Annotated in this window: 106 protein-coding genes (2 of these 106 cut by a window edge); 74 read left to right on the top strand and 32 right to left on the bottom strand. The window is 63.4% G+C overall.

Annotation, left to right across the window (positions count from 1 at the left end; all coding sequences use genetic code 11):
* The 7 genes from OPV09_RS22680 to OPV09_RS22650 all read left to right on the top strand — a co-directional run.
* Positions 1 to 343, top strand: partial view of a RecQ family ATP-dependent DNA helicase gene (locus OPV09_RS22680; protein ID WP_425324063.1) — the 3' end only. 1328 nt of this gene lie to the left of the window's left edge; only the last 343 of its 1671 coding nucleotides appear in the window; its start codon lies off the left edge, out of view; its stop codon occupies positions 341 to 343.
* Between the two features lie 90 nt (positions 344 to 433).
* Positions 434 to 1474 carry a ligase-associated DNA damage response exonuclease gene (locus OPV09_RS22675; protein ID WP_338679426.1) on the top strand — a complete coding sequence of 347 codons (1041 nt, stop codon included), beginning with the start codon at positions 434 to 436 and terminating at the stop codon, positions 1472 to 1474.
* The gene (locus OPV09_RS22670; RefSeq protein ID WP_338679425.1) at positions 1467 to 3098 is read left to right on the top strand and encodes an ATP-dependent DNA ligase; all 1632 of its coding nucleotides are present in this window, start codon (positions 1467 to 1469) and stop codon (positions 3096 to 3098) included. Before OPV09_RS22675 ends, OPV09_RS22670 begins: the two co-directional genes overlap by 8 nt.
* Before the next feature lie 7 nt (positions 3099 to 3105).
* The gene (locus OPV09_RS22665) at positions 3106 to 5571 is read left to right on the top strand and encodes a ligase-associated DNA damage response DEXH box helicase (RefSeq protein WP_338679424.1); all 2466 of its coding nucleotides are present in this window, start codon (positions 3106 to 3108) and stop codon (positions 5569 to 5571) included.
* Positions 5568 to 6254 (top strand): ligase-associated DNA damage response endonuclease PdeM, encoded by a 687-nt coding sequence (pdeM, locus tag OPV09_RS22660; protein ID WP_338679423.1) that lies wholly within the window; start codon positions 5568 to 5570, stop codon positions 6252 to 6254. Before OPV09_RS22665 ends, pdeM begins: the two co-directional genes overlap by 4 nt.
* Positions 6255 to 6459: 205 nt before the next feature.
* Positions 6460 to 6822 carry a KGG domain-containing protein gene (locus tag OPV09_RS22655; protein WP_046686239.1) on the top strand — a complete coding sequence of 121 codons (363 nt, stop codon included), beginning with the start codon at positions 6460 to 6462 and terminating at the stop codon, positions 6820 to 6822.
* 233 nt (positions 6823 to 7055) lie between these two features.
* On the top strand, positions 7056 to 7319 hold the full coding sequence (locus tag OPV09_RS22650; RefSeq protein ID WP_175560434.1) for a hypothetical protein: 264 nt from the start codon (positions 7056 to 7058) through the stop codon (positions 7317 to 7319).
* Between the two features lie 15 nt (positions 7320 to 7334).
* Here the strand turns inward: OPV09_RS22650 and OPV09_RS22645 are convergent, their stop codons facing one another.
* Together OPV09_RS22645 and OPV09_RS22640 are read right to left on the bottom strand one after the other, a co-directional pair.
* Positions 7335 to 7928 carry a DUF2239 family protein gene (locus OPV09_RS22645; protein ID WP_219327519.1) on the bottom strand — a complete coding sequence of 198 codons (594 nt, stop codon included), beginning with the start codon at positions 7926 to 7928 and terminating at the stop codon, positions 7335 to 7337.
* A gap of 83 nt (positions 7929 to 8011) precedes the next feature.
* Positions 8012 to 8509, bottom strand: a complete 498-nt coding sequence (locus OPV09_RS22640; RefSeq protein ID WP_338679422.1) for a pyridoxamine 5'-phosphate oxidase family protein — start codon at positions 8507 to 8509, stop codon at positions 8012 to 8014.
* Between the two features lie 263 nt (positions 8510 to 8772).
* Between OPV09_RS22640 and OPV09_RS22635 the strand changes: the two genes are divergently transcribed.
* The 5 genes from OPV09_RS22635 to OPV09_RS22615 are packed head-to-tail and all read left to right on the top strand — an operon-like array spanning position 8773 to position 13246.
* Positions 8773 to 9426 carry a PepSY-associated TM helix domain-containing protein gene (locus OPV09_RS22635; protein WP_338679420.1) on the top strand — a complete coding sequence of 218 codons (654 nt, stop codon included), beginning with the start codon at positions 8773 to 8775 and terminating at the stop codon, positions 9424 to 9426.
* 26 nt (positions 9427 to 9452) lie between these two features.
* A complete protein-coding gene (locus tag OPV09_RS22630; protein ID WP_070303571.1) occupies positions 9453 to 9968 on the top strand; it encodes a DUF2271 domain-containing protein in 516 nt (171 codons plus the stop codon).
* A gap of 10 nt (positions 9969 to 9978) precedes the next feature.
* Positions 9979 to 10803, top strand: coding sequence for a DUF4198 domain-containing protein (locus OPV09_RS22625; RefSeq protein ID WP_338679419.1), 825 nt, complete (start codon positions 9979 to 9981; stop codon positions 10801 to 10803).
* A gap of 26 nt (positions 10804 to 10829) precedes the next feature.
* Entirely contained in the window at positions 10830 to 11870 is a 1041-nt protein-coding gene (locus OPV09_RS22620) for an FAD:protein FMN transferase (protein ID WP_338679418.1), read from the top strand.
* Positions 11871 to 11881: 11 nt separating this feature from the next.
* Positions 11882 to 13246: a sulfite reductase subunit alpha gene (locus OPV09_RS22615; RefSeq protein WP_338679417.1), complete on the top strand. Its 1365-nt coding sequence runs from the start codon at positions 11882 to 11884 to the stop codon at positions 13244 to 13246.
* Between the two features lie 15 nt (positions 13247 to 13261).
* Here OPV09_RS22615 and OPV09_RS22610 read toward each other — a convergent pair whose 3' ends face one another.
* From OPV09_RS22610 to OPV09_RS22585, 6 genes are all read right to left on the bottom strand, one after another.
* Positions 13262 to 14491 (bottom strand): DUF2325 domain-containing protein, encoded by a 1230-nt coding sequence (locus OPV09_RS22610; RefSeq protein ID WP_338679416.1) that lies wholly within the window; start codon positions 14489 to 14491, stop codon positions 13262 to 13264.
* A 38-nt stretch (positions 14492 to 14529) separates the two neighbouring features.
* Positions 14530 to 14856, bottom strand: a complete 327-nt coding sequence (locus OPV09_RS22605) for a hypothetical protein (protein ID WP_034750562.1) — start codon at positions 14854 to 14856, stop codon at positions 14530 to 14532.
* Between the two features lie 85 nt (positions 14857 to 14941).
* A complete protein-coding gene (gene hemP, locus OPV09_RS22600; protein WP_034750559.1) occupies positions 14942 to 15139 on the bottom strand; it encodes a hemin uptake protein HemP in 198 nt (65 codons plus the stop codon).
* A gap of 251 nt (positions 15140 to 15390) precedes the next feature.
* A complete protein-coding gene (locus OPV09_RS22595; protein WP_034750901.1) occupies positions 15391 to 16197 on the bottom strand; it encodes a Crp/Fnr family transcriptional regulator in 807 nt (268 codons plus the stop codon).
* Positions 16198 to 16534: 337 nt separating this feature from the next.
* Positions 16535 to 17179, bottom strand: a complete 645-nt coding sequence (locus tag OPV09_RS22590) for a response regulator (protein ID WP_034750556.1) — start codon at positions 17177 to 17179, stop codon at positions 16535 to 16537.
* Between the two features lie 155 nt (positions 17180 to 17334).
* Positions 17335 to 17802 carry a universal stress protein gene (locus tag OPV09_RS22585; RefSeq protein ID WP_034750554.1) on the bottom strand — a complete coding sequence of 156 codons (468 nt, stop codon included), beginning with the start codon at positions 17800 to 17802 and terminating at the stop codon, positions 17335 to 17337.
* 467 nt (positions 17803 to 18269) lie between these two features.
* Between OPV09_RS22585 and OPV09_RS22580 the strand changes: the two genes are divergently transcribed.
* The 18 genes from OPV09_RS22580 (at position 18270) to OPV09_RS22495 (ending at position 39221) form a co-directional block, all read left to right on the top strand.
* Complete coding sequence (locus OPV09_RS22580) at positions 18270 to 19127, top strand: protein phosphatase CheZ (protein ID WP_034750552.1); 858 nt, start codon at positions 18270 to 18272, stop codon at positions 19125 to 19127.
* Positions 19127 to 21025 (top strand): chemotaxis protein CheA, encoded by a 1899-nt coding sequence (locus OPV09_RS22575; RefSeq protein WP_072452449.1) that lies wholly within the window; start codon positions 19127 to 19129, stop codon positions 21023 to 21025. The genes OPV09_RS22580 and OPV09_RS22575 overlap by 1 nt, the downstream gene beginning before the upstream one ends.
* Before the next feature lie 277 nt (positions 21026 to 21302).
* Positions 21303 to 22706, top strand: a complete 1404-nt coding sequence (gene leuC / locus OPV09_RS22570) for a 3-isopropylmalate dehydratase large subunit (RefSeq protein WP_072452451.1) — start codon at positions 21303 to 21305, stop codon at positions 22704 to 22706.
* Between the two features lie 68 nt (positions 22707 to 22774).
* A complete protein-coding gene (locus OPV09_RS22565) occupies positions 22775 to 22897 on the top strand; it encodes a lipoprotein (protein ID WP_010400408.1) in 123 nt (40 codons plus the stop codon).
* Between the two features lie 51 nt (positions 22898 to 22948).
* On the top strand, positions 22949 to 23596 hold the full coding sequence (leuD, locus tag OPV09_RS22560; protein WP_058049067.1) for a 3-isopropylmalate dehydratase small subunit: 648 nt from the start codon (positions 22949 to 22951) through the stop codon (positions 23594 to 23596).
* 11 nt (positions 23597 to 23607) lie between these two features.
* A complete protein-coding gene (gene leuB, locus OPV09_RS22555; RefSeq protein WP_034750539.1) occupies positions 23608 to 24678 on the top strand; it encodes a 3-isopropylmalate dehydrogenase in 1071 nt (356 codons plus the stop codon).
* Between the two features lie 45 nt (positions 24679 to 24723).
* Positions 24724 to 25851, top strand: a complete 1128-nt coding sequence (gene asd / locus OPV09_RS22550) for an aspartate-semialdehyde dehydrogenase (protein WP_072452459.1) — start codon at positions 24724 to 24726, stop codon at positions 25849 to 25851.
* A 244-nt stretch (positions 25852 to 26095) separates the two neighbouring features.
* Positions 26096 to 28555, top strand: a complete 2460-nt coding sequence (locus OPV09_RS22545) for a FimV/HubP family polar landmark protein (RefSeq protein WP_338679415.1) — start codon at positions 26096 to 26098, stop codon at positions 28553 to 28555.
* Positions 28556 to 28628: 73 nt separating this feature from the next.
* Positions 28629 to 29432 carry a tRNA pseudouridine(38-40) synthase TruA gene (gene truA / locus OPV09_RS22540; protein WP_034750899.1) on the top strand — a complete coding sequence of 268 codons (804 nt, stop codon included), beginning with the start codon at positions 28629 to 28631 and terminating at the stop codon, positions 29430 to 29432.
* Between the two features lie 35 nt (positions 29433 to 29467).
* Positions 29468 to 30151, top strand: a complete 684-nt coding sequence (locus OPV09_RS22535) for a phosphoribosylanthranilate isomerase (RefSeq protein ID WP_070303556.1) — start codon at positions 29468 to 29470, stop codon at positions 30149 to 30151.
* Positions 30144 to 31394, top strand: coding sequence for a tryptophan synthase subunit beta (trpB, locus tag OPV09_RS22530; protein WP_034750528.1), 1251 nt, complete (start codon positions 30144 to 30146; stop codon positions 31392 to 31394). Before OPV09_RS22535 ends, trpB begins: the two co-directional genes overlap by 8 nt.
* Positions 31395 to 31479: 85 nt before the next feature.
* Complete coding sequence (trpA, locus tag OPV09_RS22525; protein WP_070303557.1) at positions 31480 to 32277, top strand: tryptophan synthase subunit alpha; 798 nt, start codon at positions 31480 to 31482, stop codon at positions 32275 to 32277.
* Between the two features lie 198 nt (positions 32278 to 32475).
* Entirely contained in the window at positions 32476 to 33348 is an 873-nt protein-coding gene (gene accD, locus OPV09_RS22520; protein WP_010400390.1) for an acetyl-CoA carboxylase, carboxyltransferase subunit beta, read from the top strand.
* A 101-nt stretch (positions 33349 to 33449) separates the two neighbouring features.
* Positions 33450 to 34748 carry a bifunctional tetrahydrofolate synthase/dihydrofolate synthase gene (gene folC, locus OPV09_RS22515; protein ID WP_034750518.1) on the top strand — a complete coding sequence of 433 codons (1299 nt, stop codon included), beginning with the start codon at positions 33450 to 33452 and terminating at the stop codon, positions 34746 to 34748.
* A 24-nt stretch (positions 34749 to 34772) separates the two neighbouring features.
* Positions 34773 to 35762: an SPOR domain-containing protein gene (locus OPV09_RS22510; RefSeq protein ID WP_338679414.1), complete on the top strand. Its 990-nt coding sequence runs from the start codon at positions 34773 to 34775 to the stop codon at positions 35760 to 35762.
* Positions 35763 to 35782: 20 nt separating this feature from the next.
* Positions 35783 to 36271: a CvpA family protein gene (locus OPV09_RS22505; RefSeq protein WP_034750511.1), complete on the top strand. Its 489-nt coding sequence runs from the start codon at positions 35783 to 35785 to the stop codon at positions 36269 to 36271.
* Positions 36272 to 36309: 38 nt separating this feature from the next.
* Positions 36310 to 37833 carry an amidophosphoribosyltransferase gene (gene purF / locus OPV09_RS22500; RefSeq protein WP_034750508.1) on the top strand — a complete coding sequence of 508 codons (1524 nt, stop codon included), beginning with the start codon at positions 36310 to 36312 and terminating at the stop codon, positions 37831 to 37833.
* 146 nt (positions 37834 to 37979) lie between these two features.
* The gene (locus OPV09_RS22495) at positions 37980 to 39221 is read left to right on the top strand and encodes a cystathionine gamma-synthase family protein (protein WP_338679413.1); all 1242 of its coding nucleotides are present in this window, start codon (positions 37980 to 37982) and stop codon (positions 39219 to 39221) included.
* A gap of 89 nt (positions 39222 to 39310) precedes the next feature.
* Here OPV09_RS22495 and lexA read toward each other — a convergent pair whose 3' ends face one another.
* On the bottom strand, positions 39311 to 39946 hold the full coding sequence (gene lexA, locus OPV09_RS22490; RefSeq protein WP_034750502.1) for a transcriptional repressor LexA: 636 nt from the start codon (positions 39944 to 39946) through the stop codon (positions 39311 to 39313).
* A gap of 275 nt (positions 39947 to 40221) precedes the next feature.
* Between lexA and rpsF the strand changes: the two genes are divergently transcribed.
* The 7 genes from rpsF to OPV09_RS22455 all read left to right on the top strand — a co-directional run bounded on the left by rpsF (position 40222) and on the right by OPV09_RS22455 (position 45025).
* Positions 40222 to 40614 (top strand): 30S ribosomal protein S6, encoded by a 393-nt coding sequence (rpsF, locus tag OPV09_RS22485; RefSeq protein WP_058049076.1) that lies wholly within the window; start codon positions 40222 to 40224, stop codon positions 40612 to 40614.
* Positions 40615 to 40634: 20 nt separating this feature from the next.
* Entirely contained in the window at positions 40635 to 40943 is a 309-nt protein-coding gene (priB, locus tag OPV09_RS22480; RefSeq protein ID WP_071322552.1) for a primosomal replication protein N, read from the top strand.
* A gap of 15 nt (positions 40944 to 40958) precedes the next feature.
* Complete coding sequence (gene rpsR / locus OPV09_RS22475; protein ID WP_010400024.1) at positions 40959 to 41249, top strand: 30S ribosomal protein S18; 291 nt, start codon at positions 40959 to 40961, stop codon at positions 41247 to 41249.
* A gap of 27 nt (positions 41250 to 41276) precedes the next feature.
* Positions 41277 to 41732, top strand: coding sequence for a 50S ribosomal protein L9 (gene rplI / locus OPV09_RS22470; protein ID WP_034783456.1), 456 nt, complete (start codon positions 41277 to 41279; stop codon positions 41730 to 41732).
* A gap of 135 nt (positions 41733 to 41867) precedes the next feature.
* Positions 41868 to 43253: a replicative DNA helicase gene (locus OPV09_RS22465; protein ID WP_034750488.1), complete on the top strand. Its 1386-nt coding sequence runs from the start codon at positions 41868 to 41870 to the stop codon at positions 43251 to 43253.
* A 92-nt stretch (positions 43254 to 43345) separates the two neighbouring features.
* Entirely contained in the window at positions 43346 to 43972 is a 627-nt protein-coding gene (locus OPV09_RS22460; protein ID WP_010400015.1) for a DUF47 domain-containing protein, read from the top strand.
* A 39-nt stretch (positions 43973 to 44011) separates the two neighbouring features.
* Entirely contained in the window at positions 44012 to 45025 is a 1014-nt protein-coding gene (locus OPV09_RS22455; protein ID WP_034750483.1) for an inorganic phosphate transporter, read from the top strand.
* Between the two features lie 171 nt (positions 45026 to 45196).
* Here the strand turns inward: OPV09_RS22455 and OPV09_RS22450 are convergent, their stop codons facing one another.
* Positions 45197 to 46093, bottom strand: coding sequence for an MBL fold metallo-hydrolase (locus OPV09_RS22450; RefSeq protein ID WP_338679412.1), 897 nt, complete (start codon positions 46091 to 46093; stop codon positions 45197 to 45199).
* A gap of 198 nt (positions 46094 to 46291) precedes the next feature.
* Here OPV09_RS22450 and OPV09_RS22445 point away from each other — a divergent pair, with 198 nt between their 5' ends.
* The 8 genes from OPV09_RS22445 to OPV09_RS22410 all read left to right on the top strand — a co-directional run bounded on the left by OPV09_RS22445 (position 46292) and on the right by OPV09_RS22410 (position 64236).
* On the top strand, positions 46292 to 47914 hold the full coding sequence (locus OPV09_RS22445; protein WP_338679411.1) for a GAF and HD-GYP domain-containing protein: 1623 nt from the start codon (positions 46292 to 46294) through the stop codon (positions 47912 to 47914).
* 50 nt (positions 47915 to 47964) lie between these two features.
* On the top strand, positions 47965 to 50166 hold the full coding sequence (locus OPV09_RS22440) for an adenylate/guanylate cyclase domain-containing protein (RefSeq protein ID WP_338679410.1): 2202 nt from the start codon (positions 47965 to 47967) through the stop codon (positions 50164 to 50166).
* 189 nt (positions 50167 to 50355) lie between these two features.
* The gene (locus tag OPV09_RS22435) at positions 50356 to 51966 is read left to right on the top strand and encodes a ShlB/FhaC/HecB family hemolysin secretion/activation protein (RefSeq protein ID WP_338679409.1); all 1611 of its coding nucleotides are present in this window, start codon (positions 50356 to 50358) and stop codon (positions 51964 to 51966) included.
* A 16-nt stretch (positions 51967 to 51982) separates the two neighbouring features.
* Entirely contained in the window at positions 51983 to 59830 is a 7848-nt protein-coding gene (locus OPV09_RS22430; protein ID WP_338679408.1) for a YDG domain-containing protein, read from the top strand.
* Positions 59799 to 60542: a FecR family protein gene (locus tag OPV09_RS22425; RefSeq protein ID WP_338679407.1), complete on the top strand. Its 744-nt coding sequence runs from the start codon at positions 59799 to 59801 to the stop codon at positions 60540 to 60542. The genes OPV09_RS22430 and OPV09_RS22425 overlap by 32 nt, the downstream gene beginning before the upstream one ends.
* 105 nt (positions 60543 to 60647) lie before the next feature.
* A complete protein-coding gene (locus OPV09_RS22420; protein ID WP_338679406.1) occupies positions 60648 to 63071 on the top strand; it encodes a heavy metal translocating P-type ATPase in 2424 nt (807 codons plus the stop codon).
* A gap of 1 nt (position 63072) precedes the next feature.
* Positions 63073 to 63492 carry a Cu(I)-responsive transcriptional regulator gene (cueR, locus tag OPV09_RS22415; RefSeq protein ID WP_034750463.1) on the top strand — a complete coding sequence of 140 codons (420 nt, stop codon included), beginning with the start codon at positions 63073 to 63075 and terminating at the stop codon, positions 63490 to 63492.
* 21 nt (positions 63493 to 63513) lie between these two features.
* The gene (locus tag OPV09_RS22410; RefSeq protein WP_338679405.1) at positions 63514 to 64236 is read left to right on the top strand and encodes a glutathione S-transferase; all 723 of its coding nucleotides are present in this window, start codon (positions 63514 to 63516) and stop codon (positions 64234 to 64236) included.
* Between the two features lie 47 nt (positions 64237 to 64283).
* On the opposite strand, the gene OPV09_RS22405 is transcribed toward OPV09_RS22410, so the two are convergent.
* From OPV09_RS22405 to OPV09_RS22340, 14 genes are all read right to left on the bottom strand, one after another.
* Complete coding sequence (locus OPV09_RS22405) at positions 64284 to 64484, bottom strand: heavy-metal-associated domain-containing protein (RefSeq protein ID WP_034750458.1); 201 nt, start codon at positions 64482 to 64484, stop codon at positions 64284 to 64286.
* A gap of 83 nt (positions 64485 to 64567) precedes the next feature.
* A complete protein-coding gene (locus OPV09_RS22400) occupies positions 64568 to 65509 on the bottom strand; it encodes a bestrophin family protein (RefSeq protein WP_034750456.1) in 942 nt (313 codons plus the stop codon).
* 265 nt (positions 65510 to 65774) lie between these two features.
* A complete protein-coding gene (gene yidD, locus OPV09_RS22395) occupies positions 65775 to 66122 on the bottom strand; it encodes a membrane protein insertion efficiency factor YidD (protein WP_338682349.1) in 348 nt (115 codons plus the stop codon).
* 103 nt (positions 66123 to 66225) lie between these two features.
* Positions 66226 to 67194 carry an IS1595 family transposase gene (locus tag OPV09_RS22390; RefSeq protein WP_338679404.1) on the bottom strand — a complete coding sequence of 323 codons (969 nt, stop codon included), beginning with the start codon at positions 67192 to 67194 and terminating at the stop codon, positions 66226 to 66228.
* Between the two features lie 111 nt (positions 67195 to 67305).
* Complete coding sequence (locus tag OPV09_RS22385) at positions 67306 to 67980, bottom strand: site-2 protease family protein (protein WP_338679403.1); 675 nt, start codon at positions 67978 to 67980, stop codon at positions 67306 to 67308.
* A 142-nt stretch (positions 67981 to 68122) separates the two neighbouring features.
* Positions 68123 to 69937 carry a PhoH family protein gene (locus OPV09_RS22380; protein WP_338679402.1) on the bottom strand — a complete coding sequence of 605 codons (1815 nt, stop codon included), beginning with the start codon at positions 69935 to 69937 and terminating at the stop codon, positions 68123 to 68125.
* A 289-nt stretch (positions 69938 to 70226) separates the two neighbouring features.
* A complete protein-coding gene (locus tag OPV09_RS22375) occupies positions 70227 to 70697 on the bottom strand; it encodes a peroxiredoxin (RefSeq protein ID WP_034750445.1) in 471 nt (156 codons plus the stop codon).
* 75 nt (positions 70698 to 70772) lie between these two features.
* On the bottom strand, positions 70773 to 71732 hold the full coding sequence (locus tag OPV09_RS22370; RefSeq protein WP_070305177.1) for a polysaccharide deacetylase family protein: 960 nt from the start codon (positions 71730 to 71732) through the stop codon (positions 70773 to 70775).
* Entirely contained in the window at positions 71732 to 72784 is a 1053-nt protein-coding gene (locus tag OPV09_RS22365) for a bifunctional UDP-4-keto-pentose/UDP-xylose synthase (protein ID WP_034750441.1), read from the bottom strand. The genes OPV09_RS22370 and OPV09_RS22365 overlap by 1 nt, the downstream gene beginning before the upstream one ends.
* 21 nt (positions 72785 to 72805) lie before the next feature.
* A complete protein-coding gene (locus OPV09_RS22360) occupies positions 72806 to 73723 on the bottom strand; it encodes a formyltransferase (RefSeq protein WP_072452490.1) in 918 nt (305 codons plus the stop codon).
* On the bottom strand, positions 73723 to 74718 hold the full coding sequence (locus OPV09_RS22355; RefSeq protein WP_070305259.1) for a glycosyltransferase: 996 nt from the start codon (positions 74716 to 74718) through the stop codon (positions 73723 to 73725). The genes OPV09_RS22360 and OPV09_RS22355 overlap by 1 nt, the downstream gene beginning before the upstream one ends.
* Before the next feature lie 11 nt (positions 74719 to 74729).
* Entirely contained in the window at positions 74730 to 75866 is a 1137-nt protein-coding gene (locus OPV09_RS22350) for a DegT/DnrJ/EryC1/StrS aminotransferase family protein (RefSeq protein WP_338679401.1), read from the bottom strand.
* A gap of 206 nt (positions 75867 to 76072) precedes the next feature.
* Positions 76073 to 77746 (bottom strand): glycosyltransferase family 39 protein, encoded by a 1674-nt coding sequence (locus OPV09_RS22345; RefSeq protein WP_338679400.1) that lies wholly within the window; start codon positions 77744 to 77746, stop codon positions 76073 to 76075.
* The gene (locus tag OPV09_RS22340; protein ID WP_070305185.1) at positions 77743 to 78135 is read right to left on the bottom strand and encodes an Mth938-like domain-containing protein; all 393 of its coding nucleotides are present in this window, start codon (positions 78133 to 78135) and stop codon (positions 77743 to 77745) included. Before OPV09_RS22340 ends, OPV09_RS22345 begins: the two co-directional genes overlap by 4 nt.
* A gap of 423 nt (positions 78136 to 78558) precedes the next feature.
* Between OPV09_RS22340 and OPV09_RS22335 the strand changes: the two genes are divergently transcribed.
* Positions 78559 to 79788 (top strand): pyridoxal phosphate-dependent aminotransferase, encoded by a 1230-nt coding sequence (locus tag OPV09_RS22335; RefSeq protein ID WP_034750427.1) that lies wholly within the window; start codon positions 78559 to 78561, stop codon positions 79786 to 79788.
* Between the two features lie 86 nt (positions 79789 to 79874).
* On the top strand, positions 79875 to 81197 hold the full coding sequence (locus OPV09_RS22330) for a homoserine dehydrogenase (protein ID WP_070305189.1): 1323 nt from the start codon (positions 79875 to 79877) through the stop codon (positions 81195 to 81197).
* Between the two features lie 108 nt (positions 81198 to 81305).
* Here OPV09_RS22330 and OPV09_RS22325 read toward each other — a convergent pair whose 3' ends face one another.
* The 3 genes from OPV09_RS22325 to OPV09_RS22315 are packed head-to-tail and all read right to left on the bottom strand — an operon-like array spanning position 81306 to position 83913.
* Complete coding sequence (locus OPV09_RS22325; protein WP_081367940.1) at positions 81306 to 81656, bottom strand: ribonuclease E inhibitor RraB; 351 nt, start codon at positions 81654 to 81656, stop codon at positions 81306 to 81308.
* 23 nt (positions 81657 to 81679) lie between these two features.
* Positions 81680 to 83188: a sensor histidine kinase N-terminal domain-containing protein gene (locus OPV09_RS22320; RefSeq protein WP_425324007.1), complete on the bottom strand. Its 1509-nt coding sequence runs from the start codon at positions 83186 to 83188 to the stop codon at positions 81680 to 81682.
* A gap of 2 nt (positions 83189 to 83190) precedes the next feature.
* Positions 83191 to 83913 (bottom strand): response regulator, encoded by a 723-nt coding sequence (locus tag OPV09_RS22315; protein WP_034750889.1) that lies wholly within the window; start codon positions 83911 to 83913, stop codon positions 83191 to 83193.
* A gap of 214 nt (positions 83914 to 84127) precedes the next feature.
* Between OPV09_RS22315 and OPV09_RS22310 the strand changes: the two genes are divergently transcribed.
* From OPV09_RS22310 to OPV09_RS22185, 26 genes are all read left to right on the top strand, one after another.
* Positions 84128 to 85189, top strand: a complete 1062-nt coding sequence (locus tag OPV09_RS22310) for a porin (protein WP_034750420.1) — start codon at positions 84128 to 84130, stop codon at positions 85187 to 85189.
* Between the two features lie 3 nt (positions 85190 to 85192).
* Positions 85193 to 86188, top strand: a complete 996-nt coding sequence (locus OPV09_RS22305; protein WP_034750417.1) for a Bug family tripartite tricarboxylate transporter substrate binding protein — start codon at positions 85193 to 85195, stop codon at positions 86186 to 86188.
* A 43-nt stretch (positions 86189 to 86231) separates the two neighbouring features.
* Positions 86232 to 87329 carry an ABC transporter substrate-binding protein gene (locus OPV09_RS22300; protein WP_072452496.1) on the top strand — a complete coding sequence of 366 codons (1098 nt, stop codon included), beginning with the start codon at positions 86232 to 86234 and terminating at the stop codon, positions 87327 to 87329.
* A 69-nt stretch (positions 87330 to 87398) separates the two neighbouring features.
* The gene (locus tag OPV09_RS22295; RefSeq protein ID WP_072454034.1) at positions 87399 to 89189 is read left to right on the top strand and encodes an ABC transporter permease; all 1791 of its coding nucleotides are present in this window, start codon (positions 87399 to 87401) and stop codon (positions 89187 to 89189) included.
* A 33-nt stretch (positions 89190 to 89222) separates the two neighbouring features.
* On the top strand, positions 89223 to 90296 hold the full coding sequence (locus OPV09_RS22290; protein WP_070305197.1) for an ABC transporter ATP-binding protein: 1074 nt from the start codon (positions 89223 to 89225) through the stop codon (positions 90294 to 90296).
* A 685-nt stretch (positions 90297 to 90981) separates the two neighbouring features.
* The gene (locus tag OPV09_RS22285) at positions 90982 to 91743 is read left to right on the top strand and encodes a beta-ketoacyl synthase chain length factor (protein WP_338679398.1); all 762 of its coding nucleotides are present in this window, start codon (positions 90982 to 90984) and stop codon (positions 91741 to 91743) included.
* Complete coding sequence (locus tag OPV09_RS22280) at positions 91736 to 92527, top strand: lysophospholipid acyltransferase family protein (protein ID WP_338679396.1); 792 nt, start codon at positions 91736 to 91738, stop codon at positions 92525 to 92527. The genes OPV09_RS22285 and OPV09_RS22280 overlap by 8 nt, the downstream gene beginning before the upstream one ends.
* Positions 92520 to 92774, top strand: a complete 255-nt coding sequence (locus OPV09_RS22275) for a phosphopantetheine-binding protein (RefSeq protein WP_034750401.1) — start codon at positions 92520 to 92522, stop codon at positions 92772 to 92774. Before OPV09_RS22280 ends, OPV09_RS22275 begins: the two co-directional genes overlap by 8 nt.
* Before the next feature lie 19 nt (positions 92775 to 92793).
* Positions 92794 to 93060 (top strand): acyl carrier protein, encoded by a 267-nt coding sequence (locus OPV09_RS22270; RefSeq protein ID WP_374106831.1) that lies wholly within the window; start codon positions 92794 to 92796, stop codon positions 93058 to 93060.
* Between the two features lie 3 nt (positions 93061 to 93063).
* On the top strand, positions 93064 to 93609 hold the full coding sequence (locus OPV09_RS22265; protein WP_070305203.1) for a hypothetical protein: 546 nt from the start codon (positions 93064 to 93066) through the stop codon (positions 93607 to 93609).
* Positions 93602 to 95434, top strand: a complete 1833-nt coding sequence (locus tag OPV09_RS22260) for an AMP-binding protein (protein WP_338679395.1) — start codon at positions 93602 to 93604, stop codon at positions 95432 to 95434. Before OPV09_RS22265 ends, OPV09_RS22260 begins: the two co-directional genes overlap by 8 nt.
* Positions 95428 to 96516, top strand: coding sequence for a class I SAM-dependent methyltransferase (locus tag OPV09_RS22255; RefSeq protein WP_338679394.1), 1089 nt, complete (start codon positions 95428 to 95430; stop codon positions 96514 to 96516). The genes OPV09_RS22260 and OPV09_RS22255 overlap by 7 nt, the downstream gene beginning before the upstream one ends.
* On the top strand, positions 96509 to 97264 hold the full coding sequence (locus OPV09_RS22250) for a glycosyltransferase family 2 protein (RefSeq protein WP_338679393.1): 756 nt from the start codon (positions 96509 to 96511) through the stop codon (positions 97262 to 97264). Before OPV09_RS22255 ends, OPV09_RS22250 begins: the two co-directional genes overlap by 8 nt.
* Positions 97261 to 98232, top strand: coding sequence for an acyltransferase (locus tag OPV09_RS22245; protein ID WP_338679392.1), 972 nt, complete (start codon positions 97261 to 97263; stop codon positions 98230 to 98232). The genes OPV09_RS22250 and OPV09_RS22245 overlap by 4 nt, the downstream gene beginning before the upstream one ends.
* Positions 98219 to 99787, top strand: coding sequence for an aromatic amino acid ammonia-lyase (locus OPV09_RS22240; protein ID WP_338679391.1), 1569 nt, complete (start codon positions 98219 to 98221; stop codon positions 99785 to 99787). The genes OPV09_RS22245 and OPV09_RS22240 overlap by 14 nt, the downstream gene beginning before the upstream one ends.
* Entirely contained in the window at positions 99780 to 100235 is a 456-nt protein-coding gene (locus tag OPV09_RS22235; RefSeq protein WP_034750379.1) for an acyl-CoA thioesterase, read from the top strand. The genes OPV09_RS22240 and OPV09_RS22235 overlap by 8 nt, the downstream gene beginning before the upstream one ends.
* Positions 100232 to 100843 carry a LolA family protein gene (locus OPV09_RS22230; protein ID WP_034750377.1) on the top strand — a complete coding sequence of 204 codons (612 nt, stop codon included), beginning with the start codon at positions 100232 to 100234 and terminating at the stop codon, positions 100841 to 100843. The genes OPV09_RS22235 and OPV09_RS22230 overlap by 4 nt, the downstream gene beginning before the upstream one ends.
* Before the next feature lie 5 nt (positions 100844 to 100848).
* Entirely contained in the window at positions 100849 to 103233 is a 2385-nt protein-coding gene (locus OPV09_RS22225; protein ID WP_338682347.1) for an MMPL family transporter, read from the top strand.
* Positions 103233 to 103787 (top strand): DUF3261 domain-containing protein, encoded by a 555-nt coding sequence (locus OPV09_RS22220; protein ID WP_070305212.1) that lies wholly within the window; start codon positions 103233 to 103235, stop codon positions 103785 to 103787. Before OPV09_RS22225 ends, OPV09_RS22220 begins: the two co-directional genes overlap by 1 nt.
* Entirely contained in the window at positions 103788 to 104978 is a 1191-nt protein-coding gene (locus tag OPV09_RS22215) for a beta-ketoacyl-ACP synthase (RefSeq protein WP_338679390.1), read from the top strand. It abuts the gene before it with no gap.
* Entirely contained in the window at positions 104975 to 105448 is a 474-nt protein-coding gene (locus OPV09_RS22210; RefSeq protein ID WP_034750368.1) for a hotdog family protein, read from the top strand. Before OPV09_RS22215 ends, OPV09_RS22210 begins: the two co-directional genes overlap by 4 nt.
* Positions 105441 to 106166: a 3-oxoacyl-ACP reductase FabG gene (gene fabG / locus OPV09_RS22205; protein ID WP_374106824.1), complete on the top strand. Its 726-nt coding sequence runs from the start codon at positions 105441 to 105443 to the stop codon at positions 106164 to 106166. The genes OPV09_RS22210 and fabG overlap by 8 nt, the downstream gene beginning before the upstream one ends.
* A complete protein-coding gene (locus tag OPV09_RS22200) occupies positions 106163 to 107395 on the top strand; it encodes a beta-ketoacyl-ACP synthase (protein ID WP_034750361.1) in 1233 nt (410 codons plus the stop codon). The genes fabG and OPV09_RS22200 overlap by 4 nt, the downstream gene beginning before the upstream one ends.
* Positions 107396 to 107468: 73 nt before the next feature.
* Positions 107469 to 107918 (top strand): excinuclease ATPase subunit, encoded by a 450-nt coding sequence (locus tag OPV09_RS22195; protein WP_034750358.1) that lies wholly within the window; start codon positions 107469 to 107471, stop codon positions 107916 to 107918.
* A gap of 106 nt (positions 107919 to 108024) precedes the next feature.
* Entirely contained in the window at positions 108025 to 108621 is a 597-nt protein-coding gene (locus OPV09_RS22190) for a hypothetical protein (protein ID WP_034750355.1), read from the top strand.
* A gap of 132 nt (positions 108622 to 108753) precedes the next feature.
* Positions 108754 to 109377, top strand: coding sequence for a 4-phosphopantetheinyl transferase (locus tag OPV09_RS22185; RefSeq protein WP_338679389.1), 624 nt, complete (start codon positions 108754 to 108756; stop codon positions 109375 to 109377).
* Here the strand turns inward: OPV09_RS22185 and OPV09_RS22180 are convergent.
* The 3 genes from OPV09_RS22180 to OPV09_RS22170 are packed head-to-tail and all read right to left on the bottom strand — an operon-like array spanning position 109374 to position 111028.
* Positions 109374 to 110159: a DUF2145 domain-containing protein gene (locus tag OPV09_RS22180; protein WP_070305218.1), complete on the bottom strand. Its 786-nt coding sequence runs from the start codon at positions 110157 to 110159 to the stop codon at positions 109374 to 109376. The genes OPV09_RS22185 and OPV09_RS22180 overlap by 4 nt on opposite strands.
* A 5-nt stretch (positions 110160 to 110164) precedes the next feature.
* On the bottom strand, positions 110165 to 110581 hold the full coding sequence (locus OPV09_RS22175) for a hypothetical protein (RefSeq protein WP_034750348.1): 417 nt from the start codon (positions 110579 to 110581) through the stop codon (positions 110165 to 110167).
* Positions 110582 to 110605: 24 nt separating this feature from the next.
* Complete coding sequence (locus tag OPV09_RS22170; RefSeq protein WP_128142355.1) at positions 110606 to 111028, bottom strand: hypothetical protein; 423 nt, start codon at positions 111026 to 111028, stop codon at positions 110606 to 110608.
* A 160-nt stretch (positions 111029 to 111188) separates the two neighbouring features.
* On the opposite strand from OPV09_RS22170, the gene OPV09_RS22165 reads away from it, so the two are divergent.
* Entirely contained in the window at positions 111189 to 111932 is a 744-nt protein-coding gene (locus tag OPV09_RS22165) for a helix-turn-helix domain-containing protein (RefSeq protein WP_034750344.1), read from the top strand.
* 37 nt (positions 111933 to 111969) lie between these two features.
* On the opposite strand, the gene OPV09_RS22160 is transcribed toward OPV09_RS22165, so the two are convergent.
* Together OPV09_RS22160 and OPV09_RS22155 are read right to left on the bottom strand one after the other, a co-directional pair.
* Positions 111970 to 113433 (bottom strand): DUF3999 family protein, encoded by a 1464-nt coding sequence (locus OPV09_RS22160; protein WP_338679388.1) that lies wholly within the window; start codon positions 113431 to 113433, stop codon positions 111970 to 111972.
* Positions 113430 to 114695, bottom strand: the 3' portion of a protein-coding gene (locus OPV09_RS22155) for a DUF2339 domain-containing protein (RefSeq protein ID WP_338679387.1). It continues 1935 nt past the right edge of the window; only the last 1266 of its 3201 coding nucleotides appear in the window; the start codon falls outside the window, past its right edge; the stop codon is at positions 113430 to 113432. The genes OPV09_RS22160 and OPV09_RS22155 overlap by 4 nt, the downstream gene beginning before the upstream one ends.

Below are 114695 nucleotides of genomic sequence, written 5' to 3'. Positions count from 1 at the left end.
GGCGCTCGAGCAGATGGTGGCGTATGCGCAAAGCGGCCTGTGCCGCTGGAAACTGCTGCTCGATTATTTTGGCGATGCCGGCGATTTCGAGCGCTGCTGCACCTGCGACAATTGCCAGTCGCCGCCCGCGCTGGCCGCGCCCATCAGCCTTGACGAATTCCCGCCCGCGCCTGCTGAAACGCCACCGCCAGCGCCGGCACCCCAGATCGCCGTCGGCAGCCGCGTGCGCGTACCGCGCTACCAGATTGGCACCGTGCTGTCCGTGGCGGGCGACCAGGTCACCATTGCCTTTCCGGAAAACACCACGCGTACCTTCATGGCCGAGTTCGTCGTCCCCGCGTGAAGCCATGGTGCGCTGCCGAACAGTGATTTGGCGCAAGAGCGCTAGAATCAGCCCATTCCAACGCGCTTTTTTTAAGGCAGGGGGCAGGGCATGGCAGACATGGTGGTGGTGCGCAAGGAAGGCTTGTACTGTGTGCCGGGTCAGTTCTACATCGACCCGTGGCGTCCCGTCGATCGCGCCATCATCACGCATGCGCACGCCGACCATGCGCGTGTCGGGCACCGGCATTACCTGTGCGCCGCGCCCGGCGAGCAAGTGCTGCGCGCGCGCCTGGGCGCCGTGTCCATCCAGGGCCTCGCCTATGGCGAGACCATCGAGCACCACGGCGTGCGCGTGTCGCTGCATCCGGCCGGCCACGTGCTGGGTTCGGCCCAGGTGCGCATGGAAGTGGGCGGCCAAGTGTGGGTGGCGTCGGGCGACTACAAGCTGCAGCCGGACCCCACGTGCGTACCGTTCGAGCCCGTGCGCTGCGATACTTTTATTACGGAATCGACCTTCGGCCTGCCCATCTACCGCTGGCAGGCGCCACAGGAAGTTTATGACGACATCAACCAATGGTGGCGCAGGAATGCGGCCGAAGGGCGCACCAGCGTGCTGTTCTGCTATGCCTTCGGCAAGGCGCAGCGCATCCTGGCCGGGCTCGATCCTTCCATCGGCCCCATCATCTGCCATGGCGCGGCGCAGGCCTTGACGCAGGTCTACCGCGAATCGGGCGTGGCCTTGCCCACCACCGTGATGGTGAGCGACGTGACGGACAAGGCGGCCCTGAAGACGGCGATGGTGATCGCGCCGCCGTCGGCCGCCGGTTCGCCGTGGATGAAGCGTTTCGGCGACTACAGCGATGCGTTCGCCAGCGGCTGGATGCTGTTGCGCGGCGCGCGCCGGCGGCGCGGCGTGGACCGGGGTTTTGTCCTGTCCGACCATGCCGACTGGCCCGGCCTGATGCAAGCGATCACGGCCACGCAGGCCGAACGCATCATCGTCACGCACGGCTCGATTCCCGTGATGGTGCGCTGGCTGCAGCAGAACGGCTGGCAGGCGGGCGGCTTCGAGACGGAGTATGGCGACGACGAGGCCGATGACGGTGCGCCCGGTGCATCCACGGCAGCGGAGGACGTCGCCCATGCGTGACTTTGCCCGGCTGTACGCGGAACTCGACGAGACGACCTCCACCAGCCGCAAGCTGGCGGCGCTGCAAGCGTATTTTCGTGGCGCCTCGCCGGAAAACGCGGCCTGGGCCGTGTACTTCCTGGCCGGCGGCAAGCCGCGCCAGGCCGTGCCCACCAAGTTGCTGCGCGAGTACGCGACCGAACGGGCGGGCCTCGATGCCTGGCTGTTCGACGAGGCCTATCACGCCGTCGGCGACCTGGCCGAAACCATTGCCCTGATCCTGCCCGCGCCCACCAAACGCAGCGACGTCGGCCTGGCTGAGTGGGTCGAGCAGCGTATCGCACCGTTGCGCGGCGCGCCGCCCGAGACCATCCGCACCGACTTGCTGGCCTACTGGGACGAACTGGAAACGCGCGAACGTTTTTTGTTGATCAAACTGATCGGCGGCGGCTTTCGCGTGGGCGTGTCCAAACTGCTGGTGACGCGCGCGCTGGCCTCCATCGCCGCCGTCGACAGCAAGCTGATCGCCCAGCGCCTGATGGGTTGGACCGATGGCAAGGTCAGCCCCACGGGCGCGGGCTTTCTCAAACTGATCGCCGCGCAGTCGGACGGCGAACATGCGCTGCGCGGCGGCCAGCCGTATCCGTTCTTCCTCGCCTATCCCTTGCAGGCGGAGCCGCAGAGTCTCGGTGATATCGGCGACTGGCTGGTCGAGTGGAAATACGACGGCATGCGCGCCCAGCTGCTGCGCCGCGAAGGCGTGAACTGGCTGTGGTCGCGTGGCGAGGAATTGATCACGGAGCGGTTTCCCGAGCTGGCGCAGCTGGCCTTGCCCGAGGGTACCGTACTCGATGGCGAAATCCTCGTCTGGCAGCCGGGCGACGTGCCGGCGCCGTTTGCCGATCTGCAACAACGCATGGGCCGCAAGAGCGTGTCGTCCAAGCTGCTGGCCGAATTGCCGGCCGTGCTCGTGGCCTACGATGTGCTGGAACTCGATGGCGTGGACGTGCGCCAGCTGCCCCAGCTCGAACGGCGCGCATTGCTGGAAACGGTGGTGGCCGGCGTCGGTTCTGACGCGCTGCGCCTGTCGCCGCGTATAGCGGCGGCAAGCTGGGAGGCGCTGGCGGCCATCCGCGCTGAATCGCGGGCGCGCGGGGTGGAGGGCATGATGCTCAAGGCCATGTCTGCCGCGTATGGTGTGGGTCGCACGAAAGATGTGGGCACCTGGTGGAAGTGGAAGATCGACCCGTATTCGATCGACGCCGTGCTGATCTACGCCCAGGCGGGTCACGGCCGGCGCGCGTCGCTGTACACGGATTACACGTTTGCCGTCTGGGATGACGTTGAGGAAGGCGAGCGCAAGCTGGTGCCGTTCGCCAAGGCGTATTCGGGCTTGACGGATGCGGAGATCGGCCAAGTCGACGCCGCCATCCGCAAGACGACGATAGAAAAATTCGGCCCCGTGCGCAGCGTCAAGCCGACGATGGTGTTCGAGATCGGCTTCGAAGGCATCGCCGCGTCCAGCCGCCACAAGGCGGGCATCGCCGTGCGCTTTCCCCGCATCCTGCGCCGGCGTGACGACAAGGCCATCGCCGATGCGGACACGCTGGACACGCTGAAGGCCATGCTGGTCCAGGCCACATGAGCAAGCGATGAGCAAAAGCGCGCTGGCGCAGCGCATCGACGCCTGGTTTGCCGCGCGCGGCTGGACGGTATTCCCGTTCCAGCGCGCCGTCTGGCGTGCGGCTGCACAGGGACAACCTGGCCTGCTGCATGCGAGCACGGGATCCGGCAAAACGTATGCCGTCTGGTTCGGCGCCTTGCTGCGCGCCGAGCGACTACAACGCAAGGGGCGAAAGCAGGGCTTGCGCGTGCTGTGGATCACGCCCATGCGGGCGCTGGCGGCCGACACGGTGCGTGCCTTGCAGGCGTCTGGTGCCGAGCTGGCGCCCGGCTGGCGCATCGAGGCGCGCACGGGCGACACGAGCGCGGCGCAGCGGGCGCGCCAGGCGAAGGCCTGGCCCGATGTGCTCGTCACGACGCCGGAAAGCCTGTCCCTGATGCTGAGCCAGGTGGATGCCCGCGAACGTTTCAGCCTGCTGGAAACCGTGATCGTCGACGAGTGGCATGAATTGATGGGCAGCAAGCGCGGCGTGCAGGTGCAGCTGGCGCTGGCCCGCTTGCGCCGCTGGAGTGGCGCATTGATGACGTGGGGCCTGTCGGCCACCCTGGGTAATTTGCAGCAGGCGCAGGATGTCTTGCTGGGCGAGGAAAACACCGGCGTGCTGGTCGAAGGCAAAGTCAAGAAGCGCATCCTCGTCGACAGCCTGATCCCCGTCAACCCCACGCGCTTCCCCTGGGGCGGCCACCTGGGCATCCAGATGCTGCAGCCTTTGATTGCCGAGATCGAAGGCAGCGCCACCACGCTGGTGTTTACCAACACGCGTTCGCAGGCCGAGCTGTGGTACCAGCACCTGCTCGATGCGCGGCCCGACTGGGCGGGACTGATCGCCCTGCACCACGGTTCGCTGGACCGCGAAGTGCGCGAGTGGGTCGAGCAGCACTTGAAAACGGGCGAGCTGAAAGCCGTCGTGTGCACGTCCAGCCTGGACCTGGGCGTCGATTTCCTGCCCGTCGAGCGGGTGCTGCAGGTGGGCAGCGCGAAAGGCATCGCGCGCCTGGTGCAGCGGGCCGGGCGCAGCGGCCACGCGCCAGGACGCATTTCGCGCGTCACCCTCGTACCCACCAACAGCCTGGAATTGCTGGAAGCGGCCGCTGCCCGCACTGCCCTGGCGCAAGGCCACCTGGAAGCGCGGCCCGTGCCGGACAAGCCGCTCGACGTGCTGGTGCAGCACCTGGTGACGATCGCGCTGGGCGGCGGTTTCCAGTCTGCCGAGCTGTACGCGGAAGTGCGCGCGGCCTGGTCCTACCGCCACCTGACCCCGGACGAGTGGCAATGGGCGCTCGATTTCGTCGCGCGCGGCGGGCAAAGCCTGACCGTGTATCCGGAATACCGCAGAGTGCTGCCGGACGAGGAGGGCGTGTACCGCGTGCCGGACGTGGCGCTGGCGCGGCGCCACCGCATGAGCATCGGCACCATCGTCTCGGAGGCGGCGATCCAGGTCAAGTTCCTCGGTGGCGGGCGCATCGGCAGTATCGAGGAATCATTCATCGCGCGCCTGAAGCCGGGTGACCATTTTCTGTTTGGCGGGCGCATCCTGGAATTCGTGCGCGTGCACGAGATGACGGCCTACGTGCGGCGCGCCACGGGCAGCCGCGGCGCCGTGCCGCGCTGGCAGGGCGGCAAGATGCCGCTGTCGTCGGAACTCGCGCATGCCGTGCTCGACCAGTTGCAACTGGCGCAGGAAGGCAAGGCCAGCGGGCCGGAAATGCGCGCGCTGGCGCCGCTGCTGGCCATCCAGCAGGCATGGTCGAGCCTGCCCACGTGCGCGGCCCTGTTGGTGGAGACCTTGTCCAGCCGCGAAGGCCACCACCTGTTCGTGTATCCGTTTGCGGGACGCTCCGTGCACCTGGGCCTGGCGTCCCTGCTGGCCTACCGCATCGCGCGCGTGCAGCCGGCGACCTTGTCGATCGCCGTCAACGATTACGGCTTTGAATTGCTGGGCGCGGACGACATCGATTTTGCGCCGCTGTTGTCGGGGGCCAGCGGCGCCGACCTTGCCCTGTTCAGCACGGACAATCTGCTCGAGGACGTACTGGCCAGCCTGAATGCGACGGAGCTGTCGCAGCGGCGCTTCCGCGAAATCGCCCGCATCGCCGGCCTCGTGTTCCAGGGCTATCCGGGCCAGCCAAAAAGCGCGCGCCAGTTGCAGGCCTCGTCCTCGCTGTTTTTTGAAGTGTTCCGCAAGCACGATGCGGCCAATCTGCTGCTCACGCAGGCGCAGCGCGAAGTGCTGGAACAGGAACTGGAATTGACGCGCCTGCGCGCCACCTTGCGCGAGCTGCATGGACGGCGCATTTCCCTGCAAGCGCTGGAGCGGGCATCGCCATTTGCCTTCGGCCTGATGGTCGAGCGCTTCCGCGAACAGCTGACGACGGAAAAGCTGTCGGACCGGGTGGCGCGCCTGGTCAGCGCGCTGGAAAAGGCGGCCGCATGAGCGGCCAGCAAGCGCACTGCGTGGTGGAGCTGGCTGGCGAGATAGTCTGGCTGCTGGCGCACAAGGCCATCTATTGGCCGGCGCGCAAGATGCTGGTCGTCGCCGACATCCATTTCGGCAAGGCGGCCGCGTTTCGCGCGCTGGGCGTACCCGTGCCACGCGGCACCACGACGCAAAACCTGCTGGCGCTCGACAGCTTGCTGGCCAGTTACGCTTGCGAGGAAATCGTCTTTCTCGGCGACTTTCTGCACGCGCGCGCCGCCCATGCGCCCGCCACCGTGGCGGCTATGCTGGCTTGGCGTGCGCGCCATCGGGACCTGCGCTTGACGGTAGTGCGTGGCAACCACGATGCGCATGCGGGCGATCCGGCCGCCGTGCTGCAGATACGCATGGTCGACGAACCGCACCAGGTGGGCAAGCTGTCGTTTTGCCATCATCCGGATACGGTGGCGTCCGGTTACGTGCTGGCCGGCCACGTGCATCCCGTGTTCCACTTGCGCGCAGCAGGGACGGAACGACATGGGGGCGGCTTGCGCCTGCCGTGTTTCCTGCTGGGCCAGCAGCGCGCCATTTTGCCCTCGTTTGGCGCCTTCACGGGCGGCCATGCGGTGCGCCCAGGAGCTGGCGAGCGCGTCTACGTGACGGCGGACGCGGCGATTTTCCCGCTGCCCGTTAACTGCTGAGTGTCTGGTACTTTTGGTGGAAAACTGAAAGTAACTACGCTACCGTAGGCGGGACTCATCCTACATGCGCTCTTGCCATCCTCCTATTTCTTGTGGCCCATGCGCGCACTAAGATGACGGTTCCCTTGCCATGCGAGGGGGAAGATTTGCATGGTTTGCATTGTTTTTTGCATTGTTTCTGATTCCATCGATCAAGGAGATCATCATGGCCACATCGAGCGACAATAAACAGCAAGGTAGTAAAACCAGTAGCAGCAGTAGCAGCGGCGGCAACAAGCAAAGCGATACCAGCAAACGGGGTTTCGCTTCCATGGACCCCGCCCAGCAGCGTGAAATCGCCAGTGAAGGCGGACGTGCCGCGCATGAAAAAGGCACGGCCCATGAATTCACGTCCGAAGAGGCCCGCCGCGCAGGCAGCCAAAGCCACAAGAACGATGCCAACCGGCAAAGCGCCTCCAGCTCCAGCGGTTCGCGCGACAATGCCAGCATGAACCAGGATGGCGGCCGCGACAGTGGCAACAAGCAAAGCGGCGGTTCCGGTTCCAGCTCGGGGTCGCGCAACAAGTAGTGACTGGCAAGCAGTAGCACGTTGCAAGTAGCAATGGGCCCTGGGCGGCGGGAGGCAGGCACGCCGCTGGCCAGGGCCGCGCTTGTTTGGCTGCCGCTGGCTAGCGAAAATTTTGATGCATTGCAGCAGGCATGGACTATGATGAAATAGCTGCGCCGGCCACGGCCCACGCGCAGTCAACGCAGTGAACGCAGTCAATCCGCACTCACGTACTCACGATCAGGGAGAAGATGATGGGCAACTCCACTACGCCGCAGCCCGGCAATAGCCAGGGCGGTGCGCCGTCCATGGCAGGCAGCAAGCAAAGTACGGCCGAGTCGGGCGAAAACTTTGTGCTGGTCGATAGCGAGCAAGGCCTCGATATCGGCGACGATCTGTTTTCCATCGGCGAAGTGCGGCGCGCCGACCGCTTGCCCCATCACCAGGCCGGTTCCGCCGGGCAGAGCCGGCAGAGCGCCGACGATGCGCCCGATACCACGGGCAGCACGGGCGTCTGATCTTTCCACCGTCGCTTAATCTTCGGACCATCCCCGCTGGGCCAGCCGCAAGACGTGTTCGCGCACGTCGGCTGGCCAGTCCTGCACGCATGCGAGGAACGCCGGCTGCTTGCCGGCGAACAGGGCGCGGCTCGCTTCCTCGAAGCCGGGCGCGTCGCCGGCCAGCGCATTCATGACTTTATAGGCCGCTTCGCGTGCCTGGCGCTGTTCATCGTGCGCCTTGTTGCCGCGCTGCGCGTGTTCCACCAGTTTGCGCAAGGCCACGGAAGCACCACCCGGCTGCGTTGCCAGCCATTCCCAGTGACGGGGCAGCAGGGTGATTTCGCGCGCCACCACGCCCAGCTTCGGCCGGCCTGCCGTGCGCGCGGGAATGTCTTCCTGCGGCGCCGGCGTGGCTGCACGCGGCAGGCGCTGCAGCACATCGGCCAGGCTGCCATGCAGGTTCAGGTCGACCTGGCTGCCGCTGGCGTCGTCGAAGATCAGGATCTGCGCATCGGGTTCGCGCGTCACCAGTTCCTTCAGTGTTTGCGCCACGGCGTGCAAGGGGCCGGCGGCCACTTTGCGTTTGCCGGCGAAGGCGGTGAGCTCGGGTGTTGCGGGGGTATGCATGTTTGCCTCCATGGGGGAATGAGGCAATTTTACCCGGGTTAAATTGAAAGTCAATAACACCCGGGTAAAATAGGGTAAACCTGCTACAGATCGACCCGGCCGTGTTCGCCCATATCCTTCGGCGGCTCGCCCGTGATGGCGGCCTTGGCCATTTCATAGAATTGCATCATCTTGCTGGCGCTGCTATCCCAGTATTCGGCCGACTGTATCGTCACCTTGATCAGCGACAGCTTCGGATCGTCGAGTCCGCCCGGGAACCATGCTTTGACCAACGGGTTCCACAATTCCTCCGCCTTGGCGCGGTCCTTCAGCAGCTGCGCGTGGCCGCAGACGGATACATACAAGCTGTCGCCCGTGTCGACAAAGCTGACGTTGACTTGCGGATTGTTCAGCAAGTCGCGCGTGTAAGCGGCATCGTCCGAGACAAAAAACCAGATTTGCCCTTCGCTGTCGACCTGCTGCTGCGTCAACGGCCGGCTGGTGAGGGTGCGCATGTCGTCGCTGGTGGTCAGCATGCCGAATTTGACGTCCTTGATCTTGGCCGCGATGCTGGCCAGTTGTTCGCTGGAATACGCTTGCATGGGTGTGCTCCTGTTTGATTGTCCTGAACAACAGCATAGACGGGCATGGCACGCGGCTCTGTACGGCAGCTTACGTAGCAGCCCAGCTTTGTTTCAAAGCTGTTACAAAACGCTGGCCCGGCGGAGCGCCCCATGTATTGACTTAATAAATGATAATCATTATCATTTGTTTGAAAATATAAGCATGCACTTTGATTGAAGGATGGGAATGAAGCACACTGACTTGTCGCGCCACCTGGCCCGCTCCTTGCCGGGAGCGATTGATGGGTAATGCGGGCGCCGCAGACAAGGCCAGGAACAACGCCAGCCGCGCCGTCTGGCTGAAGAATTTGCATCAATGGCACTGGATCAGCTCGGCGCTTTGCCTGCTGGGCATGTTTCTGTTCGCCATTACCGGCATCACCCTGAACCACGCCGGCCAGATCGAAGCCAAGCCGGCGATCACACGCCAGAAGGCCGAGCTGCCGGCACCCCTCGTCACGGAATTGGCCGCGTATGCCGCCAAGCACGATGGCGCCAACGCACCGATGCCGGCCGCCGCCGAAGCCTGGCTCAAGCAGCAATGGTCGCTCAATGCGGGCGGGCGTCCCGCCGAATGGTCGGTCGACGAAGTGTATCTGCCGCTGCCCAAGGCGGGCGGCGACGCCTGGGTGCGCATCGGCCTCGAAGACGGGGCCGCCGAATATGAATTGACGGACCGGGGCTGGGTGTCCTGGCTCAACGATGTCCACAAGGGCCGCAACACGGGCGTAGCCTGGAGCTGGTTCATCGACATTTTTGCCGGCGCCTGCATCGTGTTTTGCCTGACGGGTTTGTTGATTTTGAAGTTCCACGCGGCCAACCGGCCATTTACCTGGCCGATGGTGGGCCTCGGTATCTTGATACCTTGCGCGATCGCCTTGCTGTTTATCCACTGATGTTTTTTCCTTTTTACAGGCACACCATGAAATTACGCTACTCCCTGGCGCTTGGCCTTCCCCTGATCGGTACGTCGGCGATGGCTGCCGACCTGTCCCTCAAGATTGAACTGCCGCAACTGAACGTGGCGGAATACCACCGTCCTTACGTGGCGGCGTGGCTGGAAACGGCGGACCAGAAGGTCGTTGGCAATCTGGCCGTGCTGTATGACGTGAAAAAGAAGGACAAGGCCGGCGAAAAATGGCTGAAGGACATGCGTCAATGGTGGCGCAAGAGCGGCCGCGACCTGGCCATGCCCGTTGACGGCGTCAGCGGCGCCACGCGCGCACCCGGTGAACATACCTTGACGTTCCCGGGCGCCAAAGCCTTGCTCGACAAGCTGCCGGCCGGCGAATACCAGGTCGTCGTGGAAGCGGCGCGCGAAGCGGGCGGACGCGAACTGGTGCGCGTGCCGTTCCAGTGGCCGCTGAAATCGGCCCAGTCCGTGCCTGCCAAGGGCAAGGAAGAACTCGGCAATGTCGTCGTCCAACTCAAACCATAAGGCGCACACCATGTTCAAGCAATTCAACAAAACCCTGATCGCCGTGGCCCTGGCCGGCCTGGCCATGAACGCCCACGCCCACCGCGGCTGGATGGTGCCATCGAGCACGATGGTGGAAAGCAAGGACGCCTGGGTGACGGTGGACGCGGCCGTTTCCGACGGCCTGTTCGATATCGACCACCAGCCGCTGCGCCTGGATGCGCTGCAAGTGATCGGTCCGGATGGCGCGAAGGTCACGCCGGCGAACACGGTCACGGGCCGTTTGCGCAGCGTCTTCGACGTAAAAATGGAAAAGCCGGGCACGTACAAGGCGGCCATCGTGTCGCAAAACGTGATGGGCAGCTACAAGCTCAATGGCGAGCAGAAACGTTTCCGCGGCAACGAAGAGACGTTCAAGAAGGACGTGCCGGCCGACGCGCAAGAGCTGAAAATCACGCGCACGGCAGCGCGCCTGGAAACTTTCTTCAGCAATGGCGAAACGAGCACGGAAGTGTTCAAGCCGACCGGCGTGGGCCTGGAATTCGTCCCCGTGACGCACCCGAACGACTTGCGCGCGGGCGAAAAAGCCACGTGGCGCTTCTTCGTCGATGGCAAGCCGGCGGCGAACCAGGCCTTCAGCCTGGTGCCAGGCGGCGTGCGATACCGTGGCGTGCTCGGTGAAATCCGCCAGAGCACCGATGCCAAGGGCGAGATCACGTTCACTGTGCCGGCGGCCGGCATGTATTACCTGAGCAGCACCTGGCCAGCGGCCGCACCGGCCGTGGCCGGCCAGCCGCCGGTGATGCCCGAGCGCCGCATGACGTACGCGGCCACCGTGGAAGTGCTGCCGCAGTAAGCGGCGGCATCCTCACGAGAGCGCCGATGCGCCGGGTCCTGCTGCCGCAGCATATTTCCGATCAGGCCGCGCCGCCCGGCGCCGCGATCCGGGACTTGCGCGGCTTGTCCATGGGCACCAGCTGGTCGGTGCGCCTGCTCGAGTCCGCCATGCCGGGACGCGCGGGCAGCGCCGACTTGCAGCAGGGCTTGCAGCAGCAGCTGGACCTGGTCGTCGCGCAAATGAGCCACTGGAACGACGAGTCCGACCTGGGCCGCTTCAACCGGGCCGGGCCAGGCAGCTGGCACAGCCTGCCCGCCGCGTTTTGCGAGGTGCTGGGCTTTGCCATGCACGTGTCGCAAGCATCGGGCGGCGCGTACGACCCGTGCGCGGGCGCCCTCGTCAATCTGTGGGGCTTCGGTCCCCGCCATCGCTACGATGAACCGGGCTTTTTGCCGCCGAAAGACGATAGCGTGGCGCTGCTGCTGGCGCAAGGCCAGCGCCGCCGCCTGGAGCTGGACTTGCCGGCCCGCCGCGCGCGCCAGCCGGGCGGCTTGCAGCTCGATTTGTCCGCCATCGCCAAGGGCTATGGCGTGGACCGCCTGGCCCGCTACCTGGACAGCCAGGGCATCCACCATTACCTGGTCGAAGTCGGTGGCGAGCTGCGCGGCGCCGGCAGCAAGCCCGACGGCCAGCCGTGGTGGGTGATGCTGGAACAGGTCGATGGCGCCGCCGATAGTGCCGATCATGCGCAGCATCCGGCGGAAATGCTGCTGGCGCTGCACGGCTTGTCCGTGGCGACGTCGGGCGATTACCGGCGTTTCTTCAAGGACGGCACGGTGCGTTTCTCGCACACCATCGATCCGCGCAACGGCATGCCGATCGCCAATCAACTCGCTTCCGTCACCGTCGTGCATGAGCAATGCATGGCGGCCGACGCCTGGTCGACGGCCCTGACCGTGCTGGGTGTCGAGGCCGGCATGGTGCTGGCCGAAGAGCAGGGCCTGGCCGTGCGCTTCCTGCAGCGCGACGGTCACGGCTACCATGAAACGCTGAGCAGCCACATGCTGGCCATGCTCGACGAATGAACGATTAATCCATGATTTTTACGCACGATACGACGCGGCTGGCCTTGCTGGCCGCCCTGTCCCTCAGTTATGCGGGCGTGTGCCTGGCGCCCTGGCTGCGCGCGCGCGCCAAGCGCCGCACGTCCGACGCGGCCAAGGCGGCGCTGGCCAACAGCCGTCCCTGGCTGGTGGCGTATGCGAGCCAGACGGGCAATGCCGAGGAACTGGCCACGCAAACGGCGCAGAGCCTGCAGCTGGCCGGCATCCCCGTGCGCCTGTGTGCGCTGGCCGAAGTGACAGCCGCTGATCTGCAACAGGCGGAACGGGCCTTGTTCCTGGTCAGCACGTACGGCGAAGGCGACGCGCCCGACAATGCGGCCGCCTTCATGGGCCGATTGATGACGGGTGAGATTGCGCTGCCGCAATTGCACTATGCCGTGCTGGCCCTGGGCGACCGCAGCTATGGCCAGTTCTGCGGTTTCGGCCGCTCGCTCGATGCCTGGCTGGCGGCGCAGGGTGCGTCGCGTCTGTTCGAGCGCATCGAAGTCGACCGCAGCGCCAGCGCCGCCATCGAGCAATGGTTCCAACACCTGAGCCACCTGGCCGGCACCAGCGACGCGCCGGACTGGAGCGCGCCCGCGTTTGGCGACTGGCGGCTGACGCAGCGGCGCCACCTCAACCCCGGCAGCGCGGGCGGCGCCATCTATCATGTGGAACTGGCGCCCGTGGCCGGCAGCTTGCCGGAGTGGCAGTCGGGCGACCTGGTGCAGGTGACGGCGCCCGCCGATCCATCGCAGCCGCGCGAATATTCGATCGCCTCGATCCCGCGCGATGGCGGCGTGCACTTGCTGGTACGCCAGCATGCGCATCCCGATGGCAGCCTGGGCCTGGCCTCGGGCTGGCTCACGGCGCAGGCCAAGGTCGGCGACGTGGTGCAGCTGCGCTTGCGCCAGCACCGGCGTTTCCGCCTGGAAGACAATGTCCAGCGTCCATTGATTTTGATCGGCAACGGCAGCGGCATCGCCGGCTTGCGCGGACATTTGAAAAGCCGCGTGCTGGCAGGGCAGCGGCGCAACTGGCTGATCTTTGGCGAACGTAATGTGGCCCATGATTTCCATTATCGCGAAGAAATTGAAGGCTGGCACGCCAGCGGCGACCTGCCGCGTCTGGACCTGGCCTTTTCGCGCGACCAAGCGGAGCGGACCTACGTGCAGGACCGCCTGCGCGGCAATGCCGATGAAGTCAAGCTGTGGCTGGAGCAGGGCGCGGCCATCTATATTTGCGGCAGCCTGGCCGGCATGGCGGGCGGCGTCGACCAGGCGCTACAAGAGATCCTGGGCCGGCCCGCGCTCGATGCGCTGGCAGCTGAAGGGCGCTACCGGCGCGACGTGTATTAATACAGAGGGGACTGCTTACGGCTGGATATCGACCAGCGGCGCCGTGTCCATGTCGCCGCTCACTTCCTGCAAGCCGCGCGCCAGGCTGGAGATGCTGGGGTTGTCGATGAAGACGCAGCGTTTGCCCGTGCGCTTGCAATAATCCTTCACGCGCCAGTAGGCGCTGTGGCTGATGCAGCCCGTCTGGCAAATCACCAGGTCGGCCGCCGCCAGGCTCGAGTCGAGCAGGTTGGCATTGTCTTCCAGGCCCCCGTCGTGGTGGGCGAACTGCGCGCCCACCCGCTCGATCAGGGCGCGGTAGGTGGCGACATTGCCGCTGCGTCCGCCCACGCACAAGACGCTTTGGTCGACGAGGCGGATCGGCATTTTGAGCTTGCCGCCGGTCGGCACTTCCAGCTTCGGCGCCGGTGTCGGCGCGACAGCGGCCGGGCGCGGCTGGGCCTGTTTCAATTCCGTGATTTGCTGGCGCAATTCCTTTTCGCGCTCATCCATTTGCGCCAGGCGTTCGACCAGGCGCGTGCGCGATTCCAGCGCGGGGATGGCGGCCTGCAACTGCGCCAGTTCCGCGCGCAAGCCGTCGATCACGCTATCCTTGCCGATGGCCTCGGCACGCGTGCGCAGCAGCACGGCTTCCTGGCGTTCCAGCTCGCCCGTCTTTTCCATGAGCGCCGCCTGGCTGCGTTGTTGCAGCTTGGACAGTTCCTGTGTCAGGCGCGCATTTTCTTCCTGCAAGGCCGTAAATTTGCCCATGTCGGCGCGCACGCAGGCGCCGGCCTGGTGCTGGATCATGTGCAAGTCGCGGCACATCTGTTCTTCCAGCTCGGCATCGCAGCGCGGGTGCGTCAGGCCGGCCCAGAAAGCGCCCGACACGTCGCCGTTGGCGACGGCCGTGCGCCACAGTTGCGCTACCTGCTCCGTGGTCTTGGCGCCGCGAAAGCGCAGGATCACGGGAGCGTAGCGGCGTTCGAGTTCCTTTTGCAGCGCTTCGGACAGGCGGTTGCGCGCGCCGCATTCCGTCACGGCGCCCACGTGCACTTCGTAGTCGTCGGCCAGCACGCGTCCGCCCGTCATCTTGCCTACCAGCTTGCGCAGGTAGCCCAATGGCAAACCCACGCCCACCAGCGGGCAATGGCAGGTGTGCGACAGTTCCCACAGCCGGCGGCGGCGCGAAGCGAGCGCGGCCGTTTCCGTGTCGGCGTGGGCGCAATTGCTGATGACGGGCAGGGACTGGTCTTTGTCACACATGGCGATATCCTGTTGGGCGGTGGAGATGTTGAAGAGAACTATTGCGGCAGGGGCGAAGCGGGGCGCCTGGCGCTCAGCATGCGTGCCAGGCGATCCAGCAAGGTGGTCTTCGGCGGCACGGGCTGGTGCAGCGCCACCAGGGCGGCCCATTGCTGTGACAGTTGCTGGCAAGTTGCTTGCAGCACGGGACTCAGGCCGGGCGAGCCGGCCAGCGCTTGCAGATGGCGTTCGATGACACCGGCCAGTTTCTCGCAGGGACTGCCCGCATGATAGTGCGACATCAGGTGCAGCACGGCCGATAGCAGCAATTCAGGCTGTTGGCTTTGCGGGGAAGAAAACATCGGGGAAGGTCGGTCGTGCGCCATCAAACACTCCTGTGCGGTGGTTTGGCTGGCTGCGCGCACGGGGCGCGACTGGCTGGCGAGTGTGGTGACTGGCTGCCGTGCTGCTTCAGGCAGTCAGGATCAGCTTGTTCAATTGGGTGACGCGCAGGCGATAGATCTTGCCGCTGTGTTCAATCTCCACTTCGCGGCCCTGCTGCAACAGGGCTTCGCTGGTGATGCGGCGCGCCGGCTGGGCCATGCTGACGGGAGGACGGACGTGGGCAGTAGCGGCATCCTGGATCAAGGCTGGTTTTGAGCTTTGCATGTTGGGCTTTCTTTATCTCAGTTGAGAATGATTCGTATTTGCATTATTGTTGAATGTGGCCCGAAAAGCAAGGCTTATTTGTGCGGAATCCGCGCTTTTTTATGGCAGCACGACGCCTTGGCCGACGAGGTCGTTCAAAGGCGGCCGCTGGCGCGGCGTGGAGGGGCGGTGGCGGCAAAAAAGACCCGGCAAGGCGGTGCGCGCCTTGGCCGGGTCAAGCCTGTGCCAAGCTGGAAGAAAGCGGGATGGCGTTAAATCGTGGCCAGCAATTGCGCCGAGGCAGTGGCGGCCGCAGTGGTGTCGGCCTTGAGCTTGGCGGCGGCCAGCTGCTTGGCGCGCGAGCGCGAAGGTGGCAGGCGGCGCAGGGTTTTCAGGGCGTCCGGATCCTTGATGCCGATGGTGCGCTGGTCAACCGAGATCAGGCCGATTTCATTGAAGGCGGATAAGGTGCGGCTCACCGTTTCCAGGGTCAGGCCCAGGTAGCTGCCGATTTCATGGCGCGTCATGCGCAGGTTGAACAGCTTGCTCGAGTAACCCATCTGCGCGAAGCGGTCGGCCAGCGAAACGAGGAAGCGCGCCACGCGGGCTTCGGCACTCAAGGCGCCCAGCATGCCGATCATCGCCTGTTCGCGCACCAGTTCGCGGCTCATCACGCCGTACATGACGTTTTCCAGTTCCAGGTGAACACGTCCCAGCGCCGTCAGCTTCTTGAACGGCAGCAGGATCAGGTCGCAGTCGGACAGGGCCACCGCTTCCGAGGAGTAATGGCGCGAGTGGATGCCGTCGACGCCCAGCATGTCGCCCTTCATGGGAAAGCTCAGTACCTGTTCATTGCCGAATTCATCGATGAGCACGGTTTTCAGGAAGCCCGAATTGACGATGTACAGGGTGTCGAACGGCTGGCCGATGGTGTGCACGCGCTGGCCCGTCTTGAATTGCACGTGCTGGAACAGCAGTTCGTCGGCGGCGATGGTGCAGGCGCTGGAGATATGCAGCAGGTCGCACACCTCCTTCAGGTTCGACCAGAGCCGCCCCTGGCGCTGGCGCCCTGCTTCCATCGGAGAGGAGGGGGCCAGCGATGGGGAGGCGGCGCGGGTTTCGGGCGTTTGCGTGGACAGCATGTTCATCTCCTGGTGACAGGTAGTTCAGAGTTGAATAACAGGGTGCGCAGGACGGCGGGCAGGGAAGGGGCGGCGCGCGTCCAGGCAGGTAAAGCTCAATTCGCTGACGACTTGCTGTGTGATGAAATAACTTCCCAGCAACTTGATTACTGGTTTCAGTATGCCAACAACCGTATCCAATTAATATCAGCAGTGGCTGAATATGGCAGTAGGAGCTGTGGTAGGTGAGGTAGGATTGTTCCTACGGTCGACGCGCGGGCGCGCGCCGCCATGCTCAAGTCTTGAAGGGGGATAAGAGGCGGTGCGCCACGGCGTACTGGACCATTTCCGACAGCGAACTCATGCCCATCTTTTGCATGATGCGGGTCTTGTGCGTACTCACCGTCTTGACGCTCAGGTGCAGATTGTTGGCGATTTCCGTGATCGACTTGCCCGCCACCAGCAGGGAAAAGACTTCGAACTCGCGGTCCGACAACTGTTTGTGCAGCAGGCTTTCGTTCGGCATCATGATGTTGAGCACGAGCTGCTCCGCCACCTCGGCGCTGATATACGGACGTCCCGACGCCACCTTATGGATGGCGCCCACGAGCTGGGTGCCCGCGCTTTCCTTGGTCAGATAGCCTTGCGCGCCGGCGCGGATGGCGCGCACCGCATATTGTTCTTCCTCGTGCATGGTGAGGATCAGGATGGCCAGCTTCGGCGCCTCGCTGCGGATTTGCCGGATCAGGTCGACGCCGCTGCGGCCCGGCATCGACAGGTCGAGCAGCAGCAGGTCGAAGCCGCCCTGGCGTACGTGGTTGAGTACTTCAAAGCCGTCGATGGCTTCACCCACGATATCGATGTCCGGCGCGCCGTCAAGGATGCGCTTCAATCCTTCTCGCATGATGGTGTGGTCGTCGGCAATCACAATACGTATCATAGGCGGGCAATCTGGATGCGTGAAATCTGCTCTGTCCGTCACCGGACAATCAAATGTTGAGAAACGAGAAACGTTGCCATTTTAACTGACGCGGCCGAAAATTTGCCTTTTTCTTAATGTGCCGGCAACGGCGGTCTCCGTGGTCATGTGACCCCTTATTCCGACGGTGGTTCCTTGATCAGCCTATGCACGAGTACCGGCAGTTTTGAGTGCGACAGCACCTTGTTGGTCACGCTGCCCAGCAGCAATTGCCCCCAGCCGCTGCGGCCATGCGAGCCCATGAAAATCAGGTCGCAATGCTGCAATTGCGCCACTTCCACGATTTTCAGGGCGGGGCTGTCGGAAAAGGCCGTCAAGCCCGTCGCTTCCAGGCCCCGCTTGGCGGCCGCGTCGAGGATGGGCTGCCAGTGGTCGGCGCCCGCCTTGCGCATGGCGATGCGGTACTCCTCCTCGCTGGGGTAGCTTGGCGGAATGATCTCGATGTATACCGGGTACTGGTATTCGGGCGCCACGTACACGGCAAGGATGTCGGCGTGCATCTGTTCGGCAAAGGCAACGCCGGCACAGGCCGTCAAGTTGGAGACGGTGGAGCCGTCCGTGGCGATCAGAATTTTCTTATACATGGCAGATCCTTTGACGGTGACTGAGCGCACGCAACGCCTCTTATTGTAGACGCGGCGGCAGCATTGTATTCATGTAAAGACTTGATAATTATCAACACAACTGCACCTTCAGTATAGACAACATTGGCAGAAAGATCGTGTTTTAGCTGCAACGATGTCCATACTGCGCTGTTGCGCGGGCGCCCGGAAGCAGGATTTGTTGTACTGCGCGTGGTCTTGCACCCACGCCAATGGTAGTATTTCAAAATACAACAGCAGGAACACTTATTTCCTGGTGGAAAAGCTCTTGTGGACCAGCTTTGCACCAGGAAGCGCGTTTTGAGATTTACCAACAGGGCGGCGCCCTGCTACACTCGCACCATCGCAGCGGTATTGCCTCAAATCATCTTAATCGAGAAATTGTGGGTATCAGTCTGTAAAACGCACAGTTCAGGCGGAATTTTGACAAATTATGGAGAAGCAGGGATATGACCAACGCCGCTGATGATTTCGACGCATTATTCGATGAAGTATCTGCGCAAAGTGCGGCCGCGGCTCAGCCCGCACCTGCCGCCGCGCCCGCTCCCGCCGTGATTGCGGATGACGATTTCGACGCGCTGTTCGACTCCGTGTCGGCCAGCGCCGCCGTGCCGGCAGCCGCCGTGGCAGAAACGCCAGCCGCGCCGGAAGCGGCGCCCGTGGCCAGCGCCGATGCGCCTGGCGACGCGGCCGATCCCGTCGACCAGTCCGACAAGCCGATGTTCGAGCGCCTGGGCGGCATCGTGCGCCTGCTGCACGATTCGCTGCGCGAACTGGGCTACGACAAGGCGTTGACGGAAGCGTCGTCGCAGATCGTCGACGCCCAGGACCGTCTGGAATACGTCGCCACCCTGACCGAACAGGCAGCCAACAAGGTTCTGAACACGCTCGACGAAGGCATGCCGGCGCAAGATGTGCTGTCGAAGAAGGCCAAGGACATGGACAGCCGCTGGACGGCCCTGTTCGATGGCAAGCTGAGCCTGGAAGAATTCAAGGCCCTGGCCGGCGATTCGCGCCAGTTCGCGCAAGCCGTTTCCGAAGCAACGGAAGCGGAAAAAGCGCGCTTGCTGGAAATCATGATGGCGCAGGACTTCCAGGACATCACGGGCCAGCTGATCAAAAAAGTGGTCAACATCACCAAGACGGTGGAAAACGAACTGGCCCAGCTGCTGCGCGACAACGCGCCGGCCGAAGTGCGCGAGAAACTGGCGCAAAAGCCGGTGCCGCTGATGCAGGGCCCGTCCGTGCCGTCGGTGGCGCTGGACCAGGATAATGTAGACGACCTTCTTGCGGATTTGGGATTCTAATGGACGATATGCTCAAGGATTTCGTCGTTGAGGCGATGGATCTTGCGGTTAATGTTGAAGAGCACTTGTTGCGCCTCGAGCGCGATCCTGACAACAAGGAAACACTGAATGCCGTGTTTCGTTCCTTCCACACCATCAAGGGCGGCGCCGGCTTCATGGGCTTGCCCGCGCTGGTGGCGGCCTGCCATCTGACGGAAAACCTGTTCGATGCCTTGCGCACGGGCGCCGCGCCCGTGACCCCGATCGCCATCGAGGCGGCGCTGCAAGCTTCCGGTTTCGTCGCCGACCAGCTGACGGAGCTGGCCAATGGCGCCGCGCCGGAAAGCTTGCCGGCCATGCCGGAAGAGCTGGAACACATCCTGACGAACGCCATCGAAGGCAAGGGCATGGACGCGCCTGCGCCAGCCGCCGCCGTGGCGGAAGTGGCCGCGCCCGTTGCCGAGGCCGCCGAAATTGTTGTGGTCGCGCCAGCCGTTGCCGTTGCCGTTGCCACTGCCAGCGCCGATGGCCTGGACTGGGAAGCCATGTACAACGCCGTCGTGCCCGAGGGTAGCCGGGTCGCTGCCGCGCCCGTGTCCGTCGCCGCTGCGCCTGCCGCCGTGGCCGCCGCCGCACCTGCTACACCTGCCGCTGCTGCCGCCAAACCGGCCGGCAAGAATTGGGATGGCGCCGAACGCCGTGAAGAGCGTCCGGAAGTGCGCCATGCCGCGCCCGTCAAGGAAGACAGCATCCGCGTCGACGCCGTCAAGCTCGACGCGCTGCTGGAAGTGGCCGGCGAATCCGTGCAGGCCGCCAATCAGGCCGCCGTGCTGCTCGAGCGCTTGCTGCAATTCAAATTCGAAGGCCAGGCCGCCACCCTGATGGCGACCTTGGCGGAAACCCTGGAACGCGCCTCGCGCTACTCGACGGAACTGCAGCGGGCCACCCTGGCCACGCGCATGCAGCCCGTCGGCCGCCTGTTCCAGAAATTCCCTCGCCTGGTGCGCGAACTGGCGAAAGACCTGGGCAAGGATGTCGAGCTGACCATCGAAGGCGCGGAGACGGAAGTCGACCGCGTCGTCGTGGACAGCCTGTACGATCCGCTCGTGCACATGCTGCGCAACTCGCTCGACCATGGCGTCGAATCGCCGGAAGCGCGCCTGGCCGCCGGCAAGCCCGCCAAATCGTATATTTCGCTGAAAGCCTGGCAGGAAGCGAACAGCGTCATGATCGTGCTGCAGGATGACGGCAAGGGCATGGACCCGGTCTTCCTGCGCAGCAAGGCCCAGCAAAAGGGCTTGATCAGCGAAAACGCGCAACTGAGCAACGACGAATGCTTCCAGCTGGTGTTCCTGCCGGGCTTCTCGACCAAGGAAGTCGCCTCCAGCGTTTCCGGCCGCGGCGTGGGTATGGACGTGGTGAAAACGGCCGTGGAGAAAAACCGCGGCGCCATCCATATCGAATCGTCGCTGGGCAAGGGCACGAAGTTCGCCATCCGCCTGCCGATCGAATTGTCGATCGTGCCGACCATGCTCGTGTCGACCTCGGGCGCCGCGCTGGCGCTGCCGATGGCGGTGGTGCAGCGCGTCGTCGAATTGCCGGAAACCTTCATGGAAGTGGGCGGCGCGCCGGTGCTGAAAGACCAGGGCCGTCCATTGCCCGTGCGTTCGCTGGCCGGCTCGTTGGGCTACGAATCGTGCAGCGAACGCGTCGGTATTGTTGTCGCTGCGCCACAGCCGTACATTCTCGCCGTGGAAGCCGTCGATGGCACGGCCGATCTCGTGATCAAGCCGATGACGGCCATCACGGTGGAAGGCATTACCGGTACTGCCCGCTCGGCCGAAGGCGAGCTGGTGCTAGTCGTGGGCCTATCTTTCCTGATGGATGGTTGCAGGGGAAGTGTGCGCATGGCTGCCTAGAAACACCGGCACTGACACCAAGCCCGCTGCAGACCTCTGCAGCGGGCTTTTTTTTCGGCTTTTTTCGATTTTTATTCGCCCCGCCGGCATTTTGGCGGATTTTCGTATCAGCAATTTTTTCGTCATATCTGCAAAGCATGCCAAATTTTGTATCGCCTATCCCACGCTGGAGCGGCTTTTGGTTCTGCATTGCACAATATATGGCATAATCATTGCCGATCCCTTCGATCAGTACGACAGATCACTTACTACAGGCTGTGGCAACGCTGCATAAATCATGATGAAGACGCTTTACGACAAACTCTGGGAATCCCACGTTGTTCGGGCCGAAGATGATGGCACGACAATTTTGTATATCGACCGGCACCTGCTGCACGAAGTCACCAGCCCGCAAGCCTTCGACGGCCTCAGCGTGGCGGGCCGCCAGCCATGGCGCATTTCCGCCAACCTGGCCGTGGCCGACCATAACGTGCCGACCACGAGCCGCGTGGACGGCATTGCCGATCCGGTCTCGCGCCTGCAGGTGGAAACCCTGGACAAGAACGCCAAGCACTACGGCTTGACCTACTTCAACATGAACGACAAGCGCCAGGGCATCGTGCACGTGATCGGCCCTGAACAGGGCGCGACCCTGCCCGGCATGACGGTCGTCTGCGGCGACTCGCACACGTCCACGCACGGCGCCTTCGGCGCGCTGGCGCACGGCATCGGCACGTCCGAAGTGGAACACGTGCTGGCCACGCAGACCTTGCTGCAAAAGAAATCCAAATCCATGCTGGTGCAAGTCGACGGCGCGCTGCCGGCCGGCGTGACGGCCAAGGATATCGTGCTGGCCATCATCGGCAAGATCGGCACGGCCGGCGGCACGGGCTACTGTATCGAGTTCGGCGGCTCGGCCATCCGCGCCCTGTCGATGGAAGGACGCATGACGGTGTGCAACATGGCCATCGAGGCGGGCGCGCGCGCCGGCATCATCGGCGTCGACGACACCACCATCAATTACGTCAAGGGCCGTCCGTTTTCGCCGGCCGGTCCGCACTGGGAACGCGCCGTTGCCTACTGGCGCACCCTGCATTCGGACCCGGGCGCCCGCTTCGACCTCGTCGTCACCCTCAATGCGGCCGAGATCGTGCCGCAAGTGACCTGGGGCACGTCGCCCGAAATGGTGGTCGGCGTCGATGGCCGCGTGCCTGACCCTGACCAGGAAAAAGACAGCGTCAAGCGCGATGCGATGGAAAAGGCGCTCGTCTACATGAACCTCAAGCCGAACACGGCCATCGAAGACATCCGCATCGACAAGGTCTTCATCGGTTCCTGCACCAATTCGCGCATCGAGGATTTGCGCGCGGCCGCCGCCGTGGTGCGCGGCAAGTACCGCGCCTCGAACGTCACCCTGGCGCTGGTCGTGCCCGGTTCCGGACTCGTCAAGGACCTGGCCGAGCGCGAAGGACTGGACCGCATCTTCAAGGATGCCGGTTTCGAATGGCGCGAGCCGGGCTGCTCCATGTGCCTGGCCATGAATGCGGACCGTTTGGAGCCGGGCGAACGCTGCGCTTCCACGTCGAACCGCAACTTCGAAGGTAGGCAAGGGCAGGGCGGCCGTACCCACCTGGTGTCGCCCGCGATGGCGGCGGCGGCGGGCATCGCCGGCCACTTTGTCGACGTGCGGGGATTGCGATGACGGCAGGGACTGGCGCCGCTGGTTTACACTAGCGGTATCAGTCCCATCTTTCTTATCGAGAACTCATCATGAAAAAACTCTTCGCCCTCCTTATCGCCACCGTCATCCTGTCTGGCTGCAACACCGTCTCCGGCATCGGCCGCGATGTGCAGAAAGTCGGCCAGGTTGTCACTGGCGCCGGCGGAAAATAAACCGTGACGTGCGGGCGCACTGCGCCGCGCGTCTTACCGAGTAGAAACAGCATGGATAAATTTACGATTTACGAAGGCCTGGTCGCCCCGCTGGACCGCGCCAACGTCGACACCGACGCGATTATTCCGAAGCAATTCCTGAAATCGATCCACCGCAGCGGTTTCGGCCCCAACCTGTTCGACGAATGGCGCTACCTCGACCATGGCGAGCCGGGCCAGGACAACAGCCGTCGCCCGCTGAACCCCGAGTTCGTGCTCAACGAGCCACGCTACCAGGGCGCTTCGATCTTGCTGACGCGCAAGAACTTCGGCTGCGGCTCCTCGCGCGAACATGCGCCGTGGGCGCTGGATCAATATGGTTTCCGCGCCATCATCGCGCCATCGTTTGCCGACATCTTCTTCAACAACTGCTACAAGAACGGCTTGCTGCCCATCGTGCTGTCGGAAAGCCAGGTCGAGCACCTGTTCAATGAAGTCAAGGCTTTCCCCGGCTACAAGCTGGTGGTGGACCTGGAGCAGCAATGCGTGCGCACCAGCAATGGTTCCGTGTCGTATCCGTTCGAGATCGACGCTTTCCGCAAATATTGCCTGATGAATGGCCTCGACGATATCGGCCTGACCCTGCGCCACGCCGACGATATCCGCGCCTTCGAAGAACGGCATCTCCATAACCAACCGTGGCTCGCCAACGTCATCTAATCGATAAAAATATGAAAATTGCAATCTTACCCGGCGACGGCATCGGTCCTGAAATCGTCGCGCAAGCCGTCAAGGTTTTGCATGTGCTGGGCGAATCGTTCGAACTGGAAACGGCGCCCGTGGGCGGCGCCGGCTATGCGGCCCATGGCCATCCCTTGCCGGAAGCCACCCTGGCGCTGGCGAAAGCGGCCGATGCCGTGCTGTTCGGCGCCGTGGGCGACTACAAATATGACAATCTGGAGCGCCAGTTCCGCCCCGAGCAGGCGATCCTGGGCTTGCGCAAGAACCTGGGCCTGTTCGCCAACCTGCGTCCGGCCATTCTGTATCCGGAACTGGCGGGCGCCTCGACCCTGAAGCCGGAAGTGGTGTCCGGCCTGGATATTTTGATCATCCGTGAATTGACGGGCGACATCTATTTCGGCCAGCCCCGCGGCGTGCGCGAGTGCCCGGACGGTCCGTTCAAGGGCCAGCGCGAAGGCTTCGACACTATGCGCTATGCGGAAGGCGAAATCCGCCGCATCGCCCACGTGGCTTTCCAGGCTGCGCAAAAGCGCGACAAGCGCCTGACCAGCGTGGACAAGGCGAACGTGCTGGAAACCTTCCAGTTCTGGAAAGACATCGTCACCGACGTGCACAAGGAATACCCGGACGTGGCGCTCGACCACATGTACGTCGATAACGCGGCCATGCAGCTGGTGCGGGCGCCGAAGAAATTCGACGTCATGGTGACCGGCAATATGTTCGGCGACATCCTGTCGGATGCGGCCGCCATGCTGACGGGCTCGATCGGCATGCTGCCGTCGGCCTCGCTGGATGCCAACAACAAGGGCTTGTACGAGCCATCGCACGGTTCGGCGCCCGATATCGCGGGCAAGGGCATCGCCAATCCGCTGGCGACGATCTTGTCGGCCGCCATGATGCTGCGCTATTCGCTGAACCGCGAAGAGCAGGCAAACCGTATCGAGGGCGCCGTCAAGCAGGTGCTGGCGCAGGGCTTGCGCACGGCCGACATCCATGAAGCGGGCACGACTTTGGTCGGTACCGAGGCCATGGGTGATGCAGTTGTAAAAGCACTGGGATAAAATAGTCTAATGACGGCAGTCGCCGTCTCATCTTGAGGAATGGTAATGAAATTAGTTGGCTTGGTAGGTTGGCGCGGTATGGTCGGTTCGGTCCTGATGCAACGCATGCAGGAAGAGGGCGATTTCGCCCATATCGAACCGGTGTTTTTCACCACTTCGAACACGGGCGGCTCGGCGCCGGCCATGGCGAAGAATGAAACCATCCTCAAGGATGCCAACAACATCGCCGAACTGTCCAAGTGCGACATCATTATTTCCTGCCAGGGCGGCGACTACACGAGCGCCGTCTTCCCGCAGCTGCGCGCCAGCGGCTGGAATGGGTACTGGATCGATGCGGCCTCGACCTTGCGCATGGAAAAAGACGCCGTCATCGTGCTCGACCCCGTCAACCTGCACGTCATCAAGGATGCGCTGGGCAAGGGCGTCAAGAACTACATCGGCGGCAATTGCACCGTGTCGTGCATGATGATGGGCCTGGGCGGCCTGTTCCAGCACGATTTGATCGACTGGATGACGTCGATGACGTACCAGGCGGCATCGGGCGGCGGCGCGCAGCACATGCGCGAACTGCTGACGCAGTTCGGCACCATCAACGGTTCCGTCAAGGCGCTGCTGGACAACCCCGCATCCGCCATCCTGGAAATCGACCGCCAGGTGCTGGCCACCCAGCACGGCTATTCCCCGGATGAAATCAAGCAATTCGGCGCGCCGCTGGCCGGCAACCTGATCCCATGGATCGACAAGGACCTGGGCAACGGCCAGTCGAAGGAAGAGTGGAAGGCGGGCGCGGAAACGAACAAGATCCTCGGCCGCGGCCTCGATTTCGGCACCAAGGAAATTCCAGTCGACGGTCTGTGCGTGCGCATCGGCGCCATGCGCTGCCATTCGCAAGCCTTGACCATCAAGCTGAAAAAAGACGTTCCGCTCGATGAAATCAACGACATCATCGCCAGCAACAACGAATGGGTGAAATTCGTGCCGAACACGCGCGAAGCGTCCGTGCGCGACCTGTCGCCGGCCGCCGTCACGGGCAGCCTGACGATACCCGTCGGCCGCGTGCGCAAGATGAGCATGGGCGGCGAATACCTGTCCGCGTTCACCGTGGGCGACCAGTTGCTGTGGGGCGCGGCCGAGCCGCTGCGCCGCATGCTGCGCATCCTCTTGGACGCATAACGACCATAAATTGTTGATCAAGATCAAGCCGGGGCTGTTTTCCCGGCTTTTTTTTCGTCCTGAGCCCGTCAAGGCTCAACCATGCGGAGCTTGCATAGCTCTGGGCATGATGATATGTTGATACCTCTGGAAAAGTAACAGTTTTCCCATGTCAACTAAGATGCCGCCAACTATGCCTGTACACACTCGTCCCCGGGTCGCCTCCCTTGCCATTAAAACACTCAGCAGCGCTGTCGCCTGTGCGGTGTTATTGTCACCGGCGGCATCCGCAGCCGAGCTGGGCAAGATTACGGTGCTGTCCGCCGCCGGCCAGCCGCTGCGCGCCGAGGTCGAATTATCGGCCATCAAGCCAGGCGAGGCGTCGAGCTTGCTGGCCAAGCTGGCGCCGCCGGACGCCTACCGCCAGGCCAACGTGGAATTCAATCCCGCGTTGAACGCGCTGACGTTTGCCGTGGAAAACCGCAATGGCAAGCCTTTCATCCGCATCAGCTCGGCGCAGCCGGTGGCCGAGCCCATGGTGGACTTGCTGCTGGAACTGAGCAGCAAGAGCGGACGCCAGGTGCGCGAATATGCGTTCGTGCTTGACACGCCGGAAGCGCGCCAGACGCGCGGCGCGCAAGTGACGGCACCGGCCGAACCGGGCAAAGGCAAGGCGGCCGCTGAAGCTGCCCCAGCCGCGGCGAAAAAACCGGCCGGCGAATACAAGGTCAGGATGGGCGACACCCTGAGCCGCATCGCCAGCGAACTGAAGCCATCGGGCGTGTCGCTCGACATGATGCTCGTGGCCCTGTACCGCGCCAATCCCGACGCCTTCAAGGGCGAAAACATGAACCGCATGCAGGCCGGGCGCATCCTGGCAGTGCCGGGCGCGGACACCGTGCGCGCCACCGGCGCTGCCGAAGCGAAGGGCATCGTGACGGCGCACGCCATCGATTTCGAAGCCTACCGCAACAAGCTGGCAGGCCAGGTGTCGCAAAGCAAGCCGGCCAAGGCGGCGGAAGCGACGCAAAGCACGGCCGGCAAGATCGGCGCGACCAAGGTACAGGAAAAGCCGACGGCCGTGAGCGAGTCGCAAGACAAGCTGAAACTGTCGAAGGCGGAACCGGCGGCCAAGTCGGCCGGCAAGAGCGCGGTGGCCAGCGAGGAAGACAAGATCGCCAAGGCCAAGCAGGTCGATGAAGCGGCTGCCCGCGTCAAAGAGCTGGAAAAGAACGTCAGCGACCTGGAAAAGTTGATGGCGGTCAAGAGCAAAGCCATGGCCGACAAGAGCGCCCCGGCGCCCGCCAAACCGGCCGAGGTCGCCGTCAGCGCACCGGTTGTTGCCAGCGTGCCAGCCGAAGCCCAGCCTCCCGTGCCCAAAGCGAAGCCGGTGCCGCTGGTGAAAAAACCGTCGCCGCTGGAACCGACCATCACCGACAAGATCAATGACCACCTGGGCGCCATCGGCATCGGCCTGGCTGCATTGCTGGCGGCCGTGGCCGCGCTGGTGGTCGCGCGTCGCCGCAAGGATGCGCCGCCGCCGCCCGAAGATATCGCGCCCGTGGTCGAACCGGAAGCGCCCGTGGCGTCGCCGTCCGGCCTGGCGCCGGAAGACCAGCAGTCCGAAGCGAGCAACCACCTGTTCGGTACGGGCGCCGCCGCTGCCGGCGTGGCTACCGCGGTGGGCGCCAGCATGCTCGACGCGAATGAAACGGACCCGGTCGCGGAAGCGGACGTGTATATCGCTTACGGCCGCGATGGCCAGGCGGAAGATATCCTCAAGGAAGCCTTGCGCATCCACCCGGAACGCCATGCCGCCCGCCTGAAGCTGCTGGAAATCTATTCGGCACGCAACGACGTGCGCGCGTTTGAAGACCAGGCCAGCGAGCTGTACAGCCTGACCCGGGGGCAGGGCGAAGAGTGGCCGCAGGCGGCCGCGCTGGGCCTGGCGCTCGATCCCACCAATCCCCTGTATGGCGATACGGAAGATGACGCCGTCGTCAGCCTGAGCAAGGCTGCCGGCGACGACGTGCATGGCCAGAGCATGGATTTGCCCGACGAGCCGCCAGCACCGCAGGCCAATCTGGCGCCGGCCGAGCCGGTGTCTTCCGTGGCGGCCCGCGATGCGCGCGATCCCCTCGATTTCGACCTCGACAGCCTCGATTTCGAACCCGTCTCCACCAGCGACCCGATCGTCATGCCGGGACCGGACAGCAAGCCGGTCTCCGCCGCGCAGGATGCGCAGTATGACGCCAGCATGGATTTCGGCCTGGACCTGGAACCGCCAGCCGGTCCCGTCAATGGCGTGGGCGCCGGCTTGACGCCGTTGCCTGATCCGTTGAAGGATGTCGACCTGGCCCATTTCGACCTCGACGAGCCCGTGGCGCCGGCTGCCGCGCCGGTCGCGGCGGCCGAGCCTTCCATCGACAGCCTGTTCGACGACGCGCAAACGCCTGCGACCTTGCCGGAAGCCATACCGCCGGCACAGGAGTTCGACCTGTCCGGCATCGACCTGGACCTCAACGACGGCAAGACGGCCAGCGTGGGCGTGGACGACCCGCTGTCGGCCATCCACATGGAAATGGATACCAAGCTGGACCTGGCGATCGCCTATCAGGAAATCGGCGACAAGGAAGGCGCGCGCGAGCTGATCGATGAGGTCATCAAGGGTGGTAGCGAAGAGCAGGTTGCGAAAGCCAATACCATGCGTGCGCTGTTGAGCTAGCAGTGCCCGTCGGTGCGGCAGGCTGCCGCGCCGGTATAATGTTTCGATGCAAAATATTACGACAGCAACGCCATTGAAGCGTATCGTCCTCGGCCTGCAGTATGACGGCACGGCCTGGCACGGATACCAGAAGCAAGAAGACGGGCAAACGGTGCAGGACCAGCTGGAAAACGCGCTGGAGCAGTTTGCCCGCGTGCGCCTGGCCACCACGTGCGCCGGCCGCACGGATACGGGCGTGCATGCGCTCGAGCAAGTCGTGCACTTCGATACGGAATTGAACCGCGACGTGCACTCGTGGGTGCGCGGCGTCAACGCCTTCCTGCCGAAATCCATCGCCGTGCGCTGGGCCAGGGAACTCGAAGGCGATCCGACGGTCAACGATTTCTTCCACGCCCGCTTCAGCGCCCGTGCGCGCACCTATCATTATGTGTTGTACAACAACGCCACCCGTTCGCCGCTGGTGGAAGGGCGCGCCGGCTTCTTTTTCCGTCCGCTGGACGTGGAACTGATGCGCCAGGCCGTGCAGCCGCTCTTGGGCTGGCACGATTTCACGGCCTTCCGCGCCGCGCAATGCCAGGCCAAGTCGCCCGTTAAGCTCATGCATGACATCCGCATCGAGCGGCGCGGCGATTGCGTCATTTTCACGATTACGGCCAATGCCTTCCTGCACCACATGGTGCGCAATCTGGTCGGTTCGCTCGTCTACATCGGCACGGGGCGCGAAAAGCCGGAATGGCTCGGGCATTTGCTGGAAAGCAAGGATCGTCACGCGGCCGCACCCACCTTCATGCCGGACGGCCTGTACCTGGCGCAGATCGATTACGATCCGAAATGGGCATTGCCGCAAGACAGCAGCAGCGCCTTGCCCTGGTTCTGACGTTTTACTTCAAGCAATAACTTCAAGGAAAAGCCATGCCACGCACACGCATCAAGATCTGCGGCCTGACCAGAGTCGAAGACATCCACGCTGTCGTGGCGGCGGGCGCCGACGCCATCGGCTTCGTGTTTTATCCGCAGAGTCCCCGCTATGTGACGCCCGAACAGGCAGCTGCCCTGATCGCGACCATGCCGCCCTACGTGACGGCGGTGGGCCTGTTCGTCAATGCCAGCGTGGACGAGGTGCGGGCGACCAGGGCCGTTGCGCCCTTATCGATGCTGCAATTCCATGGCGACGAGACGCCCGAACACAGCGCCGCGCTGGCCGCGGCCGTGAATACGCCGTTTACGCAAGTGTTCCGCGTCAAACCCGACACCAGCTTTGAAGATTTGCTAGAATACGAACAGCGCTATCGCGCCGCCAGTCCCTTGTTTGCCAGCCTCTTGCTGGACACCTATGTGGATGCCTATGGCGGTGCAGGAAAGGTATTTGATTGGTCCCTCATTCCAAAAGAACTCGCGCCTCGGGTCGTTTTAAGTGGTGGCTTGAGCGTACAAAACGCGACTGACGCAGTGGTGCGCGTGCGCCCTTACGCCGTCGACATCAGCAGTGGTGTCGAAGCGTCCAAGGGCATCAAGGACGCATCCCGAGTCCGCGCGTTTATCGCCGCGGTGCAGGATGCCGATGCCATCATTGCCAGAGGAAACAACCATGAATGACCACACCACAGCGCCCGGCGCAGCCGCCGCATTGTTCCACGCCACCGATTACCCGTTTCCCGACCTGCGCGGCCACTTCGGCCCCTACGGCGGCTCCTTTGTTGCCGAAACGCTCACGCATGCGCTGGCCGAGCTGAAAGACGCCTACGCGCGCTACAGCGCCGACCCGGAATTCCTCGAAGAATTCCGCTACGAGCTCAAGCACTTCGTCGGCCGTCCGTCGCCGATCTACCACGCCAAGCGCTGGTCCGAGCTGGCCGGCGGCGCGCAGATCTATTTCAAGCGCGAAGACTTGAACCACACGGGTGCGCACAAGATCAACAACGTGATCGGCCAGGCCCTGCTGGCCAAGCGCATGGGCAAGCCGCGCATCATCGCCGAGACGGGCGCCGGACAGCATGGCGTGGCCACGGCCACCATCTGCGCCCGCTTCGGCCTCGAATGCGTGGTCTACATGGGCAGCGAAGACGTCAAGCGCCAGGCGCAGAACGTGTACCGGATGAAACTGCTGGGCGCGACCGTCGTGCCCGTCGAATCGGGCTCCAAGACCCTCAAGGATGCGCTGAACGAAGCCATGCGCGACTGGGTCACCAACATTGAAAACACCTTTTACATCATCGGCACCGTGGCCGGTCCCCATCCGTATCCGATGATGGTGCGCGACTTCCAGTCCGTGATCGGCGAGGAATGCTTGGTGCAGATGCCGGAAATGACGGGCCGCCAGCCTGACTACGTGCTGGCCTGCATCGGCGGCGGCTCGAACGCCATGGGCATCTTTTACCCGTACATCGACCAGAAAGATGTAAAACTGATCGGCGTGGAAGCGGCCGGCGAAGGCCTCGATACGGGCAAGCACTCGGCCTCGCTGACGGCAGGCTTCCCGGGTGTTCTGCATGGCAACCGCACCTATCTGCTACAGGATGAAAACGGCCAGATCATCGAGACGCATTCCGTCTCGGCCGGCCTCGACTATCCGGGCGTGGGACCGGAACATGCGTGGCTGAAAGACTCGGGCCGCGCGCAATACGTGTCGATCACCGATGACGAAGCGCTGCAGGCTTTCCACGACTGCTGTCATATTGAAGGCATCATCCCGGCCCTGGAATCGTCGCACGCGCTGGCCTACGCGGCCAAGCTGGCGGCCACCTTGCCGAAAGACCAGATCGTGCTGGCCAACCTGTCGGGCCGTGGCGACAAGGACATGCATACCGTGGCGGAACGCATGGGATTGAATTTCAGTTAAATAACTGACAACCCCAGTATTGCGTAGGTCGGATTAGCGCGCAAGCGCGTAATCCGACACTCTCCACCGATAAAGAAAGCATCCCATGTCCCGTATCGCCACCACCTTCGCCACTTTAAAATCGAACAACAAGACCGGCCTGGTCACCTTCATCACCGCCGGCGACCCCGGCCCCGACGCCACCGTGCCGCTGATGCACGCGCTCGTCGAGGGCGGCGCCGATGTGCTGGAACTGGGCGTGCCGTTTTCCGACCCCATGGCCGAAGGCCCCGTCATCCAGCGCGCCTGCGAACGGGCCCTGAAATTCAATGTCGGCATCCACGACGTGTTCGGCTATGTGCGCCAGTTCCGCGAGACGAACCAGACGACGCCCGTGGTGCTGATGGGCTATGCGAACCCCATCGAGCGCATCGGCAGCGCCGCGTTCATTGCAGCGGCACAAGCGGCCGGCGCCGACGGCGCCATCGTCGTCGATTATCCGCCGGAAGAGTGCGAGGAATTTGCCGGCGCCATGCGCGAAGCTGGCCTCGACCTGATTTTCCTGCTGGCACCGACTTCGACGGAAGAGCGCATCGCGCAAGTGGCCAAGGTCGGCGGCGGCTTCAGCTATTATGTGTCGCTCAAGGGCGTCACGGGCGCCGGCAACATTGATACGGAACAGGTGGCCGAGCGCCTCGCCGCCATCCGCCAGCATGTAAAATTACCTATCGGCGTGGGCTTCGGCATCCGCGATGGCGCCACGGCCAAGGCCGTTGCCAAGGTGGCCGATGCCGTAGTGATCGGCAGCCGCATCATCCAGGAAATTGAAAATGCCCCGGAGGGCGGCGCCGTCGACGCCGTGCGCAGCTTCACGGCAGGCATCCGCGCCGCACTGGACGCCTGAGCAAGCTTGCTGTTTACGCAAGATGCGTTGGCGGCAAAGTTCGACAGCCCGGCGATAAACGGCTACACTTCGGCCACTGATTTGCCTGTAATTGTGCAATAGATAAAATTTCTGGTGGCGCCCTATGGGGGTGTCGCCGTTTACCGTCTGCCGGGGGCGTCCACCGACGCTACCCCTACAAGGGCCCAAGGAGAAAATATGAGTTGGTTGGAAAAACTGCTGCCACCGCGCATCCAGCGTTCTGATGCTGCCGCGCGCAAGACCATGCCGGAAGGCCTGTGGGTCAAGTGCCCGTCGTGCGAAGCCGTGCTGTACCGTACGGACCTGGAATCGAATCTGCACGTGTGCCCGAAATGCGACCATCACATGCGCATCCGCGCGCGTGAACGCCTCGACAGCCTGCTCGACGCGGGCGGCCGCTATGAAATCGGCCAGGAAATCCTGCCCGTCGATACCTTGAAATTCAAGGACAGCAAGAAATACCCGGACCGCCTGAAGTCCGCCATGGAAGCGACGGGCGAGACGGATGCGATGGTCGTCATGGGCGGCGCCATCATGAGCCTGCCGGTGGTCGTGGCGTGCTTCGAATTCGAATTCATGGGCGGCTCCATGGGCTCCGTCGTGGGCGAGCGCTTCGTGCGCGGTGCGCAAATCGCGCTGGAACAGAAAGTGCCGTTCATTTGCATCACCGCCACCGGTGGCGCGCGCATGCAGGAAGGCTTGCTGTCCCTGATGCAGATGGCAAAAACCACGGCCATGCTGACCAAGCTGTCCGAAAAGAAATTGCCATTCATCAGCGTGCTGACCGACCCGACCATGGGCGGCGTGTCCGCCTCGTTCGCCTTCATGGGCGACGTCGTGATCGCCGAACCGAAAGCGCTGATCGGCTTTGCCGGCCCGCGCGTGATTGAAAACACCGTGCGAGAAAAACTGCCGGAAGGCTTCCAGCGCGCCGAGTTCCTCGTCACCAAGGGCGCCGTCGACATGATCGTCGACCGCCGCAAGATGCGCGAAGAAATCGCCCGTCTGCTGGCCTTGTTGCAAAACCAGGCTGTGGAAGTCCTGGCGTAACGCCAAAGTATCAGGCCGGGCGGTGTCCTGCGGACCCGCCCGGTTGCCACGCAACACCGTCTCCGCGCCTCGCGCACTGTCTCCTCATCAAGAAGTCTCCCATGCAAAACCTCCCCACCACCTTGCCGGACTGGCTCGCCATGCTGGAAACCCGCCATTCGGAAACCCAGATCAACATGGGCCTGGACCGCGTGCAAGCCGTCAAGGCGCGCATGCAGCTGGCTTTTACTTGCCCCGTGATCATGGTGGCGGGCACGAATGGCAAGGGTTCCACCTGTGCCATGCTGGAATCGGTACTGTTGCGTGCCGGCTACAAAGTGGGGCTGTACATCAAGCCGCATTTTCTCGATTTTAACGAACGCGCCCGCGTGCTGGGCGAGATGGCCAGCGATGAGCAGATTGTCGCCAGCTTCAATGCCGTTGAAGCCGTGCGCGGCGACACGCCGCTCACGTATTTCGAATTCACCACCCTGGCGATTTTGCACCTGCTGTCGCAGGCGAAGCTGGACGTGGCCATCCTGGAAGTGGGCCTGGGCGGGCGCCTCGACGCCGTCAACGTGATCGACGCGGATGTCGCCATCGTCACCAGCGTCGATATCGACCACACGGATTACCTGGGCGACACGCGCGAAGCGATCGGCTTTGAAAAGGCCGGCATCTTCCGTCCTGGCAAGGCGGCCATCTGCAGCGACCCCGTGCCGCCGCAATCGTTGATCGACCATGCCGAAGCCATCGGCGCCGACCTGTGGCTGATGGGCCGCGATTTCAATTATTCGGGCGACAAGCAGCAGTGGAACTACGGCGGACGCGAGCAGCGCCGCAATTCGCTCGCGTATCCAAGCTTGCGCGGCGCCAACCAGATCCTCAATGCGACGGCCGTGCTGGCCGCGCTGGAAGTGCTGAAGCTGAAACTGCCAGTGGGCGCGCAGGAAGTGCGCACGGGCCTCGTGACGGTGGAACTGCCGGGCCGCTTCCAGGTCTTGCCTGGCCGCCCCAGCGTGATCCTCGACGTGGCGCACAATCCCCACGCGGCGTCGGCGCTGAACCAGAACCTCGGCAATATGGGTTTCCACCCGTACACCTATGCCGTGTTTGGCTCCATGCAGGACAAGGATATCGATGGCGTATTGGCCGCGATGAGCGAACACGTCGACCACTGGTGCCTGACGGGATTGCCTTCGCCGCGCGCGGCCACGGCTTCGGAGCTGGCCGCCAAGGTGCAGATCATGCTCGAAGATAAGCCCGACAGCAGCGAACATACTGTGTCTATTTTCGATGATCCGGCACAAGCTTTTGCAAATGCAATGAGCCGGGCCGGTGAGAATGATAGAATTGTGGTCTTTGGTTCTTTCCTCACCGTTGCCGGCGTGATGAAGGCCCGAAAATCCTCACTTCACTGAAACGCACTCGACTGAAAATCACGCATGGGCTTGTTCTCGAAACTGTTTAAAAACAAGCAAGAATCCTCTGGCGAAGACAGCGGCTTTTATGTCCCTGGCGAAGCACAGTCGCCGACCCGCAAGCGCGCAGCCAACACCGCCGGTGGCGGCGGATCGCGCCGTGGCGGCAAGGAAGCGCCGGACCCGGTCTTGCCTGAAAAAAAGCGCGCACGCCGCCGCCTGGTCGGGGCCATTGCCCTGGCCCTGGGCGTGGCTGTCGGCTTGCCGATGCTGCTCGACTCCGAGCCGAAGGCGCCGTTCAACGATATCGCCATCGACATTCCGTCGAAGGAAAAGGCCGTCGCGCCTGCACCGGCGCCCGTGCCGGCTGTCCCGGCCCAGGCCGCATCGAATGGCCTGGACCAGTCCGAGGAAATCGTCGACGCGCCGTTGCCGCCTGCGGCCAAGCCGACTCCTGCACCGACACCGGCGCCCGTGCTGGCGGCCGCCCAGCCTGCACCGGTCAAGCCGACCTATGTGGAACCGAAACCCGAGCCCAAGCCTGAACCGAAGCCGGTCAAGGTGGAGCCGAAACCTGAACCGAAACACGAAACCAAGCCCGAGCCGAAACACGAGTCCAAGCCCGAACCCAAGCCTGAGCCCAAGCATGAAGTAAAGCCGGAAACCAAGCCCGAGCCGAAGCCTGCCAAGCCGGCGCAATCGGCTGACGATGCCGCGCGCGCGCTGGCGATTCTGGAAGGCAAGCCGCAAGAGAAAGCACAGGAAAAGGCGCATGACGCGGGCAGCGGCAAGTTCGTGGTGCAGGTAGCGGCCCTGGCGACGCAGGACAAGGTCGACGAATTGCAGGACAAGCTGCGCGATGCGGGCATCAAGTCGTACACGCAGAAAGTCTCGAGCCCGGCGGGCGAGCGCATCCGCGTGCGCGTGGGGCCATTCGGCAGCCGCGAAGACGCTGAAAAGACCCGCGCCAAGCTGCAAAAGCTGGGCCTGGGCGGCAGCCTGGTACCGGCGTGATGTTGCAAGGCTGAACGCGCGTGACGATCTTCGATTACCTGGTGCTGTTCGTGCTGGTGACGTCCGTGCTGATCAGCATGATGCGTGGCCTGGTCAAGGAAATACTGTCATTGGTCAGCTGGATCGTGGCGTTCGTCATTGCCAATGCGTATGGCGCCACCCTGGCGAAATTCCTGCCGGAAGCCGTGCCTGGCGAAGCCATCCGTTTGTTGCTGGCTTTCGTCGTGCTGTTCATCGGCGTGCGCATTTTGATGGGATTGCTGTCCATGACGGTCGACGCGCTCGTCAAGGTGACGGGCCTGAGCCTGGCTGACCGCACCCTGGGCACCCTGTTCGGCGTGGCGCGGGGTCTTGTGATCGTGCTGACCGCCGTCATCTTGTGTGGCATGACGTCCATACCGCAGCAGCCATTCTGGAAAAACGCGCAGTTCAGCCCGCTCGCGGAGCAGGGCGCGCGCGCCATCAAGCCTTATCTGCCTGCCGCTTACGCGCAGCATGTGAAATTTTGAATTTTTTTAAAATCAGTAGCACAGTTTAGGAGCACACCATGTGTGGCATCGTCGGCGTCGTTTCCCATCAACCTGTCAATCAATTGCTCTATGATGCATTGTTGCTCCTGCAACATCGCGGTCAGGACGCGGCAGGGATTGCGACCAATCACAGCAGTATGTTTTCCATGCACAAAGCCAACGGCCTCGTGCGTGACGTCTTCCGTACGCGCAACATGCGTTCGCTGCAAGGCACAACGGGCATCGGCCATTGCCGCTACCCGACGGCCGGTTCGTCGAGCGAAGAGGAAGCACAACCGTTCTATGTGAATGCGCCGTTCGGCATCACCCTGGCGCACAATGGCAACCTGACCAACTGGGAACAGTTGAAGCTGGAAATGTTCAAGAACGACCGCCGCCACATCAATACCGATTCCGATTCGGAAGTGCTGCTCAACGTGCTGGCGCATGAAATCCAGGAAGCGACGACGGGCCTGAACCTGGACCCGGAAGCCATCTTCAAGGCCGTTACCGTGCTGAACCGCCGCGTCAAGGGCGGTTACGCCGCCGTTGCGCAAATCGCCGGCGTGGGCTTGCTGGCCTTCCGCGACCCGCACGGCATCCGTCCGCTGTGCCTGGGCATCAATGAAACGGAGCAGGGGCCCGAATACCTGATCGCTTCCGAATCCGTAGCCCTGGAAGGCATGGGCTTCCGCTTCGTGCGCGACATCGGTCCCGGCGAAGCCGTCTTCATCGATGCCGACAAGAAATTGCACAGCGCCCAGTGCGCCGATAATGCCAGCCTGAACCCGTGCGTGTTCGAATTCGTCTATCTGGCCCGTCCCGACTCCGTCATCGACGGCGCTTCCGTGTACGCCACGCGCCTGAAAATGGGCGAATACCTGGCCGAGAAGATCCGCGCCGAATTGCCAGGCGTGCATATCGACGTGGTCATGCCGATTCCCGATTCCTCGCGTCCGGCCGCCATCCAGCTGGCCATGGCGTTGAACATCGAGTACCGCGAAGGCTTCATCAAGAACCGCTACATCGGCCGTACCTTCATCATGCCGGGCCAGGCGGCACGCAAGAAATCCGTGCGCCAGAAGCTCAACGCGATCCCGTCCGAATTCAAGGATAAAGTGGTGCTGCTGGTCGACGATTCCATCGTGCGCGGCACCACCAGCCGTGAAATCGTGCAGATGGCGCGTGAAGCGGGCGCGACGAAGGTCATCTTCGCCTCGGCCGCGCCACCGGTGATCTACCCGAACGTGTACGGCATCGACATGCCGACGCGCGACGAGCTGATCGCCTACGGCCGCACGACGGAAGAAGTGTGCCGCGAAATCACGGCCGACTACCTCGTGTACCAGGATATCGGCGCGCTGAAGCAGGCGATCGCCGACGTCAACCCGGCCTTGACGAACTTCGAGGCATCGTGCTTCGATGGCGTGTACGTGACGGGCGACGTGTCGCAGGAATACCTGGACCGCCTGGAATATGCGCGCCACCATCCGAAGGCGGCAGCGCCCGAAGATACGCCGCGTTCCCAGCTGAACCTGAACCTCGCTACTACCGAGGCTTGATACTGGGCCCGGCTATTGCCGGGCTTTTTTTGGGGTCAGACCCGTCGGGGGCATGCGCGCCAGTGGTGCGCATTCCGATCCCGGAGGGACTGACCCCAGCACTTGCCTTGGGTTAAGCGGCAAGACGAGTATTTGGAACTTCCACCATGACCAACAAAAAAACCTACGGCTTCACCACCACCATCCTGCACAACGACCGCCGCAAGGGTATCGAACACGGCTCGCTGCACAAGCCCGTGCATACTTCCGTTGCCTTCGGTTACGCCGATGCGCGCCAGCTCGCGTCCGTGTTCCAGGGCAAGGAGCCGGGCTTCCGTTATGGCCGCCAAGGCAACCCGACCGTCTCCGCGCTGGAAGACAAGGTCAACAAGATGGAAGACGCCGTGGCGACTTTGTGCTTCGCCACCGGCATGGGCGCCATCGGCGCCGTGGTGCAATCGTTGCTGCGCGCGGGCGACCATGTCGTGTCGTCGGCCTTTTTGTTTGGCAACACCAACAGCCTGTGGCAAACAGTGACGGGGCAGGGCATCGGCGTGTCGTTCGTCGACGCCACCGATGTAGCCAATGTGGCCGCGGCCATCACGCCGGCCACGCGCATCGTGTTTGTGGAAACCATCGCCAATCCGCGCACGCAAATCGCTGACCTGAAGAAAATCGGCGACTTGTGCCATGAGAAGGGCATCTTGTACATCGTCGACAACACGATGACGACGCCATATCTGTTCCGCCCGAAAGCCGTGGGCGCGGGCCTGGTGGTCAATGCCTTGACGAAATCCATCGGCGGCCACGGCAATGCCCTGGGCGGCAGCTTGACGGACACGGGCGTGTTCGACTGGACGCAGTATCCGAACATTTTCGAGAACTACAAGAAGGCGGCGCCCGCGCAGTGGGGCATCGCGCAAATCCGTGCCAAGGCTTTGCGCGACTTCGGCGCCTCGCTGGGGCCGGAAGCTGCGCATCATATCGCCGTCGGCGCGGAAACCATGGCCTTGCGCATGGATCGCACCTGCTCGAACGCTTTGGCGCTGGCCACCATGCTGCAGGCGGATCCAAGAGTGGCGGCCGTGCATTATCCTGGCCTGGCGTCGCACCCGCAGCATGCGCTGGCCACCGACTTGTTCCGCAGCTATGGCTCGTTGTTCAGCTTTGAGCTGAAAGATGGCATCGACTGCTTCGATTTCCTCAATCGTCTCAATCTTGCCATTCCCGCCAGCAACCTCGGCGACACGCGCACCCTGGTCATTCCCGTCGCCCACACGATTTTCTACGAGATGGGTGCCGAGCGCCGCGCCAGCATGGGCATCGCCGAATCGCTGATCCGCGTGTCCGTCGGTATTGAGGACGAGGCGGATCTGCTTGAGGATTTCCGAGGAGCGTTGGAGGGCTGAGAGCGGTGTTGGTGATTAGGCCATGTGCCAGTTGTGAGGCAAACTAAAAACTGGGGTCAGACCCGGCGGGTCTGACCCCAGCATGCAGTTTAATGCCAGCTGCGCATCAAGCCTACCGCCAAACCTTCCAGGGCGAATTCATCTTCCGGTGACACGGTGATCACCTTGAAGTCCGGATTTTCCGGCAGCAGTTCGATGACGGAGCCCGTCTTCTTGTAGCGCTTGACGGTGACTTCGTCGCCGATGCGGGCGACGACGATCTGGCCATTCTTGGCGCTGTCGACCTTTTTCACGGCCAGCAAGTCGCCATCCATGATGCCGGCGTCGCGCATGGACCAGCCGCGCACCTTCAGCAGGAAGTCGGGTTTGGCCGAGAACAGGGCCGGGTCGACGTTGTAGCTCGCTTCCAGGTTTTCCTGGGCCAGGATGGGCGAGCCTGCCGCCACCCGGCCGATCAGGGGCAGCGACATCAGCAGGGCTGCCGGCACTTTCGACGGCGGCGCTTCGGCGGCCGCACCGATCAGGCGGATGCCGCGCGAGGTGCCGGGCGAAATCTCGATCGCGCCCTTGCGGGCCAGGGCCTGCAAATGCTCTTCGGCCGCATTGGCCGATTTGAAACCCAGTTCATTGGCGATTTCGGCACGGGTGGGAGGAAAGCCCGTGTTTTCAATCGCGTCCTTGATCAGGTTCAGGATTTGTTCTTGTCGTGCTGTCAGCTTGATCATGAGCGGTGGGTGCATACTAAAATGCTGTCTATATGAACAGTCTGTATTTTTGTACAGTATCGCCCACTATGCAAGGGGATTTCCGTGTTTTGGGCGAATTTCGCAAGAAATACTTGTCCGCGGCCGGAAAGCACGGCGGCGCACGGGCTTTTCAGGCGCTTGTGGAAGGAATGATTGAAACGTTTGCAAAAGACGGTTATAATCTTCGGCTGACCTTCCCACACCCGTCTTGACGCCGGGGTGGGCGATTATCAATCCGACCTGAAGGAGTTTGCATGCGTCATTATGAAATAGTCTTTATCGTCCATCCGGACCAAAGCGAGCAAGTGCCCGCGATGATCGAACGCTACAAAGCCAGCGTAACCACCCGCGGCGGTTCGGTTCACCGCGTGGAAGATTGGGGCCGCCGTCAAATGGCTTACTCGATCCAAAAGCTGCCTAAAGCACACTACATCTGCCTGAACATCGAATGCGACAACGAGACCCTGGTCGAGTTGGAAACAGCATTCAAATTCAATGATGCCGTGTTGCGTCACCTGACCGTTAAAATGAAGAAAGCTGAAACAGCTCCTTCGCCGATGATGAAATCGGTACAACGCGAAGACGCGGCCAAAAGCCACCGCACCGAAGCACCAGCAGCCGCTCCAGCCGCAGCAGCAGCAGCTTAATTCTTGACCAGGATCGTGCGCTGAACCAGCTACAAGTAACCGCCATCATTGCCGAGCGCGAAATATTGCGCTATACCCCGGCAGGGCTGCCGATTGTGAATGCAGTATTGCAACACAGTTCGCAGCAGATGGAAGCAGGGATTGCCCGTTTGACCGAGTTTGATGTTGCAGCGCTAGCCGCTGGCGAAATCTCAGGCAGGTTCAGTCAGGCAAGCTTGGGCGGGGTGTATCAGTTCACGGGTTTCCTGGCCAGGAAGAGCCGCAACAGCAAGAGTTTGGTGTTTCACATCATTGATTTTAGTGCAGTCACCCCGACTAGCGCATTTTAGATACAGGAGCCTGACATGGCATTCGGTAAAAAGTTCGACAAAAATAAGCTCAAGCTTAAAGAAAAACGCAAACAGCAAAACCCGTTGTTCAAACGCAAGAAGTTCTGCCGCTTCACCGCAGCTCACGTTGAGCAAGTCGACTACAAAGACGTTGACACGCTGAAAGACTTCGTCCAAGAAAACGGCAAGATCATGCCAGCACGCCTGACCGGTACCAAAGCGCACTACCAGCGCCAAGTTGACACCGCAATCAAGCGCGCTCGCTTCCTCGCGCTGCTGCCATACACCGATCTGCACCACGCTTAATCGGTCAGATATTCCTGGAGAAGAACTATGCAAATCATTCTGTTAGAAAAAGTTGTTAACGTCGGTAACCTCGGCGAAGTCGTCAAAGTCAAAGACGGTTACGCACGTAACTTCCTGATCCCGCAACGCCTGGCACGTCGTGCTACGGCAACCGCTGTGGCTGAATTCGAAGTCAAGCGCGCCGAACTGGAAAAAGCTGCTGCCGCCAAACTGGCCGCATCGCAAGCCCAGGGCGAAAAACTGAGCGGCCTGACCGTTCAAGTTGCTCAAAAAGCTGGTGTTGATGGCCGTCTGTTCGGTTCCGTCACCAACTTCGACATCGCTGAAGCGCTGACCAAGCAAGGTTTTGCTGTTGAAAAAGCACAAATCCGCATGCCTACCGGCCCGCTGAAGATCGTTGGCGAGCACAACGTTTCGGTTGCTCTGCACACCGACGTGGTCGTGGAAGTTGTTATCGCTGTCGTTCCAGACGCGAACGCGTAATTGTCTGCGGGCCTGGCCCGCAAGCATTGCCGCACTATGAAAAGCCGGGTTCGCCCGGCTTTTTTGTGGCCTTTTTTTCGCTCAATTTCAGCCCTTTATTTTTGCCATCACGCCGAAGCGGGTATAATTCGCGCCATGAACGCCCCCTCTGATCCGCAACTGGATTCCCTCCGTATTCCGCCGCATTCGATCGAAGCAGAACAATCCGTCATCGGTGGTCTGCTGCGCGACAATGCCGCATATGACCGCATCGCCGACTTCATGCATGCGGAGGATTTCTATCGCTATGACCATCGCATCATCTTCGAGCAAATCGTCAAGATGGTTAACGCTTCCAAGCCAGCCGATGTCATTACTGTTTTTGAAACCCTGACCCAGCTCGGCAAGGCCGATGACGTGGGCGGACTCGCTTACCTGAACGCCATGGCGCAAAACACGCCATCGGCCGCGAACATCCGGCGTTACGCCGAGATCGTGCGCGACCGCGGCGTGCTGCGCAAGCTCATCACCGTCGCCGACGATATCTCCGGTACGGCCTTCAGCCCGCAAGGCAAGGAAGTCAAGCAGATGCTTGACGAGGCCGAATCGAAGATTTTCGCCATCGCCGAAGAAGGCGCGCGCGGCGCCCAGGGCTGGACCGCCATCCAGCCCCTGCTGACGCAGGTGGTCGAACGCATCGACGAACTGTACAGCCGCGACAACCAGAGTGAAATCACGGGCGTGCCCACCGGTTTCATCGACCTCGACCGCATGACCTCCGGTCTGCAGCCGGGCGACCTGGTAATCGTGGCGGGCCGTCCTTCGATGGGCAAGACGGCGTTTTCCGTCAACATCGGCGAAAACGTGGCCATCGACAGCGGCTTGCCCGTGGCCGTGTTCTCGATGGAGATGGGCGGCGCCCAGCTGGCCATGCGTATGCTCGGCTCCGTCGGACAGCTCGACCAGCACCGTTTGCGTACTGGCCGCCTGAACGACGAAGACTGGCCGCGCCTGACGAACGCCATTCAAAAGATGAACGACGCGCAGTTGTACATCGATGAAACGCCAGCGCTCAATTCCATCGAATTGCGCGCCCGCTCGCGCCGCTTGTCGCGTCAATGCGGCAAGCTGGGCCTGATCATCGTCGATTACTTGCAACTGATGTCGGCCAATACGCCGGGCGACAACCGCGCCACGGAGATTTCCGAGATTTCGCGGGGCTTGAAAGGCCTGGCGAAAGAACTTGGTTGCCCCGTGATCGCGCTGTCCCAGCTGAACCGCTCGCTGGAACAACGCCCGAACAAACGTCCTGTCATGTCCGACTTGCGCGAATCGGGCGCTATTGAGCAGGATGCCGACGTGATCCTGTTCATTTACCGCGACGAGGTGTATAACCCCGACTCGCCAGACAAGGGAACGGCCGAGATCATCATCGGTAAACAACGTAACGGTCCAATCGGCAGCATCCGCCTCACCTTCATGGGGCAGTACACCAAATTTGGCAATTACAGTGGTGGCCTGGCGCTTTACCAAGGCGACTAAGACTCAGCAGCACTGGCACCCCATCGCTGCCCCCTCTTGCGGGGCGGCTTTCTGTAGTAAATAACACGACTCAATGCTTAACGGAGAATGACATGTTTGGACGCTTGATGCCCACTGAGGGCAAGTTTTTTGAATTGTTTAACCAGCACGCGGAACTGTGCGTCAAGGGCGCCAAAGAGATGCTCGGCCTGATGACCAATTTCGACGACCTGGAAAACCGCGTGCATGCGATCGAGAGCATCGAGAAACAGGCGGACAAAGTCACCTACGCCACCGTGGAAATGCTGCACAAGACCTTCATCACGCCGATCGACCGCGATGACATCCATCAGCTGATCACGCGCCAGGACGACATCCTCGACCTTCTGGAAGATGCGGCGCAAACCGTCTCGCTGTACGACCTGAAGGCCGTCACGCCGGAAGCCAAGCGCCTGGCCGAACTGGTGCTGGCCTGTACCGAAAAAGTGCGCGATGCCGTCGCCATGCTGCATAACATGGACAACTCGCGCAAGATCGTCGCCATCTGCGAAGAGATCGACCGCCTGGAGTCGGATGCCGACCACGTGATGCGCGCCGCCATGTCCAAGCTGTTCCGCGACGAACCGGACGTGCGCAACCTGATCAAGCTGAAAGCGATCTACGAAATTCTGGAAACCGTGACCGACCGTTGCGAAGATGTGTCCAATATTATCGAAGGCATCATCGTCGAAAACGCGTAAGCGTTGGGCCTGTCCTGAACCAGAATCAGAAAAGAAACTATAATGACCATACAAATCAGCATCTACGTGCTAGGCCTGTTGATCGTCCTGGCGCTGCTGTTTGACTTCATGAACGGCTTCCACGATGCCGCCAACGCGATTGCCACGGTGGTCTCGACGGGCGTATTGAAACCGCAGACCGCGGTTGCCATGGCTGCCACGTTCAACTTTGTCGCCATCTTCGTGTTCCACCAGCTGACCGTGGCCGCCACGGTAGGCAAGGGCACCATCGATCCGGCAGTGATCGACCAGTACGTGATCTTCGGCGCGCTGATGGGCGCCATCTTCTGGAATTTGTTTACCTGGTACTACGGCATTCCATCGTCGTCCTCGCACGCCCTGATTGGCGGCCTGGTGGGCGCAGCTGTCGCCAAGTCCGGCACGGGTGCGCTGGTCGCGGCCGGCCTGTGGAAAACCGTCGCCTTCATCGTCATCGCACCGGTACTGGGCTTCGTGTTCGGCTCCATCATGATGCTGATCGTGTCATGGATATTCGTGCGTTCGACGCCGCGCAAGGTCGACAAGTGGTTCCGCCGTCTGCAACTGGTCTCGGCGGCCGCCTACAGTCTGGGCCACGGCGGCAACGATGCGCAAAAAACCATCGGCATCATCTGGATGCTGCTGATCGCCGCTGGCTACTCCAGTTCGGCCGACGCCATGCCGCCGATGTGGGTCATCATCTCGTGCTATACGGCCATCAGCTTTGGCACCCTGTTCGGTGGCTGGCGCATCGTCAAGACCATGGGCCAGAAGATCACCAAGCTCAAACCGGTCGGCGGCTTCTGCGCCGAAACGGGCGGCGCGATCACCCTGTTCGTCTCGACGGCGCTGGGTATTCCCGTGTCGACCACGCACACCATCACGGGCGCCATCGTCGGCGTCGGCTCGTCGCAGAAGATGTCGGCCGTGCGCTGGGGCGTGGCAGGCAATATCGTCTGGGCCTGGATCTTCACGATTCCTGCCTCCGCGTTTGTTGCAGCAGTCGCTTGGTGGATTGGCCACCACATCATGTAAGGCGCCTCTGCAAACCTACTGCGCAGCCCACTATCGAATCTCCGTTGCTCACTGTACTAAAGTACAGCTCCGCTACTCAATCCGATATCGGGCTTGCTCGCTACGGTTTTCAGAGGGCCTTGTGCCAACTGGGCGCATGTATAAAAAAGGGAACCAAAAGGTTCCCTTTTTTTATGCGCTGGCCAGTTCCACCGTCAGTCCCTCGCTGGCGAGGAACACTTGCAGGCCATCGAGACGGCTGCTGTAGCGGCCCATCACGTCGGCAAACACGGCTTCGAGCTGCTCGTCGCTGCGGGTCGGTTCGTGGTGGGTGCAGTACAGGCGCCGCGCGCCGCAGCGCAGGGCCAGGTCGAAGGCGGCGTCGAAGGTGCCGTGGCCCCAGCCCTGTTTGCCCGGGTATTCCTCGCGCGTGTACGAGCAATCCATGATCAGCGCGTCGACGCCGGCGATGAGCGCATCGATGCGGGCCTGGCGCTGCGCATTGCGCTCTGAGCACGCCGCATGCTCGGCGTGGCCGGGCGGATGCAGGTTGTAGAACGGTTCATGGTCGCCGCTGAAAAACAGCGAAGCGCCGCCGCAGTCGATGCGGTAGCCGAGGTTGACGACGGGATGGTTCATTTCCGCGCCGCGCACGCACGCGCCGCCCACCTCGACGGCTTCGCCCGGCGCCAGGGTGCGGTACTCGATGCTGGCCGCCATGGCCGCTTCGCTGACGGGGAAATAACTGCCTTGCAGCTGCACCGCCATCACGTGCTCGATGCCGCGCCCGCTGATGCCGTCAAAGGCGCCATGCAGGCGCATGCGGTTGCCGGCCACGAACAGGGGCGAGAACATGGGCAAGCCGTGGATGTGGTCCCAATGGCTGTGCGTGATAAAGACGTGCGCGTCGACGGGCTGGCCCGGCGGCAGTTGCTGCGCCAGCGAAAAGATGCCGCTGCCCGCATCGAGAATGATCAGGCTATCGTTGTCGGTGCGCACTTCGATGCACGTGGTGTTGCCGCCGTAGCGCGCCGTGCGCGGGCCGGGGGAGGGGATGGAGCCGCGCACACCCCTGAACGTGAATTTCATTCAGTACCTTGTTACAGTGTAATTATTGTTGATTCTATTCTAATTAATGAGATTGGCGGCAACATTTATGCGTGTTGTGATACGGAAAGTAATTTCATTTTGTTGTGACTAAGTAATGTACAGTGCGCGGGACGGCCGTTACACTGGCGCTTGCCGACTTCCCCTTTTTTGCTTGCCCATTACCTGATTGCCACCAATATGCCTCAGTTGCACCCTGAGAAAATCGCCCACAGACTGGAGCAATTGACCGAACTCAGTGTCGCGCTCGGCCACGGCCTGGGCGGCGAGGGACACGACATTGGCGCGCTGTTGCAGCGCATCGTGCTGCTGGCAAAAAGCATGAGCGGCGCCGATGGCGCCACCCTGTACCGGCCCGCGCTCGAAGGCCGCCAGCTGGCGTTCGACATCAGCGTCAACGACAGCCTGGGCATCGCGCAGGGGGCGGACATGGGCTTGCCTGGCGTGCCCCTGTTCGATGGCGCGGACCAGCCGAACCTGGCATCGGTGGCCGCGTATGCGGCGAACATGCGCCGCAGCGTGAATATCGCCGACGTCTACCGCGACGAGGCCTTCAATTTTTCCGGCATGCGCGAGTTCGACCGCCACCACGGCTACCACACGCAATCGATCCTGACGGTGCCCATGAGCGACCATGAGGGCGACCTGATCGGCGTGCTGCAGCTGGTCAATGCCAAGGATGGCGAGACGGGGCAGGTGCGCGCCTTTTCCTCCACCGACCAGCGCTTCATCGAGGCCTTGGCCGCGCAGGCGGGCGTGGCGCTGACGAATCAATTGCTGATCTCGCAGCTGGAAGAGCTGCTCGAATCGCTCGTGACCCTGATCAATATCGGCATCGATGAAAAGTCGCCGTACACGGGCCGCCACTGCCAGTTCGTGCCCGAGCTGACGATGCTGCTGGCCGACGCCGCGCACGCCACGCAAACGGGGCCGCTGGCCGATTTCCGGCTCAGCGACAACGAGCGCAAGCAGTTGTGGCTGGCCGGCCTGCTGCACGATTGCGGCAAGATCACCACGCCCGTGCACGTGGTCGACAAGGCCACCAAGCTGGAAACCATTTTCGACCGCATCGCCCTGATTGACACGCGCTACGAAGTGCTGCTGCGCGACGCCGAGATCGCGGCCCTGCGCCAGCAGGCGGCGCAGCCGCTGCAAAAGGAGGCCATCGCCCGCGCACTGGAGCAGGAGCAGGCGGCGCTGCGCGAAGAGCGGGACTTCATCCGCACGGTCAATATCGGCGGCGAAAGCATGGCGCAGGCCGACCAGGAGCGCGTGCGGCAGATCGCCAGGCGCCGCTGGCGCGCGGCCGACGGCGAACTGCGCGATTTTCTCGACGCCGACGAGACGGAAAACCTGACCATCCGCGCCGGCACGCTGACGGCGGCCGAGCGGGCCATCGTCAACAACCATATCAGCGTGTCGATCCGCATGCTCGAAGCGCTGCCGTGGCCCAAGCACCTGCAAAAGGTGCCCGAATACGCGGGCGGCCACCATGAGCGCATGGATGGCAAGGGCTATCCACGGGGACTGACGAAAGAGCAGATGTCGGTGCCGGCGCGCCTGATGGCCATCGCCGACATTTTCGAGGCGCTGACGGCGCGCGACCGGCCCTACAAGAAGGGCAAGTCGCTGTCCGAATCGCTGCGCATCCTCGGCAATTTCAGCCTGAACGGGCATATCGACCCGGAGCTGTTCGACGTTTTCATCCGCAGCAAGGTCTATCTGACCTTCGCTGAAAAGCACATGCATCCGAGCCAGATCGATGCCGTCGACGAGGCGGCCATTCCGGGTTATACCCCGTGACGCTGTCGCTGGCCTGGCGCAGGCATGGGGTGCGAACGCTGCTGGGCATAATGCTGACCTTGGCGGCGGCCGTGCTGTGCCTGGCCGGCAACGAGAATATCGCGCGGCTGGACGCCATGCTGGGCGACTGGCGCATGCGCGCGGAAACGCCGCAGCTCGACCGCCGCATCGTCATCGTCGACATCGATGAGCAAAGCCTGGCCCGGGTGGGCCGTTTTCCCTGGAGCCGCGATGTGCAGGCGCGCCTGGTGCGCCAGCTCGCCGGGCATTACGGCGTGGCCGCGCTGGGCTTCGATATTTCGTTTCCCGAAGCGGACACCAGTTCCGGCTACGCTGTGCTGCAAGGACTGGCGCAGGGCGAACTGGCGGGCGTGGCCGGCTTGCCGGCGCAGCTGGAAAAACTGCGCCCGGCCATGGACTACGACGGCCTGTTCGCCGAGGCCATGCGGGGCCAGCCCGTGGTACTCGGCTACAGCGTCTCGGAGCAGCAAAGAAAGGGCGTGTTGCCCAAGCCCGCCTTTACCGTCGCCGACCTGAATGGCCGCACGGTGACGGCCTACGTGGCGCGCGGCTACGAAGCCAATATCGCGCCCCTGCAGGCGGCCGCGCAAGGCGCCGGCATCTTCACGGCGCTGACCGATGCCGATGGCGTCGTGCGTTCCTCGACCCTGCTGCAGCGCATCGGCGACAGCTATTACCCGTCGCTGTCGCTGGCCACCGTCGCCGTCTACCTGCAGGCGCGCGCCATCGCCCCCCGTTTCACGGGCACGGCCGATACCCTGTCGGCGCACGAACTGGCCAACGGCGGCCTTGAACACATCATGCTGTTCACGCCGCGCGGCGCGCTGGCGATCCCCGTGGGCGAAGCCTTGACGACGACGGTGGAGTACCGCGGCGCGGGCGGCCCCGATGGCGGCGCCTTCCGTTATGTGTCGGCGTCCGACGTGCTGGCCGGCACGGTGCCCCCCGCGCTGCTCAAGGGTGCCATCGCGCTGGTGGGCACGACGGCGCCCGGCTTGAACGATATCCGCGCCACGCCCGTGAATGCCGAGTATCCGGGGGTGGAAGTGCACGCCAACCTGATCAAGTCCATGCTCGACGGGCGTTTCAAGGCGCGGCCCGATTATGCGCTGGCATTGGAACTGGTGCAGATCCTGCTGTTTGGCCTGCTGCTGGCCGGCGCCCTGGCCGTGCTGCCGCCGGCCGGCGTGATGCTGGCGACGCTGGGCGCGCTGGCGGCCGTCATCGGCATCAACTTGTATCTGTACGCCGCGTACGACCTGGTGCTGGGCGGCGCCGTGCTGCTGTTGCTGATCCTTGCGCTGTTCATCGCCAACCTGGCATGGGGTTATTTTTTCGAGGTGCGCAAGGGACGCGCGCTGGTGGCCCGTTTCGGCGAATACGTGGCGCCCGAGCTGGTGGCCGAGATGGCCGACGATCCGCGCCGCTACACGATGGAGGGCGAGAACCGCGAACTGACGGTGCTGTTTGCCGACGTGCGCGGTTTCACTGCCATTTCCGAGCAGCTGGCGCCGGCCGCCCTGCGCGAATATATCAACGAATACCTGACGGCCATGTCTGAAGATATCCGCGACAGCCATGGCGGCACCCTGGACAAATACATCGGCGACGCCGTGATGGCATTCTGGGGCGCGCCCGTCGCCTTTAGCGATCACGCCAGCCGGGCCGTGGCCAGCGCCCTGCTGATGCAGGGCAGCGCGGCGCGGCTGAACCAGCGGTTTTGCGCGCGCGGCTGGCCGGCGCTGCGCATCGGCATCGGCATCAATACGGGACCCATGCATGTGGGCGACATGGGTTCGCGCATCCGCCGCGCCTATACCGTGATGGGCGACAGCGTCAACCTGGCCGCCCGCCTGGAAGGGGCCAGCAAGCTGTATGGCGTGGGCATCGTCGTGGGCGAGGCTACGCGCGCCGCCGCCCCGGACTTTCTATACCGCGAGCTCGACCGCGTCAGAGTGGTCGGCAAGCAGGAAGCGGTGGCCATCTTCGAGCCGCGCTGCCCGCTGGCCGGCGCCCCTGCCGCCGAGCTGGCGCAGCTCGAGCGCTGGCATGCTGTGCTGGCCAGTCTGCGCGCGAGCGACTGGGCGGCGGCCGGCGCGCAGCTGGCCCGCTTGCAGGCGGACTTTCCCGGCGATGGCTTGTACCGGCTGTATGCGGCGCGCCTGGAGCAGTACCAGAGCGCGCCGCCGCCCGCCGGCTGGGATGGCGTGACGGAATTGCATAGCAAATAGGCCGGCCATTGCGGCATTTTTCATCATTCTCGGCGCACGGTTTGTTGCGTTGCGATAAAAATCAGGGAGAAATGTTAGAAATTTCTGACTGGAAACTAAAAGCCGTCTAAAATTTGTCTTCAATCCATTGTCGGACATGCAGGCGCCTGCGGGCCGCGCGCTTGTCCGGTTACACAAGAAATCCTTCACATGACATATCGTTTGGTGCACCTGCTTGCGGGTTCCGCGCTGCTGTTCGCCGTCGGCGCCGCCGGCGCTGCTGTTTCCATGGATGACGCTACCCCTGCCGCGCAGGAAGACGGCGTGCCGCGCTTCGAAATCCGCCGCTTCGACGTCCAGGGCAATACCCTGCTCACGTCCGCGCAGGTGCAAGCCTTGCTGGCGCCCTTTACGGGCGTGCAGCGCGATTTTTCCGACATCGCCCGCGCCGTCGAGGCGCTGGAAGCGGCCTACCGTGAGCGTGGTTACAGCGCCGTGCAGGTGCAATTGCCCGAGCAGGAACTGGAACGGGGCGTGGTGCGCCTGAGCGTGCTGCAAACGCCGCTGGGCAAGGTCGCCATCAGCGGCAACATCTACGCCGATGAGGCCAACGTGCGGCGCGCCTTGCCGTCTCTGCGCGAAGGCGAGACGCCGAACCTGCCGGCCCTGTCGCAAAGCCTGAAGCTGGCCAATGAAAACCCGGCGCGCAAGATCGAAGTGCGGCTGCAGGCCGACGAGCCGGCGGGCGCCATCGACGCCATCGTCACGGTGGCCGATGAAAAGCCGTGGAAAGCCATGCTCAACGTGGACAATACGGGCAATGCGCAAACGGGCAAGACACACGTGGGCGTCGTGCTCCAGCATGCCAACCTGTTCGGGCTCGACCATGTGGCCAGCCTGCAGTACACGAGTAGCCTGGAAAAGCCCGACAAGGTGGGCGTGTATGGCGCCGGCTACCATTTGCCGCTGTATGCGCTGGGCGACTCGATGGACTTTTTCGCCAGCTATTCGAACGTCGATTCGGGCAGCGTCTCGGCCGGCATCTTCGACCTGGCCGTCAGCGGCCAAGGCAGCATGGCCGGCATCCGCTACAACCAGAACTTTGCCCGCAGCGGCGACTTCGAACCCAAGCTCGTGTACGGCATCGATTACAAGGCTTACCGCAACAGCGTGCAGCTGTTCGGCATGGAACTGGGCGCCGACGTCACCGTGCATCCGCTCAGCATCAGCTACATCGGCAACTGGACCTTGCCCACGGGCGAGACGAGCGTGGCGGTCACCTTCGCGCACAATATCCCTGGCGGCAAGCATGGTGCGCAAGCCGATTTCGACCGGGTGCGCGCGCATGCGAAGGCCGCCTACAACACCTTGCGCCTGAGTGCCAGCACGGGGCGCGTGCTGGCCGGCGACTGGCAGTGGCGCGCGCTCGTCAATGCGCAAGTCACGCCGGACGCGCTGGTGCCGGGCGAGCAGTTCGGCGCCGGCGGCGCCGCGTCCGTGCGCGGCTTTGCCGAGCGCGAGGTATCGAATGATTCGGGCGTCAACCTGAACCTGGAGTGGTACACGCCGAACTGGTGCGGCCAGGCGCTCGGCTACCAATGCCGCGCGCTGGCGTTCTATGACACGGCCTGGCTGCGCCGCAACCATGGCTTGCCCGGCGAAAGCGCGTCGCAAGGCATCAGCAGCGGCGGCCTCGGCCTGCGTTTGCTGCTGAGCCGCTACGCCAATCTGCAACTCGATTACGCCCATGTCGTCAATGGCGGCGACACGGGACAGCGGGGCGCCAACCGCCTGCATTTCCGCCTCGCCTTGGCCTACTAGTATCAGGATGAACACCATGCACAACCACGTCCCGCACGCCTCCGCTTTCATCCTGACGCCGCCCTTTGCGCCGCCTTTGCGCCGCACGGCGCTGGCGCTGCTGCTGGCCGGCTGCTTCGGCGCCGCGCAGGCCAACCCCGCCTTGCCGCAGGTGGTCAACGGACAGGCCACGTTCAACCAGCAGGGCAATATCTTCTCGATCACGAACACGCCCAACACCATCATCAACTGGCAGAGCTTTTCCATCCATGCGGGCGAAATCACGCGCTTCATCCAGCAAAACGGCAATAGCGCCGTACTCAACCGCATCACGGGACAAGACCCCAGCAAGATCCTGGGCAGCCTGGAATCGAACGGCAAGGTCTTCCTGATCAACCCGAACGGCATCGTCTTCGGCCAGGGCGCGAAAGTGGACGTGAACGGGCTGGTCGCGTCCAGCCTGGGCATGACGAACGAGGATTTCCTGGCAGGCAAGCGCCAGTTCACGGCCGGCGGCGTGGCCGGCGGCGTCGGCAATGCGGGTACCATCAATGCGGGCAAGGGCGGGCAAGTGCTCCTGATCGCACCGAACGTGGAAAACACGGGCATCATCACGGCGCCAAATGGGGAAGTGATCCTGGCGGCGGGCCGCAGCGTGCAACTGGCCGACCCCGGCAATCCGCAATTGCGTGTGCTCGTCTCGGCACCAGGCGACCAGGCGCTGAACCTGGGCCAGATCATCGCCCAGGGCGGCGGCATCGGCATGGCCGGCGCGCTGGTCAGCCAGCGCGGCGTGCTCAACGCCAACAGCGCCGTCGTCGGCGAGAACGGCAGGATCGTGCTCAAGGCCAGCGGCAAGGCGCTGCTCGAGGCGGGCAGCGTCACCAGCGCCAGGGGCGCGGCGGGTAAAGGTGGCGACATCCAGGTGCTGGGCGAGCAGGTGGGTTTGCTGGGCAATGCGAAGGTCGATGCCAGCGGCACTGCGGGCGGCGGCACGGTCTTGCTGGGTGGCGACTACCAGGGCAAGAACGCGGCCGTGCAAAATGCGCGGCAAGTACTCGTCGGCAAGGACGCCAACATCAACGCCGATGCGATTGACAGCGGCAACGGCGGCAAGGTCATCGCCTGGGGCAATGAATCGGCGCAGGTGCACGGCAGCGTTTCCGCACGCGGCGGCGCACAGGGCGGCGACGGCGGCTTCGTGGAAACGTCCGGCCATTACCTGGCCGTCGACGGCGTCCGCGTCAATACGGACGCGGCGCGCGGCAAGCGCGGCAACTGGCTGCTTGACCCGTACGACATCACCGTGGTCTCCGGCGCGGGCGGCCAGCTGACTGACGTCGACCAGTTCGCCGACTCTCCGTCCACCGGCAACACCAGCATTGGCGCCGACCTCATTTCCGACGCCAGCAGCAACGTCACCTTGCAGGCCCTGCACCGCATCAATTTCAACAGCGCCATCCACATCACGCAGCAAGGCGTGGGCTTGACGGCGCAGGCGGGCGAAATCATCAATGTCAATGCGCCGATCACCACCAGTGGCGGGCATATCACGCTGTCGGCCAACGATGCGGCCGCAGGCATGGCTTATGGCGTCGGGTCGAACGTCAACCTGAATGCGGCGCTTGACAGCGGCAATGGCAACGTACGGCTGTCTGGCGCCGGCGTCACTTTCGGCGTCGGCTCGGTCAATGTCGGCAATGGCAACCTGGTCTTGCGCGCGAATGTCGCCGGTGGTGCCATCGATTTGACGGGCAGCGGCGATCAGCTGCTGGGCAGTGGCGTCACCGGCCAGACGGTGCTGTTGGAGGCGGACAACATCAGCATCAACGGCGCCATCAATGTTGGCGGCGCCACGGGCAATGCCGGGGTGACCATGCAGGCGTTCACGGCGGGACGGGAGATCGTGCTGGGCGACAAGCCCGGTAACGGCCTGCGCCTGACAAATGCCGAACTGAACCGCATCGCCGCCGGCAGCGTGCATATCGGCAGCGCCACTGGCGGTGACCTGACGGTGGAGCAGGCAGTCGATCTGGCGACGGTCGCGCCGGGCGGCGGCGTAAAAAACCTGGTGCTCGAAAGCGGCGGCAATGTACTCGTATCGAACACGCTGGCGCTGCGCCAGGATGGCAGCGGCATTGCCGCCACGGCCGGTGGCCTGCTGTCGGTCGCCAGCGGCGGCGGCCTGTCCGCCGGCGCGGTCAATCTGGTTGCCGACAATATGAGCCTGGGCGGCGGCGCGCAATCGGTAGCGGCCACGGCGGGCGGCACCGTCAGCCTGAGCCGCCGGTCCAGCGTGGGCACCATCACTCTGGGCACGGGGGCGGCGGACAATGCCAGCAGCCTGGGCCTGAGCGAGGCGGAATTGAAAACCATCAGCGCCGGCACGTTGCAAGTGGGCAGCGACAGTTTTGCCGGAGTCGTGAATCTCATCGGCGGGCTGGACCTGGCGTCGCAAGGCGAATTGAACCAGCTTGTGCTGCGCACGGGCGGCAATATCAATCTGAACGCCCCCCTCAGCGTGGCCAGGGGCTTGACCCTTGCTTCCGGCGGCAACATCAGTGCGAGCGGCGCCGTCAGCGTAGGCGGCGACTTCCTGCTCGATGGCGGACGCTGGGTGCAGAACAGCGCCAGCCTGCCCATGTTTTCCGCGCGCGGCTTCGGCATTGCGCAGGGCAGCTTCCTGCGCGCGTCCGACGGCGACGGCGGTGCGTCCTCGCCCTACCTGATCGCCGATATCTACGGCTTGCAAGGCATCGCCAGCCTGGGTCTGGGCAACAGCTATCGGCTGGCCGGCAATATCGACGCCAGCGGCACGGTCAACTGGAACGATGGCCAGGGCTTTGTGCCGATCGCTGGCGGCGGCAGCGGTTTTTCCGGCGTCTTCGATGGCGGCGGATTTGCTCTCAGCAATTTGAAAATCGACCGCACCCTGGCGTCCGGTTCGGCGGCAGGCCTGTTTGGCACCGTGCAGGGCGGCACCTTGCGCAACCTGACCCTGAGCGGCGGCAGCGTCACCGGCACGGCCAACGTGGGCGCGCTGGCGGGCAATGTCGTCAGCGGCACCGTCGATGGCGTGAACAGCAGCATGGCCGTCAGCGGCCAGCGCAATGTCGGCGGTCTGGTGGGCAGCAACGGCGGCGCCATCACCATGTCCAGCAGCAGCGGCGCCGTCACCGGCGTCAATGCCGACAATGGCGGCGCCATCGGCGGCCTGGCGGGATTGAATGCGTCCGTCGCTACCATCGCGACTTCGTACGCCACCGGCGTGGTGACGGGCGCGCGCGAGATGATTGGCGGCCTGGTCGGCAACAACCAGGGGGCGCTGAGCCAGTCTTATGCCACTGGCAATGTCACTGGCGCGCGCAGCATCGGCGGCCTGGTGGGCCTGAACGGCGGCACTATCGACGATGCGTACGCCAGCGGCGCCGTGGGCCGGGCCGGCAGTGCCGACCCCATCCTGGTCAGGGAAAACATGGGCGGGCTCGTTGGTGAAAGCACGGGCAGCGTCAGCCATGTCTTCAGCAGCGGTGCCGTGACCGGTGACGGCTATGCGGCCGTGGGCGCGGTGGCCGGCCGCGTCTCCGCCGGTTCCCCGTTCAGCTATGGTTTTTTCAATTATGAAACGTCGCTGGTGCAGATCGATGGCGGCGGCTCCAGCGGCCGCAGCACGGCGCAGATGCAGCAGCAGGGCAGCTTCAACGACTACAATTTCAGCAGCGTGTGGCGCATCTACGAAGGCTATACGACGCCGATGCTGAAGGCTTTCCTGAAGCCGCTGCAAGTGAATCTCTCGGGCAATGCCACGGGCAAGGTCTACGATGGCCAGCTGGCCGCCTTCCTCGGTTCGATCGGCTATGTGGGATTGCTCGACGGCGACACGGGCGTGAATGGCAACCTCGGCTACGGCAACGCGCGCAACGTGGGCAGCTACGCAGCGACGGGCCTGTGGTCGACCAAATACGACATCACCTTGGGCGGCACGACGACCTTTGCCATCACGCCGCGCGCGCTGACGGTGAGCATCGGCGGCAATGGCAAGGTCTATGACGGCACCCTGGACTACGACGGCGCCAGCTACGTGCTGGGCAATCTGGTGACGGGCGACAACATCAGCATCAATGGTAGTGCTGCTTTCCTCGACAAGAATGTGGGCGGCAGCAAGGCCGTGCACGCCAGCGGCCTGACCCTGGGCGGCAATGAACTGGGCAACTACAGCCTGGCCGCGATGACGGCGGACGGCACGGCTGCCATCACGGCGCGCGTCCTGAACTATGGCGTCTCGGGCGCGCAAAACCGCGTCTACGACGGCGGCTTGCAGGCAGCCCTGAATGGCTATTTCGAAGGCCTCGTGACGGGCGACCAGGTCGGCATGGCCGGCTTGCAGGGCAGTTTCCGCGACAAGAATGCGGGTACTGGCAAAGTGGTCGATTACCAGGTGGCAACGGGCCACCTGACGGGCGCCGATGCGGGCAACTATGTGCTTAATGGAAATGCGGGCAGCACCACGGCCGACATCACGGCGCGCACCCTGAACGTGAGCTTTAACGGCATCAACAAGACGTATGACGGCACGACGGCTGCGCAAGTGAGCTTTGGCGACGACCGCGTGCAGGGCGATGTCCTGACGCTGGCGGGCAATGCCGCGTTTGGCAACAAGAACGCGGGTACCGGCAAAGCCGTCACGGTGACGAACGTGGGCGTGAGCGGTACTGACGCGGGCAACTATGTGTTGAACACCAATGCGGGCAGCACCACGGCCGACATCACGGCGCGCACCCTGAACGTGAGCTTTAATGGCGTCAACAAGACCTACGACGGCACGACAGCGGCACAGGTTGGCTTTGGCGATGACCGCGTTCAAGGCGATGTCCTGACGGTGGCGGGCAATGCCGCGTTTGGCAACAAGAATGCGGGCACCGGCAAAACTGTCATGGTGGCGAACGTGGGCGTGAGCGGGACTGACGCGGGCAATTATGTGTTGAACGCCAATGCGGGCAGCACGACGGCCGACATCGCGGCGCGTACCCTGAACGTGAGTTTTACTGGCAGCAACAAGACCTATGACGGCACGACCGGTGCGCAAGTGAGCTTCGGCGACGACCGTGTGCAGGGCGATACTCTGGCGGTGGTGGGCAATGCGGTGTTTGGCAACAAGAATGCAGGTACCGGCAAAACCGTCACGGTGACGAACGTGGGCGTGAGCGGCACTGACGCGGGCAACTATGTGTTGAACACCAATGCTGGCAGCACCACGGCCGACATCGCGGCGCGCACCTTGAACGTGAGTTTTAATGGCGTCAACAAGACGTATGACGGCACGACAGGCGCACAGGTCGGCTTTGGCGACGACCGCGTGCAGGGCGATGTCCTGACGGTGGCCGGCAATGCCGCGTTTGGCAACAAGAACGCGGGTACCGGCAAAGCCGTCACGGTGACGAATGTCGCGTTGAGCGGTGGCGATGCGGGCAACTATGTGTTGAACACCAATGCTGGCAGCACCACGGCCGACATCACGGCGCGTACCCTGAACGTGAGTTTTACTGGCAGCAACAAGACCTATGACGGCACGACGGACGCACAGGTTGGCTTTGGCGATGACCGCGTCCAAGGTGACGTGCTGACGCTGGCGGGCAATGCGGCGTTTGACAACAAGAACGCTGGTGCCGGCAAGGCCGTCAATGTAAGCAATGTGGGCGTGAGCGGCGCCGATGCTGGTAACTATGTTTTGGGTGCCAACAGCGGTAGTACGACGGCCGACATCGCGGCACGCACCCTGAACGTGAGCTTTAACGGCATCAACAAGACCTACGATGGCACGACGGGCGCACAAGTGAACTTTGGCGACGACCGCGTGCAGGGCGATGTCCTGACGCTGGCGGGCAATGCCGCGTTTGGCAACAAGAATGCAGGTACCGGCAAAGCCGTCACGGTGACGAATGTCGCGTTGAGCGGCGGCGATGCCGGCAACTACGTGCTGGGCAGCAATGCTGGCAGTACCACGGCCGATATCGGCGCGCGGGCGCTGAACCTGTCCGGCGTGGCGGGCAACAAGGTCTACGATGGCACGACGGGTGCGCAGCTGAGTCTGGGCGATGACCGTGTCGCCGGCGACAGTTTAATAGCCTCGGCCATAGCCACCTTTGCGGACAAGAACGTGGGCACGGCCAAGGCGGTGCAGCTCAGCGGCGTGGCATTGACGGGCGCCGATGCGGGCAATTACTTTATCGTCTTGCCGACGGGTTTGCTGGCCAGCATCACGCCCGCCAGCCTGACCCTGGCAGGCTTGAACGCCGCCGGCAAGGTATATGACGGCACGACGTCCGCCACTGTCAGCGCGTCGGCGAACGGCGTGCTGGGCCAGGACCTGGTCAACGTCGTGGGCGGCAGCGGCAGCTTTGCCGACAAGAACGCGGGTGCCGGAAAACTGGTGACGGCCAGCGGTTTCCGGCTGGCGGGCGCCGATGCGGGCAACTACACCCTGGAAACGACGGGCGGCACGGCGCAGGCATCGATTGCGCAAAAACAATTGTCCACCTGGGTCGGCAGCGGCAACGGCTTGTGGAGCGATGCGGCCAACTGGGATGGCGGCGTCGTGCCGGAAGGCGCGAACGTGCTGGCTGTCGATTTTACAAACAGCAAGGGCATCGTCACCTACAGCGCGGCGGCCGGCAACACCATCCTGAAAAACCTGAACTCGGCGACGGGCTTGCTGTTGACGGGCGGTAGCCTGACCCTCGGCGAGAGCGCGCTGGACCGCTCCGTGCTGGGCGGCCTGGCCGGCCTGAAAATCAACGGCGGCAGCTTGTTGCTGAACGGCAGCCTGTCGGCGGACCGCTATGCGCAAGGTGGCGGCGTGCTGAGCGGCAATGGCAATCTGCTCGTGGCCAACAGTTTTAATCAGACTGCCGGCGCCATCCGGCTGGCAGGCCAGCTGGCCATTACGCAAGCGGCTGGCGACTTGCGCTTCGCCAGCGTGGCGGCGAACGACGTAAAGCTGAGCGCCTTGACCGGCGCCATCGGCCAGGATGGCGCGCTGCGCGCCGGTAGCCTGGTTGCGCAGGCACGCGATGGCATCGTGCTGGGCAATGCGGGCAACCAGGTAAGCAGTTTTACCGCCAGCAATAGCGCAGCGGGCGGCATTGCGCTGAACAATACCTCGGCGCCGGGCACCTTGACCTTGGGAACGCTCGTCACGGGCGCGGGCAATATCGCCATCGACAACACGGGCGGCGTCGCCGCTGGCAATATCAATGCGAATGGCGGCAACGTCAGCGTGACGGCGCACAGCCCCGTCACCGTCAACGGCAAGATCACGGGCAATGATATCGCGCTCAATGCCAGCACGGACGTGCTGCTCGGCGATGGCACGCAGTTGGCTGCCGCGCGCGATATCAGCCTGGTGGCTGGCGGAGACATCCGTGTCGGAGGCAATGCGAATATCGTCAGCGGCGGCAATTTCAGCGCCAGCGCGGGCGCTAGTGTGCGCTTTGCGGACACGGCAAGTTTTACCTTGCCGGCAGTGGGCAGCCTGAGCGTGCTGGCGAAAACAGGCAGCATCACGGGTGACGCGGGCGTGCGTGTCAACCGCCAGCGCAGCGGCGTGACCCTGCTGGCGCCGAATGGGGCGGTGAGCATGGCGGATGCCATCTTCCTGCCAGCGACGACCATCGACAAACCCGTGATCGACGCCGCCACGAACGCCGCCATCGACGACGCCTTGCGCATCATCAAGCAGGCCGACCGTGCCAATGATGTGCTCGTGTCGACGCCGCCAGCCAAGCCGGACGACAAGAAGAAAGACAGCAAGGATGTTGCCGATGCCACAGATAAACCTACAGGATACAAATTCGATGATGCCGCTAAAAAAATGTACTGCAATTAAGGCCTTGCTGTGGCTGGCCCTGATGTGCGTGGGCGCACACGCCTGGGCGGGGCAGGTGGCCGGTACCGTCATGCAATTGAGTGGTCCGCTGATGGCCAAGAAGATGGACGGCAAGGTGAAAATCCTGGCCATCAAGTCCGAGGTCGAGCAGGGTGACACCTTGCTGACGGAAAAGGAAACCTATGCCTTGATCAAGCTGATCGACAATAGCGAAATCATCCTGAAACCGAATACCAGTTTCGTGATCGAGCAATTCAGCTACACTGCCGAGCAGCCTGATGGCGACCATGCCATCTTCAGCTTGCTCAAGGGCGGCTTGCGCTCCGTCACCGGCCTGCTGGGCAAGCGCAACAAGGAGCGCTTCGAGATGAAGACGCCGGCCGCCACCATCGGCATCCGTGGCACCACCTTCATTGCCAGCTACGTGCCGCCGGCGGCACCTGGCGGGCCAGCGGCGCCCAAGGCTGGCCTGCCAGGTTTGTATGTGCAGGTGCTCGATGGCATGATTCATGTGACCAATCCTGCGGGCACGCTCAACTTTGCCCCGGGCCAGTTCGGTTTTACGCCCAACTTCCAGCAGCCGCCCACGCTGCTGCCCGTCAATCCTGGCATAAAGTTCACGCCACCAGCTGCCTTTGTGCCATCGTCCTCAAGCGGCGGCGGTCCCGCCGGCGGCAGCAAGCCTGCCGCCATCGATTGCGTGGTGCGCTAGGTTTTTCACGCAAGCCCGGGAAACCCCTGAAAATAGGGCTTGACCTTCCCATCGTTGGATAGCAGATCCTGACCTTATTCGTTAATCTTTCGGACAGGATCTGCCATGAACCAGAGTGCACTCGCTCCCGCCACTTCCCCTCCCGCCGCCGCGCATGCGCAGGCGCTGGCCATCGAAGGCATGAGCTGCGCCTCGTGCGTGGGCCGCGTGGAAAAAGCCCTGGCCGCCGTGCCCGGCGTGACCCAGGCCAGCGTCAACCTGGCCACCGAAGTGGCCAAAATCAGTTCCGACACGCCGATTCCACTGGCCACCTTGCAGGCGGCCGTGGAAAAGGCCGGCTATACGGTAGCGCAGCGCGAAATCGACCTGAACATCGCCGGCATGACGTGCGCCTCTTGCGTGGGCCGGGTGGAAAAAGCCCTGCTGAAGGTGCCGGGCGTGCTGGCCGCCAGCGTCAACCTGGCGACGGAAAGCGCGCGCATCAAGGTGACGGGCGGTCTGGAAGCGGGCGCCCTGATCGCCGCCATCGACAAGGCCGGCTATGCAGCCACCGTGCCCGCCGCCAGCCAGGCCAGCGCGCCCGCTGCCGCACCCAACCGCGACGGCATGAAAGTGGCGTTCGCGGCCGTGCTGGCTTTCCCCTTGATGCTGCCGATGCTGCTCGAATGGGCCGGCATCCATCTGATGCTGCCAGGCTGGCTGCAATTCGCGCTGGCCACGCCCGTGCAGTTTTACTTTGGCGCGCGCTTCTACAAGGCCGGCTGGAAGGCGGCTCGCGCCGGCAGCGGCAATATGGATCTGCTCGTCGCGCTGGGGACGAGCGCCGCGTATGGCTTGTCCGTCTACCAATGGCTGACGGCGGGCGAAATACTGCCGCACCTGTATTTTGAAGCATCGGCCGTCGTCATCACTTTGGTGTTGTTGGGCAAATGGCTGGAAAGCCGCGCCAAGCGCCAGACGGCTTCCGCCATCCGCGCGCTGCAAGTCTTGCGTCCGGAATCGGCCCGCGTGCGTCGCGACGGCATCGAGATCGACTTGCCCGTGGAACAAGTAAAAGTGGGTGACCTGGTGGTCATCCGTCCCGGCGAGCGGGTGGCCGTCGATGGCGTGGTGGTGGAAGGCGCCAGCCAGATCAACGAGTCGCTGATCACGGGCGAAAGCTTGCCGGTCGATAAGCATCCGGGTGACAAGGTCACGGGCGGCGCCATCAATGCCGATGGTTTATTGCTGGTGCGCACGCAAGCGGTGGGTGGCGAGACGACCTTGTCGCGCATCATCCGCCTGGTGGAAGATGCCCAGGCGGCCAAGGCGCCGATCCAGCATCTGGTCGACAAGGTCAGCGCAATCTTCGTGCCCGTGGTGCTGGTGCTGGCGCTGCTGACCATGCTGGGCTGGTGGTTCGCCACTGGCGAGCTGGAGAATGCCATCATCAATGCCGTGGCCGTGCTGGTCATCGCCTGTCCCTGCGCGCTGGGCCTGGCCACGCCGACGGCCATCATGGCCGGCACGGGCGTGGCTGCCCGCTACGGCATCCTGATCAAGGATGCGGAAGCGCTGGAAGTGGCGCACGCCGTCAATACCGTCGTGTTCGACAAGACGGGCACGCTGACGGTGGGCAAACCTGCGCTGGCGGCCCTGCATGCACACGGCATCGACGATGCCCGCCTGTTGCAGCTGGCGGCCAGCATCCAGCGTGGCAGCGAGCACAGCCTGGCGACGGCCGTACTCGACGCGGCGGCCGCGCGCCACATCGAACCGTTGCCAGCCACGGGCCTGTCGGCCTTGCCGGGCCGCGGCTTGGCGGCCCACGTCGATGGCCTGGAATTGAAATTGGGCAGCACGCGGCTGATGCAGGAGTTGAAGGTGGACATGGCGCCGTTGGCGGAACAGGCCTTGTCGCTGGAGAACACGGGCAACACGATCTCGTGGCTGGCCTCGGGAACGGAACTGCTGGGTCTGTTCGCCTTTTCCGACCAGGTCAAGCCGAACGCGCAGGCGGCCATCGCCCATCTGCACAGCCTCGGCATCCAGACGGTGATGCTGACCGGGGACAACCAGGGCAGCGCCGACGCTGTGGGCAAGCTGCTGGGTATCGACACGGTGGCGGCGAAAATGCTGCCGGCCGATAAAACCGCTAAAATCGTCGCGCTGAAAGGCGAGGGCGCGAAAGTGGCCATGGTGGGCGACGGCATCAACGACGCGCCCGCGCTGGCGGCCGCCGACGTGGGCATCGCCATGTCGACGGGCACGGACGTTGCCATGCATGCGGCTGGCATCACCCTGATGCGCGGCGATCCGGCCCTGGTGGCGGATGCCATCGATATCTCGCGCCGCACGTACAGCAAGATACGGCAGAATCTGTTCTGGGCCTTCATTTATAACCTGATTGGCATTCCGCTGGCCGCCTTCGGCCTGCTCAACCCCATGGTGGCGGGCGCGGCGATGGCCTTCAGTTCCGTCAGCGTGATCAGCAATGCCCTGTTGCTGCGCCGCTGGAAAGCCCGCAGTGCGCATACCAAGGAGTCATAGGATGAATATCGGCCAGGCGGCAAGCGAGACGGGCGTATCGGCAAAAATGATACGCTACTATGAAAGCATTACTTTGTTAAAACCCAGCGCGCGCAGCGACGCCGGTTACCGCATCTACACGCCGAACGACTTGCACGCGCTGCGTTTCATCAAGCGCGGGCGGGGCCTGGGCTTTTCGCTCGAGCAGATCCGCGAACTGCTGTCGCTGTGGCAAAACGATCAGCGCGCCAGCGCGGACGTAAAAGGCATCGCCCTGGCCCACGTGGCGGACTTGAATCAGCGGATCGCCGAACTGACGGAAATGCGCGATACCCTGGCCCACCTGGCGCAATCGTGCCACGGCGACGACAAGCCTGATTGCCCCATCCTGCAAAGCCTGGGGCTGGCCGGCGACAAGGAAGCGAAAGCATGTTGCCCTTGATGTAAGTCAACGGAGGTGCATATGGCGTATGAACTGTACTACTGGCCCACGATACAGGGGCGTGGCGAATTCATCCGGCTGGCCCTGGAAGAGGCGGACGCCGAGTACCGCGATGTCGCCCGTTTGCCTGAGCGCAAGGGGCAAGGCGTTCCCGCCATGCTGGCCTGCCTCGACGGCGGCAGCACGCCACAGGCCGCCTACGCCCCGCCTGTGCTGCGCGATGGCGAGCTGCTGATCGGCCAGACGACGAATATCCTTTTTTACCTGGGCCGGCGCGTGGGCCTGGCGCCGCGCGCGGAAAGCGGCCGTTTGTGGCTGAACCAGCTGCAACTGACGATGGCCGACTGGCTGACGGAAGTGCACGACACGCACCATCCGCTGTCGATGAATCAATATTACGAAGAGCAAAAGCAGGCGGCCATGCTGCGCAGCGCGGATTTCCGCCAAACACGTTTACCCAAGTTTCTCGATTATTTCACGCAAGTGTTGCTGAACAGCCGCGGCCAGTATCTGGTGGGCGCCAGGCTCACGTATGGCGACCTGTCGCTGTTTCAGATGCTGGCTGGCCTGCAGTATGCGTTTCCGCAAGCCATGGCGCGCCTGGCGCCGCAGTATCCTGCCTTGTTTGCGCTGCACGATATGGTGGCGGCGCTGCCGAATATTGCCCGCTACCTGAGGTCGAAGCGCAGGATACCCTTCAACGAGGAAGGCATCTTCCGCCATTATCCTGAACTGGATGGATAAAAAAACAGCCGGCGCAAAGGCCGGCTGTCGTGACGCTGCTGTGGCTGTTATTGCGCGCTGGTGACGGGAAATCCCGCCTCCACGATGGCCGCGCTGATGGCGCCCAGTTCGGCGGGCGATTCCACCGTGACGCGTTTGCTGGCCAGGTCGATCTGCACCTGGGCTTGCGGATCGATGGCTTGCACCGCTTTCGTGACCGAGCCGACGCAATGGCCGCAGCTCATGTTTTCAACTTGTAACTGATACATGGCAAGCACTCCTTCAATGGTTAAGTGTGTCCACTGTAAGCCTTCCCCCGATGGTAAGGTCAAGGGGAAAGCTGCCCTACGGGTCAATTCAGCAGGAAATCGACGGCTTGCATGGGCGGCGGCACCTTGTCGTCCTGCACGGATTCGCGCAAGCTGATGTCGATGGCGCGGCACATGGCCGACAGAGGCAGATCGTTCGCATCCTCGCCGAACGGTTCCTCTATCTCGTCGCCCAGCGCGTCGAGGCCAAAGAAGGTGTAGGCGACGATGGCGACGACGAACGGCGTCATGAATCCGAGCGAATCGACGAGGCCGAAGGGCAGCAGGAAACAGTACAGGTAGGCTGTGCGGTGCAGCAGCAGCGAATACGAAAACGGAATCGGCGTGCTGCGGATGCGTTCGCACGAAGCGCCCGCCGCCACCATGGCCGAGACCGTGTTATCGATCTGCGTGGCCAGGATGCTGTCGATACGGCCCTGCCGGACGCAGTCGGCCAGGTCGTGGCCCATCTGCAGCATCAGGTAGTCGGACGGGTTCGCCGCCTTGCAGGCCGCGTCCCATTCGGCCGGGCGCAGCAGCGGCTGCAAGTCGGCCGGCCCGCGCGTGTCGCGCAACTGGTGGCGCAAGGCGTGGCAAAAGGCGATGGTGCGGTAAATCATGCGCACGCGCACGTCTTCCAGGCCCAGCCTGGCGTGGGCCGGCGTGTCGCCGCGTATCATCGTCTGGCACTGGCGCGAGAAATTACGGCTGCGCAAGACCAGTTCGCCCCACAGCTTGCGCGCTTCCCAGTAGCGGTCGTAGGCGGCCGTGTTGCGAAAGCCCAGGAAGATGGCCAGCGGCAAGCCGATCAGGGTAAACGGGATGGTCGTGAGGATCACCTTGTGGTCGAACAGGGTGCCGTGGCACCAGGTGACGAGGGTGGCGATCAGGGTGTTGACGATGAGCGTGGTGCGGATGCGCGGCAGGACGGAACCGCGTACCACGAGGAACAGCCGCAGCGCCGATGGACGCTCGCGCACGATCATGTTGTGCTCCCCGTTTGGGAGCGGGCTGGCGGGGAACGGCGCGCCCGGTGATGGTTAAAAGGGGTAAGACGGAACGGCAATGGCCGGGAACAAAAAGCCCGCGATATATGCGGGCTGAGCAGGGTGTGCATGGGAAGCAGAGTAGGGGAGACGGATTGAGTATAGGCCGCCGTTTCTCTTCAGGCCAATTCACAGTGATAATGGGTATTATTCATTTCATGAATGAATATTTCATTTGTAATTTAAATTCACATAACTACTGAAATTACTGTTTCTTTTTCCGTCGGGGCCAGTCGCAATCGAGCAAGTCGCATGGGTTGCAGGAACAATGGTGGCAGTCCGGCGACGGGATGTCGCAATCGCAAAAGCCTGCCTGGGCCAGATGTCTGCCGCTGCGTCGTGCCTGCGGATGCAGCGCGAGGTGCTGGCGATGCCGTTCGCCGCAGGCGCGCAAGCGGCGTTGCAACAGGGGCAGGCCCGTGCGCAAGCCATGACGTTCAATCACCCGGTAGCCATAGGCGGAGCAGCTGTCGCGCCCCGTCAGCACGCGGTAGGCGCAGGAAAAACCCTTCCATGGGGACAGGTAGCGCTGGTAGGCGCGAATGGCCCACAGGGCCAGGCGTTTGCCGCAAGTGTCGAATGAGAAAATGCCAGCTCCTTTACCGGGGGCGTCAAGACGGTGGTGCGAGCATACGACAAGTGTCCAAAAAATAAGGCTATGTCACCGTCAGATGTGGGAATCCTCCCAGCGTTGCTCTCAATAACGTTTCTGGCGAGCGGATGCGCCTGGCATCGAGTATCCAGCGCCATCCCAGGTAATTCGGCAGGTAGCGCGTCGCCACACCGTGAAACGGCCCCAGCCATTGCCGCAAACGGCTGTGATACGCATTGACGTTCTGCACGTGGGCAGCGCCCTGTACGCGGATGCCGGCGCGCAAGTTGACGGCCTGGTGGCTGATGCCAGCCTCCCTGGCAAAATCCCGGTAGGCGGCATGGCCATCGGTGACCAGCAGCACGTCCTTGTCGATGACAGGTAACAGGCAATGATGCAACTGCGCCTTGGTCAGCGCCCCTTTGCCCGTGATGAAGTCCAAGGTCTGGCCCGTGCGGTCACGCGCCACCAGAATGCAGACCTGTTCATTGGAAATGCCGCGTTTGTGGGCATGGCCGCCCCGGCGGCGCGCCGGACGCGTCATGTTTCTGGATCCCTTTTCCGATTCCAGCAGATATAACTCGTCTGCCTCGGCGATGCAATGCAGGCCATGCGGCCGATCCGTCTTTGCCAGCGATAAAAACCGGTGACGCCAGCGAAACGTGGTATTGCGGTGCACGCCCAGTTGTAACGCCGCCTTGCGCACGGAATCCGATGCCAGCAGACAATCGGCGTAGTCGAGCCACAGCGCCTTGTGGCGCAAGCGGGCCAGCGGCGTGCCCGTCAAGGCATTGAAGGTGCGCCCGCACGGCACGCAGCGGTAGCGCTGCAGGCCGTGCGCATGGCCGTGCCGGTGCAGGTGCGCCGAGTGGCAGGCGGGACAGACCAATCGCGGCTGCGCCACACTTTCCAGCAGCGCGACGGTCGCGTCGTGTGGCGCGTTGCCACGCAGCAGGGCAATGCCTGCCTGCCGCTGGCGCCGGTTCAACTGCGCAAACTGCGCGATAAAACTGATCCATTCGGCTGGCTGCATGATCTGCTCCCTGCGTGGTGAGTATGCAGAGTCAGACAACACAAGCAAGGGAAGATTCCGGCATTTCCCCTATTTGCCGATGACAGAGCCTAAAATAATAGCGTCAGCGGCCTAGGCAGCCATGATTTTCCAGCCATACCAGCCGAACGCCGCCACCCACGCCAGCAAGATAGCCAGCCCCGGCAGCAATAACCACTTCGCCACAGACTCTTCCCACGCCACATACGGCTTGCCGCCGCGCGCGATGGCCAGCAGCGCCTGGCCCCCGTTCAAGCCGGCAAACGGCAGCAGGTTAAACGCGCACAGTTTCAATGAGAACAGGGCGAACACGAGCGCAAAGCCGTGCGTGCGGGCAAAGCTTTCTCCATCACCCAGCAATGCCTGCGCCGCCGACAACGGCGCCAGCGCACCGTGGATGATCTGTCCGAAGGCAGCGACAAAGCTCTCCCAGCCCGAGGCTCCCATGATGCCCAGCGACAAGGCCAGCAGCACTCCCACTCCGCTCAATGGCAGCAGCACCTGCTTCCACAGCGGCTGGAAGTTATAGGCGTCCAGGCAGCGATCATCGTCATACAAGGTTTCCGCGCGCGTATCCTTCAGCACCACATTGCCGGCCAGCGGCAGCAGCTTGAGGTGGATTTTCCCCACGGTCAGCAGGGTCGGCCCCACGCCGTAGCTGACGCTGCGCACGGTGATGCCGAATGCGCGAGCGCACGCGGCCATGATGGAAATGTGGATGAGCATGAAAAGGACGAAGCAGAGCAGCAACTGGAGGGCGGGGTGCATCGGATATGGTGTCCTGAATGAAAGGAGCGGTATTAGAACATGCCGCCACGAAAAGTCGCGCACATGAAAAAAGCCCCGGCCGCATCGCTGCAACCGGGGCTTTCGATCGTGAACGCGGCGTTGAAGCCGCGCTGATAATAACTTACAGCACTTCGCTGGCGTGGTCGGCCAGGCGCGAACGCTCGCCGCGGGCCAGGGTGACGTGGCCGCTGTGGGTCCAGCCCTTGAAGCGGTCGACCACATAGGTCAGGCCGCTCGAGCCTTCCGTCAGGTACGGCGTGTCGATCTGTGCGATGTTGCCCAGGCACAGGATCTTCGTGCCGGGACCGGCGCGCGTGACGAGGGTCTTGACTTGCTTCGGCGTCAAGTTCTGTGCTTCATCGATGATGAGGAACTTGTTGACGAACGTGCGGCCGCGCATGAAGTTGAGCGACTTGATCTTGATGCGCGAGCGGATCAGGTCTTGCGTTGCCGCACGGCCCCATTCACCGCCATCGGAGTCGGACTTGTTCAGCACTTCCAGGTTGTCGTCGAAAGCGCCCATCCATGGCGACATCTTTTCTTCTTCCGTGCCTGGCAGGAAACCGATGTCTTCGCCCACCGGCACCGTGACGCGGGTGACGATGATTTCATTGTAGAGCTTGGTTTCCAGCACTTGCGCCAGGCCGGCGGCCAGGGCCAGCAGGGTCTTGCCGGTACCGGCCTGGCCCAGCAGGGTGACGAAGTCGCATTCCGGATTCATCAGCAAGTTCAGCGCGAAATTCTGTTCGCGGTTGCGCGCCGTCACGCCCCACACATTGTTCTTTGTGTGGCTGAAGTCGCGCAGGGTTTGCAGCACGGCCGTCTTGCCGTTGATCTGTTTCACCTGGCCATAGAACGGCGTTTCGCCGTTTTTCGGTTCCAGATAGATAAACTGGTTGACCAGCAAGGAAGGAATGAACGGGCCCGTCACACGGTAGAACGTGGAGCTGTAGCCGTTCTTGCTTTCCTGCCACGATTCCATGTCCTTGCCATGCTTGTTCCAGAAGTCGTCTGGCAATTGCACGATGCCCGAATACAGCAAGTCCGTGTCTTCCAGCACATGGTCGTTGAAGTAATCTTCGGCCGGCAAGCCCAGCGCGCGCGCCTTGATGCGCATGTTGATGTCTTTCGACACCAAGACGACAGGGCGGCCTTCCTGTTCCGATTCGAGCGAGCGCACGACGGCGAGGATCTGGTTGTCGGCCTTGCCCACTGGCAAGCCAGCCGGCAGGTCGGCGCTTTGCAAGCGCGTCTGGAAGAACAGGCGGCCCTTGGCATCCTTGTTGCCCAGCTTGGACAGCAGGATGCCGTGTTCGATGGCGTCGTCGTCCGTGTTGCTGATCAGGGCGTCCAAGGTGCGCGAGACCTGGCGTGCATTGCGCGCCACTTCCGTCATGCCCTTTTTATGGTTGTCCAGCTCTTCCAGGGTCATCATCGGCAGGTACACGTCGTGTTCCTCGAAGCGGAACAGCGACGATGGATCATGCATCAGCACGTTCGTGTCGAGCACGAACAGCTTGCTGATGCCGCGCTGGTCGGCGGCGCGGCTGGCGGACGACTTGAGCTGCACTTCCACAGGCTTGTGCTTGGCCGGATGCGGTTGCTCGGCTTGCTTGAGGGGCTTGATCGGCGTGACCTTGCCTTTTGCGGCCGGCTTGGCTTTCGCTGCGGGCGCAGCAACGGTGGCAGGCGTGGCCGCAACAGGCGCAGGTGCAGGCGCTGCTGGCTTGGCGACCATCAGGGCCGCCACTTGCTTGATCTTCGTGGCCGCATTGCGGACCGGTTTGGCAACTTCGGCGATCGCCGTTTCAATGATCGGTGCAGCCACTTTCTTGGCTGCCGGGGTTTTGGTGGCCGGGCGCGCTGCGCCTGCGGTTGGGTAATCTTGGGTGGCCAGGATGGTGGCTGGCTTGCTCGGTAATTTTGGCAGTGGCATCAGGATCTCAATCAAAAAATTTCTGGAATGAATCTCCCATGGGCAGCCAGCTTCTGGCGGCACTTCTCATGGGGGGATGCGAGGGGAACAACAATGCTACAGGACGAGAAACTGCCGGAAGGCCGGCAGCATGGCCGGTCATGGACGCCATCGGCGGGCTGCTGGCCCGCCTGGCGGAGTGGATGGAGGCGCTTCGTTGACTCAAAATGGCGATAGGTACCGTGAACTGAACTGCGGTTGAACCAGGCTCGCTGGAAGCCGACAACACGCATTGGATCAACATGGACGATCAATTCAGATGCGCTACGAATTCCAGCACTTCTTCCACGTGAGTTGCGACCTTCACGCCTCTCCATTCTTTCACCAATCGGCCCTGGGCGTCAATCACAAACGTACTGCGCTCGACGCCGCGGACCGTCTTGCCGTACATCTGTTTCATCTTCATGACGTTAAACAGCAGGCAAACGGCTTCGTCCGGGTCGGAAATGAGCTCGAATGGCAGCTCGAGCTTGGCCTTGAAGCTTTCGTGCGAGCGCAGGGAATCGCGGCTGATGCCATAGATTTCCACGCCGGCGGCGACGAATTGCGGATACGCATCGCGGAAAGCGATATTTTCCGTGGTGCAGCCAGGGGTGTTGTCCTTCGGATAGAAAAACAGCACGGTGGCCTTGGCCGGGCGGCCCAGCAACTGAAAGGTTTTGCCGCTGGTCATGGCGGCGCTAAAGTCGGGTATGCTAACGAGGGATTGGCTATCAGCCACAGGTTCTCTCCTGAACGGTGATCATCAGCGCTGGTTTTTAATCTGGCAACGCATCCAGGTGCAACAATACAGCATTCAGGCCGCTTTGCCCTGCACAATCAGGCGTCCCGAACGCCCGGGCAACTCATCCCAGGTGATGGGGCAAACGGGCAAGTCCGCATCTTTTATCTTTTCATAGTAATCGCCCATCGCTGCAAACCGGTAGCCCTGGGCTTTCCAGCCAGCCAGCAGTTGTTCGAAAATGGGGGCGAGTTTCTGTCCTTCAAGTTCCGCATGCAAGGTATACACGTGATCGCGGGGATTATCCGCTGTCAGCGACAATATATGCGCGGCAACATTGCCGGTGGTGATCAGTTTGCCGTCGATTTCACAACCCAGCAGTTCGTCCAAGGTGGGCAGCGTGGTCGGCAGTTGCACGCATTGCAGGATGGTGTTGCCGTTGCGCACGCGGTGCGGGCCTTGCGACGGCTGCGCCATGGCGCCGCGCGCGTCGAGCATGGCGCGGCCATCGGAGGCAAAGCGGTAGCCGGCCGTGTCGTGCTCGACAAAGGCGCTGACGTTCATTTGCCAGCCGGCCGCGCCGTGCGTGTGCGGCTTGGTGCCAAACACCTGTTCGTAGCGGTTGGCGGCCTTGCGCATCATGTTGATGGTCCAGGCGGCGTTGCGCTTGGCCACGTTGTCTTGCCACAGGGTGTGATCCCATGTGTGGATGCCGCACTCGAAACCGGCATCGCGCACGGCGCGCAATTGCGCCGCGCATTGCTTGCCGATATCGGGTCCCGGCAGCAAGGTGCCGTACATCAATGTTTTCAAGCCGTAGTGCTCGACTACCGACGTGCGCGACACCTTGCTGAAAAAGCCGGGCCGCAAGGCGCGCCGCAAGGCCCAGCCCGTGTGGTCTGGGCCCAGCGAGAACAGAAAGGTGGCCTTGGCCTGGTGCGCGGCCAGTATGCGCACCAGATTGCCCATGCCTTCACGGGTGCCGCGATAGGTATCGACGTCGATTTTCAGGGTCAGGAACGGCTTGCTCAACATTAATCCATCAGGGCTTTGGCTTGGGCTACCTGGCTGCGGTAGGCGTCGAAAATATTGCGCAGGGAATCGGCCATGGTGGTGGTCGGTGCCCAGCCCAGCTCTTCGCAGGTATTCGTGATTTTCGGCACGCGGTTTTGCACGTCCTGGTAGCCGGCACCGTAGTAGGCGCCCGAAGTCGTTTCCACGATGTTCACGTGTTTCGCGCCTTCGGCGTATTCCGGGTACTCGGCGGCCAGGGTCAGCATCATGCCGGCCAGGTCGCGGATCGAATAGTTATTGGTCGGATTGCCAATGTTGTAGATCTTGCCGCTGGCGATGCCGTTCTTGTTGGCGATGATGCGCATCAGCGCATCGATGCCGTCGTCGATGTAGGTGAACGCGCGTTTTTGCGCGCCGCCGTCGACCAGCGAGATGTTTTCGCCGCGCACGATATGGCCGAAGAATTGCGTCACCACGCGCGATGAGCCTTCTTTTGGCGTGTGGATCGAGTCCAGGCCCGCGCCGATCCAGTTGAATGGACGGAACAGGGTGAAGTTCAAGCCTTCCATGCCGTAGCCCCAGATCACGCGGTCCATCAGCTGCTTGGCGTTCGAATAGATCCAGCGCGGCTTGTTGATCGGGCCGCAGATCAGTTCCGAGTTTTCCGGATCGAATTCCTCGTCATGGCACATGCCATACACTTCCGAGGTCGACGGGAAGACCAGGTGCTTGCCGTACTTGGCGGCCGAGCGGACGATAGGCAGGTTGGCTTCGAAGTCCAGTTCGAAGACGCGCAACGGCTGCTTGACGTAGGTCGAAGGCGTGGCGATGGCCACCAGCGGCAGGATCACGTCGCATTTCTTGACGTGGTACTCGACCCATTCCTTGTTGATCGTGATGTCGCCTTCAAAGAAGTGCATGCGCGACTTGTAGTTGTCATCTTCCAGCAATTCCGTGATGCGGTCCGTGTTCATGTCCATGCCGTAGACATGCCAGTCGGTGGTTTCCAGGATGCGCTTGGACAGGTGGTGGCCGATGAAGCCGTTGACGCCTAAGATGAGGACTTTTTTCATGTGAGATTCTCTTGTGTGATATCAGTGTGTGCTGACGCGGGTGGTCAGACTTGCTTGCAATTGCTGAGCCGAAACCGGCTCCCCGGCAGCCCTCAGCGCGGAAATGGCCAGCATGTGGCCGTCTCCGCAGACGCCAAAGATGCAATTATCCACTACCGCCAAGCCCGGTGGCAAACTTCCTGCTGAATGCTTGCTTAAACGGGCTGTTTCGATGGTGTAAATAACATTGTTGACTTCGGTGAACGCGCCGGGATAGGGCGGCGCGACGGCCCGGTGCAGGTTGTAGACCTGCTGCGCCGGTAACTTCCAGTCGATGCGGCCGTCTTCCGGCGTACGTCCGCCAAAGTAGCCGCCCTGGCGCAAATCGTTGAGCTGGCGCGGCGCCGTACCGTCCAGCAAGGCCGGCAGCACGTTCCACAAGGTTTGCTCCGCCGCCACGGTGACCTTGCCGAAGACTTCGAAAGCCGTGTCGTCGGGCAGGATGGGTACGGCCGTTTGCGCGACGATGGCGCCGGCATCGGGCTTGACCGTCATTTCATGCAGGGTGGCGCCCGTTTGCGGGGCGCCATGCAGCACGGCCCAGTTGACGGGCGCGCGGCCGCGGAACTGCGGCAGCAGCGAACCGTGCATATTGTAGGCGGGCGCGACTTCCAGGATGCTGGCCGGCAGCATGTGGCGGTAGTAAAAGCTGAACAGCATGTCCGGTGTTGCCCCCCGCACCTGCGCCAGCAGCTCGGGCGCGCGCGCGTCCGAAGGCGTGATGTAGGGGATGCCTTCAGCCTGGCACAGGCTGGCGACAGATTCGAACCACAGGTTTTCCGTGGGGCTGTCTTCGTGTGTGACGACGAGGGCGATATCGACGCCGCCGGCCAGCAGCACCTTGATGCAGCGTACGCCCACATTGTGGTAGCCGAAGACGACGGCGCGCGGGGCGCCCATCAGCGGCCCACCTGGCGTTTTTCCAGGCGCACGTACGATGGCGCCTCGGCTTCCGCCTGGGCCATGCCGTCCTGCAAGATGGTTTGCACCACATAGCGGGGGCGGGCGCGTACTTGCTGGAAGATGCGTCCCACGTATTCGCCCACGAGGCCGATGCCGAACAGGATCACGCCCATCAGGAAGAAGGCGATGGCGAACAGGGTGAATACGCCCTGCGCCTCGGCGCCGAACAGGAAGCGGCGCGCCAGCAGATAAATCACCAGCACGGCCGAACTGAAGGACAGCAGCATGCCCAGCATCGAAAAGATTTGCAGGGGTATCAGCGAAAAGCCCGTGACCAGGTCGAAATTGAGGCGGATCAGGCTGTACAGCGAGTATTTCGACTCGCCGGCTGCCCGTTCCTCGTGCTCGACGGTAATTTCCGTGGGCTTGCGGGCAAACGTGTAGGCCAGGGCGGGCACGAAGGTGTTGACTTCGGCGCACTGGTTGACCAGGTCGATCACGTTGCGGCCATACGCGCGCAGCATGTTGCCCTGGTCCGTGATCTTGATGTTGGTGATGCGCTCGCGCAGCCGGTTCATCATCTTCGACGCCAGCGTGCGCCAGGCGGAATCTTGCCGCTTGCGCCGGATCGAGCCCACGTAATCGTAGCCTTCGCGCATCTTCGCCACGAGGTTGCCGATTTCTTCGGGCGGATTCTGCAGGTCGGCGTCGAGCGTGACCATGATCTGCCCGCGCGACGCTTCAAAACCGGCCAGGATGGCCATGTGCTGGCCATAATTACCGTTGAACAGGACGACGCGCGTAACGTCGGGGCGCTGGCGGAACTGTTCCGCCAGGATGGCCACCGAATTGTCGCGGCTGCCATCGTTGATGAAGATGATCTCGTAGCTCGTCTGCAGGGCATCGAGGGCCGGATACAGGCGGGCGAACAGGCTGGCCAGGCCATCCTGCTCGTTGTAGATCGGAATGATAACGGACAGTTCAGGTTTCATCGGCGCGCTGCTCATTTGATGAGAATGGATTTGACGGTGGCGACGGCGCGTTCCACGTCCTGTGTCGTCATGGCGTAGAACATCGGCAAGGTCACGGTCAGGCGGCCGATTTTTTCCGAGACGGGGAACATGCCCTCGGTAAAGCCGCGTTCGCGGTACATGGTAAACAGGTGGATCGGTGCGTAATGATAGCCCGTTCCCACGTTTTGTTGTGCCATTTGCTGCATGAACGCGGCGCGCGTGCCGGGGCCGTTGTCGGGCAGGATAATCTGGAACAGGTGCCAGTTGCTGTTTTCAAAATCCTGCACGGGCAGCTGGGCGCCGCTCTGCGCTTCGAAGTCGCTGCCGAATTGCTCAAAGTAATGGCGCGCCAGCGCGCGGCGGTGGGCCGTGATGGCGTCGATATTGGCGAACTGGCCCAGGCCGATGGCGGCCATGATGTCGCTCATGTTGTATTTGCCGCCCAGCACATCGACATCGATGCCGTCGACGCCGCTGCGCGTCACGCCCTGGAGCCGGTATTTCTCGGCCAGCTTCGCTTCTTCCAGGTTGTTCAGGACGAGGCAGCCGCCTTCGCCCGTGGTGATGTTCTTGTTGGCCTGGAAGCTGAACGAGACGAAGTCGCCAAACGCGCCGATGCGCTTGCCCTTCCACGTGGAGCCGAACGCTTGCGCCGCGTCTTCCACGACCCGCAGATTGTATTTTTCAGCAATCGCGTACAGGCGGTCCATGTCGACGGGCAAGCCGGACAGGTAGACGGGGATGATGGCTTTCGTACGCGGGGTGATGGCCGCTTCCAGTTTGTCGAGGTCGATATTGCGCGTGACGGGGTCGATGTCGGCAAACACGGGCGTGGCGCCCACTTCGATGATGACGTTGGCCGTCGCTACCCACGACACGGGCGTGGTGATGACTTCGTCGCCGGGGCCGATGCCGGCGATGCGTAGCGCGATTTCCATGGTGCACGTGCCCGAATTGAAGGTGCGCACGGGACGCCCGCCGAAATACTCGGACAGCTGGGCTTCGAAAGCCTGCACTTTCGGGCCGCTGGTGATCCAGCCCGAGCGCAGCACTTCGCCGACGGCGGCGATGGTCGCTTCGTCGATGGTGGGTTTGGAAAATGGCAAAAAGGGCAGGGTAGAGGTCATGGGGTGCGGCTCTTGGGTCGGTATGGTGTCAGGGTATCGGTGTCGCCAAGGCTGCCGTGCGCTCAAACGCGGCCGGCAGGCATGGCTATTTTATATCGTCAGTATGGCGGCGCAGCCAGTTCAGCAGTGAAAAGTTCCTGCCGCTGCGGGGGCGGGGCAAGCTGGCCGGGGGCGCGATCCGTGCTGCCTCGCGCCCCAGTTAAACACTATTTGTTGGCAATGACCATGCGGCGCGCATCTTCGGCGATAACACGCATGGGCACGCCACGTTGTTGCAATTCCTTGTAACGGTTCAGGCTGATAATGGCCATGTCGCGCACGCCGGCATTAGCATCGTTCGTCCATTGCGTGATGAAAGTCTCGATGCTCGGGATGGACAGTTCCGGCTGCTGTTTCAGGCCAAACGTAAACTCATCCCAGTAATCGACGAGGATCACGGGCCGTTGCAGGTAATACGTCAGCGACTGTTCATAGATGCCGACCGAATAGAGCTTGGTATCGGCCGTCAGTTCGGCCTGGATCTGCGGCAGCATGTCGGTGCCCGCGCGGTTCTGGCCATACAGTTCGGAGCCGGCCAGGATGCAGTGCGTGGCCAGGAAGCCGGCGCCGGCAATCGTCAGCACCGTCATGTCGCGGCGCAGCTGGCGTGCATGCAGCAAGGCCAGGGCGCCGCCGGCCAGGGCGAAGAAACCGGCCGCCATCAGCCAGGGCTGGTAGCCTTTGAGCGCGACCAGGGCATCCGCGTCGCGTGCGCTGGCCTTGCTGAAGGCGATCGGTCCGCCGATCAGGATGGCCGCGCCCAGTACGCACAGCAGGCCGGCGGCGAACAGGCGCTGGCGGCGCGATGCCGATTCCAGGTACAGCGCCACCAGCAAGGCCAGCGCCGGGAAGATGGGTACGATATAGCCAGGCAGCTTCGAGGTCGAATAGCTGAAGAAGAAGAAAATGAAGACGGCCCAGACCAGCAGCATCAAGCGGGGCTGGAAGGCGCCTTCCTGGCGCTTGAAAGCGGCGGCCAGGCTTTGCGGCAGCACGCCTATCCATGGCAGGATGCCGGGAATGAGCAGCACGAGGAAGTAGTACCAGGCGCCTTCGCGCTTGTGGCCCTTCATCAGGAAACGCTGGAAATGCTCGTGGATGAAGAAGAAATGCGGCTGTTCCGGATTGCGCAGGGCGACCAGCACGAACCACGGCGTGGCGATGGCAAAGAACACCAGCAAGCCCTTGACCAGATGCAAACGGGTCCAGATGCGCCAGTCGCGCGCGCACAGCGAATACAGCACCAGCACGGCGCCCGGCAGCACGATGCCGATCAGGCCCTTGGCCAGCACGGCCAGCGCCATGGCGGCCCAGCAGGCCAGCATCCAATTGCGCCGCTCGATCGCCGTGGCGTCGTCGCGCTGGGCGATCAGCAAGCTGCCCATGGTGAGGGTCATCATGCCCGACAGGCCCATGTCCAGCGAATTGATCTGGCCTGAAGCGAGCCAGAACAGGCTCGACGCCAGCACCAGGCCCGCATACAGGCCCACGCGCGGGCCGAACACTTTCTTGCCCGCGTAGGCTGTCATGCACACGCCGATGATGCCGCACAGGCCAGTCCACAGGCGTGCCTGCCACTCGCCCAGGCCGAAGGCGGCGAAGGTCAGCGCATTCATCCACGTTTGCAGCGGCGGTTTTTCAAAGTACTTGATGCCGTTCAGGCGCGTGGTGATCCAGTCGCCCGTGACGAACATTTCGCGCGCCATCTCGGCGTAGCGGCCCTCGTCGGGCGGCACCAGGGTGCGCACGCCCAGCGCATACAGGGTGACGACGATGAAGATGCCCAGCAGGGACCACATCAGCACTCGCGACGAGTGCAGTTCGTTGACATTGATTTTCATGCGGCCTTGCCTGCGGCCGGGGCCAGGATCAGGGCCAGCGTGACTTTGCGGCCTTCGCCCATGAGGATATTGTAGGTGCGGCAGGCGGCCTGGCTATCCATGCATTCGACGCCGATGCGGCGCATGGTCAGCGCGGCCGTCAGTTTCGGATGCACGAAGCGCTGGCGTTCGCCCGTGCCGAGGATGACCACGTCGGGAGAGTCGGCCAGGATTTGCGCGAAATGCGCCTCGGTCAATTCTTCGAAACTGGTGACTTCCCACGCGCGTGGCGGCGTTTCCGGCATGACGATCAGGCTGTAGTTGTACGGCTGGGCATTGATCTCGACGCCGTTTTCGTCATAGCCGGTGACAGTCTGGTATTGTTGGGTGCTGCTGGCGTGGAGTTTCATGGCGATATCGGGGCTGGTCGTGTCGGTTGATCGGTACGCGCGCGGCCAAACTGGGCGCCGCGGCCAAGGGCGTAAGCATGCCATAAATGACAGAAAAGAGCGACTGAAAAGCAACATCCTTTCCAGATTGCAATGTTCGGCGCCACAGTGGCGCTGCATGCTTGCGCCATGGTAATGCTGCAAGATTAAGGGAAGATGAAGATGGCGCCCGCCCGATTGTCGTCCGGATGCGCCAACGTGGCAGAATCGGCGTCAAATGCTGCGGTTCGCCATGTTTAATTTGATAAAATGCCCTGTTTTCGGCGAGAATGGTTGTTTTCGCCTTGCAGTCTTTCGCATCGCAGTTTCACGGGTTCATAGTTCTGGCGCGGCGGCCACGCTGCAAGTTCTGGTCACCGCGCCGCATCACGACAGGGATTTATTTTGCGACCGATTCAGAAATCGAATAAATTGGCGGACGTCTGCTACGACATCCGCGGCCCGGTCCTGGAAAAATCCAGGCAAATGGAAGAAGAAGGCCACAAGATCACCAAGCTCAATATCGGCAACCTTGCCGTATTCGGCTTCGATCCGCCCGACGAGATCGTGCGCGACATGATGCTCAATCTGCAGAATGCGGCCGGCTATACGGATTCGAAAGGCATGTTCGCGCCGCGCAAGGCCGTCATGCACTACACGCAAGGCAAGAATATCGCCGGCGTGACCATCGATGACATTTACCTGGGCAACGGCGCTTCCGAACTGATCGTCATGTCGATGAACGCCCTGCTCAACAGTGGCGACGAAGTGCTGGTGCCGGCGCCCGACTACCCGCTGTGGACGGCGGCCGTCAGCCTGTCGGGCGGCAATCCCGTGCACTATGTGTGCGACGAGCAGAACGAGTGGTACCCCGACATCGAGGACATGCGCCGCAAGATCACGCCGCAAACGAAAGCCATCGTCGTCATCAACCCGAACAACCCCACGGGCGCGCTGTATCCGGTTTCCGTGCTGCTGCAGATCGTCGAACTGGCGCGCCAGCACCAATTGATCATTTTCGCCGACGAGATCTACGACAAGGTGCTGTACGACGAAGCCGAGCACGTGTCGATCGCCTCGCTGGCCGACGACGTGCTGTTCATCACCATGAACGGCCTGTCGAAGAATTACCGCTCCTGCGGCTACCGCTCCGGCTGGATGGTGGTCTCGGGCGAAAAGCGCCACGCAAAAGATTACATCGAGGGCCTCAACATGCTGGCCTCGATGCGGCTATGCGCCAACGCGCCGGGGCAGTTTGCCATCCAGACGGCGCTTGGCGGCTACCAGAGCATACAAGACCTGGTGGGGCCCGGCGGGCGTCTGTTGAAACAGCGCGATCTGGCGCACAAGCTGCTGACCGATATTCCGGGCGTCACCTGTGTCAAGCCGAAGGCCGCGCTGTACATGTTCCCGCGCCTGGATCCGGAGATCTACCCGATCGCCGACGACCAGCAGTTTGCCTATGAATTACTGGCCGAAGCGAAGGTCCTGATCGTGCAGGGCACGGGCTTCAACTGGATCGCGCCCGACCATTTCCGCGTCGTCTTCCTGCCGAACTCCGATGACCTGACCGAGGCCATGGGGCGCATTGCGCGCTTCCTCGAAGGTTACCGTAAGCGTCACGGCCGGGGCTGAACCAGCCAGCAGCAATCTCGATCAACCATACCGATCAACCTGGCGCCGCCCAAGGGGGCGCCACTTATGAGCAGTCAAGCACAACTATGAAATCCATCAAGATCGGCCTGCTGGGCCTGGGCAATGTCGGTTACGGCACGTTCAGCGTCCTGAAACGCAACCAGGAAGAAATCAAGCGCCGCGCTGGCCGCGGCATTGAAGTCGTCGCCGTCGCCGTGCGCGACGTGGCGCGCGCCGAAGCGCTCGTCGCCGGCGGCTGCAAGGTCGTCAATGACCCGCACCTGATCGTCAACGATCCCGAGATCGACATCGTCGTCGAACTGATCGGCGGCTACGACCTGTCGAAAACCCTGGTGATGCAGGCCATTGCCAACGGCAAGCACGTGGTCACGGCCAACAAGGCCCTGCTGGCCGTGCACGGCAACGAAATCTTTGCCGCCGCCCAGGACAAGGGCGTGATGGTGGCCTTCGAAGCGGCCGTCGCCGGCGGCATCCCCATCATCAAGGCGCTGCGCGAAGGCTTGACGGCCAACCGCATCGAATGGATCGCCGGCATCATCAACGGCACCACCAATTTCATCCTATCCGAAATGCGCGACAAGGGCCTCGATTTCGCCACCGTGCTGAAACAGGCGCAGGAACTCGGTTACGCGGAAGCCGACCCCACCTTCGACATCGAAGGCGTCGACGCCGCGCACAAGGCCACCATCATGTCGGCCATCGCCTTCGGCATCCCGGTGCAGTTCGACAAGGCCTACGTGGAAGGCATCAGCAACCTCAGTGCCGTCGACATCCGCTACGCCGAGCAACTGGGCTACCGCATCAAGCTGCTGGGCATCACCAAGCGCGCCATCGTCAACGGCGTGGAAGGCATCGAGCTGCGCGTGCATCCGACCCTGATCCCCGCCAAGCGCCTGATCGCCAACGTGGAAGGTGCCATGAACGCCGTGCTCGTGCATGGCGACGCCGTCGGCGCCAGCCTGTACTCGGGCCGCGGCGCGGGCGCCGAGCCGACCGCTTCGTCGGTGATCGCCGACCTGGTCGACATCACGCGCCTGGCCACGGCCGACCCGGAACACCGCGTGCCGCACCTGGCGTTCCAGCCGAACGCGATGACCGATATCGCCATCTTGCCGATGTCGGAAATCACCACCAGCTACTACTTGCGCATGCACGTGGCCGACCAGCCGGGCGTGCTGGCCGACCTCACGCGCATCCTGGCCGAACGCGGTATCTCGATCGACGCCATGCTGCAAAAAGAACCGGCCGAGGGCGAGACGCATACGGACATCATCATGCTGACGCACCAGACGCAGGAAAAGAACGTCACGGCCGCCATCGAGAAGATGGAAGCGTTGAACAGCGTGGTGGGCACGGTCACCAAGATCCGCCTGGAAAACCTCAGCTGATCGGTTTCAGCGAGCCATGCAAAACGGCGCCCTCGGGCGCCGTTTTTTTATGCGTGATGTTGTCGGATTACGGCCCTTCGGACCTGATCCGGCCTACGCCTACGCCGATCAAGGCGCGGGGACGGGGCCCACGTCCATGCCGTCATAGCTGGCCAGCTGGTTGTCCTGCGCAAACGCCATCAGTTCGCCATTGCGCGCGTGCAGGCTGTCGACGCCATGCACTTCAGCTTTTTCCACGTGCAGCACCCACACGGGCGGAGCCGCCGGATCGTCGAGTTCCGGCTGGTACAGTTCCACGGGCCGGTAGCCCTGCAGCGCCAGCAGGGTGGCGGCCTGCTCCAACGGTTCGGAGGTGGGGTTGGTGAAGTAATAGCCCCACAGCAGCGGCTGGGACAAATCCCACGGCGCATTCTCGGCGATATTGGCAAACAGTTCGGTTACGTCGTCTTTGGTCATCATGGCTGCGGGCTTTCATTAAAATCTCAGGGCGCGATCTTAGCACCGACTGGCGCCGGGGCGAAATACACGCCGACTTTCAATCCATGCCCATTCGCCGCCGTCGCCAGTTCCAGCCTGGCGCCGTGCAGGGCCGCGATGTCGCGCACGATGGCCAGGCCCAGGCCGGCGCCGCCAGGGTTGCTCTCGAGCGCCGCGCCGACCCGGTAGAACGGGGTGAACACGCGTTCGCGTTCCACAGGGGGGATGCCGGCGCCGCTGTCTTCCACTTCCAGCAGCGTTTCGTTTCCATCGCCGCCCGCGCGCACGCGCAGGATTACGCTGCCACCCGGTGGCGTGTAGCGCAGGGCATTGTCGACCAGATTGGCGACAAGTTCATGCAGCAGTAGGGCCTGGCCATGCACGGGCGCTTCGTCGGGCGCTTCCAGCGACAGGTCGATATTTTTGGCGACGGCGGCCATGGCCATTTCCAGCCCTACCTGCTGCGCCATGTCGCGCAGCGCGACGGTGTCCATGGCCAGACTCTCGCCGCCATGCTCGATGCGAGCGAGGGTCAGCAGGCGGTTGGCCAGCAGCACGGTCGAATCGGTGGTGACGGCGATCGAGCGCACGATGTCGCGCAGGGCGGCGAGGTCCGGGGGCGCGCCCGCCTGGCGGTCGCATTCGCGCATGGCCAGTTCGGCCTGGGTTTTCAGCACCGTCAACGGCGTGCGCAGCTGGTGCGAGGCATCGGCGATGAAGCGGCGCTGGCTGGCGATCAGCTGCTGCAGGCGTGACATGGCGCCGTTCATGGCGCTCACCAGCGGGCGCATTTCCTTGTGCACCAGCGTGGGATCGACGTCGGACAGGTCGGACAGGGTGCGCGTCTCGACTTCCGTTTTCAGGCGCATCAGCGGGCGCAGCACCAGGCGCACGGCAAACCACACGAGGGCGCCCATCACCAGTATCATCGCCGCCTGCCAGCTCAGGGTATCGAACAGGATCTGGTTCGACAGGCCGCGCCGCGCGTCCAGCGTTTCGGCCACCTGGATCAGTGCGATGCCGCGCATCGAGTCGTCATACACGGGCTGCAGCAGGGCGGCAATGCGGATCGGCTTGCCGTGATAGTCGGCGTGGTAGAAGCGCACCAGGGCCGGATAATTTTGCGAGCGGGGCACGTTTTTCGGCACGGGTGGCAAGTCGCCATAGCCCGATACCAGCTCGCCGTTGATGCCCGTGACCTTGTAGTAGATGCGGCCCAGGGTGTCGGTCTCGAAGCTGTCGAGCGCCACGTAGGGCACTTCGGCCACCACCTTGCCGTTGACGATGGAGACTCTTTCGGCCAGCGCCCGCGTCGACGCCAGCAAGGAGCGGTCATAGGCCATGTCGGCCGCGTCGAGCGCGTTGCGGTACACAAAAACGGCATCGAGCAGCACCAGCATCACCAGCGGGATGAGCAGCCAGCGCAGCAGCTGGCTGCGCAGGCTGCCCAGCGGCCGACCCTGCGCCCAGCGCCGGCGCAGGCGCTCGAACAGGGGCAGGCTTGGGGCGCGCACGCTCATTTTGACGCGGCCGGCGCCATCGCGCTGCGCGGCTGCAGCAGGTAGCCGATGCCGCGCAGCGTGGTGATGACGGCACCGTCGGGCGAACCGGTTTCGACGCCGCTCTCGAGTTTCTTGCGCACGCGGTGGATATACAGTTCGATGGCGTCCAGGTTGGCGTCGTCGGCCAGCGCGAAGACTTCGTCGAACAGCTTTTCCTTCGACACTGCGCGCCCGGAGCGCGTGATCAGCGCTTCGAGCACGGCGTGTTCGCGCGGCGTCAGGGGGAAAGGGGCGCCGGCATAGCTGAACATGCGCGTGACGGTGTCGAAACTGAGCGCGCCGCACGTGTGCACGAGCGCTTCGTTGCCCTGGCTGCGGCGCAGCAGGGCTTTTACGCGCGCTTCGAGTTCGGCCAGTTCGAACGGCTTGGCCATGTAGTCGTCGGCACCCAGGTTCAGGCCCTGCACTTTTTCATCGAGGCCGCCGCGCGCCGTGAGTATCATGACGGGAGTCTTGCCGCGCGTGCCGCCGCGCGCGCGCAGGCGGCGCAGCACGTCCAGGCCATCCATCTTCGGCAGGGTCAGGTCGAGCAGCACCAATGAATATTCCTGCGTATGCAGCAGGGCGTCGGCATCGGCGCCGTTGTGGGCGGTCTCCACCGTCAGGTGCGCGTCGCGCAGGGCCTTTGCCAGCCAGTGCGACAGCTCCAGATGGTCTTCCACTAATAATATGCGCATGGTCTCCGCCATTCGTTTGAATTGGTGCAGTGTAAGCCTGTCGGCACGCCGCCGACAGGGGCCGCAATGAATTTGTTGGTATTGCCTGTGGCTGGCCGGCGACACCTGTCAGTCTGAAAGCCAATTGAAAGGATCGCGATCATATAGTGTGATCCTGATTCATGAAATTGATCAGGCATATCACTAATAACTATATCTAAGGGAGACACTCTACATGAAGAAAACTGTATTCTCGCTGGCCGCCATGGCGGTACTCGCCGCAGCCGGCAGCGCCCACGCCCAATCGAACGTCACCCTGTACGGCCGTCTTGACGCCGGCATCAGCAACACCAGCAACGCCGGTCCGAACAAAAGCTCGATGACGCAAGTCAGTTCCGGCGGCATGAACACGTCGCGCTGGGGCATCCTGGGCAGCGAAGACCTGGGCGGTGGCTTGAAAGCCGTGTTCAATCTGGAAGGCGGCATCCTCGTCGACACGGGCGCGGCCGACGGCGCGCTGTTCAAGCGCCAGGCCAACGTGGGCCTGGAAGGCGCGTTTGGCCGCGTCGTGCTGGGACGCTCGTTCACCACCGTGTATGACTTCGTGCTGCCGTTCGACCCGATGGCCTATGCGCCGTTCTACTCGTGGGCCACTTCGGCCAACGCGACGGGCCCGAGCAAATACGGCATGACGACGGCCTTCGACAATATGGTCAAGTACTCGGGCAAGACGGGCGGCTTCAGCTACGGCGCATCGTACGGCTTCGGCGAACAGTCGACGGGCAGCTCGGACAGCGCCAAGCTGTCGACGGCCGTCACCTACAAGACCGGTCCGGTCAGCCTGCTGGCCACGTATGAACAGGTCAACGGCAACACCATCGCCGGCGGCGCGCGCGACAAGACCACCGTCTACCACCTGGGTGCGATGTACGACGACGGCCCGTGGAAAGTGCAGGCTGCGGCGCGTGACTACAAGCTCGATCCGGCTGCCTCCGGCAAGGCCGACGTGCGCGGCACCATGTACTGGGGCGGCGTCAGCTACAAGACCACACCGGTCATCACCCTGACGGGCGTGATCTACTACCAGGACGTGAAGAACGTGGCCGCCAACCTCGATGCCGATCCGATCATGTACGTGGCGCGCGTGCGCTATGCCCTGTCCAAGCGCACCGACCTGTACGTGGCCGGCGCTTACGCCAAGGCCAAGCACAACCAGCTGGTCAGCCTGTCGCGTGACGACGCCGGTTTCGGCGACACGCAGCGTGGCCTGATCGCCGGCATCCAGCACCGCTTCTAAGGCATGACCATGCTGCGCACCGTGTTCCTGTCGCTGCTGTTGTTGTCCGCGCTGCTGCCGGCGCTGGCAACGGCCGCCGCGCCTGAAGTCGACTGCGTGGTGCCGTCCAAGCCGGGCGGCGCCATGGACCTGACCTGCAAGCTGGCGCAGAAAGGCTTGCTGCAGCCCGATCCTGCGGTGGCGGCGCCGTTCGCGTCCTCGGTGCGCATCAGCTATCTGCCGGGCGGTATCGGTGCGGTGGCGTGGCGTTCGATGGGGTCGCAGCGCCGACGTGCCGAAGCCAACACCCTGGTGGTGTTTTCGGGCGGCTCGCTGCTGAACCTGGCGCAGGGCAAGTTCGGCAACGCCAAGACGGGCGACGTGCGCTGGGTGGCGGCGCTGGGCGCCGACTACGGCATGATCGCCGTGCGCAGCGACTCGCCCTACAAGAGCCTGGCCGACCTGATTGCCGCGCTCAAGCGCCACCCCGACAAGGTACTGATCGGCGTGTCCGGCACCATCGGCAGCCAGGACTGGCTGAAGATGGCGCTGGTGGCGCGCAAGGCCGGCATCGACCCGAAAGTGCTGCGCTTCGTGGCGCTGGAAGGCGGCGGCGAGATCTTCACGGCGATGCAGGCCGATTACGTGCAGGTGATGTCGGGCGATACGTCGGAAGCGACCCTGAACGCGGGCGACAGCCATGCGCGCGTGCTGGCGGTGCTGTCGGAAAAGCGCCTGCCCGGCGTGCTGGCCAGCGTACCGACGGCGCGCGAGCAGGGCGTCGACGTGGTCTGGCCCATCATCCGCGGCCTGTGGATGGGACCACAGGTGCCGGAAGCCGATTACCAGCGCTGGGTGGCCACGTTCGACCGTGCCATGGCCACGCCGCAGTTTGCCCAGTGGCGCACGCAATCGGGCATGTATCCGTTCGCGCTGACGGGCGACAAATTGACGCAGTACGTGAACCAGGCAGTCGAACGCTACTCCAGGCAGGCGGCCGAACTGGGCCTGATGCGCTGAATCGAATAGCAAACCATACAACAATCACAGACGGAGACAAACCATGCAAACCAAGACCATACTCGCCATCGCCCTGGCAGCCGCTTTCGCGGGTAGCACCGGCGCCGCTTTTGCCCAGGTGCCGGCAGGTTATCCGGCCGACTACCAGAAGATCATCGACGCGGCCAAGAAGGAAGGCAAGGTGGTGATCTACAGCGCCACCGACAGCAAGGCCGCCGCGCCGCTGATCAAGGATTTCAGCGCCCTGTATCCGGGCATCTCGGTCGAATACAACGACATGAATTCGACGGAAGTGTACAACCGTTTCATTTCCGAAGTGGCCGCCGGCGGCAATACGGCCGACGTGATGTGGTCGTCGGCGATGGACTTGCAGATGCGCCTGGCCTCGGACGGCTACGCCCTGAAATACAAATCGGTCGAAGCGGCCAAGATCCCCGGCTGGGCCATGTGGGACGACCAGGCTTACGGCACCACGTTCGAGCCTGCCGCCATCGTCTACAACAAGCGTTTGCTCGACCCCAAGGAAGTGCCGAAGAACCACGACGACTTCGTCAAGCTGATCGCCACGCCGAAATTCAAGGACAAGGTCACCACCTACGACATCGAAAAGTCGGGCGTGGGCTTCATGTTCATGTCGCAGGATGCGAAGGAATATCCGCAGTTCCTGGCGCTGCAAAACGCGTTCGGCACGGCCAAGGTGCGCGTGCAGTCGTCGACGGGCACCATGATGGAACGCATTTCGTCGGGTGAAAACCTGATCGGCTATAACGTGCTGGGCTCCTACGCCCTGGTGCGCGCCAAGACCGACCCGTCGATCGGCGTGGTGCTGCCCAAGGATTACACGCTGATCCTGTCGCGCGTGCAGTTCATCAACAAGAACGCGAAGAACGTCAACGCCAGCAAGCTGTGGCTCGACTACATCCTGTCGCACCGCGGCCAGACCATCATCGCGAACGGCGCCAAGCTGTACGCGATTCGCGCCGACGTCACGGGCGAGACCACCTCGGCGGACCTGATCAAGGAAATCGGCGCGGCCAACATCAAGCCGGTGCCGGTGCACCCGATCATCCTGCAATTCCTGGGGCCAGCCAAGCGCATGGCCTTCTTGAAGCAATGGAAAGAAACAGCCGGCAAGAAGTAACGCCGTCCTGGCCGTCCGCAGGCCCGTGCCCGCGGACGGATGCCGTACCCTTCATTCATTGGATTCATCATGCAAACTGCTATCTTGCCGCTGCCTGCACGGTCGCGCTCTCCCTTGTCGCGCCTGAACTGGCCGCGCGGCGTGGTCGTGGCGATCACCATGGTCGCCATTTTCCTGCCGCTGTTCCTGATTTTTTACCAGAGCTTTTTGAACGCGCCGTTTTTCATGCCGGTGCGCGAATTCGGCTTTGACTCCTACCGTTTCATCTTCGATGATCCCGATTTCTCGATGGCCTTCAAGAATGGCCTGATGCTTGCCTGCGGCTTGACCGTCATCGCCGTGCCGCTGGGCGGCATGCTGGCCTTCCTGATGGTGCGCACCGACTTGCCGGGCCGCGGCTGGGTGGCGCCCATGCTGCTGGTGCCGATCTTTGTCTCGCCGATGGTGATGGGCTTTGGCTACGTCGTGTCGATGGGCCCCGTAGGCTTCTACTCGGTCTGGGCCAAGGAGCTGTTCGGCTTCGTGCCCTGGAATATTTATTCCTTCACCAGCATCGTCATCATCGCCGGCCTGACGCACGTGCCGCACGTCTACCTGTATGCCTCGTCGGCCCTGAAAAGCCTGGGTTCGGACGTGGAAGAAGCGGCCCGCGTGGCCGGCGCTTCACCGGTGCAGGTCATGCTGAACGTGTCGCTGCCGATGATCATGCCGGCGCTGGCGTATGCGGGCGTGCTGGTGTTCTTCCTCGGCTTCGAAGTATTCGGCCTGGTGCTGGTGCTCGGCGATCCGGAAGGCCACCTGGTGCTGCCGACCTATCTGTACAAGCTGACCAACAAACTGGGCACGCCGTCGTACCACCTGATGGCCGCCGTCGCCGTCTGTCTGGTGATGGTGACCATGCCGCTGGTGATGATACAGCGCTGGCTGCTCAAATCCGCCAACAAATATGTGTCGATCAAGGGCAAGGGCGCGCGCAGCAAGGCCATGCCGCTGGGCCGCTGGAAGTGGCTGGCGTTTGCCTTGCTGGCGGGCTGGCTGATCTTCACCATCATCCTGCCGCTGACGGGCATCGTGCTGCGCTCCTTCGTGCAGTACTGGGGCGAGGGCGTGCACCTGGCCGACGTGCTGACCTTGCAGCATTTCCGCGATATTTTCGACCAGCCATCGCTGGTGCGCGGCATCGTCAACACGATCCTGATCGGCGTTGTTGGCGGCGCGCTGGCCGTGGGCTGCTACAGCTTCATCGCGCTGGCCATGCACCGCAAGCAGGACGGCGTCACGCGCCTGCTCGATTACAGCGTGCTGGTGCCGCGCGCCGTGCCGGGTTTGCTGGCCGGCCTGTCGTTCCTGTGGGTGTTCCTGTTCGTGCCGGCCTGGCTCGACGGCATGTTGAAAGGCATGGATAACGGCGTGGCTCTGTGGCTGAGCGGCCATGTGATTCCCGTGCTGCGCGAAGTGCGCTCGACGATCTTCGCCCTGTGGCTCGCGTATTCGGTGGTGTGGATGGCCTACGGCATGCGTTTGATTTCCACCGCGCTGCTGCAAGTGGGGCCGGAGCTGGAAGAGGCGGCGCGCGCCGTCGGCGCCAACCGCGGCCAGGTGACGCGCGACGTGACCCTGCCGCTGATCAAATACGGCTTGCTGGGTGCCTGGCTGATGGTGTTCCTGATCTTCGAGCGCGAATATTCGACGGGCGTATATCTGCTCTCGCCGGGCACGGAAGTGATCGGCGCCATGCTGGTATCGCTGTGGGCGGGCGGCTCGACCGACCTGGTGGCGGCGCTGTCCTTCATCAATATCACCCTGGTGGCCATCGGCCTGGGCATCGCGCTGCGCTTCGGCGTCAAGTTACACAACTGAGTTGCATAACTAAGAATAGACTGAGACCACATCATGAATGAATTGACCGTCAATGAGCTGTACCTGGACTACGGCACCGGCGCCTCCGCCAACCAGATCCTGAAGGGTGTCTCGATGCACCTGAAAAAAGGCGAAGTGGTCGCCCTGCTGGGGCCTTCGGGCAGCGGCAAGACCACCTTGCTGCGCGCCGTCGCCGGGCTGGAAAGCCCGAAGGCGGGCACGATCGAGATCGGCGAGCGCAATGTCTTCGATGGCGCGAAGCATTTCGAAATGCCGGCCGAGCACCGCAACCTGGGGCTGGTGTTCCAGTCGTACGCGCTGTGGCCGCATAAGACCGTGTTCGACAACGTCGCCTACGGCCTCAAATTGCGCAAGATGGGCAGCACGGAAATCGCCGCGCGCATCAAGGAAGTATTGACGCAGCTGGGCCTGGGCCACCTGGGCGAGCGCTATCCGCACCAGCTGTCCGGCGGCCAGCAGCAGCGCGTGGCGATCGCCCGTGCGCTGGTGTACAACCCGCCCGTGATCCTGCTCGACGAACCGCTGTCGAACCTGGACGCCAAGCTGCGCGAGGAAGCGCGCGCCTTCCTGCGCGAACTGATCGTGCGCCTGGGCCTGTCCGCGTTGATGGTGACGCATGACCAGGGCGAGGCGATGGCCATTTCCGACCGCATTCTGCTGCTCAATAACGGCAAGATCGAGCAGCAGGGCACGCCGCAAAGCATGTATGAAACGCCGGACACCCTGTTCACGGCCGAATTCATGGGCAGTAACAACCGCTTGCCCGGCAAGGTGGTGCAGCGCGAAGGCAACCAGGTGCGCCTGCTGGTCGATGGCGCCTCCATGCAGGGCGTGGCGCGCGGCGCCAATGTGGGCACGGAAGTGACCACCATGATCCGCGTCGAGGAAGTGAAGATCAGCGCCACGCAGGTGGACAACGCCATCGAGCTGCCGCTGCTGACCTGCATGTACCTGGGCGACCGCTGGGAATGCCTGTTCGAGCGCGGCGGCGCCGAGAACATCAGCCTGCGCGCCTATTCGCGCCACAAGCTCGAAGCGGGCAAGTACTGGCTGCACATGCCGGCCGATAAGCTCTGGGTGTTTTAACGGTACCGCGGTGGCCACCTTGGCGCGCAGTCTGTGCCGCGCTGGCCACCGGTTTTGCATCGCCCCCGTATTTCACGGCGCCCGTGCCGGCCTTTCTCATTCTCCATACGCGGTGATCGCCGGCGCCTTGCCGTTCACGCTGGCGCCATGCCACCGCCTTCTTTGCCATGGCCGTGGATGGCATTGCTGGCCGCTCCATTCTTTTCCCTGCTGACAAGACAACGCCGCCATAGTTGAATCGGCCGGCTGAAACTCGCATAAAGCAAACGCTCTGTATTGCCCTTGCCGCGCGCCCTTTAATCCTCGCTGCCGCCATGCGCGGGTAATATGGGGGCGCCGTTGCGCCATGCCGCATGTGTTATCTAAAAACAACGCTCTTATGTGTCGCATGCCCGGCTTGTCTTGATCATGGATAAAAAAACACCCGTTCCGAGAATGCCGATGGTTTGCCGGAAAAGGCTGATTTTTCCATCGGAAGAGAATGGATACGAGTGTTACAAATAGTAACTAGGGCGGGGTATTCTTTAAAAGACGGGTTTTGTATTTACATTTAAAAAGTTGCCGCATGGCCATTTATTTTAGTTATTTTTACTTCCATCGTTTATAATTTGAAAAGAACGCCGGCGAGGCTTTTTGCGCAGTTTTGACGTGAGTTCGCCCTTTTTTTGAGCTCAGGAAAATGCATATGCGCACCGATGGTGTCCGTTTTTCAATTGTCAGACATGCCGCATGGGCACCGGGCCTGGAAACGCCGCAGCAATGGCAGGCGTGGGCGCAAAGCGCCCTGCCCGTCGCGCCGATTGCCGCTGCCGGCGAGCCGGGCGTGCGTGCGATGGCGCCGATGCTGCGCCGCCGCGCCGGTCAGCTGGGCAAGATGGCGCTCGAAGTGGCGTACACCTGCCTCGGCGAACAGCGCGATATTCCGCTCGTCTTTTGTTCCCGCCACGGCGAGGTGGCGCGCGCCGTCGAACTGTTGTCGGCGCTGGCCCAGGGCGAACCCCTGTCGCCGACGGCGTTCGGCATGGCCGTGCACAATGCCAGCGCCGGCCTGTTTTCCATCGCCCGCGCCGATACGGCGAATCAGCTGGCCATCGCCGCCGGTGCGGCCAGCCTCGAAGCCGCGGTGATCGAGGCGTGCGGCTTGCTGGCCGATGGCGCGGCGCAGGTATTGCTGGTGCTGGCGGAGTGTCCCTTGCCAGTGCCATTTGAAGCTTTTGAAGACTGTCACGAGCAATCGCATGCGTTTGCCTGGCTGCTGCAGGCCGAGGCTGCTCCGGGCACCGCTTTCAGCCTGACGTGGCGTCCCCGCAGCGGTGATGATGCGTTGGCGGCTGCCCCCGGCGCCATGCCGGGCAGCCTGGCCGTGTTGCGATTCATGCTCGGCGAGGCCCGCACGTTCGAGCACGCGGCCAACCGCCAGGCATGGTGCTGGAGCCGCCATGCATAAGCTGGAGGCTGTTCGCGCCGGCATATCGATAGGCTGGCGCACGATCGCGACCGCGCTCAGTTTCGCCGCCTTCGGCCTCGGTGGCTTGCTGCTGCGCGTGCTGGTGTTCCCCGTGCTGCAGGTGCTGGTGTGGCGGCGCGACACGCGCATCGCCTGCGCGCGCGCCATCATCCGCTGGAGTTTTCGCCTGTATATCGGCCTGATGCGTTTTCTCGGCGTGCTGCGCTACGACTTGCGCGGTCTCGACAAGCTGGAACGCGGCGGCTTGCTGATCCTGGCCAATCATCCGACCCTGATCGACACGATTTTCCTGATGGCATATGTCAAGCAGGCCGATTGCATCGTCAAGTCCGATTTGTGGAATAACCCGTTTACGGGCGGCCCCGTGCGCGCGGCCGGCTATATCAATAACACGGGCGGCGCCGAACTGGTGGACGCCTGCCTGGCATCGCTGGAGCGCGGCAATAACCTGATCATTTTCCCGGAAGGCACGCGCACGCCATGCAGCGGCGAAGTCGTGCTGAAGCGGGGCGCGGCGAATATCGCCGTGCGCGGCCGCCGCGACGTGACGCCGGTGCTGATACGTTGCCTGCCCAGGACCCTGGGCAAGGGCGAGCCATGGTGGCGCGTGCCGGCCCGCCGTGCGCATTTCGAGATCGCCGTGCAGGACGACCTGGCGATCGGCGAGTTTACCGGCGGTGGCGCCAGCGACGTGATGGCGGCGCGCACCTTGACCACTTATCTGCAACATTACTTTAGCGGGAAACAGGAACAACATGCTTGAACAAGAAGTGAAGGAACTGATCATCGAGGCGCTGCAACTGGAAGACGTGAGCGCTGCCGATATCGATACGGATGCACCCCTGTTTGTCGAGGGCCTGGGACTCGATTCGATCGATGCGCTGGAACTGGGCGTCGCCCTGCAAAAAAAATACGGCATTTCCCTGTCGGCCGATTCGGCCGATACGCGCCGCCACTTTGCCTCGGTACGGGCGCTGGCGGCGATGGTTGACACTCACAGAAAGAAGTAAGGAGCAGCAAATGGTAGATATGAGCGCAATGAGCCGCGATGAACTGTACGCATGGGTGGTGCAGCTGCTGGCCGAAATGTTCGAGCTCGATCCGGCGGCGCTGACGCCGCAATCGAATCTGTACGCCGAACTCGATATCGACAGCATCGACGCGGTCGACCTGGCGGTCAAGCTGAAGCAGCTGACGGGCAAGCGCCTGCAGCCGGAAGTATTCAAGACCATCCGCACGATCGACGATGTGGTCGAAGCGCTGCGCGCGATGTCGGTGTCGGAACAGGCGGCGTAACGCGTGCTCCTCAATGCCGTCGCGTTGCTGCTGACCGTACTGTATCCGCTGGCGATCTGGTTCGGTCACGGCCAGGTCGAGCCGCGCTGGCTGGCGCTGCTGCTGTTGCTGGCTGCCGCCTGCCGCCTGCCCGCGCTGAAGCTGCAGCGCGCCGCGCGCTGGTCGGTGGCGGCCGCACTGCTGCTGGCCGCCATCGCCCTGTGGAGCAACCTGCTGCTGCCGCTGAAACTGTATCCGGTACTGGTCAACGTCGTCTTGCTGGCCACCTTCGGCTACAGCCTGTGGGCGCCGCCGTCGGTGGTGGAACGCCTGGCGCGCTTGCGCGAGAAGGATTTTCCACCCGCCGCCGTGCGCTATACGCGCCGCGTGACGCAGGTCTGGTGCGGTTTTTTCATCGTCAATGGCGGCATCGCGCTGGGTACGGCACTGTGGGCCAGCGAAGCCGTCTGGTCGCTGTACACGGGCGTCATCGCCTATATCCTGATGGCCCTGTTATTTGGCGGCGAGTATCTCGTCCGCCTGCGTTTTAAGCGTTTGCACCATGCCTGAATCCTCGTTGCCGCAAGCTCCCGTGCCTGACGCACATCCGCCGATTTCCCCGCTGGCGCGCCTTGCGCTGTCCATGCATGGCCGCCCGCCGGCCATGCCCGTCGGCTGGCGCGATGGCGCGGTGCTCGATCATGCGCACTTTGCGGCGCGTATGTCCGCCTGGGCCGGCTTGCTGGAAGGCCAGGCAGGACGCCATTTCGCTTTGTACCTGGACGAAAGCATCGAGTTTGGCGCCGCCTTGCTGGGCGCCTGGCAGGCGGGCAAGACCGTCTGGCTGACGGCCGATACGCTGCCGGGCAGCTGCGCTTCGCTGGCTGCGTCCGTCGATGGTTTCCTGGGGCAGTTTCCGGCTGCGCATGCGCCGCTGCCGCTGCCAGCGGACAGCCTGGCCGAGCGTGCGTGGACGCAGCTTGCGGACGATTTCCCGGCGCTGGTGGTGTACACCTCGGGCAGCACGGGCGCGGCGCAAGCGATCCCGAAAAAACTCTCGCAGCTGGCCAGCGAGGTGGCCACGCTGGAGCGGCTGTTTGGCGAACACGCCGATGGCGCGGCCGTCGTCGCCACCGTCTCGCACCAGCATATCTACGGCTTGCTGTTCAAGGTCTTGTGGCCGCTGGCCGCCGGGCGTGCCGTGCATGCGCACAGCGTGGATTATCCGGAACAGCTGGCCGCCTTGCTGGCGCGCGGTCCGTGCGTGCTGGCCGCCAGCCCCGCGCACCTGAAACGCCTGCCGCAACACATCGACTGGTCCGGCGCGCGGGCGCAACTGCGCGCCGTGTTTTCCTCGGGCGGGCCGCTGGCCCTGGACAGCGCGCTGGCGGCGGGGCATTTGCTGGGCCGCGTGCCGCGCGAAATCTATGGCAGTTCGGAGACCGGCGGCGTCGCCTGGCGCCAGCGCGTGCCGGAGCACCCTGAGGACGAGAGCTGGCAGGGTTTTCCTGGCGTGAACTGGCGCCTGATGGACGACGGCGCGCTGGAAGTGCGTTCGGCGCACCTGGCCGACGATGGCTGGCTATGTCTGGCCGACCGCGCGCGCGTAACGGCACCAGGGCGCTTCCAGCTGCTGGGACGCAGCGACCGCATCGTGAAGATCGAAGAAAAACGCATTTCCCTCAATGCCATCGAAGCGGCATTGCTGGCCACGCCGCTGGTGCTGGATGCGCGCGTGCTGCTGTGCGATGCGCCGGCCGGCGAGCGCCAGAAGGTGGCCGCCTTTATCGTCTGCAGCGCCGCCGGCCGCGCGCTGCTCGACGTCGAAGGCAAGCTGGCCCTGAATCGCCAGCTGCAAACGGCGCTGGGCGGCCAGGTCGACGCCGTTGCCGTGCCGCGCCGCTGGCGCTACCTGGAACAACTGCCCATCAATGCGCAGGGCAAGACGACGCAGGCGCTGTTGCTGGCATTGCTCGAGAAACCCCGCTTGCCGCATGCGCGGCTGATCGAGCGTTCGGCCGAAGGCGAAACGCCACGGCTGCTGTTCGAGCTGCACGTCCCGGCGAATCTGTTCTATTTCGAGGGCCATTTCACGGGCGCACCCTTGCTGCCCGGCGTGGTGCAAGTGGAGTGGGCGCTGCACTTCGCGCGCCAGCACCTGGACCTGCCCGCGCGGTTCCGCGCCATGCATGCGCTGAAATTCCAGCAGCCGGTCATGCCGGACCGGCCCGTGCGGCTGGCGCTCGAATACGACGCGCCCAAGGCCAGCCTGCAATTTCGTTATCTGTCGGACGCCGGCCAGCATGCCAGCGGCCGCATCCTGTTCCACCCGAATGCCGCTGCCGTTCCCGATGGCGGCGCCGATACACCCACTCCAGCAGCGAGCGCATGTTAGATAAAAAATTTTCACCCGAACGCCAGACCGCCTTTGCCGCCCGTTACGAGGCGCAAAAAATCGCTTTCGGTCCCGTCGTCTTTCAATGCGTGCGCTATGCCTGGAAGCGCGGCATGCTGCAGGCGCTGGCCGACACGGGCCACAGCGGCCTGACGATTGCCGACATGGCCGCCAGCGGCCGCTGGACGGAGTATGCGCTGAAGGTGGCGCTCGAATCGTGCCTGTCGGCCGGCGTCGTCTCGCTGCGCGATGGCGCGTATGTGCTCGATAAAGTCGGTTTTTGCATGCTGACGGACAGCATCACCCAGGTCAACCTGGACTTCATGCATGACGTCTGCTACCAGGGCTTGTTCGACCTGGACCGCTCGCTCGACGCCGAGCAGCCGCTGGGACTGGCCGCGCTGGGCGACTGGCCCACCCTGTACCAGGGCCTGTCGGCCCTGTCGGAGCCGGCCAAGGGCAGCTGGTTCGCCTTCGATCACCATTATTCGGATACATCGTTCCCCGAGATATTCCCGGACGTCTTCGCCACGGCGCCGCGCCGCATCATGGACATCGGCGCCAATACGGGCAAGTTCGCCAGTGCGGCGCTGGCCTACCATGCGGGCGTGGAACTGCACCTGGTCGACCTGGAGCGCCAGCTGGCGGTGGCCGACCGGACTCTCACCGATGCCGGCGTGCGCGAGCGGGCCCATTTGCACACCTGCGACCTGCTCGATGACGCGGCGCCGCTGCCGGCCGGCATGGACCTGATCTGGATGAGCCAATTTCTCAGCTGTTTCAGCGAGCCGGCCATCGCCAGCATCCTGCGCCGCGTGGCGCAGGCGCTGGGGCCGAACGGGCAAGTGCTGATCATGGATACCTTCTGGGACCGCCAGCAGTACGATATCGCCGCCTACTGCCTGATCAACACCTCGCCTTACTTCACGGCCATGGCCAGCGGTAACAGCAAGATTTACCAGAGCACCGACTATATCCGCCTGGCGCAAGCGGCCGGACTGGAATTGCTGACCACGCGCGACGGTATCGGCTATTGCCATTCGCTGCTGCGCTTTGGCCGCACCGGAGCGCACAGTGACTGAAGTGCGTTTTCAACCGTGCATCGTGATCCCCGTGTTCAATCATGAACACGCGATCGGCGCCGTGGTGCAGCGCCTGCTGCCGCATGGCGTGCCGCTGATCCTCGTCGACGACGGCAGCGCCTCTGCCGGCGCGCGCACCCTGGACGCGCTGGCCGCCGCGCATCCGTCGCGCGTGACCCTGCTGCGCCATGCGCACAACCAGGGCAAGGGCGGGGCTGTGCTGACGGGCTGCCGCCACGCGCATGCGCACGGCTACAGCCATGCGCTGCAGATCGATGCGGACGGCCAGCATGAAACGGACGACGTGCCGCGCTTCCTGGCGCAGGCGCAAGCCACGCCAGCGGCGGTGGTGATCGGCTATCCCGTGTACGACGCCTCGGTACCCAGGGCGCGCTACTACGGCCGTTATGCGACGCATATCTGGGTATGGATCAATACCCTGTCGCTGCAGATCCGCGACTCCATGTGCGGTTTCCGCGTCTATCCGCTGGCCCCCCTGGCGGCGCTGGCGCAGCGTGGCGTGCTGGGACAGCGCATGAATTTCGACACCGATGTGCTGGTGCGCCTGTACTGGGATGGCTTGTCGATGGCGAATCTGCCCACGCGCGTCGGTTACCCCAGCGACGGCGTCTCGCATTTTGAGCTGTGGCGCGACAACGTGCTCATTTCGCGCATGCACGCGCGCCTGTTTTTCGGCATGCTGTGGCGCGGACCGCGCCTGCTGGCCCGCCACTGGCGCGCGCGATGACGGCAGCACCGCAGCAGCCGCGCGGACACTGGTCCGGCTTCAATGAAGTCAGCTTCGTGGCCGGCATGCGCCTGCTGTTCTGGATCTGCCGCGTCTTTGGCCGCTGGCCTTTCCGCATCGTGCTGTACCCGGTGCTGGCCTGGTACGTGCTGACCAAGCCGCGTGCGCGCCGCGTGTCGCGCAGCTACCTGCGCCGCGTCGCGGCCTGCGGCGGCCCGGCAAACCTGGGCGTGCTGCGGCACTTTGCCACGTTTGCCGAAACCATCCTCGACAAGATGCTGCTATGGGGAGGCTTGTACGACACGCGCAGCGTGAGCCTGCATGGCATCGATGGCGACGATGGCGTCAACCGCTGCCTGGACGAGGGGCGCGGCGCCTTGCTGATCTGCGCCCACCTGGGCAACCTGGATTTGTGCCGCGTGCTCTCGCAGCGCAATACGCGCTTGAAGCTGACGGTGCTCGTGCACACGCGCCATGCGCAAGCGTTCAACCGCATGCTCGAGACGCTCAATCCGGACAGCCAGCTCAATCTGATGCAGGTGACGGAAATCACGCCCGCCACGGCCATGCTGCTGGCGGAAAAGGTGGCGCAAGGCGAGTTCGTGGTGATCGCCGGCGACCGCGTTCCCGTCTCGCCGCAGCCGCGCGTGGCGGTGGCGCCGTTCCTGGGCCAGCCGGCCGCTTTCCCGATCGGCCCGTATGTGCTGGCCAGCGTGCTGCAATGCCCCGTGTATCTGCTGTTTTCCATGCGCATCGGCCAGCGCTCCGAAATACATTTCGAACTGTTCCGCGAGTCGCTGCACCTGCCGCGCAAGGCACGCGAGGCGATGCTGGCCGAACTGGCGGCCGCCTATGCGGCGCGCCTGCAGTACCACTGCCTGCGCGCGCCGCTCGAATGGTTCAACTTCTACGATTTTTGGCAACTCCCCGATACTTCAAGACTGGATACTCCCGATGCAACTCGCTGACCTGAAAAACACCCGGCGCGCCGTCCGCTTCGACCGCGAGCGCCTGCGCATCGAAGACATTACCGACATCGCGCATGGCCGGGCCAGCGCCGAACTGTCCAGCGACCCCGTCTTTCTGGCGGCGATCGCGCGCGGCGCCGATTTCCTCGACCGCCTGCTGCGCGAGGATGGCACCATCTATGGCGTGACCACGGGCTACGGCGATTCGTGCACAGTGACCGTGCCGCCGGAACTGGTGGCCGAACTGCCGCACCACCTGTACACCTATCACGGCTGCGGCCTGGGTGAATTCTTCACGCCGGCGCAGACGCGCGCCATCATGGCCACGCGCCTGGCGTCGCTCTCCAAGGGTTTTTCCGGCGTCAGCGTGGAGCTGCTGGCGCAGATCGCGCGCCTGCTCGATGCGGGCCTGCTGCCGCTGATCCCGTCGGAAGGCTCGGTCGGCGCCAGCGGCGACCTGACGCCGCTGTCCTATCTGGCGGCCGTCTTGTGCGGTGAGCGCGAAGTGTGGCGCGACGGCGTGCAGGTGCCGGCGCAGCAGGCGCTGCGCGAAGCGGGCATCACACCGCTGCGTCTGCGTCCGAAGGAAGGCCTGGCGATCATGAACGGCACGGCCGTCATGACGGCGCTGGCCTGCCTGGCGTATGAGCGCGCCGAATACCTGACGCGGCTGACGACGCGCATCACGGCGATGGCTTCGTTTGCGCTTGACGGCAACGCGCACCACTTCGATGAAACCCTGTTCTCCGTCAAGCCCCATCCCGGCATGCAGCAAGTGGCGGCCTGGCTGCGTGCCGATCTGCCCACCGACTCCTGGGAGCGCAATGGCAAGCGGCTGCAGGACCGCTACTCGATCCGCTGCGCGCCGCACGTGATCGGCGTGCTGGCCGACGCCCTGCCTTGGCTGCGTTCGTCGATCGAGAATGAACTCAATAGCGCCAACGACAACCCGATCATCGACGCCGAAGGCGAGCGCGTGCTGCATGGCGGCCATTTCTACGGCGGCCATATCGCCTTCGCCATGGACAGCATGAAGAATACGGTGGCCAACCTTGCCGACCTGCTGGACCGCCAGATGGCCTTGCTCGTCGACAGCCGCTACAACCAGGGCTTGCCGGCCAACCTGTCTGGCGCCACGGGCCCGCGCGCGGCCATCAACCACGGCCTGAAGGCATTGCAGATCAGCGCCTCCGCCTGGACGGCCGAAGCGCTGAAGCTGACCATGCCGGCCTCCGTATTTTCGCGCTCGACCGAATGCCACAACCAGGACAAGGTCAGCATGGGTACCATCGCCGCGCGCGACTGTCTGCGCGTGCTGGAACTGTGCGAGCAGGTGGCCGCGGCCCTGCTGATTACCGTGCGCCAGGGCGTCTGGCTGCGCTGCAAGGTCAATCCCGATGTGCCGCCGCAAGCGGCGCTGGCGGCGATGATGGAGGCGCTGGCCGCCGATATCGCGCCCGTCGAGGAAGACCGCCGGCTCGACCCGGAACTGCGCGTGCTGCTCGAACGCATGCGCGCCCAGGCGTGGCCACTGTATGGAGCCGGGCATGACTGAGACGCATAAAGTGCGCGGCAAGAAGGCCACGCCCAGCCGCTGGCATGCCGAAGTGGAGATGCAGGTGCAGTTCTTCGACCTCGACCCGATGGAGATCGTCTGGCACGGCCGCTACGTGAAATACCTCGAAGTGGTGCGCTGCGCGCTGCTCGACAGCATCGGCTACAACTACGTCGACATGAAGGCTTCCGGCTATGCCTGGCCCGTGATCGACATGCACTTGCGCTATGTGGCGCCAGCCACCTTTGGCCAGCGCCTGACTTTGCGCGCCGACCTGGTGGAGTGGGAAGACCGCTTGAAGATCGAGTACCTGGTCAGCGACAGCGCGACGGGCAAGCGCCTGAACCGCGCCAGCACGACGCAGGTGGCCGTCGATATCGCCAGCGGCGAGATGTGCTTTGCCTCGCCGCCCATCTTGTTTGAAAAATTGGGATTGAAGGCCGTATGAAAAAACAATTCAAAATCCTGCTGGCGGGCCTGTGCCTGCTGGCGATGGCGCCGCTGCACGCGGCCGCGCCGGTAGCGAAGATCGAGGCCATGCTGGCCAAGCCGCAGCAGCTGTGCGGCCGCTTCGACCAGAGCAAGCAGCTGGCCGGCATGAAGAAGGCGCTGGCGTCGAATGGCCGCTTTTGCGTGGTGGCCGGAAAAGGCGTGCTGTGGCGCACCTTGCAGCCGTTTCCGAATACCCTGCGCCTGACGCGCGACGAGATCGTGCATTTCCAGGGCGAGCGCGTGGCCATGCGCCTCGACGCGAAGACGGAGCCGGTGGTCAAGATGATCAACAGCGTGCTGTTTTCGCTGCTGGCCGGCGACCTGGCGCAACTCGATACGCTGTTTGAAGTGGACGGCAGCATCGATGGCGGCACCTGGCAGGTGGCGCTGAAGGCGCGCCAGCCGGCGCTGGCCAAGGCCATCGGCAGCATCCGCCTCGATGGCGGCGCCTTCGTGAAAAACATCAGCATCAGCGAAGCGAGCGGCGACCGCACGAGCATCGTGTTCTCGGCGATTGAAACGGGACCGTCCGCCATCACGGCGCAAGAGGCGGCCCTGTTTTGAACGCATTGACGAAGCGCGGCCGCAACGCCGGGCGCCTGCTGGCCATCGCCTGGGCGCTGGTGGTGGCGCTGCTGCTCGCGCATAACGCCTATCTGTGGCTGGGCAAGCGCATCGCGCCCGAAACCGACATTCTTGCCTTGCTGCCGGTGCAGGAGCGCGACCCGGTGCTGCAGGCGTCATTTACGCACATGGTCGACGCGGCGCAGCAGCGCGTGGCGGTGCTGGTCGGCGCGGCCGAATGGAGCGATGCGAAGCGCGCGGCCGACGCCTACGGCGCCGTGCTGGCGCGCCATGCTGGCCTGTTCCAGTCCACGCCGCTCGACGAGCAGACGCAGAATGACTGGCTGGCGCTGTTCCAGCAGCATCGCTTGACCTTGCTGACGGCGCCGCAGGAAATGCAGCTGCGCCAGGAAACGCCCGCGTTCTGGCGCGATTCGGCGTTGAGTCAGCTGTATAGCCCATTCGGCGGGCCGAAACTGGGCGCCTGGCAGGACGATCCCTTCGGCCTGTTTGGCGGCTGGGTGCAGGAACGCGCGCAGGAAACGCCCGTGCGCCCGCGCGACGGCCATCTGTTCGTCGCCGACGCCGAGCGCCAGTATGTGCTGCTGCCGCTGACCTTGAGCCTGCCCGCCTTTTCGCTGGGCGCGCAGGAAAGCGCGCTGCCCGTGCTGGCGCAAGCCGAGGCGGCGGCGCGGCAGGCCGTGCCCGGCGTGGACATCATCAGCGCCGGCGTGATCCTGCATGCGGCGGCCGCCAGCAGCCAGGCGGCGGGCGAAATGTCGACCATCGGCCTGGGCTCCCTGGCCGGCATCATCTTGCTGACGTGGTTCACCTTCCGCTCGTTCAAGCCGATCTCGCTGATCCTGCTGTCGATCGGCATCGGCTGCCTCGGTTCCCTGTCCGTGTGCTGGCTGCTGTTTGGCAAAATACACTTGATGACATTGGTCTTTGGCGCCAGCCTGATCGGCGTGGCGCAAGACTACGGCATTTATTTCCTGTGCAACCGCCTGGGCGCCGATCCGGCGCTCGATTCGCGCGCCTTGCTGCGCCGTCTGCTGCCGGGCCTGTGCCTGACCCTGCTCGCCGCCGTCATCGGCTACATGGGCCTGGCGCTGACGCCATTCCCCGGCCTGCGCCACATGGCCGTGTTTTCCGCCCTGGGCCTGGTGTTTGCCTGGCTGACGGTGGTGTTCTGGTTCCCCGCGCTGATCGGTGGCGGCACCTTGAAGAGCGGCGCGCTGGTCAAGCAGTATGGCGCGGCGCGCGCGCGCTGGCCGCTGTTGCGGGCCAACCGCGCCACCCTGGTTGGCGGCGTGCTGTTTGCCCTGTTTGCGCTCATCGGCATCAGCCGCCTGGGTGTCAACGACGATATCCGCTTGCTGCAAACGCCACCCGCGCACCTGATACGCGACCAGATCAAATTGAGCAAATTGCTCGATGGACCTACGCCGGTGCAGTTCTACCTGGTGCGCGGCGATAGCGCGGAAGCCGTGCTGCAGCGCGAGGAAGCGTTGAAACAGCGGCTGCTGCCGCTGATCGCGCAACAGCACATCAGCGGTGTCCAGGCCATGTCGAACTGGGTGCCGTCGCTGCAGACGCAGGCGGCGCGCCGGGCCTTGCTCGACACGGCCATCCTGCAGCCGGGCGCCGCGCTAGACCTGCTGGCGCAGTCCGTCGACGAAGGCCCGGAATGGGCCGGCAAGGTGCGCGCGCAACTGGCGCAAGCGGGGGCGCCGCTGTCGATCGACGCCTTCCTGAAGGTGCCGGCCAGCGAGCCGTGGCGCCATCTGTGGCTGGGCAAGGTCGAAGGCGGCTATGCCTCCATCGTCGCCTTGCGCGGCATGCAGTATGCGGCCATTCCCCTGCTGGCGAAGGCGGGCGAGGGCATGCCCGGCGTGCAGTGGGTCGACAAGGTCAGTGAAATTTCCTCGGTGCTGGGCCGCTACCGCGTCTACATGGGCGCTGTGGTGCTGGGCGCCTACCTAGTGGTCTTCGGCTTGCTGCTGCCCCGTTACGGGCGCCGCACCTGGCGCGTGCTGGCGCCCACGGCGCTGGCCAGCGTGGCGGCCCTGGCCTTGCTCGGCTATTTGAACTTGCCGCTGCAGCTGTTCCACGTGCTGGCGCTGATGCTGCTGCTGGGCGTCGGCGTCGACTACGGCATCTTCATGCAGGAGCACCCCGACCGCCGCAACGATACGCCATGGCTGGCCGTGGGCCTGTCGGCGGCCAATACCATTTTGTCTTTCGGCTTGCTGGCGCTGAGCAAGACGGCCGCATTGCAGGCGTTTGGCCTGACCATGCTGATCGGTACGGCCCTGGTGTGGCTGCTGTCGCCGTGCTTTGCCGAAGCCGACCACCGTAGCGCGGCCGATGCCGCAGGAGAAATCTGATGTTTTTGCACTGTCAACGATGGGCGCCCGCATTGCTGCTGGCGCTTGCCGGCTGCGCCAGCACGCCGCCTTCGGCACCCGCGCGCCTGGGCCTGAAACTGGCACCGCAGGCGCTGGGCGCCACGGTCAGCGTGCAGCAGCACCTGGTCGTTGAACGGGCCGGGCGGATCGACGAACTCGATGCGGCGCTGGAAGTGGAGCCGTCGCATCTCGACCTGGTGGGACTGGCGTTCGGCCAGCGCGTGCTGTCGCTGCATTACGACGGCAAGGAGATGACGTCATGGCGCCACCTGATGCTGCCGGCGCAGGTGCGCGCCGAGGATGTGCTGGAAGACATGCAGCTGACCCTGTGGCCGCGCGAAGCGATTGCGCAAGCGCTGCCGGCAGGCTGGCGCATCGAGGACAGCGGCTTGCGCCGCACCCTGTTCCTGCATGACGAGGCGGTGACGGTGATCGACTACAGCGGCATGCCGCGCTGGAGCGGCACGGTGGTGCTCGACAACCTGCGCTACCGCTATCGCCTGACGATACAGAACGCCCCGGAAGGAAGCTGAATGACTGGCTTGACTGTGTACCTGAACGACTGCGGCATCGTCTGCGCGCTGGGCGCCAGCCGCGAAGCAGTGCGCGCGCGCCTGTTTGCCGCGCACAGCGGCGTGGTGCCCGTCGATACCTACACGCCGGGGCGCCTGCTGCCGCTGGGCGTGGTCGATGCGGCCTTGCCATCGGTGGCGCAGCACGGCATCGCCGCGCGCAGCCGCAACAACCGGATGGCGCTGGCGGCGCTGGCGCAGATCCGTCCCGCCGTGGAACAGGCCATCGCCCGCTACGGCGCGGACCGCGTGGCCGTGGTGATCGGCACCAGCACGTCGGGCATCGCCGAGACGGAAGGCGCGATCTGCCAGCATGTGGCGGGCGACGGCTTGCCGAAAGCCTTTCATTATGGGCAGCAGGAGATGGCGTCGCCGGCATTGATGCTGGCCGAGGAACTGGGCATCGACGGACCTGCCCTCGTGCATTCGAGCGCCTGTTCGTCGAGCGCCAAGGCCATGGCCAGCGCGGCGCGCCTGATCCGCATGGGCCTGTGCGACGCCGTGCTGACGGGCGGTGTCGATACCCTGTGCGGCTTTACCGTGGCCGGATTTTCCGCGCTGGCGTCCGTCAGTGCGCGGCGCTGCAATCCGCTGGGCGCTAACCGCGACGGCATCAATATCGGCGAGGGTGCGGCCCTGTTCCTGATGACGGCGCAAGCGGCCAGCGTGGCCTTGCGCGGCTGGGGCGAATCGTCCGATGGCCACCACATGTCGGCGCCCGATCCCGCAGGCGGCGGCGCGCGGCTGGCCATTGCCCAGGCACTGGCGCGCGCGGGCATCGCGGCGTCGCAAGTCGACTACGTGAACCTGCACGGTACGGCCACGCCGCAGAACGATGCGATGGAAGCGCGCGTGGTGTCCGACCTGTTCGGCGCCACGGCGATGGTCAGCTCCACCAAGCCGCTGACAGGCCATGCGCTGGGCGCGGCGGCGGCCATCGAGGCGGCGCTGTGCTGGCTGGCGATGCAGGACGATAACGCCGAGGGCTTGCTGCCGCCGCATCTGTGGGACGGCGTGCCTGATGAATCCCTGCCGCCGCTGCGCCTGGCCTTGCCCGGTGCGCGCCTGGGGCGTCCGCTCGACTGGGCGCTGAGCAATTCGTTTGCCTTCGGCGGCTCGAACGCCGCCCTGCTGTTCGGGAGGGGAGCATGAGTTTTCCCCCTATCCGCGAACTGGTGCCCCATTCCGGCGCCATGGTGCTGCTCGACCGGGTGTTGTCGGCCGATGCGGAAAACCTGTGCGCCGAAGTCGCCATCCATGCCGGCAGCGTGTTTTATGACGCGCCGTCGGCAGGGGTGGGCAGCTGGGTCGGCATCGAATACATGGCGCAGGCGATCGCCGCGCACGCGGGCTACCTGGCGCGGCTGGCCGGCGCGCCCGTGAAGATCGGTTTTTTGCTGGGGGCGCGGCGCTACGAAGCGCAGCTGCCCCTGTTTGTCGATGGCAGCGTGCTGCAGGTGCATGTGCAGCAGGCCTTGCAGGGCGAGAATGGACTGGGCGCGTTCGAGTGCCGTATCGAGATGGCGGGCGCCGTGCTGGCGCAAGCGACGATTACGGTATTCCAGCCCGAGGATGCAAAGCAATTTCTGCAGGAGAGTATGAATGGAGCGCAGCATGAGTAAAAGTGTATTGGTGACGGGGTCGTCGCGCGGCATCGGCAAGGCCATCGCCTTGCGGCTGGCGCGCGACGGTTTTGACGTGGTGCTGCATTGCCGCAGCGCGCGCGGCGAAGCCGACGCGGTGGCGCAGCAGGTGCAGGCCATGGGACGCGCGGCGCGCGTGCTGCAATTCGATATCGGCGACCGTGCCGCGGCAGCTGCCGCGCTGGAAGCGGACATCGCTGAACATGGCTGCTATTACGGCGTCGTGTGCAACGCCGGCGTGGCGCGCGATAATGCGTTTCCCGCCATGTCGGGCGAGGACTGGGACATCGTCCTGCAGACCAACCTCGATGGTTTCTACAATGTGCTCAATCCGCTGGTGATGCCGATGGTACAGCGCCGCAAACCGGGGCGCATCGTCACCATGGCGTCCGTTTCGGGCCTGATCGGCAACCGGGGGCAAGTCAATTACAGCGCCGCCAAGGCCGGCATCATCGGCGCGACCAAGGCGCTGGCGCTGGAACTGGCCAAGCGTGCCATCACGGTCAACTGTGTGGCGCCGGGCCTGATCGAGACGGACATGATCAGCGAGGTGCCGCTCGACGAAGCGCTGAAGATGATCCCCGCGCGCAGAGTCGGCACGCCGGAAGAAGTGGCCGCCGCCGTCAGTTTCCTCGTCGGCGAGGAAGCGGGCTATATCACGCGCCAGGTCATTTCCGTGAATGGAGGCATGGCATGAGCCGCCGCGTAGTCGTGACCGGCATGGCCGGCATCAGCCCGATCGGCAACGACTGGCCGGCCATCCGCCAGCGCCTGGGCGAGTACCGCAACGCCGTCGTGCGCATGGACGAATGGGCCGATTACGAAGGCTTGAATACGCAACTGGGCGCGCCGGCCGCGCCGTTCGCGCTGACGGACCGCTATAACCGCAAGGCCGTGCGCAGCATGGGACGCATCGCGCTGATGGCCACGCGCGCCAGCGAACTGGCGCTCGAGCACGCGGGCCTGGCCGGGCACCCCGTGGTCAAGAGCGGGCAGATGGGCATTTCCTTCGGTTCGTCCGCCGGCACGCCCAGCGCCATCGGCGACTTTGGCCGCATGATGGAAGAGCGCACCACCAAGGGCATCAACGCCACTACCTACATCAAGATGATGGCGCACACGGCGCCCGTCAACATCGGCGTATTCTTCGGCGTCACGGGCAGGGTGATTACCACCTCGAGCGCCTGCACCTCGGGCAGCCAGGGCATCGGCTATGCCTACGAGGCGATCGCCGGTGGCAAGCAGCTGGCGATGATCGCCGGCGGCGCCGAGGAGCTGTGCGCCACCGAGGCGGCCGTCTTCGACACCCTGTTCGCCACGAGCACGCGCAACGACGATGGCCACACGACGCCGCGCCCGTTCGACGCCAGTCGCGATGGCCTCGTCATCGGCGAAGGCGCCGGTTGCCTGATCCTCGAAGAATTCGACCATGCGCAGGCGCGCGGCGCCACCATCCATGCTGAACTGGTGGGCTTCGGCACGAACAGCGACGGCTGCCACGTGACCCAGCCGAACGCCGCCACCATGCGCCAGGCGATGCTGCTGGCGCTGGCCGACGCGGGACTGCAGCCATCCGATATCGGCTACATCAATGCGCATGGCACGGGCACGCAGCAGGGCGATATCGCCGAGTCGCAAGCCACGTTCGAAGTGTTTGGCGACCGCACGCCTATCAGTTCGCTGAAAAGCTATATGGGTCACACCCTGGGTGCCTGCGGCGCGCTGGAAGCGTGGATCAGCATCGAGATGATGCGCGAAGGCTGGTTTGCGCCCACCATCAATCTGCAGCAGGTCGACCCGCAATGCGCACCGCTCGACTACATCGCCGGCGAAGGCCGGGCCATCGAATGCGAGTACGTGATGTCGAATAATTTTGCCTTTGGCGGCATCAACACGTCGCTGATCTTCAAACGTTACCGGCCGTGAAGTTAGCTTGCGCTGGCGCAAGTGGCAAGTGTGGTTCCCTTTGTACTATCTTTAACTTATCGAGGAAAACAGCATGAAAAAAATGATGATCCTGGCGGCGCTGAGTGCGGCGCTGACGGTTGCCTTGCCGGCACAGGCAGGCGATACCAAACACATGATGTCGATCGCCAATGCGATGTCCGCCAACGACGCCCAGGCCCGCCTTGGCGACACCGTGAAATTCTATTTTGGCGACCAGGCAACGCCCCCGGTTGCCACGCGCATCAGCAGCGACAAGACCAGCCAGAAAACCAATGGCGTTGGCAAGTCGGCGGAAACCTCGTGCAACTGGGCCTTCCTGTCGGCCATGCTGGCGCTGCAAAAGCGCGCCCAGTCGGTGGGCGCCGATGCCGTCGTCAATATCGTCAGCAATTACAAAAACATCGAAAATTCCAGCGCCACGGAATTCGAGTGCCATGAAGGCACGATGATGACGGGCGTGGCCTTGAAGGGCGAGTTCGTGAAGTTAAAGGCAGGCAAGTAAGTAGCAGTAGCAGGAAGCAGCAGGGAAGTCCACCCCATCGGTAACCGGCGCAATCAGAGCAGCGATCGCGTCTGGAAGCCATTCCAATAAAAAGTAGAAAGAGAATATGCAAAAAGTATCGAAAACTGTCATCCTGGCCGGCGCACTGCTGGCATTGACCATGTTGCAAGGCTGCGCCACGCGCATCAAGGCATCGTCGACGACCAATCCGCCGCCGAGCGAGGCTTTCTCGTCGTTTGGCCGCATTGAAGTCAAGCCGACAGTCTTTGCCGAAGGCTACAAGGGCAACCAGGCCGGCATGGCGAAAATCGACGAGAATATCCGCAAGGACCTGGCCGAATCGCTGACCAGCTGGAATGCCGCTCCGGCCAATGGCCGCGTGCTGACCATCGAGCCTATCGTCGAAGAAATCCAGTTCAAGAGCGGCGCCAAGCGCGTACTGCTGGGACCATTGGCCGGCAGCTCGGGCGTGCGCATGCGCGTCATGATCCGCGACAACAAGGGTGCCGTGGTCGCAACGCCAGAGTTCTTCCAGCGCGCGGACGCGATGGCGGCCGGATTCACGTTTGGCGTGCACGATAACCTGATGCTGACCCGCATCGCCAACCTGACCAGCGCTTACATCAAGGCCAACTATGTACGTGCCGAAGGCGGCCCGACGGGCGCCGACAATAAAGCGGTCGAAGCAGCAATGACGAACTAGGACGGGCGCGGCGCGCAAGCGCCTGCAGACCTGCTGAGAATGGCAGCGACGGGTAACCGCGCTGCCATTTTTTTGCCGCATGCATGCTGGAAATTTGTGGCAGACTGCGCCTTTGCCTATCCCGAGCTTGTCATGCCACCAGCCTTGCCCAGTAACGGCGCCAGCATCTGGCTGCTCGATTCCCGCAGCATTGATCTTGCGCAGATCAGCCAGTATCAAACGTGGCTTGGTGCCGCGGAAGCGGCCCGCTACGCACGCTTTGTGCGGCCGTTGCGCCAGCGCCAGTTCCTGCTGGGGCGCGCGCTGCTGCGCGTAGCGATGGGGAAACTGCTGGAAGTGGCGCCGGAATCCATCGCGCTGGAAGAGAGGCCGGGCCAGGCGCCACTGCTGCTGTCGCCTGCGGAGGGGCCGCACTTCAGCATTTCGCACAGCGGCCACTGGGTCGCGTGCGCGTTGAGCGGTACTACGCGGCTGGGACTCGATATTGAGCTGCGCGACCCGCGGCGCGACGTGCTGGCGCTGGCCCGCCAGGCGTTTGGCGCAGATGTGGCCGCCGAGCTGGAAAGCATGCCGCTTGAAGCGCGGCTGGCGGCGTTTTACCAGTGCTGGAGCGAGGCCGAGGCGCGCTACAAGCTGGGCATGGACGCGGGCGCTTGCGCGACCTTGGCGCATGCCGAGCTGTCCATCGTGCTGTGCAGCGCGGCGCCGCTGGCGCAGGCGCCCGCCTTGATCGTGCAGGGTCTGGCGCCAGGCTAATTCCCCCGCACGACGATCTCCTGCGCCTTGGGCTCGCGCTGGCGCATGAAGCGCACGATGGAGTCGACGGTGACGACGTCGATCTGGCGCGTCATGCGGCGCTCGAACGGGTGATCGTCGAACGCGATATTCGCGCGGAACATGCGCGCGCCCAGGCGCGTGGCGGCGGGTATGCTCAGCGTTTGCGGGGCGTAGCTGGCGCTGCGCAGCCAGCCTTGCGCTTCGGCGCGCGTTTCGATCTTGCCAGGCTCGTTGCTGGCAGCGGCCAGGGTTTCCAGCACCCACTGGTTCGAGTTCTGGTACTTGGTGGAAAACGGGTAGGCCAGCATATTGTAGTGCGGCTCATGCAGGCGCTTGGGCGTGTTCGACGTCAGCAGGCGCACCAGTTGCTGCTGCGTATCCTGGCCGGGAACCAGGATCAGGGTTTCATACATGAACACATCATCCATGAAGAAATTGCCCAAGCCTTCGTTGTACAGCGACGATTGCGCCGTGCCGCATTCATTGAGTTCATGCACCACCAGCCAGCGGCCTTTCGGGTGGTCGCGCCAGGCCAGCGCCATGTGCGAATAGCGCAAGTTGTATTTCGACAGGTCTTGCCCGGCGCGCGCCACCAGCGCCACTTGCGCGCCCGAGGCGTCGAGCGCCTGCAGGGTCTTTTGCGCCAGATCCATCGATTTGACGAGAGTGGTCGCATCCGTTTGCTTTTCCTCGCACGAGCGTCCCGCATGGGCGGTACCGGCCAGGGCCAGGCTGATGAGAATCACGGTCAGGCGTTTCATGGGGTTCACGCTTTCGAATGGTGGAGAATCGCATTGCCGGCCGCATTCGGCACATAGGCGATGGCCTTGCCCGACAGCACCAGCATGTGTCCCGTCGAGACGGCCACCACCTTGATCACCGTGCCGGCCGCCAGCGACAGGCCTTGCGCAGCCTTCTGGCTCAGCTTGACGGAGGCTGTGGCGGCGGAGGACGCGCCCCTGGCCGCGCTTTTGAGCACGAGGACGCTGCCGTCGGCCGCGTCTTCCACCTTGTCGATGACGATTTCACCGGCGGCGGCCAGCACCGACATGGAGCCGACCAATACGATGGCTGAGGCCATGCTGGCGTTGTCGGAGGCGTTGGTGGTATCGGAGTTGGCGGCCTGGGCCAGCGGCGCCATGGTGGCGGCGCACAGCAGGGCGGTGGCGAGCAGATGTTTCATGGAATGTCCGTTCTTTATTGGTGATTACACTTTGGAGTGGTGCAGCAGCGCCTTGCCCAGTTCGTTCGGGATGAAGGCGATGGCCTTGCCGGAAAGAACCAGCATATGACCGGTAGACATCGCCACCACATTGACTACGGTGCCGGCCGCCAGCGACAGGCCCCTGGCCGCTTGCCCGCTCATCTGGATGGACGCGCCACCCGCTTCGGAGGCTCCCTTGAGCACGATGACGATGCCTTCGCCCACCGTTTCCACGCTGGCGACGACCACCTGGCCGGAGGCGACCAGCATCGACATGGAACCGGCGACGACCACGGCGGAACCTTCGCTGAGGTTTTGCGAGCCTTTCGACAGATTCTCGGAGGCGGCGGCGTGGACCAGGCCGGGAGCGGCCGCGGAGAGCGTCAACAGCGACAGGGACAAGCAGAGGGGCAGCAGGCGTTTCATGTGTTTCTCCTTCAAGTGTGCCAAGTGGCAACGCCATCATTGTAGACTGTGGGCAATTGGTCAATGAATACGCTACTCGTAGCGGGCAGGCATACCGCAGGTAGCATATTGCGCTACTTTTCTGCCGCCAGAATCGATGCTATTTTTATAAAGGAAGTGCATGCCGCAAACCCACGCCTTGATCGAAGCCTTGAAACGCCTGTTGAAAGCGCGCTCCGTCACGTATGCCGAGCTGGCCCAGCGCATCGGCGTGTCCGAAGCCAGCGTCAAGCGGATGTTTTCGCAGAAGCAATTTACCCTGCAACGGCTGGACCAGATCCTGGTCGCCATCGGCAGCGATTTCCAGCAACTGGCGCTGGCCGTGCAATCAGCCCAGGCCGCGCCGACCCTGATCACGGGGCTGACCTATGCGCAGGAAAAGGAAATCATCGAGGACACCCGGCTGTTCGTGGTGGCCGTCTCCGCCCTGAACTTGCTGCCGCTGGAACAGATCGTCGCCATCTATGACATCAGCGAAGCGCAAGCCGTGAAATACCTGCTGCGTCTCGACAAGATCGGTTTTCTGGAACTGCTGCCGAATAACCGGGTCAAACTGCTGGTGGCCCGCACGTTTGCGTGGATACCGAACGGTCCCATCCACACGTATTTCAAAAAGGAAGCCTATGGCGACTACTTGAATTCGCAGTTCGATGGCGAGACGGAATTGCTGCGCCTGGTGAACGTGATGCTGTCGAAGAAATCCACGGCCGCCTTGCTGGAACGCCTGAAGCAAGTGGCAGTGGAATTCTCGCAGCAACATCAGGAAGACGCGCGCCTGCCTGGCAATGAGCGCCTGGCCATCAGCTTCATGCTGGCGGCACGTCCCTGGATGCCGCAGACGTTCAAGGCGCTGCTGCGGCAGTAAGCTGACGAGTGCAGCGCTCAAGCGGCGGATATTGTGGCTAAGGTTGCTGCTTGTCGGTGCTGCCTTGTTCCTCTTTCATCTGCGACAGCAAACGCCAGGCGAAAAAGCCCAGCACGGCCACGCCCAGCAGAAGTGCGGCCCACAGGGCGGCCAGGCGCAAGCCTGCGCCGTCCGGCGTCTTCTCGATGGGAGCGTCGCTGGTCAGCGCCACCACCCTGGCTGCCGTGGCGACAGGCAGCGCCAGCAATTCCTCCTGCGTGAAGCCGGGCGCGACCTGCGACAGCGGCAACGCTGCCGGCGTTGCACCATTTCTGCCGAAGACCAGTTGATACGGCCCCTTGCCGCTGGCCAGGAACACCAGGCTTGCCGGTGTCCATCCCAGGCGCAAGACGGAGTTGATGTTCGGGTTCGTGCCGCTGTGATATTGCGGCCGGAGCACCCATTGCTCCGTTTGCACGACGGGCATGGCCAAGTCGCCGGAGACCCGTTCCTTGCCATCCATGCTGATACGGTAGAACGTCGTGTGGAGCAGTGGTTCGAATTCGGCGGCCTGCGTGGCGCGCGCTCGCGGGCCCAGATGCAGGCGCTGGCGCTGGCGCGGCGCTTCGCTTGCCGGGTGATACACGCCCAGAGTAACGGGCATGGACGTGTTGCCCTCAGCCAGCTGCAAGCCGATGCTGTCGGCGGGAATGGCGATCGGCGTGGCATACAGGCGCTCGTCGACGCTCTTGCCTGTCGTCCCCTTCAGCATGATGGTGGCGCGCGGCAGGGCAAGGGCCGTGACACTGACCTGCTGCGCGGCGATGCCGGCGAAAGTGATGGGATCGCCGTACTGCCAGCTCAGCCGCGCATAGCGGAAGGCACGCGGAGCGAATTCGATGCGGTCGTTGGCCAGGGTTTGCGTGTCGCTGTTGCGCAGCCAATTCAGGGTGGTGGTGGCGATGGCATCCCATTGTTTCAGGTCGTCGCTGACTTCCAGCAGTACTTGCGCATTGTAGTTATCGGTTCCTGGCGACAAGGTAAATTGCAGGGCGCCGATGCGGCTATCCTTGGCGGGCGGGCCCGCATCGAGGATCAACCCTTGCAAGCCCGGCGCCGCATCGAGCGTACTGCCGCCACGCGCCGTGACGGACAGCAGGCGGCCGTCATTGCCGGTCCGGATATCCACGTTGTCCAGTTCGTAGTAACCGATGTTCTTGCCGGTGACGGGAAAGATGCGCATGGCAAGCGTGTCGCGCTGCGTGCGCGATTGCGCGGGCGGGGCCGTCAGAGCGAAGGCCAGTGGCTTGCCGGTACTGTCGAACAGGCGCACGTCGGCCAGGCTGGCCGAGCGCGCATGCAGGTACACGTCGGTGGGGACGCTTATGCGGCTCAGGCCGGCACCGGGCTGCGGCGTCAACGCGATGCTCCAGCCGTAGTCCTGTGGCCTGTCCTGGCCAGGCGCGGCCAGCGCGGCGCCTGCCATCAACACGATGCCGAACATGAGTGTGCTTGTTTTCATGCTGCTCCCTGTTGCGGTTCGGCTGGCGCTGCTGCGGCAGCCTTGGGGAAGGGCGCCAGGTAGCCGATCAAGACCATCAGCAAGCCGACACCCACGAAGGATACGATGCGTTCGATGCCGCCCACGTTGGACAGGTCGATCAGGAACAGTTTCACAACTACCAGCCCCAGCAGCACGGCACCCATGCTCCATTGCTGGCGCCGCTGCTGGCGCGCCGCGTGGCGCATCAGCAGCAGGGCCGTGACGCTCCACACGAGCGACAGCATCGCTTGCACGAACTGCGAGGCCAGCATGGCGTCAAAGGTATAGGGCACGCCGACATAGTGCGACACCGTGCGCAGCAGCATCAGGTTGAACCACACATACAGCAAGCACGCGGCCACGACGGGCAAGCGCGCCTGCCACAGGGCGGGCAGCGGCAACTGCTTCGCCGGCAGCAAACGGTAGCTGGCAATGGCCAGCAGCACGGCAAAGCCCGTGCTCAAGTCCAGCGGATTGAGCAGCGGCAAGTAGGGCAGCGGCGCCATGGCGCCATCGTCGAAGATGTTCCACGCGGCGATCAGCAGCAGCGACCAGAGCGCACCCAGCGGTATCAGGGTGCGCTGGTACCACTCGGCAATCGGTGCCACCGGCCAGACGCCGGCACGGCAGCGGCGGATCAGCCAGGCCAGTACCAGCATCATGACCCAGGCCGGCAAGTAGCGGGCCCAGGCGGGGCTCACGCTGTCTTCATGCTGTGCCAGCCAGGCGTTGACATGCATGGCGCCCACGGGCCACAGCATCAGCCATGGCGCGGCCGTGCGCAGGGTATGCAAGAGCCGCAGCGCACGCACGTCGAGTTGCCAGCCGGCTTTCGGCCAGGCCTGCAGCAGGTATTCGCCGGCCGCCAGCGCGCCGGCCAGGGCCAGCCAGCTCAAGCCCGTCAGCAGATAGTCGCGCAGGTACAGTGCCAGCAGCAGGTTGGCGCTCCACAGGCCCAGGCCGAGCCAGGCGGCCACGGTGAACCAGCGCAGCTGCGGCCAATCGAGGCGCCGCGCCACAATGGCGAACACGGGTGTCGTGACGGACACGGCGATCAGGTACAGCGCCAGCCAGTGCTCGCCCGCGTACGGCTGCATGCTCAGGTCGCCGTCGATCAGGCGCAGCAGCCAGCTGGTGAACGGCACGAGGATGGCGGCAAACCACAGCAAGCCGCTCCAGACCAGCAGGGGACGCGCTGCCAGCGCCAGCAGCGCGTCGCCGCCGCGTGCGCGCAGCGCAAG

This window comes from Janthinobacterium sp. TB1-E2, assembly GCF_036885605.1.
Lineage (GTDB): Bacteria > Pseudomonadota > Gammaproteobacteria > Burkholderiales > Burkholderiaceae_D > Janthinobacterium > Janthinobacterium aestuarii.
This window is presented reverse-complemented; position numbering and strand designations above follow the sequence as displayed.

What these genes read in the sequence shown, in the direction of transcription:
- leuD (WP_058049067.1), top strand. Translation starts at nt 22,949, where the DNA reads ATGGATAAATTTACGATTTACGAAGGCCTGGTCGCCCCGCTGGACCGC.
- OPV09_RS22230 (WP_034750377.1), top strand. Translation starts at nt 100,232, where the DNA reads ATGAAAAAACAATTCAAAATCCTGCTGGCGGGCCTGTGCCTGCTGGCG.
- OPV09_RS22175 (WP_034750348.1), bottom strand. Translation starts at nt 110,581, where the DNA reads ATGAAACATCTGCTCGCCACCGCCCTGCTGTGCGCCGCCACCATGGCG.
- OPV09_RS22350 (WP_338679401.1), bottom strand. Translation starts at nt 75,866, where the DNA reads ATGACCTCTACCCTGCCCTTTTTGCCATTTTCCAAACCCACCATCGAC.
- OPV09_RS22420 (WP_338679406.1), top strand. Translation starts at nt 60,648, where the DNA reads ATGAACCAGAGTGCACTCGCTCCCGCCACTTCCCCTCCCGCCGCCGCG.
- accD (WP_010400390.1), top strand. Translation starts at nt 32,476, where the DNA reads ATGAGTTGGTTGGAAAAACTGCTGCCACCGCGCATCCAGCGTTCTGAT.
- OPV09_RS22425 (WP_338679407.1), top strand. Translation starts at nt 59,799, where the DNA reads ATGATGCCGCTAAAAAAATGTACTGCAATTAAGGCCTTGCTGTGGCTG.
- leuB (WP_034750539.1), top strand. Translation starts at nt 23,608, where the DNA reads ATGAAAATTGCAATCTTACCCGGCGACGGCATCGGTCCTGAAATCGTC.
- OPV09_RS22195 (WP_034750358.1), top strand. Translation starts at nt 107,469, where the DNA reads ATGAAAAAAATGATGATCCTGGCGGCGCTGAGTGCGGCGCTGACGGTT.
- OPV09_RS22285 (WP_338679398.1), top strand. Translation starts at nt 90,982, where the DNA reads ATGCGCACCGATGGTGTCCGTTTTTCAATTGTCAGACATGCCGCATGG.
- OPV09_RS22590 (WP_034750556.1), bottom strand. Translation starts at nt 17,179, where the DNA reads ATGATACGTATTGTGATTGCCGACGACCACACCATCATGCGAGAAGGA.
- OPV09_RS22235 (WP_034750379.1), top strand. Translation starts at nt 99,780, where the DNA reads ATGACTGAGACGCATAAAGTGCGCGGCAAGAAGGCCACGCCCAGCCGC.
- OPV09_RS22315 (WP_034750889.1), bottom strand. Translation starts at nt 83,913, where the DNA reads ATGCGCATATTATTAGTGGAAGACCATCTGGAGCTGTCGCACTGGCTG.
- OPV09_RS22185 (WP_338679389.1), top strand. Translation starts at nt 108,754, where the DNA reads ATGCCACCAGCCTTGCCCAGTAACGGCGCCAGCATCTGGCTGCTCGAT.
- OPV09_RS22575 (WP_072452449.1), top strand. Translation starts at nt 19,127, where the DNA reads ATGGACGATATGCTCAAGGATTTCGTCGTTGAGGCGATGGATCTTGCG.
- OPV09_RS22325 (WP_081367940.1), bottom strand. Translation starts at nt 81,656, where the DNA reads ATGATGACCAAAGACGACGTAACCGAACTGTTTGCCAATATCGCCGAG.
- OPV09_RS22385 (WP_338679403.1), bottom strand. Translation starts at nt 67,980, where the DNA reads ATGCACCCCGCCCTCCAGTTGCTGCTCTGCTTCGTCCTTTTCATGCTC.
- OPV09_RS22625 (WP_338679419.1), top strand. Translation starts at nt 9,979, where the DNA reads ATGTTCAAGCAATTCAACAAAACCCTGATCGCCGTGGCCCTGGCCGGC.
- OPV09_RS22355 (WP_070305259.1), bottom strand. Translation starts at nt 74,718, where the DNA reads ATGAAACCTGAACTGTCCGTTATCATTCCGATCTACAACGAGCAGGAT.
- OPV09_RS22460 (WP_010400015.1), top strand. Translation starts at nt 43,346, where the DNA reads ATGTTTGGACGCTTGATGCCCACTGAGGGCAAGTTTTTTGAATTGTTT.
- OPV09_RS22585 (WP_034750554.1), bottom strand. Translation starts at nt 17,802, where the DNA reads ATGTATAAGAAAATTCTGATCGCCACGGACGGCTCCACCGTCTCCAAC.
- OPV09_RS22275 (WP_034750401.1), top strand. Translation starts at nt 92,520, where the DNA reads ATGCTTGAACAAGAAGTGAAGGAACTGATCATCGAGGCGCTGCAACTG.
- OPV09_RS22170 (WP_128142355.1), bottom strand. Translation starts at nt 111,028, where the DNA reads ATGAAACGCCTGCTGCCCCTCTGCTTGTCCCTGTCGCTGTTGACGCTC.
- OPV09_RS22440 (WP_338679410.1), top strand. Translation starts at nt 47,965, where the DNA reads ATGCTGACCTTGGCGGCGGCCGTGCTGTGCCTGGCCGGCAACGAGAAT.
- OPV09_RS22675 (WP_338679426.1), top strand. Translation starts at nt 434, where the DNA reads ATGGCAGACATGGTGGTGGTGCGCAAGGAAGGCTTGTACTGTGTGCCG.
- OPV09_RS22190 (WP_034750355.1), top strand. Translation starts at nt 108,025, where the DNA reads ATGCAAAAAGTATCGAAAACTGTCATCCTGGCCGGCGCACTGCTGGCA.
- folC (WP_034750518.1), top strand. Translation starts at nt 33,450, where the DNA reads ATGCAAAACCTCCCCACCACCTTGCCGGACTGGCTCGCCATGCTGGAA.
- OPV09_RS22220 (WP_070305212.1), top strand. Translation starts at nt 103,233, where the DNA reads ATGTTTTTGCACTGTCAACGATGGGCGCCCGCATTGCTGCTGGCGCTT.
- OPV09_RS22160 (WP_338679388.1), bottom strand. Translation starts at nt 113,433, where the DNA reads ATGAAAACAAGCACACTCATGTTCGGCATCGTGTTGATGGCAGGCGCC.
- OPV09_RS22400 (WP_034750456.1), bottom strand. Translation starts at nt 65,509, where the DNA reads ATGATCGTGCGCGAGCGTCCATCGGCGCTGCGGCTGTTCCTCGTGGTA.
- OPV09_RS22565 (WP_010400408.1), top strand. Translation starts at nt 22,775, where the DNA reads ATGAAAAAACTCTTCGCCCTCCTTATCGCCACCGTCATCCTGTCTGGC.
- OPV09_RS22215 (WP_338679390.1), top strand. Translation starts at nt 103,788, where the DNA reads ATGACTGGCTTGACTGTGTACCTGAACGACTGCGGCATCGTCTGCGCG.
- trpB (WP_034750528.1), top strand. Translation starts at nt 30,144, where the DNA reads ATGAATGACCACACCACAGCGCCCGGCGCAGCCGCCGCATTGTTCCAC.
- OPV09_RS22240 (WP_338679391.1), top strand. Translation starts at nt 98,219, where the DNA reads ATGCAACTCGCTGACCTGAAAAACACCCGGCGCGCCGTCCGCTTCGAC.
- pdeM (WP_338679423.1), top strand. Translation starts at nt 5,568, where the DNA reads ATGAGCGGCCAGCAAGCGCACTGCGTGGTGGAGCTGGCTGGCGAGATA.
- OPV09_RS22180 (WP_070305218.1), bottom strand. Translation starts at nt 110,159, where the DNA reads ATGAAACGCCTGACCGTGATTCTCATCAGCCTGGCCCTGGCCGGTACC.
- OPV09_RS22165 (WP_034750344.1), top strand. Translation starts at nt 111,189, where the DNA reads ATGCCGCAAACCCACGCCTTGATCGAAGCCTTGAAACGCCTGTTGAAA.
- fabG (WP_374106824.1), top strand. Translation starts at nt 105,441, where the DNA reads ATGAGTAAAAGTGTATTGGTGACGGGGTCGTCGCGCGGCATCGGCAAG.
- OPV09_RS22650 (WP_175560434.1), top strand. Translation starts at nt 7,056, where the DNA reads ATGGGCAACTCCACTACGCCGCAGCCCGGCAATAGCCAGGGCGGTGCG.
- OPV09_RS22295 (WP_072454034.1), top strand. Translation starts at nt 87,399, where the DNA reads ATGCAAACTGCTATCTTGCCGCTGCCTGCACGGTCGCGCTCTCCCTTG.
- OPV09_RS22640 (WP_338679422.1), bottom strand. Translation starts at nt 8,509, where the DNA reads ATGCAAGCGTATTCCAGCGAACAACTGGCCAGCATCGCGGCCAAGATC.
- OPV09_RS22310 (WP_034750420.1), top strand. Translation starts at nt 84,128, where the DNA reads ATGAAGAAAACTGTATTCTCGCTGGCCGCCATGGCGGTACTCGCCGCA.
- OPV09_RS22390 (WP_338679404.1), bottom strand. Translation starts at nt 67,194, where the DNA reads ATGCAGCCAGCCGAATGGATCAGTTTTATCGCGCAGTTTGCGCAGTTG.
- OPV09_RS22370 (WP_070305177.1), bottom strand. Translation starts at nt 71,732, where the DNA reads ATGTTGAGCAAGCCGTTCCTGACCCTGAAAATCGACGTCGATACCTAT.
- OPV09_RS22445 (WP_338679411.1), top strand. Translation starts at nt 46,292, where the DNA reads ATGCCTCAGTTGCACCCTGAGAAAATCGCCCACAGACTGGAGCAATTG.
- OPV09_RS22665 (WP_338679424.1), top strand. Translation starts at nt 3,106, where the DNA reads ATGAGCAAAAGCGCGCTGGCGCAGCGCATCGACGCCTGGTTTGCCGCG.
- OPV09_RS22345 (WP_338679400.1), bottom strand. Translation starts at nt 77,746, where the DNA reads ATGAAAATCAATGTCAACGAACTGCACTCGTCGCGAGTGCTGATGTGG.
- OPV09_RS22495 (WP_338679413.1), top strand. Translation starts at nt 37,980, where the DNA reads ATGACCAACAAAAAAACCTACGGCTTCACCACCACCATCCTGCACAAC.
- leuC (WP_072452451.1), top strand. Translation starts at nt 21,303, where the DNA reads ATGATGAAGACGCTTTACGACAAACTCTGGGAATCCCACGTTGTTCGG.
- OPV09_RS22290 (WP_070305197.1), top strand. Translation starts at nt 89,223, where the DNA reads ATGAATGAATTGACCGTCAATGAGCTGTACCTGGACTACGGCACCGGC.
- lexA (WP_034750502.1), bottom strand. Translation starts at nt 39,946, where the DNA reads ATGATCAAGCTGACAGCACGACAAGAACAAATCCTGAACCTGATCAAG.
- OPV09_RS22365 (WP_034750441.1), bottom strand. Translation starts at nt 72,784, where the DNA reads ATGAAAAAAGTCCTCATCTTAGGCGTCAACGGCTTCATCGGCCACCAC.
- OPV09_RS22410 (WP_338679405.1), top strand. Translation starts at nt 63,514, where the DNA reads ATGGCGTATGAACTGTACTACTGGCCCACGATACAGGGGCGTGGCGAA.
- OPV09_RS22510 (WP_338679414.1), top strand. Translation starts at nt 34,773, where the DNA reads ATGGGCTTGTTCTCGAAACTGTTTAAAAACAAGCAAGAATCCTCTGGC.
- OPV09_RS22200 (WP_034750361.1), top strand. Translation starts at nt 106,163, where the DNA reads ATGAGCCGCCGCGTAGTCGTGACCGGCATGGCCGGCATCAGCCCGATC.
- OPV09_RS22380 (WP_338679402.1), bottom strand. Translation starts at nt 69,937, where the DNA reads ATGCCACTGCCAAAATTACCGAGCAAGCCAGCCACCATCCTGGCCACC.
- OPV09_RS22535 (WP_070303556.1), top strand. Translation starts at nt 29,468, where the DNA reads ATGCCACGCACACGCATCAAGATCTGCGGCCTGACCAGAGTCGAAGAC.
- OPV09_RS22305 (WP_034750417.1), top strand. Translation starts at nt 85,193, where the DNA reads ATGACCATGCTGCGCACCGTGTTCCTGTCGCTGCTGTTGTTGTCCGCG.
- OPV09_RS22615 (WP_338679417.1), top strand. Translation starts at nt 11,882, where the DNA reads ATGATTTTTACGCACGATACGACGCGGCTGGCCTTGCTGGCCGCCCTG.
- OPV09_RS22340 (WP_070305185.1), bottom strand. Translation starts at nt 78,135, where the DNA reads ATGAAACTCCACGCCAGCAGCACCCAACAATACCAGACTGTCACCGGC.
- OPV09_RS22330 (WP_070305189.1), top strand. Translation starts at nt 79,875, where the DNA reads ATGAAATCCATCAAGATCGGCCTGCTGGGCCTGGGCAATGTCGGTTAC.
- OPV09_RS22670 (WP_338679425.1), top strand. Translation starts at nt 1,467, where the DNA reads ATGCGTGACTTTGCCCGGCTGTACGCGGAACTCGACGAGACGACCTCC.
- hemP (WP_034750559.1), bottom strand. Translation starts at nt 15,139, where the DNA reads ATGCAAAGCTCAAAACCAGCCTTGATCCAGGATGCCGCTACTGCCCAC.
- OPV09_RS22595 (WP_034750901.1), bottom strand. Translation starts at nt 16,197, where the DNA reads ATGGAAGCAGGGCGCCAGCGCCAGGGGCGGCTCTGGTCGAACCTGAAG.
- rplI (WP_034783456.1), top strand. Translation starts at nt 41,277, where the DNA reads ATGCAAATCATTCTGTTAGAAAAAGTTGTTAACGTCGGTAACCTCGGC.
- OPV09_RS22465 (WP_034750488.1), top strand. Translation starts at nt 41,868, where the DNA reads ATGAACGCCCCCTCTGATCCGCAACTGGATTCCCTCCGTATTCCGCCG.
- OPV09_RS22610 (WP_338679416.1), bottom strand. Translation starts at nt 14,491, where the DNA reads ATGTGTGACAAAGACCAGTCCCTGCCCGTCATCAGCAATTGCGCCCAC.
- OPV09_RS22435 (WP_338679409.1), top strand. Translation starts at nt 50,356, where the DNA reads ATGACATATCGTTTGGTGCACCTGCTTGCGGGTTCCGCGCTGCTGTTC.
- trpA (WP_070303557.1), top strand. Translation starts at nt 31,480, where the DNA reads ATGTCCCGTATCGCCACCACCTTCGCCACTTTAAAATCGAACAACAAG.
- purF (WP_034750508.1), top strand. Translation starts at nt 36,310, where the DNA reads ATGTGTGGCATCGTCGGCGTCGTTTCCCATCAACCTGTCAATCAATTG.
- OPV09_RS22210 (WP_034750368.1), top strand. Translation starts at nt 104,975, where the DNA reads ATGAGTTTTCCCCCTATCCGCGAACTGGTGCCCCATTCCGGCGCCATG.
- OPV09_RS22260 (WP_338679395.1), top strand. Translation starts at nt 93,602, where the DNA reads ATGCCTGAATCCTCGTTGCCGCAAGCTCCCGTGCCTGACGCACATCCG.
- OPV09_RS22620 (WP_338679418.1), top strand. Translation starts at nt 10,830, where the DNA reads ATGCGCCGGGTCCTGCTGCCGCAGCATATTTCCGATCAGGCCGCGCCG.
- OPV09_RS22360 (WP_072452490.1), bottom strand. Translation starts at nt 73,723, where the DNA reads ATGGGCGCCCCGCGCGCCGTCGTCTTCGGCTACCACAATGTGGGCGTA.
- OPV09_RS22300 (WP_072452496.1), top strand. Translation starts at nt 86,232, where the DNA reads ATGCAAACCAAGACCATACTCGCCATCGCCCTGGCAGCCGCTTTCGCG.
- cueR (WP_034750463.1), top strand. Translation starts at nt 63,073, where the DNA reads ATGAATATCGGCCAGGCGGCAAGCGAGACGGGCGTATCGGCAAAAATG.
- OPV09_RS22655 (WP_046686239.1), top strand. Translation starts at nt 6,460, where the DNA reads ATGGCCACATCGAGCGACAATAAACAGCAAGGTAGTAAAACCAGTAGC.
- OPV09_RS22580 (WP_034750552.1), top strand. Translation starts at nt 18,270, where the DNA reads ATGACCAACGCCGCTGATGATTTCGACGCATTATTCGATGAAGTATCT.
- OPV09_RS22255 (WP_338679394.1), top strand. Translation starts at nt 95,428, where the DNA reads ATGTTAGATAAAAAATTTTCACCCGAACGCCAGACCGCCTTTGCCGCC.
- OPV09_RS22270 (WP_374106831.1), top strand. Translation starts at nt 92,794, where the DNA reads ATGAGCGCAATGAGCCGCGATGAACTGTACGCATGGGTGGTGCAGCTG.
- OPV09_RS22430 (WP_338679408.1), top strand. Translation starts at nt 51,983, where the DNA reads ATGCACAACCACGTCCCGCACGCCTCCGCTTTCATCCTGACGCCGCCC.
- OPV09_RS22630 (WP_070303571.1), top strand. Translation starts at nt 9,453, where the DNA reads ATGAAATTACGCTACTCCCTGGCGCTTGGCCTTCCCCTGATCGGTACG.
- OPV09_RS22635 (WP_338679420.1), top strand. Translation starts at nt 8,773, where the DNA reads ATGGGTAATGCGGGCGCCGCAGACAAGGCCAGGAACAACGCCAGCCGC.
- asd (WP_072452459.1), top strand. Translation starts at nt 24,724, where the DNA reads ATGAAATTAGTTGGCTTGGTAGGTTGGCGCGGTATGGTCGGTTCGGTC.
- rpsR (WP_010400024.1), top strand. Translation starts at nt 40,959, where the DNA reads ATGGCATTCGGTAAAAAGTTCGACAAAAATAAGCTCAAGCTTAAAGAA.
- OPV09_RS22245 (WP_338679392.1), top strand. Translation starts at nt 97,261, where the DNA reads ATGACGGCAGCACCGCAGCAGCCGCGCGGACACTGGTCCGGCTTCAAT.
- OPV09_RS22280 (WP_338679396.1), top strand. Translation starts at nt 91,736, where the DNA reads ATGCATAAGCTGGAGGCTGTTCGCGCCGGCATATCGATAGGCTGGCGC.
- OPV09_RS22605 (WP_034750562.1), bottom strand. Translation starts at nt 14,856, where the DNA reads ATGGCGCACGACCGACCTTCCCCGATGTTTTCTTCCCCGCAAAGCCAA.
- OPV09_RS22450 (WP_338679412.1), bottom strand. Translation starts at nt 46,093, where the DNA reads ATGAAATTCACGTTCAGGGGTGTGCGCGGCTCCATCCCCTCCCCCGGC.
- OPV09_RS22405 (WP_034750458.1), bottom strand. Translation starts at nt 64,484, where the DNA reads ATGTATCAGTTACAAGTTGAAAACATGAGCTGCGGCCATTGCGTCGGC.
- rpsF (WP_058049076.1), top strand. Translation starts at nt 40,222, where the DNA reads ATGCGTCATTATGAAATAGTCTTTATCGTCCATCCGGACCAAAGCGAG.
- OPV09_RS22645 (WP_219327519.1), bottom strand. Translation starts at nt 7,928, where the DNA reads ATGCATACCCCCGCAACACCCGAGCTCACCGCCTTCGCCGGCAAACGC.